133 protein-coding genes (3 of these 133 only partly in view) are annotated in these 115343 nt (G+C 36.0%); 23 read left to right on the plus strand and 110 right to left on the minus strand.

Annotated features, from left to right (window positions below):
- Nucleotides 1–21, minus strand: partial view of a competence type IV pilus minor pilin ComGD gene (gene comGD, locus MHI57_RS06985; RefSeq protein ID WP_224935989.1) — the 5' end (the start) only. 471 nt of this gene lie to the left of the window's left edge; 21 of the gene's 492 nt are visible here — the first part of the coding sequence; its start codon is at nt 19–21; its stop codon lies beyond the left edge, outside the window.
- Nucleotides 1–245, minus strand: the 5' portion of a protein-coding gene (gene comGC, locus MHI57_RS06990; protein ID WP_289434092.1) for a competence type IV pilus major pilin ComGC. Its footprint begins 43 nt before the window's first position; 245 of the gene's 288 nt are visible here — the first part of the coding sequence; its start codon is at nt 243–245; the stop codon falls past the left edge of the window. Before comGC ends, comGD begins: the two co-directional genes overlap by 64 nt.
- Nucleotides 246–453: 208 nt before the next feature.
- Here comGC and MHI57_RS06995 point away from each other — a divergent pair, with 208 nt between their 5' ends.
- Nucleotides 454–1260: a helix-turn-helix domain-containing protein gene (locus tag MHI57_RS06995; RefSeq protein WP_340975487.1), complete on the plus strand. Its 807-nt coding sequence runs from the start codon at nt 454–456 to the stop codon at nt 1258–1260.
- 114 nt (nt 1261–1374) lie between these two features.
- Nucleotides 1375–1992, plus strand: coding sequence for a hypothetical protein (locus MHI57_RS07000; protein ID WP_340975489.1), 618 nt, complete (start codon nt 1375–1377; stop codon nt 1990–1992).
- Between the two features lie 23 nt (nt 1993–2015).
- Here the strand turns inward: MHI57_RS07000 and MHI57_RS07005 are convergent, their stop codons facing one another.
- The 30 genes from MHI57_RS07005 to MHI57_RS07150 form a co-directional block, all read right to left on the minus strand.
- Entirely contained in the window at nt 2016–2198 is a 183-nt protein-coding gene (locus tag MHI57_RS07005; RefSeq protein WP_340978566.1) for a transcriptional regulator, read from the minus strand.
- Nucleotides 2199–2236: 38 nt separating this feature from the next.
- Complete coding sequence (locus MHI57_RS07010) at nt 2237–2638, minus strand: hypothetical protein (RefSeq protein WP_289434095.1); 402 nt, start codon at nt 2636–2638, stop codon at nt 2237–2239.
- Nucleotides 2639–2723: 85 nt separating this feature from the next.
- Nucleotides 2724–3314 (minus strand): DUF6944 family repetitive protein, encoded by a 591-nt coding sequence (locus MHI57_RS07015; protein ID WP_340975491.1) that lies wholly within the window; start codon nt 3312–3314, stop codon nt 2724–2726.
- A 74-nt stretch (nt 3315–3388) separates the two neighbouring features.
- Nucleotides 3389–3802, minus strand: coding sequence for a hypothetical protein (locus MHI57_RS07020; protein WP_289434097.1), 414 nt, complete (start codon nt 3800–3802; stop codon nt 3389–3391).
- Between the two features lie 790 nt (nt 3803–4592).
- Nucleotides 4593–4742: a hypothetical protein gene (locus tag MHI57_RS07025; protein ID WP_340975494.1), complete on the minus strand. Its 150-nt coding sequence runs from the start codon at nt 4740–4742 to the stop codon at nt 4593–4595.
- Between the two features lie 166 nt (nt 4743–4908).
- Nucleotides 4909–5652 (minus strand): polysaccharide deacetylase family protein, encoded by a 744-nt coding sequence (locus MHI57_RS07030; protein WP_340975496.1) that lies wholly within the window; start codon nt 5650–5652, stop codon nt 4909–4911.
- 195 nt (nt 5653–5847) lie between these two features.
- On the minus strand, nt 5848–6642 hold the full coding sequence (locus MHI57_RS07035) for a M15 family metallopeptidase (RefSeq protein ID WP_340975498.1): 795 nt from the start codon (nt 6640–6642) through the stop codon (nt 5848–5850).
- Between the two features lie 51 nt (nt 6643–6693).
- The gene (locus MHI57_RS07040; protein WP_340975500.1) at nt 6694–6933 is read right to left on the minus strand and encodes a phage holin; all 240 of its coding nucleotides are present in this window, start codon (nt 6931–6933) and stop codon (nt 6694–6696) included.
- Nucleotides 6926–7198, minus strand: a complete 273-nt coding sequence (locus tag MHI57_RS07045; protein ID WP_340975502.1) for a hypothetical protein — start codon at nt 7196–7198, stop codon at nt 6926–6928. Before MHI57_RS07045 ends, MHI57_RS07040 begins: the two co-directional genes overlap by 8 nt.
- 42 nt (nt 7199–7240) lie before the next feature.
- Entirely contained in the window at nt 7241–7369 is a 129-nt protein-coding gene (locus MHI57_RS07050; RefSeq protein ID WP_340975504.1) for a hypothetical protein, read from the minus strand.
- Nucleotides 7370–7666, minus strand: a complete 297-nt coding sequence (locus tag MHI57_RS07055; protein ID WP_340975507.1) for a hypothetical protein — start codon at nt 7664–7666, stop codon at nt 7370–7372.
- Nucleotides 7667–7678: 12 nt separating this feature from the next.
- Nucleotides 7679–11179 (minus strand): Gp37-like protein, encoded by a 3501-nt coding sequence (locus MHI57_RS07060; RefSeq protein ID WP_340975509.1) that lies wholly within the window; start codon nt 11177–11179, stop codon nt 7679–7681.
- A 12-nt stretch (nt 11180–11191) separates the two neighbouring features.
- On the minus strand, nt 11192–12145 hold the full coding sequence (locus tag MHI57_RS07065) for a hypothetical protein (RefSeq protein WP_340975512.1): 954 nt from the start codon (nt 12143–12145) through the stop codon (nt 11192–11194).
- A 47-nt stretch (nt 12146–12192) separates the two neighbouring features.
- A complete protein-coding gene (locus MHI57_RS07070) occupies nt 12193–13044 on the minus strand; it encodes a phage distal tail protein (RefSeq protein WP_340975514.1) in 852 nt (283 codons plus the stop codon).
- Nucleotide 13045: 1 nt separating this feature from the next.
- Nucleotides 13046–15880 carry a phage tail tape measure protein gene (locus MHI57_RS07075; protein WP_340975516.1) on the minus strand — a complete coding sequence of 945 codons (2835 nt, stop codon included), beginning with the start codon at nt 15878–15880 and terminating at the stop codon, nt 13046–13048.
- A 223-nt stretch (nt 15881–16103) separates the two neighbouring features.
- A complete protein-coding gene (locus MHI57_RS07080; RefSeq protein WP_340975518.1) occupies nt 16104–16499 on the minus strand; it encodes a hypothetical protein in 396 nt (131 codons plus the stop codon).
- Between the two features lie 3 nt (nt 16500–16502).
- The gene (locus MHI57_RS07085; RefSeq protein WP_340975521.1) at nt 16503–17150 is read right to left on the minus strand and encodes a phage tail protein; all 648 of its coding nucleotides are present in this window, start codon (nt 17148–17150) and stop codon (nt 16503–16505) included.
- A gap of 12 nt (nt 17151–17162) precedes the next feature.
- Complete coding sequence (locus MHI57_RS07090) at nt 17163–17528, minus strand: HK97-gp10 family putative phage morphogenesis protein (protein WP_340975524.1); 366 nt, start codon at nt 17526–17528, stop codon at nt 17163–17165.
- The gene (locus tag MHI57_RS07095) at nt 17518–17853 is read right to left on the minus strand and encodes a hypothetical protein (protein ID WP_340975526.1); all 336 of its coding nucleotides are present in this window, start codon (nt 17851–17853) and stop codon (nt 17518–17520) included. Before MHI57_RS07095 ends, MHI57_RS07090 begins: the two co-directional genes overlap by 11 nt.
- Nucleotides 17843–18175: a hypothetical protein gene (locus MHI57_RS07100; protein ID WP_340975528.1), complete on the minus strand. Its 333-nt coding sequence runs from the start codon at nt 18173–18175 to the stop codon at nt 17843–17845. The genes MHI57_RS07095 and MHI57_RS07100 overlap by 11 nt, the downstream gene beginning before the upstream one ends.
- Nucleotides 18153–18416: a head-tail connector protein gene (locus MHI57_RS07105; protein ID WP_340975530.1), complete on the minus strand. Its 264-nt coding sequence runs from the start codon at nt 18414–18416 to the stop codon at nt 18153–18155. Before MHI57_RS07105 ends, MHI57_RS07100 begins: the two co-directional genes overlap by 23 nt.
- The gene (locus tag MHI57_RS07110) at nt 18416–19780 is read right to left on the minus strand and encodes a phage major capsid protein (RefSeq protein WP_340975533.1); all 1365 of its coding nucleotides are present in this window, start codon (nt 19778–19780) and stop codon (nt 18416–18418) included. The genes MHI57_RS07105 and MHI57_RS07110 overlap by 1 nt, the downstream gene beginning before the upstream one ends.
- Nucleotides 19773–20348, minus strand: a complete 576-nt coding sequence (locus MHI57_RS07115; protein WP_340975535.1) for an HK97 family phage prohead protease — start codon at nt 20346–20348, stop codon at nt 19773–19775. Before MHI57_RS07115 ends, MHI57_RS07110 begins: the two co-directional genes overlap by 8 nt.
- A complete protein-coding gene (locus MHI57_RS07120) occupies nt 20317–21525 on the minus strand; it encodes a phage portal protein (protein WP_340975537.1) in 1209 nt (402 codons plus the stop codon). The genes MHI57_RS07115 and MHI57_RS07120 overlap by 32 nt, the downstream gene beginning before the upstream one ends.
- Before the next feature lie 178 nt (nt 21526–21703).
- The gene (locus MHI57_RS07125) at nt 21704–23428 is read right to left on the minus strand and encodes a terminase large subunit (protein WP_340975539.1); all 1725 of its coding nucleotides are present in this window, start codon (nt 23426–23428) and stop codon (nt 21704–21706) included.
- A complete protein-coding gene (locus MHI57_RS07130; protein ID WP_340975542.1) occupies nt 23425–23958 on the minus strand; it encodes a phage terminase small subunit-related protein in 534 nt (177 codons plus the stop codon). The genes MHI57_RS07125 and MHI57_RS07130 overlap by 4 nt, the downstream gene beginning before the upstream one ends.
- A 120-nt stretch (nt 23959–24078) precedes the next feature.
- Complete coding sequence (locus tag MHI57_RS07135; protein WP_340975545.1) at nt 24079–24435, minus strand: HNH endonuclease; 357 nt, start codon at nt 24433–24435, stop codon at nt 24079–24081.
- On the minus strand, nt 24419–24637 hold the full coding sequence (locus MHI57_RS07140; RefSeq protein WP_340975546.1) for a hypothetical protein: 219 nt from the start codon (nt 24635–24637) through the stop codon (nt 24419–24421). Before MHI57_RS07140 ends, MHI57_RS07135 begins: the two co-directional genes overlap by 17 nt.
- A gap of 62 nt (nt 24638–24699) precedes the next feature.
- Nucleotides 24700–25200, minus strand: a complete 501-nt coding sequence (locus MHI57_RS07145; RefSeq protein WP_340975551.1) for a sigma-70 family RNA polymerase sigma factor — start codon at nt 25198–25200, stop codon at nt 24700–24702.
- Nucleotides 25201–25610: 410 nt separating this feature from the next.
- Nucleotides 25611–27476, minus strand: a complete 1866-nt coding sequence (locus tag MHI57_RS07150; protein ID WP_340975553.1) for a DNA primase family protein — start codon at nt 27474–27476, stop codon at nt 25611–25613.
- A 102-nt stretch (nt 27477–27578) separates the two neighbouring features.
- Here MHI57_RS07150 and MHI57_RS07155 point away from each other — a divergent pair, with 102 nt between their 5' ends.
- Nucleotides 27579–27800, plus strand: a complete 222-nt coding sequence (locus tag MHI57_RS07155) for a hypothetical protein (RefSeq protein ID WP_340975554.1) — start codon at nt 27579–27581, stop codon at nt 27798–27800.
- A 33-nt stretch (nt 27801–27833) separates the two neighbouring features.
- On the opposite strand, the gene MHI57_RS07160 is transcribed toward MHI57_RS07155, so the two are convergent.
- Nucleotides 27834–29522, minus strand: coding sequence for a hypothetical protein (locus MHI57_RS07160; protein WP_340975556.1), 1689 nt, complete (start codon nt 29520–29522; stop codon nt 27834–27836).
- Nucleotides 29523–29577: 55 nt separating this feature from the next.
- Here MHI57_RS07160 and MHI57_RS07165 point away from each other — a divergent pair, with 55 nt between their 5' ends.
- Nucleotides 29578–30120, plus strand: coding sequence for a hypothetical protein (locus MHI57_RS07165; protein WP_340975557.1), 543 nt, complete (start codon nt 29578–29580; stop codon nt 30118–30120).
- Between the two features lie 28 nt (nt 30121–30148).
- On the opposite strand, the gene MHI57_RS07170 is transcribed toward MHI57_RS07165, so the two are convergent.
- The 10 genes from MHI57_RS07170 to MHI57_RS07215 all read right to left on the minus strand — a co-directional run bounded on the left by MHI57_RS07170 (nt 30149) and on the right by MHI57_RS07215 (nt 35483).
- Nucleotides 30149–30631, minus strand: coding sequence for a DUF669 domain-containing protein (locus MHI57_RS07170; protein ID WP_340975558.1), 483 nt, complete (start codon nt 30629–30631; stop codon nt 30149–30151).
- A gap of 2 nt (nt 30632–30633) precedes the next feature.
- Nucleotides 30634–30837 (minus strand): hypothetical protein, encoded by a 204-nt coding sequence (locus MHI57_RS07175; RefSeq protein ID WP_340975560.1) that lies wholly within the window; start codon nt 30835–30837, stop codon nt 30634–30636.
- A 103-nt stretch (nt 30838–30940) separates the two neighbouring features.
- Complete coding sequence (locus tag MHI57_RS07180; RefSeq protein WP_340975561.1) at nt 30941–32758, minus strand: AAA family ATPase; 1818 nt, start codon at nt 32756–32758, stop codon at nt 30941–30943.
- Nucleotides 32755–33036: a VRR-NUC domain-containing protein gene (locus MHI57_RS07185; protein ID WP_340975563.1), complete on the minus strand. Its 282-nt coding sequence runs from the start codon at nt 33034–33036 to the stop codon at nt 32755–32757. Before MHI57_RS07185 ends, MHI57_RS07180 begins: the two co-directional genes overlap by 4 nt.
- Nucleotides 33036–33353, minus strand: coding sequence for a hypothetical protein (locus tag MHI57_RS07190; RefSeq protein ID WP_340975565.1), 318 nt, complete (start codon nt 33351–33353; stop codon nt 33036–33038). Before MHI57_RS07190 ends, MHI57_RS07185 begins: the two co-directional genes overlap by 1 nt.
- Nucleotides 33350–34576: a DEAD/DEAH box helicase gene (locus tag MHI57_RS07195; protein WP_340975567.1), complete on the minus strand. Its 1227-nt coding sequence runs from the start codon at nt 34574–34576 to the stop codon at nt 33350–33352. The genes MHI57_RS07190 and MHI57_RS07195 overlap by 4 nt, the downstream gene beginning before the upstream one ends.
- 75 nt (nt 34577–34651) lie before the next feature.
- Nucleotides 34652–34825, minus strand: coding sequence for a YqaI family protein (locus MHI57_RS07200; RefSeq protein ID WP_340975569.1), 174 nt, complete (start codon nt 34823–34825; stop codon nt 34652–34654).
- A 3-nt stretch (nt 34826–34828) separates the two neighbouring features.
- Nucleotides 34829–34969 (minus strand): hypothetical protein, encoded by a 141-nt coding sequence (locus MHI57_RS07205; protein ID WP_340975571.1) that lies wholly within the window; start codon nt 34967–34969, stop codon nt 34829–34831.
- Between the two features lie 45 nt (nt 34970–35014).
- The gene (locus MHI57_RS07210) at nt 35015–35254 is read right to left on the minus strand and encodes a hypothetical protein (RefSeq protein WP_289434133.1); all 240 of its coding nucleotides are present in this window, start codon (nt 35252–35254) and stop codon (nt 35015–35017) included.
- On the minus strand, nt 35223–35483 hold the full coding sequence (locus MHI57_RS07215) for a helix-turn-helix transcriptional regulator (RefSeq protein ID WP_289434134.1): 261 nt from the start codon (nt 35481–35483) through the stop codon (nt 35223–35225). Before MHI57_RS07215 ends, MHI57_RS07210 begins: the two co-directional genes overlap by 32 nt.
- A 161-nt stretch (nt 35484–35644) precedes the next feature.
- Here MHI57_RS07215 and MHI57_RS07220 point away from each other — a divergent pair, with 161 nt between their 5' ends.
- The 3 genes from MHI57_RS07220 to MHI57_RS07230 all read left to right on the plus strand — a co-directional run bounded on the left by MHI57_RS07220 (nt 35645) and on the right by MHI57_RS07230 (nt 38110).
- Nucleotides 35645–36049, plus strand: a complete 405-nt coding sequence (locus MHI57_RS07220) for a helix-turn-helix domain-containing protein (protein WP_340975573.1) — start codon at nt 35645–35647, stop codon at nt 36047–36049.
- A gap of 129 nt (nt 36050–36178) precedes the next feature.
- Nucleotides 36179–36412, plus strand: a complete 234-nt coding sequence (locus MHI57_RS07225; RefSeq protein WP_289434136.1) for a helix-turn-helix domain-containing protein — start codon at nt 36179–36181, stop codon at nt 36410–36412.
- 174 nt (nt 36413–36586) lie between these two features.
- Nucleotides 36587–38110 carry a recombinase family protein gene (locus MHI57_RS07230; RefSeq protein WP_340975575.1) on the plus strand — a complete coding sequence of 508 codons (1524 nt, stop codon included), beginning with the start codon at nt 36587–36589 and terminating at the stop codon, nt 38108–38110.
- A gap of 73 nt (nt 38111–38183) precedes the next feature.
- On the opposite strand, the gene comGB is transcribed toward MHI57_RS07230, so the two are convergent.
- The gene (comGB, locus tag MHI57_RS07235; protein ID WP_340975578.1) at nt 38184–39215 is read right to left on the minus strand and encodes a competence type IV pilus assembly protein ComGB; all 1032 of its coding nucleotides are present in this window, start codon (nt 39213–39215) and stop codon (nt 38184–38186) included.
- Nucleotides 39202–40263 (minus strand): competence type IV pilus ATPase ComGA, encoded by a 1062-nt coding sequence (gene comGA / locus MHI57_RS07240; RefSeq protein WP_340978568.1) that lies wholly within the window; start codon nt 40261–40263, stop codon nt 39202–39204. Before comGA ends, comGB begins: the two co-directional genes overlap by 14 nt.
- Nucleotides 40264–40536: 273 nt before the next feature.
- On the opposite strand from comGA, the gene MHI57_RS07245 reads away from it, so the two are divergent.
- Nucleotides 40537–41226, plus strand: coding sequence for a helix-turn-helix transcriptional regulator (locus MHI57_RS07245; RefSeq protein WP_095372582.1), 690 nt, complete (start codon nt 40537–40539; stop codon nt 41224–41226).
- Nucleotides 41227–41310: 84 nt separating this feature from the next.
- A complete protein-coding gene (locus MHI57_RS07250; protein WP_095372581.1) occupies nt 41311–41556 on the plus strand; it encodes a DUF2626 domain-containing protein in 246 nt (81 codons plus the stop codon).
- A gap of 61 nt (nt 41557–41617) precedes the next feature.
- Here the strand turns inward: MHI57_RS07250 and MHI57_RS07255 are convergent, their stop codons facing one another.
- Nucleotides 41618–42679 (minus strand): SAM-dependent methyltransferase, encoded by a 1062-nt coding sequence (locus tag MHI57_RS07255; protein ID WP_340975581.1) that lies wholly within the window; start codon nt 42677–42679, stop codon nt 41618–41620.
- The gene (locus MHI57_RS07260) at nt 42679–43317 is read right to left on the minus strand and encodes an MBL fold metallo-hydrolase (RefSeq protein WP_224935984.1); all 639 of its coding nucleotides are present in this window, start codon (nt 43315–43317) and stop codon (nt 42679–42681) included. Before MHI57_RS07260 ends, MHI57_RS07255 begins: the two co-directional genes overlap by 1 nt.
- A gap of 257 nt (nt 43318–43574) precedes the next feature.
- Between MHI57_RS07260 and MHI57_RS07265 the strand changes: the two genes are divergently transcribed.
- Entirely contained in the window at nt 43575–43748 is a 174-nt protein-coding gene (locus tag MHI57_RS07265; RefSeq protein ID WP_095372578.1) for a DUF2759 domain-containing protein, read from the plus strand.
- Nucleotides 43749–43799: 51 nt separating this feature from the next.
- Here MHI57_RS07265 and MHI57_RS07270 read toward each other — a convergent pair whose 3' ends face one another.
- From MHI57_RS07270 to MHI57_RS07335, 14 genes are all read right to left on the minus strand, one after another.
- Nucleotides 43800–44120, minus strand: a complete 321-nt coding sequence (locus MHI57_RS07270) for an MTH1187 family thiamine-binding protein (RefSeq protein ID WP_095372577.1) — start codon at nt 44118–44120, stop codon at nt 43800–43802.
- 66 nt (nt 44121–44186) lie between these two features.
- Nucleotides 44187–45305 carry a YqgU-like beta propeller domain-containing protein gene (locus MHI57_RS07275; RefSeq protein WP_224935983.1) on the minus strand — a complete coding sequence of 373 codons (1119 nt, stop codon included), beginning with the start codon at nt 45303–45305 and terminating at the stop codon, nt 44187–44189.
- A 198-nt stretch (nt 45306–45503) separates the two neighbouring features.
- Nucleotides 45504–46688, minus strand: coding sequence for a M14 family metallopeptidase (locus MHI57_RS07280; protein WP_251161984.1), 1185 nt, complete (start codon nt 46686–46688; stop codon nt 45504–45506).
- 77 nt (nt 46689–46765) lie between these two features.
- Nucleotides 46766–47707 carry an ROK family glucokinase gene (locus MHI57_RS07285; protein ID WP_340975588.1) on the minus strand — a complete coding sequence of 314 codons (942 nt, stop codon included), beginning with the start codon at nt 47705–47707 and terminating at the stop codon, nt 46766–46768.
- Between the two features lie 30 nt (nt 47708–47737).
- Nucleotides 47738–47944, minus strand: a complete 207-nt coding sequence (locus tag MHI57_RS07290) for a YqgQ family protein (protein WP_224935980.1) — start codon at nt 47942–47944, stop codon at nt 47738–47740.
- A 117-nt stretch (nt 47945–48061) separates the two neighbouring features.
- The gene (locus MHI57_RS07295) at nt 48062–49522 is read right to left on the minus strand and encodes a spore germination protein (RefSeq protein ID WP_340975592.1); all 1461 of its coding nucleotides are present in this window, start codon (nt 49520–49522) and stop codon (nt 48062–48064) included.
- A gap of 170 nt (nt 49523–49692) precedes the next feature.
- On the minus strand, nt 49693–51198 hold the full coding sequence (locus MHI57_RS07300) for a rhomboid family intramembrane serine protease (protein WP_340975594.1): 1506 nt from the start codon (nt 51196–51198) through the stop codon (nt 49693–49695).
- 133 nt (nt 51199–51331) lie between these two features.
- Nucleotides 51332–51523 (minus strand): hypothetical protein, encoded by a 192-nt coding sequence (locus MHI57_RS07305; protein ID WP_224935977.1) that lies wholly within the window; start codon nt 51521–51523, stop codon nt 51332–51334.
- 46 nt (nt 51524–51569) lie between these two features.
- The gene (locus tag MHI57_RS07310) at nt 51570–52361 is read right to left on the minus strand and encodes a DUF92 domain-containing protein (RefSeq protein ID WP_409338367.1); all 792 of its coding nucleotides are present in this window, start codon (nt 52359–52361) and stop codon (nt 51570–51572) included.
- Nucleotides 52358–52906, minus strand: a complete 549-nt coding sequence (locus MHI57_RS07315) for a 5-formyltetrahydrofolate cyclo-ligase (RefSeq protein WP_445293195.1) — start codon at nt 52904–52906, stop codon at nt 52358–52360. The genes MHI57_RS07310 and MHI57_RS07315 overlap by 4 nt, the downstream gene beginning before the upstream one ends.
- 187 nt (nt 52907–53093) lie before the next feature.
- Complete coding sequence (gene rpmG, locus MHI57_RS07320) at nt 53094–53243, minus strand: 50S ribosomal protein L33 (protein WP_057771568.1); 150 nt, start codon at nt 53241–53243, stop codon at nt 53094–53096.
- A 64-nt stretch (nt 53244–53307) separates the two neighbouring features.
- Nucleotides 53308–53952, minus strand: a complete 645-nt coding sequence (locus MHI57_RS07325) for a hypothetical protein (RefSeq protein WP_289434143.1) — start codon at nt 53950–53952, stop codon at nt 53308–53310.
- Between the two features lies 1 nt (nt 53953).
- Entirely contained in the window at nt 53954–55132 is a 1179-nt protein-coding gene (locus tag MHI57_RS07330) for a glycosyltransferase family 4 protein (protein WP_340975601.1), read from the minus strand.
- The gene (locus MHI57_RS07335; protein ID WP_224935972.1) at nt 55132–55566 is read right to left on the minus strand and encodes a hypothetical protein; all 435 of its coding nucleotides are present in this window, start codon (nt 55564–55566) and stop codon (nt 55132–55134) included. The genes MHI57_RS07330 and MHI57_RS07335 overlap by 1 nt, the downstream gene beginning before the upstream one ends.
- Nucleotides 55567–55833: 267 nt before the next feature.
- On the opposite strand from MHI57_RS07335, the gene MHI57_RS07340 reads away from it, so the two are divergent.
- On the plus strand, nt 55834–56220 hold the full coding sequence (locus MHI57_RS07340) for a hypothetical protein (protein ID WP_308937068.1): 387 nt from the start codon (nt 55834–55836) through the stop codon (nt 56218–56220).
- A complete protein-coding gene (locus MHI57_RS07345; protein ID WP_340975606.1) occupies nt 56217–56663 on the plus strand; it encodes a hypothetical protein in 447 nt (148 codons plus the stop codon). The genes MHI57_RS07340 and MHI57_RS07345 overlap by 4 nt, the downstream gene beginning before the upstream one ends.
- A 215-nt stretch (nt 56664–56878) precedes the next feature.
- Here the strand turns inward: MHI57_RS07345 and MHI57_RS07350 are convergent, their stop codons facing one another.
- Complete coding sequence (locus tag MHI57_RS07350; RefSeq protein ID WP_340975607.1) at nt 56879–57454, minus strand: TetR/AcrR family transcriptional regulator; 576 nt, start codon at nt 57452–57454, stop codon at nt 56879–56881.
- Nucleotides 57455–57617: 163 nt separating this feature from the next.
- Between MHI57_RS07350 and MHI57_RS07355 the strand changes: the two genes are divergently transcribed.
- A complete protein-coding gene (locus MHI57_RS07355; RefSeq protein WP_224935969.1) occupies nt 57618–58388 on the plus strand; it encodes an SDR family NAD(P)-dependent oxidoreductase in 771 nt (256 codons plus the stop codon).
- An 87-nt stretch (nt 58389–58475) separates the two neighbouring features.
- Here MHI57_RS07355 and phoU read toward each other — a convergent pair whose 3' ends face one another.
- The 10 genes from phoU to MHI57_RS07405 form a co-directional block, all read right to left on the minus strand.
- The gene (phoU, locus tag MHI57_RS07360; RefSeq protein ID WP_180316949.1) at nt 58476–59135 is read right to left on the minus strand and encodes a phosphate signaling complex protein PhoU; all 660 of its coding nucleotides are present in this window, start codon (nt 59133–59135) and stop codon (nt 58476–58478) included.
- 23 nt (nt 59136–59158) lie between these two features.
- On the minus strand, nt 59159–59974 hold the full coding sequence (gene pstB / locus MHI57_RS07365) for a phosphate ABC transporter ATP-binding protein PstB (protein WP_370873266.1): 816 nt from the start codon (nt 59972–59974) through the stop codon (nt 59159–59161).
- Between the two features lie 25 nt (nt 59975–59999).
- Nucleotides 60000–60878: a phosphate ABC transporter permease PstA gene (pstA, locus tag MHI57_RS07370; protein WP_340975610.1), complete on the minus strand. Its 879-nt coding sequence runs from the start codon at nt 60876–60878 to the stop codon at nt 60000–60002.
- Between the two features lies 1 nt (nt 60879).
- Nucleotides 60880–61830, minus strand: a complete 951-nt coding sequence (gene pstC / locus MHI57_RS07375) for a phosphate ABC transporter permease subunit PstC (protein ID WP_095372558.1) — start codon at nt 61828–61830, stop codon at nt 60880–60882.
- 51 nt (nt 61831–61881) lie between these two features.
- Nucleotides 61882–62856: a PstS family phosphate ABC transporter substrate-binding protein gene (locus MHI57_RS07380; protein WP_095372557.1), complete on the minus strand. Its 975-nt coding sequence runs from the start codon at nt 62854–62856 to the stop codon at nt 61882–61884.
- 423 nt (nt 62857–63279) lie between these two features.
- Complete coding sequence (locus MHI57_RS07385) at nt 63280–65379, minus strand: peptidoglycan D,D-transpeptidase FtsI family protein (RefSeq protein WP_322909686.1); 2100 nt, start codon at nt 65377–65379, stop codon at nt 63280–63282.
- A gap of 159 nt (nt 65380–65538) precedes the next feature.
- A complete protein-coding gene (locus MHI57_RS07390) occupies nt 65539–66744 on the minus strand; it encodes an MFS transporter (RefSeq protein WP_095372556.1) in 1206 nt (401 codons plus the stop codon).
- A 241-nt stretch (nt 66745–66985) separates the two neighbouring features.
- Nucleotides 66986–67594 carry a superoxide dismutase gene (locus tag MHI57_RS07395; protein ID WP_095372555.1) on the minus strand — a complete coding sequence of 203 codons (609 nt, stop codon included), beginning with the start codon at nt 67592–67594 and terminating at the stop codon, nt 66986–66988.
- 110 nt (nt 67595–67704) lie between these two features.
- Nucleotides 67705–68187, minus strand: a complete 483-nt coding sequence (locus tag MHI57_RS07400; RefSeq protein ID WP_095372554.1) for a DUF456 domain-containing protein — start codon at nt 68185–68187, stop codon at nt 67705–67707.
- A 131-nt stretch (nt 68188–68318) separates the two neighbouring features.
- The gene (locus MHI57_RS07405) at nt 68319–69947 is read right to left on the minus strand and encodes a Na/Pi cotransporter family protein (protein WP_180316948.1); all 1629 of its coding nucleotides are present in this window, start codon (nt 69945–69947) and stop codon (nt 68319–68321) included.
- 236 nt (nt 69948–70183) lie between these two features.
- Here MHI57_RS07405 and MHI57_RS07410 point away from each other — a divergent pair, with 236 nt between their 5' ends.
- The 3 genes from MHI57_RS07410 to ispG all read left to right on the plus strand — a co-directional run bounded on the left by MHI57_RS07410 (nt 70184) and on the right by ispG (nt 72661).
- Nucleotides 70184–70966: a DUF1189 domain-containing protein gene (locus tag MHI57_RS07410; RefSeq protein WP_307312886.1), complete on the plus strand. Its 783-nt coding sequence runs from the start codon at nt 70184–70186 to the stop codon at nt 70964–70966.
- 121 nt (nt 70967–71087) lie between these two features.
- Nucleotides 71088–71426: a hypothetical protein gene (locus MHI57_RS07415; protein ID WP_095372552.1), complete on the plus strand. Its 339-nt coding sequence runs from the start codon at nt 71088–71090 to the stop codon at nt 71424–71426.
- A gap of 125 nt (nt 71427–71551) precedes the next feature.
- Nucleotides 71552–72661, plus strand: coding sequence for a flavodoxin-dependent (E)-4-hydroxy-3-methylbut-2-enyl-diphosphate synthase (ispG, locus tag MHI57_RS07420; protein ID WP_180317072.1), 1110 nt, complete (start codon nt 71552–71554; stop codon nt 72659–72661).
- 47 nt (nt 72662–72708) lie between these two features.
- Here the strand turns inward: ispG and MHI57_RS07425 are convergent, their stop codons facing one another.
- Entirely contained in the window at nt 72709–73080 is a 372-nt protein-coding gene (locus MHI57_RS07425; RefSeq protein ID WP_340975616.1) for a DUF4190 domain-containing protein, read from the minus strand.
- Between the two features lie 209 nt (nt 73081–73289).
- On the opposite strand from MHI57_RS07425, the gene MHI57_RS07430 reads away from it, so the two are divergent.
- On the plus strand, nt 73290–73862 hold the full coding sequence (locus MHI57_RS07430) for a 5' nucleotidase, NT5C type (RefSeq protein WP_095372549.1): 573 nt from the start codon (nt 73290–73292) through the stop codon (nt 73860–73862).
- Between the two features lie 50 nt (nt 73863–73912).
- On the opposite strand, the gene MHI57_RS07435 is transcribed toward MHI57_RS07430, so the two are convergent.
- The 3 genes from MHI57_RS07435 to MHI57_RS07445 are packed head-to-tail and all read right to left on the minus strand — an operon-like array spanning nt 73913 to nt 75984.
- Nucleotides 73913–74323 carry a Fur family transcriptional regulator gene (locus MHI57_RS07435; protein ID WP_095372548.1) on the minus strand — a complete coding sequence of 137 codons (411 nt, stop codon included), beginning with the start codon at nt 74321–74323 and terminating at the stop codon, nt 73913–73915.
- A 24-nt stretch (nt 74324–74347) separates the two neighbouring features.
- Nucleotides 74348–75196, minus strand: coding sequence for a metal ABC transporter permease (locus MHI57_RS07440; RefSeq protein WP_095372547.1), 849 nt, complete (start codon nt 75194–75196; stop codon nt 74348–74350).
- Nucleotides 75196–75984: a metal ABC transporter ATP-binding protein gene (locus MHI57_RS07445; protein WP_307312882.1), complete on the minus strand. Its 789-nt coding sequence runs from the start codon at nt 75982–75984 to the stop codon at nt 75196–75198. The genes MHI57_RS07440 and MHI57_RS07445 overlap by 1 nt, the downstream gene beginning before the upstream one ends.
- Nucleotides 75985–76152: 168 nt before the next feature.
- Here MHI57_RS07445 and MHI57_RS07450 point away from each other — a divergent pair, with 168 nt between their 5' ends.
- On the plus strand, nt 76153–76410 hold the full coding sequence (locus MHI57_RS07450) for a DUF2624 domain-containing protein (protein WP_095372545.1): 258 nt from the start codon (nt 76153–76155) through the stop codon (nt 76408–76410).
- Between the two features lie 92 nt (nt 76411–76502).
- Here MHI57_RS07450 and MHI57_RS07455 read toward each other — a convergent pair whose 3' ends face one another.
- Nucleotides 76503–77396, minus strand: coding sequence for a deoxyribonuclease IV (locus MHI57_RS07455; protein ID WP_251163394.1), 894 nt, complete (start codon nt 77394–77396; stop codon nt 76503–76505).
- 16 nt (nt 77397–77412) lie between these two features.
- The gene (locus tag MHI57_RS07460) at nt 77413–78717 is read right to left on the minus strand and encodes a DEAD/DEAH box helicase (protein WP_095372543.1); all 1305 of its coding nucleotides are present in this window, start codon (nt 78715–78717) and stop codon (nt 77413–77415) included.
- Nucleotides 78718–78937: 220 nt separating this feature from the next.
- Here MHI57_RS07460 and vrrA point away from each other — a divergent pair, with 220 nt between their 5' ends.
- Nucleotides 78938–79588 carry a VrrA/YqfQ family protein gene (gene vrrA / locus MHI57_RS07465; protein WP_340975622.1) on the plus strand — a complete coding sequence of 217 codons (651 nt, stop codon included), beginning with the start codon at nt 78938–78940 and terminating at the stop codon, nt 79586–79588.
- 342 nt (nt 79589–79930) lie between these two features.
- Entirely contained in the window at nt 79931–80887 is a 957-nt protein-coding gene (locus MHI57_RS07470) for a 4-hydroxy-3-methylbut-2-enyl diphosphate reductase (protein ID WP_095372542.1), read from the plus strand.
- A 44-nt stretch (nt 80888–80931) separates the two neighbouring features.
- Here the strand turns inward: MHI57_RS07470 and MHI57_RS07475 are convergent, their stop codons facing one another.
- From MHI57_RS07475 to rpsU, 26 genes are all read right to left on the minus strand, one after another.
- A complete protein-coding gene (locus tag MHI57_RS07475; RefSeq protein WP_095372541.1) occupies nt 80932–82047 on the minus strand; it encodes a Nif3-like dinuclear metal center hexameric protein in 1116 nt (371 codons plus the stop codon).
- The gene (locus MHI57_RS07480; RefSeq protein WP_340975624.1) at nt 82044–82748 is read right to left on the minus strand and encodes a tRNA (adenine(22)-N(1))-methyltransferase; all 705 of its coding nucleotides are present in this window, start codon (nt 82746–82748) and stop codon (nt 82044–82046) included. Before MHI57_RS07480 ends, MHI57_RS07475 begins: the two co-directional genes overlap by 4 nt.
- A gap of 81 nt (nt 82749–82829) precedes the next feature.
- The gene (gene cccA, locus MHI57_RS07485; protein ID WP_095372539.1) at nt 82830–83183 is read right to left on the minus strand and encodes a cytochrome c550; all 354 of its coding nucleotides are present in this window, start codon (nt 83181–83183) and stop codon (nt 82830–82832) included.
- Between the two features lie 351 nt (nt 83184–83534).
- Nucleotides 83535–84674, minus strand: a complete 1140-nt coding sequence (locus tag MHI57_RS07490) for an acyl-CoA dehydrogenase family protein (RefSeq protein ID WP_095372538.1) — start codon at nt 84672–84674, stop codon at nt 83535–83537.
- 418 nt (nt 84675–85092) lie between these two features.
- Nucleotides 85093–86220 carry an RNA polymerase sigma factor RpoD gene (rpoD, locus tag MHI57_RS07495; RefSeq protein ID WP_095372537.1) on the minus strand — a complete coding sequence of 376 codons (1128 nt, stop codon included), beginning with the start codon at nt 86218–86220 and terminating at the stop codon, nt 85093–85095.
- A 122-nt stretch (nt 86221–86342) separates the two neighbouring features.
- The gene (gene dnaG, locus MHI57_RS07500; protein ID WP_307312872.1) at nt 86343–88163 is read right to left on the minus strand and encodes a DNA primase; all 1821 of its coding nucleotides are present in this window, start codon (nt 88161–88163) and stop codon (nt 86343–86345) included.
- Between the two features lie 44 nt (nt 88164–88207).
- Nucleotides 88208–88642 carry a YaiI/YqxD family protein gene (locus MHI57_RS07505; RefSeq protein ID WP_095372535.1) on the minus strand — a complete coding sequence of 145 codons (435 nt, stop codon included), beginning with the start codon at nt 88640–88642 and terminating at the stop codon, nt 88208–88210.
- Between the two features lie 344 nt (nt 88643–88986).
- Entirely contained in the window at nt 88987–89805 is an 819-nt protein-coding gene (locus MHI57_RS07510; RefSeq protein WP_095372534.1) for a pyruvate, water dikinase regulatory protein, read from the minus strand.
- Between the two features lie 33 nt (nt 89806–89838).
- Nucleotides 89839–90459: a helix-turn-helix transcriptional regulator gene (locus MHI57_RS07515; protein ID WP_225230375.1), complete on the minus strand. Its 621-nt coding sequence runs from the start codon at nt 90457–90459 to the stop codon at nt 89839–89841.
- Nucleotides 90460–90675: 216 nt separating this feature from the next.
- Nucleotides 90676–92748: a glycine--tRNA ligase subunit beta gene (gene glyS / locus MHI57_RS07520; RefSeq protein WP_340975633.1), complete on the minus strand. Its 2073-nt coding sequence runs from the start codon at nt 92746–92748 to the stop codon at nt 90676–90678.
- Entirely contained in the window at nt 92741–93631 is an 891-nt protein-coding gene (glyQ, locus tag MHI57_RS07525) for a glycine--tRNA ligase subunit alpha (RefSeq protein ID WP_340975635.1), read from the minus strand. The genes glyS and glyQ overlap by 8 nt, the downstream gene beginning before the upstream one ends.
- Before the next feature lie 372 nt (nt 93632–94003).
- Nucleotides 94004–94759 (minus strand): DNA repair protein RecO, encoded by a 756-nt coding sequence (gene recO, locus MHI57_RS07530; protein WP_095372530.1) that lies wholly within the window; start codon nt 94757–94759, stop codon nt 94004–94006.
- A 29-nt stretch (nt 94760–94788) separates the two neighbouring features.
- A complete protein-coding gene (locus MHI57_RS07535; RefSeq protein ID WP_095372529.1) occupies nt 94789–94932 on the minus strand; it encodes a YqzL family protein in 144 nt (47 codons plus the stop codon).
- A 147-nt stretch (nt 94933–95079) separates the two neighbouring features.
- A complete protein-coding gene (gene era, locus MHI57_RS07540) occupies nt 95080–95991 on the minus strand; it encodes a GTPase Era (RefSeq protein ID WP_307312867.1) in 912 nt (303 codons plus the stop codon).
- Nucleotides 95984–96382, minus strand: a complete 399-nt coding sequence (locus tag MHI57_RS07545) for a cytidine deaminase (protein WP_224935947.1) — start codon at nt 96380–96382, stop codon at nt 95984–95986. Before MHI57_RS07545 ends, era begins: the two co-directional genes overlap by 8 nt.
- A gap of 330 nt (nt 96383–96712) precedes the next feature.
- Nucleotides 96713–97096, minus strand: coding sequence for a diacylglycerol kinase family protein (locus tag MHI57_RS07550; RefSeq protein ID WP_095372526.1), 384 nt, complete (start codon nt 97094–97096; stop codon nt 96713–96715).
- Complete coding sequence (gene ybeY / locus MHI57_RS07555) at nt 97074–97544, minus strand: rRNA maturation RNase YbeY (protein ID WP_340975640.1); 471 nt, start codon at nt 97542–97544, stop codon at nt 97074–97076. The genes MHI57_RS07550 and ybeY overlap by 23 nt, the downstream gene beginning before the upstream one ends.
- Entirely contained in the window at nt 97541–99721 is a 2181-nt protein-coding gene (locus MHI57_RS07560; protein WP_095372524.1) for an HD family phosphohydrolase, read from the minus strand. The genes ybeY and MHI57_RS07560 overlap by 4 nt, the downstream gene beginning before the upstream one ends.
- 414 nt (nt 99722–100135) lie before the next feature.
- Nucleotides 100136–101098 carry a PhoH family protein gene (locus tag MHI57_RS07565; protein WP_095372523.1) on the minus strand — a complete coding sequence of 321 codons (963 nt, stop codon included), beginning with the start codon at nt 101096–101098 and terminating at the stop codon, nt 100136–100138.
- The gene (gene yqfD, locus MHI57_RS07570; protein ID WP_095372522.1) at nt 101095–102288 is read right to left on the minus strand and encodes a sporulation protein YqfD; all 1194 of its coding nucleotides are present in this window, start codon (nt 102286–102288) and stop codon (nt 101095–101097) included. The genes MHI57_RS07565 and yqfD overlap by 4 nt, the downstream gene beginning before the upstream one ends.
- 74 nt (nt 102289–102362) lie before the next feature.
- Nucleotides 102363–102647, minus strand: coding sequence for a sporulation protein YqfC (gene yqfC, locus MHI57_RS07575; protein WP_095372521.1), 285 nt, complete (start codon nt 102645–102647; stop codon nt 102363–102365).
- 73 nt (nt 102648–102720) lie between these two features.
- Nucleotides 102721–103224, minus strand: a complete 504-nt coding sequence (locus tag MHI57_RS07580) for a hypothetical protein (RefSeq protein WP_340975648.1) — start codon at nt 103222–103224, stop codon at nt 102721–102723.
- A 43-nt stretch (nt 103225–103267) separates the two neighbouring features.
- Entirely contained in the window at nt 103268–104263 is a 996-nt protein-coding gene (floA, locus tag MHI57_RS07585) for a flotillin-like protein FloA (RefSeq protein WP_095372519.1), read from the minus strand.
- Between the two features lie 24 nt (nt 104264–104287).
- Nucleotides 104288–105604 carry an NfeD family protein gene (locus MHI57_RS07590; protein ID WP_340975651.1) on the minus strand — a complete coding sequence of 439 codons (1317 nt, stop codon included), beginning with the start codon at nt 105602–105604 and terminating at the stop codon, nt 104288–104290.
- 226 nt (nt 105605–105830) lie between these two features.
- Entirely contained in the window at nt 105831–106274 is a 444-nt protein-coding gene (locus MHI57_RS07595; protein ID WP_095372517.1) for a GatB/YqeY domain-containing protein, read from the minus strand.
- Between the two features lie 16 nt (nt 106275–106290).
- Complete coding sequence (rpsU, locus tag MHI57_RS07600) at nt 106291–106464, minus strand: 30S ribosomal protein S21 (RefSeq protein ID WP_066201342.1); 174 nt, start codon at nt 106462–106464, stop codon at nt 106291–106293.
- Nucleotides 106465–106693: 229 nt separating this feature from the next.
- Between rpsU and MHI57_RS07605 the strand changes: the two genes are divergently transcribed.
- Nucleotides 106694–107620: a Na/Pi symporter gene (locus MHI57_RS07605; protein ID WP_095372516.1), complete on the plus strand. Its 927-nt coding sequence runs from the start codon at nt 106694–106696 to the stop codon at nt 107618–107620.
- Between the two features lie 82 nt (nt 107621–107702).
- On the opposite strand, the gene deoC is transcribed toward MHI57_RS07605, so the two are convergent.
- Complete coding sequence (deoC, locus tag MHI57_RS07610; RefSeq protein ID WP_095372515.1) at nt 107703–108374, minus strand: deoxyribose-phosphate aldolase; 672 nt, start codon at nt 108372–108374, stop codon at nt 107703–107705.
- A gap of 296 nt (nt 108375–108670) precedes the next feature.
- Between deoC and MHI57_RS07615 the strand changes: the two genes are divergently transcribed.
- Both MHI57_RS07615 and MHI57_RS07620 read left to right on the plus strand, forming a co-directional pair.
- The gene (locus MHI57_RS07615) at nt 108671–108871 is read left to right on the plus strand and encodes a helix-turn-helix transcriptional regulator (protein WP_157733932.1); all 201 of its coding nucleotides are present in this window, start codon (nt 108671–108673) and stop codon (nt 108869–108871) included.
- A 6-nt stretch (nt 108872–108877) separates the two neighbouring features.
- Nucleotides 108878–109306 carry a hypothetical protein gene (locus tag MHI57_RS07620; RefSeq protein ID WP_095372513.1) on the plus strand — a complete coding sequence of 143 codons (429 nt, stop codon included), beginning with the start codon at nt 108878–108880 and terminating at the stop codon, nt 109304–109306.
- 162 nt (nt 109307–109468) lie between these two features.
- Here the strand turns inward: MHI57_RS07620 and mtaB are convergent, their stop codons facing one another.
- The 5 genes from mtaB to dnaK form a co-directional block, all read right to left on the minus strand.
- Nucleotides 109469–110812 (minus strand): tRNA (N(6)-L-threonylcarbamoyladenosine(37)-C(2))-methylthiotransferase MtaB, encoded by a 1344-nt coding sequence (gene mtaB / locus MHI57_RS07625; protein WP_095372512.1) that lies wholly within the window; start codon nt 110810–110812, stop codon nt 109469–109471.
- Between the two features lie 6 nt (nt 110813–110818).
- Nucleotides 110819–111565, minus strand: coding sequence for a 16S rRNA (uracil(1498)-N(3))-methyltransferase (locus MHI57_RS07630; protein WP_281202237.1), 747 nt, complete (start codon nt 111563–111565; stop codon nt 110819–110821).
- Between the two features lie 58 nt (nt 111566–111623).
- Nucleotides 111624–112562: a 50S ribosomal protein L11 methyltransferase gene (gene prmA, locus MHI57_RS07635; protein WP_340975660.1), complete on the minus strand. Its 939-nt coding sequence runs from the start codon at nt 112560–112562 to the stop codon at nt 111624–111626.
- Between the two features lie 22 nt (nt 112563–112584).
- Nucleotides 112585–113700, minus strand: coding sequence for a molecular chaperone DnaJ (gene dnaJ, locus MHI57_RS07640; protein WP_340975662.1), 1116 nt, complete (start codon nt 113698–113700; stop codon nt 112585–112587).
- Nucleotides 113701–114268: 568 nt separating this feature from the next.
- Nucleotides 114269–115343 carry the 3' portion of a molecular chaperone DnaK gene (gene dnaK, locus MHI57_RS07645; protein ID WP_095372509.1) on the minus strand. The gene runs 761 nt beyond the window's last position, so only the last 1075 of its 1836 coding nucleotides appear in the window; the start codon falls outside the window, past its right edge; it ends in the stop codon at nt 114269–114271.

Below are 115343 nucleotides of genomic sequence, written 5' to 3' on the forward strand. Positions count from 1 at the left end.
AGTGTTTCTCCGGTCGGACATGTTGTTTCACCTTCATTTAAATACTCCTCCGTCACAAGCACATCCAATGACTCAGGAAGCTTATTATTAGCTAATTCATACGATTGGACTTGACTCTGAACCATTTTTGTATAAGCACTACAGCCTTTTTCGTTTATTGCCGATTGGTTTTTTGTGATGTTTGGAATTGTAATAATTAAAAGTACAGATATGACTAACAAGACAATCATCATTTCAATAAACATCAGTAATAACCCTCAAAGGGAATTACTGGTTAAATAAAAAAAGAGCACAACGTGTATAAGTGATGTACCACCATCCTTATACCGTTCGCCTACTAGTGATAGGCAAACACTTGCTGTACTCTTAGATGTATATTATAACATCTTGGGTTTTTTAGCAACGGTTTGCTAGAATGGCCGTTGCTCTTGACCCAGGAGATGTGATGTTAACGTGAAAAACCGTATTGATGTAATTGCACAAGAAGAATCATATAGTAACTTATCTTCATTTGATGATATCGAACTAATGAACAAGGCAGTACGTAATTATAGAGACGTCATTACTGCGTCTATTAAGCGTGCAGATGTAAGGAATAGACTAATTGCATTATTGGAGATTTTAAAGCGTCATAGCTGCAAGCAAATTGGCGTGAGCTATATGTGTAAGAATACGATTGCTAAAAAGCTAGAAGTATCTTATAAAACTGTACAAAGATTAATGAAAAAATTAGTAGACCTTGGTATGATCCGCCAGGTGGAAATGAAGCGTAAAAAGAACATGTTACAAACTGCAAATGCCGTTATCATTTTACCCGTAAAAGAAGAAGTGACCAACAAGCAACCTGCTAAAAAGTCCAAGAAGTGTCCTACCATTAAAACAAAGTCTAGTTCTTTAAAACAAAATATTAATAATACTAAACGTAATAATAGCGTTAAATTGTCATCTGCAAATTTTATTGCTCATTGGGTACCAAAAAGCTTTGCTGAGTTAACAAGCTATTTTTATTCTGAAGCAAAAGCCATTGAAGAGTTCTGGAAGGTAGTTAAACAATGTAATAGAGTAGTAGACCATATGAACGGTTTAAGAGCCTTTACTGAAGAGCAAGAGCTTGAAATTGGTGTCCAAGCGTTTAAGGAATTTGTGATGAAAATAAAGTCTGGTGCAAAGATGATTAAAGGGAAATTTGCTTATTTTAATGGCATTGTCAATAATCTTATGGACAAGCTTTATTTTGACGACGCATTTATGTCTCGCTAAAGGCGCAATGTTAATGTGACCCCACTGGAAAAAAGTGTTTAAAACACTTTAAATTTCTAAACATTTATCCGATAATAAAATTTAGAAAAATACAACTCTGGGGGATATTGTGGTATGAAAAAACTTTTATTATTTTCATTAATTGCTGGTTCATTAACATTAGCAGCATGTAGCAATGATGACACAGTAAGTGCTGACAAAGAAAAAGAAACTAGTCAAAGTGAATCCACTCAAACTAATCAAGATGAAAAAGAAGATGGAAGCTTTTACGAAGAAGGTTTTGGTCAAGTAAAAGTAATTGCCAATGGTCCAAAAGAAGCAAAAAAAATTGATATGGATCCCATGAAGCTTGAATTAAATAATATTCGTGTTGTTGATGTTGAACTAGATAAAGAAATGGTTGAGTACATTAACGATGGTAGAGAGACTTCACGAGGAATAATCATTGATATAACCGCAGAGAACACAACTGAAGATGATATAACCTTTGACCCCAACCAGGCAATTATAGTAACCGATACAGGTGAACAAATTGAGAGTGATCTAGGTTTAATGGGTGAAGCTGGCGGAGATTCCTTAGGTAAAGTAACCAAAGAAGGTTCAACATGGTGGTTTCTAGATAACATTGATAAAGACGTAAAAAGAATTACTGTTATAATCTCAGCACCTTATGACACGCAAACTGGTGAAAGTATTGGAGAAGAAAAGCGAATTGAATTTGAAATTGAATAATTAAATAAAGACGGTCTCACAAATCATGAGACTGTCTTTATTATTCTTAAAGTCCTTGGTCGTCCTTCTTCCCAATTTACATATCCATTCTCTCGTAATTTATTTAAAAGTCCGCTTATAGTTGATGGAGATGCTATCCCAACCATAGTTCCTAACTCTCTATATGAAGGCGGATAATTATTTGTTGAAACATCAAAAATTACTATATAAAGACACCTTAAATAATTTCTTTAATACAAAAATATTATTTACTTTGTTCACTTATTTTTTCTATCATTTGAATTGTAGCTAAAGAAAGTTCAACTTCAATTTTTTTTAGATTAGAAAAATGGGTACTTAAATCTTCAAGTTTGATATTTATAATAGATCCATCAATATTCTGTAATAAATCCTCTAAACATATTAGTAATTTTCTGTATACTGTTACTAGAGAGTTATATTCACCGTCCATTATTGGAGATTTCTCATTACTATTTATCGAAAATAAACATTCATATCCTGAATTAATACATTTTGTGATATTATCCATATATTCTATCTTATTTAAAATCAAATTATCTTTATTTATTTTCGGTGATATCACCTTAGAAATATTAATGATATTCCCACCGATTAGTTGTAACATCCGTGCATCTTGTTTATTCAAATTAACGCCCCCTATTCACTAATATTCACTAAAAATGAAAGAAATTTATTTAAATACTGTTAACGATTCTATAAACTGTACTTGATTAAAAAAATTCATTATTTATTGCAAAGATTAAAATGAAAGAACCGATAACCTGTAACCAACTTCCAACAAATAGAATAAGTTCTCCTTTTTGAATAAGGTTATTTAAAATAAAGATATTTCCTATTGCAACTGTGAAGGATCCAAACGATATCAGTCCGTTACCTAAAATTCCTAAATTTCTAAAATTAGAATCCTCAGAAATATATGCGCCGTAAGCTTCAAGCCCTGCACCAAGACCTTGAACTTCACTTCCAAGTGTATCAATAAGGATTCCTTCTTCTTCTAAACCTGACAATTCAATACTTATTCCAAGTGCATTTCCTGTATTACCTGCAGCTTCTATCCATGCTCCAGTTATAGTATAAAGCTCTGAAGGAGTGACCTCTCTTTTATCCTCCAGTAGTAGAGTTCTGCCCACAGCTTGCAATGTATTCCCAAATGCTTCAACTGAATTTCCTTTGATAACAAGATCTTTACCTAAATCTGTCTCTGTCAAAGATGATTCTGTTTGACCTATTCCCTCAACAACAGCACCAATAGCAAGAATTATCGCTCCAGAAATTACAAGGTATTCTCCAGAAATTATCATTTACTTTTTAATCCTTTCGCCAGAAAAACATAAGGGTATTTACATATAAAATAGATGAGTTTATTGTTATCATGTTAAGGTATTATATTTTCATAAACGTTACCTATACCATCCTCAGCTAAAATCTGTTCCCCTCCTATTGCTTGTAGACCTGCTCCCATTGATTGAAGTAAATCCCCTGCAACTGCAATTTCCTGAAATTTAAGTAACGTTAGCTCATCTAGAGATTCTAACTGTTTAGTTACTCCTGTAGCCTCTGCTAATTGCCCTATTGTCTGTACCCATATACCAGACAATATTTTACCCTCACCATTTGAGTTCATGTTTTGACCGTCTTTTAAATTATATAATTTAGTTAGAAGAACAGCTTCAGATAAAACACCAACTAATTGTATCCACTGGGTAATTGCAATATTACTTTCAATACTCCTTATTTCTTCTTCAACTGATTTCTCAGCTTCAGTTCTCTCAGTAGAATTAATTGGCATAAATAATGTCACTCCGACTCTTTTTTAGTTTCGTTACATCCTTTATTTTATGATTATCCATTCTTCTCTTCTTTACTTAAATCATTAAATCCACCTTTAATACACTATGATATTAGCCTAGAAATGTTACTAGATAATCTAAAGTTACTCAGAATTTAAGTCGCTCACACAATTTATTATATATATTCAGCTTTTGGGATTTTTAAATCATCTATAAGCACTATTCCTCCACATTATTCATAAGATGTACTAACAAGATTATGAAGTTGAGAAGAATGTATTATTTTTATGATTTAAATCCTTAACTTGATATATTAATGTTTCTGGGGTTTTTATTTTTTCTTACTTTGTAAAGTGTAGTATTCTCCCCTAATCATTTTTGGGAGGTTTGGGGGGATTTCAATCAATATATTTTTGTGGACATACGCTTTTCTAGGATATATTTTTTCTTAATTGGATTTTCTCTTTCTAATTATTCATGAAAAAATCAAGTTTTACTATTTGTTTTATCAAGTGTATTTTTGATAACAAGTCTAGTAGGATGTGGATACAACAATAATGGTATGGAAAATCAAAATAATACACGTCCATAAATGGACTTTTATCATAGACTAGAACGATAATACTAACACGAGAAGGCTAATGATGACCGAATTAACAGCCAGGTTTGGAAGACCATTTTTAGGAGAACTAGCAGCAGGGGCTTTTTAGGTCAAATATTATAGAAGTTTTCGTTACCTTATTTACTCACCATACCTTATGCCCCTTACTATTATTAAAATGAAGTAATTTATTCTTCTAACAATCTGATGTAAGCTTGATAACCTACGATGGCAGCTATTAAAGAGCCAATTAGAAAAAGTGCTGAACCACCTAATGTAAACAATCTTCCAATATAAGTGAATTTAGCCTCCTGAAGTACTTCTAAATCGTTATTCATACTATACTCTCCTTTAGATACTTAATAAATTGTACTAGATGCCATATAGGGGTACATGACCAGCAAATAAAATTAGGCTTTTCACCTGTAGCATATGCACTTTATTGAGAAAAGTGAATAAGATTGTGTGCTGGACATAGATTATAAATACCATTAAAAACGTCGATTAGTGTAATAAAAAGTAATTTGGTATATCATTACTTATTATCATTTCAGTTACCGTTTTACATTCAAATCCATTCTCCGAAGTATATTCCAGAATAGTTTCAAGTGCTTTTACGGTTTGTGTTCTATCTCCGCCTGAATCATGAAGTAATATAATATCTCCAGGTTTAACTGATGAAATTACATGAGATGATATAGCATGTACACCAGGATCTCTCCAATCTTGTGGATCTTGATGCCAAGACCACATAATTACATACATATTATTGTTATTAGCTGTTTGAATAATCCGGTCATTGTATATTCCAGCAACTGGACGATAAAGAGAAGGGGAAAATCCAGTAATTTCTTTTAATACCTTATTTGTTAACTCTATCTCGTTATTTAGAATTTTAGTAGTAATATTTGCATCAATTTCATGATTATATGTATGGTTTGCAACTTCATGACCTTCTTTTACTATTCTTTTAACAACATCAGGGTACTTCTTTGCATTGCTTCCCGTTATAAAAAATGTAGCTTTTGCGTTGTATTCAGAAAGAACATCCAAAATTTGTGGAGTATATATCGGATTTGGACCATCATCAAAAGTAATTGAAATTATTTTTTCATTAGTGTTTACTTCCCAAATTACATATCCGGTTTTCTCATACTCTTCCCTGCTTTTAATACTTGCCTCCGCTAAACCTATATTAGGGGAAATTTGTATTATAAAAAAAGATATCAGTAAGAATTTTTTAACCATCTTAAGTCCCCAATCTGAATCAATTATCAAACATCCAAAATTTAGAGGTAAGATATTTTTCTAGCTGTGAAATATACCTTACCTTATCTTATTATCATTAATAGGAATGTTTTTATTCAATATCTTAGAGGAAAAAATGATATGAAAATGATCTCCTTTTTAAATAGCCCCTCTCGCATGAGAAGGAATGATTTTTTAACTGCGTAACTTCTTTAATAGCTGTGTGTTTTGTGCTCCTGTACCTCTATAATTTTTAATACCATATTTAGCAGCAAGTTTTTTACGGTTAGTCATGGAAGAATCAATATTAATTGATTTCAGATAGTCAACCACACTAGTTGTTTTCATGTCGCCTTTTGGATTTGGTTTGCTTTGTTTAGTCGGCTTTTCCCCATTTTGCAACTTCTTCAATAATAATGTGTTTTGTTCAGGTGTACCCTTATAATTCTTTATACCATGCTGTTGAGCAATTTTTTCACGATTAGAGAATGAAGAATTAATCCCCTTTGATTTAAGGTAATCCACAATACTTGTAGCGATATTAGCTGGCTTAGTACCTTCACCTTTAGTGGGAGTATCTACCTTTGACCCATTAAAAGTATCTGTACCATAACCTTTATGATTATATTGAAGGTGTGGCTTATCAATAAAACTTCTCCAATCTCCGCCCCACTCAAAACCAAGGCGCTTAGCTTCTTTAATGGCTTTTTTCACATCAGCTGCACCATATCCATTCCAAAGTGTCTTGCCTTTTGAATTTACAGGAACAAAATCCAAAGCTTGTCCTACCAAATGATAAGAACGCATAGTTTGAGAAGCTCCACTATTTACATATTCACGCTGTTTTGCTTCAGTACGGATAGTTTCGTAAATAAGAATATTAATATCATTTTTCACTAAATACTCATGCCACTTTAGAGCTAGAGCCTTTGTATTATCCGCAAGCTTTGCAATGTTATTTAAGTTTCTTTCTAGATAATATAATGTCATTTAAAACACTCCTTTTTATTGTATTAGAAAAGACTGCCTAATTGGACAGCCTTATAACTTATCTGCTTTTTCTAGCCAAGCCTTTTGTTGTTTAGCTTTTTTGGTGAATCCAAAATGATTCTTATAAATTGTATATAAAGTGATTCCAAGTGCAATTCCTGCTGTAAGGACAATGCCAAATGCGTCAATACTCGCAGCTGTAAGCCACTCAAACTTAACATTGAGAGTGCCTAAAAACATCATGATGGCTGATAAAAAACCAACTACTTGAGTCACAACATCTTTATTCATGTTTACCACCTCCTTTCAAGAGGACTTCAAGACCAACAACTCGCTTATCTAGATTGTTAATTCTCATGTGGATAGCTTTGCGATCATCATCACTTTCCTTCATTTGCTCGCTAAACTCATCTATAGACTTTTGTAAATTGGCAATGGCATCACTTAATGGCTTTATAATAATTGTCTTAAAAATAAAAGAGATACCCCCAAAGAGAGTACCTACAACAGCTAGAGTTGCCGCCCATTCTTGTATGGTCAATCCGATAAAAGTCAAAATTTCTCCCCCTCATGTAAAATAAAAAAGCCTTACTCGGCTTTATTTAATCAAATCTTCTCTTCCTTCTGATACTAGCAACACCTTCACATCTTCTTTCCAAAGCAAGGGTACTCTTTCATATGTCCAGTTCCCTTGAATAATTTGAGTAGTAAATAAGATAGCCAACATTTACTCACCTCCCTTCATTGAAGTTATGGCCATTTGTGAAATAAGCTCGGCTAACTCTAAAATAGCAACTGCATTTATCTCTTCCTGGTTAGGCACATTACTTTCTTTTTCAGCTTCAGCTATTAATTGATTTTGATACTCTGTATCTTTTATAAACTCATCATTTTCAAATTTAAAGATATAAGGATTACTTAAAACCTCATGATCATCTGGCACCTCAGCTTCAAAGCTATTTCCTCTTTTGGTTGAGGACCAGCCGTCTAATCTTCCGTCTACAAGGTTAAAATAAATTTTCATATAAACACCTTCCTAGTATTCATAAATCCTTGTTAATGCAACATAGTGATTCAAACCCTGGTCATTCTGAGCATGACCGCTGATACTCTCATCAGTAAAATAAAGATACTTAAAAAGTGACCCTGTATTAGTAAAATCGTTGTAATCAACCGCAACTGAGTGTGAATATCCCTCGTTTATTTGAGCTGCTTCTTTCGGAATGTAAGAATAGGAGAATTGTCTATTATTCAATCCAGAACCCTTTGTATAACTTTGCCACTGTAGAATCCAACCGTTACGGCATTTACTTAAAGGTAATTCAGGGTAAATTGTTTGATTAGAAGCATCCGTGGGATATCTAGTGCCTGACCATAATATTTTAGGTTTACTTATAGGACGGTAATCCCCATTCGTAATTTCCCAAATACTATCTTCTGGTAGATAAACAGATGCAACATCGCCTTCCACCATTTGAACACCATCTACTTGCACCCAATTATCATTTCCACCTGAGAAGATAACCTCTATACTATCAGCATTCACAAAAGTAGAAGGTGTTTCGAATGTAAGTGAATAGCGTTCTACAGAATAGTCAGACCTGACAGCAGGAAAGATTTCACTAGCTATTTGAGACTTTCTGTTCCCTGCCATATCACAATGCCATACTTGGATAACTGGTGTACCGCCTGCCTTTATTCTCCATTGTCTTTTAAAATGTCCAGAGACGGTATACACATTACTTGCTGTAACCCCTTCATAAACATATTGACGCATATAGTGTGCATTTCTAACCACTAATGCTTGCTTACCAAATATCGCAATTGATGCAGCGTCAGAAGGGGCAAATTGAATTGATACCATTGGGTTACCTCTTATATCCCATGGGCTATCCATCATTACACTTGTTCTTTTTGCGGGCAACCAGTTATAAGTAAATGCGTCAGTGTTTATGTTAGTTCTATCAACTTCTAAAAGCTCAAAAGAATGATCACGAAGAAGATTTCTTTTAGGTGTAGATGTATAAACCATTCCACTTTTATCATCTTCAAGTTTAAAGTCTCCGCCTTTTACAGATACATCACCGAAAGTTCCTGAAGCACCGACAAGATGACCAGCAAAACTAACATTTCCATCTGCATCAACGACAAACTGCCCTTGACCAACATTTAAGCCATTTAGAGATTCAATGTAACGTGCAACCAACCACTTATCACCAAATGTGGTATCTTTATCAACCTTATTAGGTCCTTGTGGTCCTTCTATTTTGCTCCATTCATAATCTGACGGATTAGTTGATTCATTAGCAGTGGTTTTATTGTAGGCAATACCCAAATATTGCTTACCTACAGGTGAATCACTCATCCCACTTCCAGTTGCACTATTCGCATATTTTATCCATGTATATCTAGGCGTTCCATCTGTGCCTTTTGGTCCCTGTGGTCCTTGCTCACCTTCAATTTTTGACCAAGAATAATCACCAGGGCTATTTGATTCAGTAGGTGTTGTTTTGTTGTAAGCTAATCCAATGTATGTCTTACCACTTGAATTATCAGACATCCCATCACCGTTAGAACTCGTGGCGTATTTTATCCAAGTATAGAGAGATTGCCCATCTTCTCCTTTTGGTCCCTCGACTCCTTGCGGCCCTCTGTCTCCTCTATCTCCTTTATCACCTTTGATTAATGCCCATGTATAATCAGATGGATTGTTTGACTCTGTAGAAACGGTCTTGTTATAAGCAAAGCCAATATACTTTTTCCCCTCTGGTAAATTGCTAAATCCATTACCGTTTTCATCATCCGCATATCTAATCCATGTATACCGTGGTGATCCATCTTCACCAGGCGGTCCTGGGATTCCCTCTGGACCACTCGGACCTTGTGGACCCTCAACTTTTGACCAACTATAGTCTTTTGGGTTAGATGATTCATTAGGAGATTGTTTATTATAAGCAATCCCCATATAAGGCTTACCATCTGGACTATCTGACATGCCGTTTCCTTGTGCATCATTAGCATATTTAAGCCATGTATATAAAGGCTCTCCTTTTTCCCCTGGTGGTCCTGGAATACCCTGTGGACCACTTGGACCAGCTACCCATTCAGAACCATTCCACACCTTCCAAATGATATTATTCGGATCAGATGTATCAATCCAAATTACTTCTGTATCAGATGGTGCTGTCTTACTTTCCACACGTTTCTTCTCAGCATATTCTTTTGTATAACTAAGCGCTTTTTCTAGGTTTTCCATCGCCTGTTCAATTCGTTTTCTCTCTTCCTCAGACAATTTTTCATCACTATATTGAATAGCCTGTTTCATTTGATCCACGGCAACCTTGACTGGAAACTCTTGCTTTTCTACGCCTTCAATATCATCAAATTTATTTTTAATTTTAGTAATCAGCGTGGGCTGCGATTCTCCAAATGTTGCTTCTAATAAGAAGCCACTTGCTTCATATATCTCGGTAAACTCAGTAATAGGTGCATCCATTGTAATGTTCCAATTTTTATTAAACACTTCTACTACATCACCAAGACGGAAATCAACTTCATATTCAAAAGGACTTCTTAATGCAAAGCGCCCAGAATGGTCATTGATGGTGGGCGTTAATATCTGCGCTTCAAGATAGAAGTTTGTAAGAAACTCCCTCATTTTCTCTTCCCCACGCTGAATCAATAACTCTTCCATTTCTTCGTCCGTGAGTTCTTCCTCGTCTTCTGAATTCCCTACGTCCCTTGCATCAATAAAGGTTTCTTTTCTTTGTAACCCTACGCCTTGACCGACTTTTACTACTTTTCTTTCTGTCCCCTCACCTTGTCCACCAACATACCCTACATTTTTTAAATTTAGGTCACTATCAACAAACAATTGATTTTTAATGGTTTGAAAATCAGGGCTAAAAAAAACAGGCGGCAAGCCACCTGGATTATCTTTTGTTAAATTTCTCGGTTCAACCACATCAAATATCCACTTCTTTAATGTCATGTCTGCATAAATGACAAATCCTAAATTAGCCTGTTTACTTATACTTACGATCTCATCAGCAACATATTTATATCTTGATTCCCAACTAATTTCAATTCCTCTATTCAAGTTAGGGGCAATTTCTATTTGATCAATGCGTCTAGTTGGGTCAGTTGGATTGACAAAGTGATTATAAACATAATGTTTCATAACCGTTTCTGCGTTTCCCTTTTTACGGTCATATCCTGTATCTGAAGGTGGCACAGTTATTCTATGATCTAATACACCATCTAACGTTACACCTGTTATTTTCCAATTCTCAGACGCCTTGCCACTCTCATCTAATGCAATTTCACGGTGACGAATAAGCATTGCCTTATCCCCACGTTTGTTAGGGATAATCACATTCCCTTTTTGGAAGTATTCTGCTCCCTCAATATACTGATTTACATGTAATTCAAACTCACCAATCTCATAGAATTTTGGTACTATTCTTAGACTGATATATTTGTCAGTTTCATGTAATAGATTCATAAATGAATTATAAATTCTAATAGGTTGTTTCATAAAGTCACCTGACTATGCCATTTTTGCAATGCGAATTCTAATAAAGTTTGTTGTAGGTAAATTGGATGCACGAAATGCAAGAGCCTGAATCGTTACCTCATCCCCTGCATTTAATTCATCAAAACCAGATTGAATGACAAAATTATCATTTACATCACTAAGTACATTTGCAGCAAGTGGGAAGGACTCTTGTCCATTTACAAATAAATAAACCTGTATATCTGAACCCGTTAAACCATCTTCTTGTGGCCAAGCAAATTCGACCCAAAATTGATAAATCCCATTCGCTTTTGCTTTAAAGGTAGTAGAATTTTTTATTTCACTTTGCTTATCCCTTTCAATTGTTCCAAATGGAATCACTTGTCGAGTTGAAGTTAATTGTATTGGATTCCTATTTATAGCTTTCATAAATGATTGATTGGGCATGGACACCATACCTACTTCATTAATTTGTAACCCTCGGTAAATATTGTGTAAAGGGATATATCCGCAAACTGCATCATTCGTTCTTTCATCTGTAATTTGATTTTGCTCAATGAATGACTTACCAGCAGTAATTCTTACCCGTGCCACACTCATTTCAAAAATATATCCATCACGTATGATAGCTGGTGCTACTGGATTACTTGCAGGAACACCTTTCTTTACATATGCATATATCCTTCTTTCCGCAGGGTTTCCATCAAAACAAATAACTATCCTATCAATACGATCTTGCGTTGTGTGAGCCACATCATGAACCAAATCCAACGCAGCAGTATTTTCATACATGTAACCATTCGCAAACATATAGCCTGCACCTAAAGTGACTGTCATGTTTTGTTTGGCTTCTACAGTCAAATCAGGAAGATTAACTGTATTTGATACACCGTTGCCAATAATTTGAGCGTGAAATCTTGCGAAATCTGCCGCCTGGTAAACCCTTTGATCTTCCTGTGTACTATCGAAAAAATAAGAGCGTTCCATCTCTTCACCCCTTATAAAATAAAAAAAAGCACTGTTTCAAAGTGCTTTTAAACGCCTAAATAATAACTATGCCATGCGATTGCAACGATACCATTAGCTGTACCAGCATCAGCTATATATTTTATTTCATTTTGACCAGGCTCTAGTTTCCAAAAATCACTATAATGATCTAGGTATCCTATCGCCTTTTCGATTGTTGCTCCATTCCTGTATATCTCAACTCTTTTATTTTGATCATCTGTATTAATGTGTAAAACTTCATTATCTGATAAAGAGCGATTCACACGAATATATTGACCAGTTGTGACATTTATAATTTGAGGGTTTGTAATTGGTCCCTGAATATCTATCGTTACTGGTGATTCAACATCTCCCTCATTTACTAAGATCGTTGAATCACCACTTAACCCTAATTCAAAAGGAAACGTCGTTGGCAACTTAAATAACCCTTCATATGCTCGTAATGCTCTTGAAACTTCTTTCGGATCACGCCAATAAGGATTAGGACATTTCCAATTAATCATGAACGTTTGGAAAAGGTTTTCCCCTCTTTCGGGGAAAGTAGGCGCACCATCTAATACACCGTATATTTCTTTTGTATCCCCATCAAGGTTTAATGTTAATTTGCCTAACCCTAATTTAGGGTTACAAACACGCAAAATTTGCTTTCTTAATTGTTTTATTCGCAATAAGTCACCCTCAATAATTATTCCTTCTAATGAGGGAAATCTAGGCTGTAGAATGGTATCTATATAAGTGTCTCCATCTTGATACGGTGCTCGCTGACTTTGTATTTCAGCCGACACTTCTCCAATACCTGTTAAACTATCAATAAAATAAGGTTCCGTATCAAATAAAATACTTTCACCCCTACTATTCGTGTAAGTTAACCTTTTCATCTCACCACTCCATTGCCAATTGGCGTGCAGCTTGTTTCATTTTCCTAGCGTTTTCTGAAGGTGAAGATGGTTCTGGACTAACTATGGTTATATGTTGAGTCACACCATTTCCCTTCATTGTGGCAGCTATCCCTCGACCAATTTCCCCTAAAGTTTTCTCATTTAATGGCAACACTGCTTCTGGTCCAGCTTCACCAGCACCTTGTAAAACACCGTTATTCATACCAAATATAGTTGGACGTGTAAAAATACCACCTTTAGCATTCCATTTAATACCGATGCCAGACGGATAAGTGATTTTCTTATCAAATATAGTTTTAGTTGACGTTTCCAATGAGAATGTAGGCATTTTTGGCATTTCTGGCTTAGGAATTTTAAGTTTAAGATTTTCAAAGAATCCTTTTATATCCTCAATAAAACCTGATATTTTTTCTTTGGCAGTTTCAATTGGAGAAAGTATGTTTTCCTTTGCCTGTTCCATTGCATTGCCAGCTTTATCTTTTAGTTCATTTAGCTTATTAATAGCGCCATCTTTCAAACCTTTAACTAGTCCTTCACCACGATTTTTTAACTCATTGAATTTTCCAATGGTATTGTCCTTCAATTGTGTTGCTTTATTAACAAAACCATCTTTTAATTCAGTTGCCTTATTGACGACATTAGTTTTAAATTTTCGGACAACTGCTTCACCGCTATTTTTCAAATCGTTCACTTTTGCTAAACCTTGATCTTTAAGCTCATTGAATTTATTGACCGCTCCATCTTTCATGTCATTGAACCAATTAACAAAATTAGTTGCTAAATTTGAGGTAGTTTCTGACAACCAGGAAGTAAATTGATCCCATTTATCACCTATCCAATCTGTTATTGCCCCCCAATTTTGAATAACTAATACAACCCCTGCTATAGCAGCTGCAACCCCAACAACGATACCGATAATCGGTAATAATGAAAGATTAAGTGCTCCAATAGCAACAACTAATCCAATAATAACTGGTGTTAACGCTCCTGCAACGACTAAAACTCCGCCAAATACAGTAACGAACGTTTGGATAGGTCCTGGTAATTTGGAAAACCATTCTCCTATTTCAGCTAAGCCATCCACTATTGGCGTTAAGGCATCAACTAAATTTTGACCAACTGGCAATAATGACTGCTGTAGTTCACGCAAAGAAGATTCCCATTTCTCCCCTGGGGATTTTTCAGCCATCTGATCAGCTTTACCATTTACATCATCTAATCCATCTCCAATACCTAGCAAAGAAGTAGAGCCTCGAATCCCTAAATCCTCAAATTGTGTAGATAATGTACTTAATGCTTCTTGTTGTTTAGATGAGTCCATTTTCTGGATATCTTTCTGGATACTGTTCATAACTTCTGCCATCGTTACTTCGCCTTTTTCCCAACCTTTAAATAGCTTAGCTGTATCTTCCGAAAACATATCCAAATTATCTTTAAAAGTACCATCACCAAACCTAATTTGAAGCTCTTTAATAGCATCGGCAGCTAAATCAGTGTTTCTTGCACCACCTTCTAACCCATTTTTTAAGGATTCCATCATCTGTTCACCTGAAAATTGAGCATCTGCGAAAAGTGGGGCATATTCATTGATTGTATCTAAAAAGTCACCAGATTTATTTAAACCATTTTCATATCCAGCACTTAATAAATCCATTGCCTCTTCACTCGTATAACCAAATTCCATCATCAGTTTTTCAGCTGCTATTACATTCTCGTTTACATCCGTTCCAGTACGCTTGGCTATGGTAGTTAGGTTGTTTGTTAACTTGGTCAACTCTACATCATTTAGATCACTAAATGCTCTTTTAGCTAACATTACCGCTTCAGAAGCTTCATTAACTGAGCCTACAACCCCATTCCTAAATACGTCGTCAACAATACTGTTTAACTTTTCTGCCTCATCAGCTGATACACCTAAATTTGCTTGTAAATAGGACTGCGAATTCCCAAATTCAAGTGAAGAATCCATTGCAGCCGTTCCTAGCTCCAATAACTTATCTGTTACACCTTGAAGAAGTTCTGTCGCTTCCATCAAGTTATTTAAATCTAATTTGTTTCCGATTTCCTCTAAGTCATTTCCAGCATCATCCGCACTATCACCAACTTGATCCATAGAGCGTCTAAAATTATTCAAGGTACTCCTAGCTTCATTCAAACGAGTTTCCATCTGCATAACTTCAATAGAATTTTCACCATATACTCTTTTCGTTTGTTCCAATTGATTTTCTAAATTAGCGATAGTTCGTTCCGTTAAATCCATCTGCCTGGTTAACTGACTTTGAGCTAATTCAAGCTTTTCCGCCTCGGTGGCGTTCTCATCAAGTGCCTGTGTCTCCAACCTCATTGCACTAGCAAGGTTCTTTTTCTCTGCCTCAAGCAATTTAGTTTCATCTTGAAGTTCACCCAATTTATCCTTTGCATCACGAGCTTCTAGTGCTTGCTCAGATAAACCACCATTTACACGCTCTAAAGATGTTTGCAAAGATGTCTCAGCACGCTCTGCATCAAGTAACCTCCCATACATCTTATTTAATTCCTGAGCCGATGTATTCGTATCATTCGCCATCGCTTCATATTCTTCTCTAAGCATTCGAGTACGTTTACGAGCGCCTTCCATTTGTATTTCAAGCTTTTGTTTCTCGGCTCTTAATTTATCAGTGACAGAGGCATCTCTCCCCATAGCAGCGATGTGGTTTTTATACTCTTTAGCAGCATTATTCATCACCATATTGATTTGTTTAAGTGTTTGGGCATAATGTACTTGCCCATTCATCTTAAAATTTAGAACTACGTCACGCTCTCTATTATTTGCCATGTTCTCACCTCACTTTATAAGAACGGTGTTTGATCTAACGTGTGGATCACTTTTTCTTTTTTGAGCGCATCAGGGTTGGTATATCGCAAATGCATAATAAATTGTTTGAGGAAATGATTAGGTGTAATGTTCCAGAAGTCTTCCATACTCAAGCCCAACACCGTATTACCAACATAAAAATAAAAATCCCAATCCAGTTCGGATTGAGACTCATCATTTTTTGTTAGTATGTTTTGGACTTTTTTTCGGATTTGATTCTCTCCGCATCAGCATTTTGGAAATTTTGGTTATTAAACAGATCAAAAGCGACACCAAAAATGCCAGGTAAATCTGCAATAGGGATGGACCCCTCTAATTCATGCGGTGTGCAATCTGTACCAGCACTCCTTACCATGCCATATATAAGAGCAATCATTAAGCGTACTTCATTCTTCCCAAGCTTAAATTCTTTTTTTAACATATTGTTTACATCTTTCTCAAATAAATGATACGGCTTCCCGTAGGCTTCTTCGACAAACGGGAAAGACTTCATAGTGAATTTTACTGGTATATCGACACCTTGAATCCTAATCGTGTCTTTATTGATATTTACGTTTACTAAATCATTTAATCTAGCCATCTATTAAGCCCCACCTTCTCCGCTTCCTCCATCTGAAGGAAATAAGGTTGCAATTTGTGATTCATCACATACCACCTGTTTTAAAAAGTCCATATGAGTAATGCCTGCCGCTTCTAACGCCCCTGTGTCTAATTCTGCTTTCGTCACATCATTAAAAAGCAACGGGTCCGCAGTAATTGAATAAGCAGTATCATTAATAGTCATTTCATTATTTTGTGTCACCCAAGATTCTTCATTTGGCGTAATAGTACAACGAGGATACCACCTAACAACCTTAGTACCATCATTTAATGGGAAAACAGTTCCTACTGCGAATTTAGGGTACTCCATTGCCACTGACTTATCAAAAGAAATCCCTTTAATACGAGTATGACCAAACATCTTATCTTTAACTTCACGATTTAAACCAGATAGATTAAATGCCAATCCATAAGCTGAGTTTTTTGTTACATTGATGATTTTCTTGTTTGAAGCCCATTTAACAACATTCGTTGATGTTGCTGAAATAGTTAAATCAGTTATATTTGTTTGCTGATAAATAATTGGATCATACGTTGGTAATTCATCAGCTGATTCTTGCCCTGACATAAAACAAATAAACAAATCTTCAATACCCACAGAGTATTGCATTTCTTTACGTTCAATTGTCAATTTTTCTCACTCCTAATCTATTAATTGTCCCATCATAATATCTTTTATTTTCTCAATCTCTTGATCTATTGTATTACGTACAAAGTGCTGCCCTTTTACTCGTCCTTTACCATTCGATTTTCGGTGCCCATGCTCGACCATATACCAATAAAACTTATCACTCTCAAACTGGACAGACACATGATCGTCTTTGATGACCACTTTTAAGCTATCCCTCAAGTGCTTAGTGTTTCTATCAGATTTTTTTATTTTACCTTCAAGCTTACGAACAAAATATTTTGCTGCTTTATCAAGATTCCTTTGGCTAACATTGCTATCCACACGAGCCAAGGTGTTTATATCTTCTAAAGCTTGGGCGAAACCATTGTTATTGTTCATTGGCGCACCTCACATTTGTAATAAATTGTGTGATGGTAGAATCATTTTCATCATATGGATAGCCTTCAAACTGATCATAAGGAACACTATATTTATTGAACACCTCTTTTAACGGCTTACAAGCCGTTTCTGTGCCGTTTGTGATAATTGCTATCTGATACAAGGGCATATCTATTAAAACTCGATTCGAGGCACGTTTGTGCGTCTCATTAACAAATTCGTAAACAATATACGGATAAGTTGCATTGTTAGGCTCACTATCACGATAGACTGGCAAACCCGACTCTTTCATAATGGTTCGTAATTGTTGAAAATTAATCTGCATAAGACAAACTCAACTCCATAATGCGCTCTTCTTCACGCACATATAGGCGCTCTATGTCATAGATACGCTCATTAATTTTGACTCGAAAATCATCTTGATTATTTTCAACCTCACGATCTAAGCGAGTCTCTATTTTTTTCATGATTTCTTGTGAATCTTTAAAAGTGAATTTATCCGCTGCGGTAATGCCAAGGTTGTTATACTTTAGTCCCCTTACTTTGACATATCCTGTCACTGGTCTATCTGTTTCAGAATCAATGTATTCCTCTAAACGCATAAGTTCAGCAGTCCACTTTAAATTATTCGTCTGTCTCTTCGGCATCATAAACCTCCTGGACAAAGAAAGGTGTCATGGCATCTAACGCTTCAGATAATTCTTTTTCTGCCACTCGATACTCATAGAAAATACCAGCAACCATTATGATTAAATACTCTGTTTGCTTTCCAGTAGCATTTTTAACATATACTTTTGCCTGGTTTAAATAAAAAGAGAGCATGGAATCATCCATCCCCTCTTCCCAATGAATATGCGACTTTAATTTAGCGACAAGCTCATCATTCATTAAGCACCACCAGCATTAGGGTCCGCTTGTCCAACTTCATAACGATATACCGCAGGCTCGAATGGAGAATACACAAGTTGTCCATCTAGTAAGTTATAGATTTGGAAACCTACTTTGTTTGTACCTGCATATTTTTCAATTAATTTTTGAAGTTCCATCGCACCAATAACATCTTGGATATGGAATGCTTTAAAATCACCAAAATAGAATACTGGTTTAGTTGCATCGGTTCCATTAGCTGCATCGGTGAAATCCAATTTATGACCAAGTAGCTTGTAACCTACACCATCAGTTGCATCTTGGTGTAAAAGGGGGCGACCTGTTGTGTCAGTCATATCCTCTAAAATTGTTAATGCCGCACGGTTGACAATCCACATTGATTTTTTAAGAACTTCCGTTACTGGTTGTCCTTTTAATTTTACAAGTTGTGAATACAGCGATTGAGAATATCCAGCAGCATTTACATCTACAGGTGTAGACTCGTAATATTTAACTGCTTTTTTCGCAAGTGCACCAGGGTTTTCATTTCCAGAATCATTACCATTAAACATATAATTTGTTTCTTTACGAACATAAGCTTTCTTTAATTCTTCGATTACAATATCTTCAACATTAACACCTGACATTTTCATTAATTTTTTTGTCACGGTTGCCAATGCATCGAACTCAGCTGGATCAAGCAAGATTTCATCGAATTCAATAGACGTTTCTGGAATCTCATTACCGTTTCCACGCTCTTTCTTATTAACATTAGCTTCAGCCTTTTTAACAAGGACAGGATATTTGACATTACCCTTTGTTTTATGACGAGATCCATATTTACGTAATAAGTTTTCTTCCTGGGCATAAGTAATGATTTCCGTAGCGATAACTTCTGGAATTGTAACGGAACCATTCCCAGCTTCTACACCTAATGAGCGTGCTTCAGCTTCTGTAATTTTACCAACAACAAAATTAGCAAATGCTGAACGAACTTCTTTTTCCTTTGCCTTGGTTGATTTATGACCACGTGTAGATAAGCCTTTACCAATGGCACTCATAATTCCATCACGTTGCTCGGTAGAAATACTAGAACGATTTTCTGGATCTGCTGGCGGGTCCTCTGGGTCAGCTGGTGGATCTTCATCTCGATTTTCTGGATCTGCTGGTGGATCCTCTGGGTCAGCTGGTGGATCTTCGGGATCATCACCTAACTCGGCTAATGAATCAGCAATTGCCTGGGCTTCTTCAGCAAGTTCTTTTACTTCTGTTTGTACACTTTCTAAATCCTCTGCACGAACTTCATTTTTTTCTAACTTAGTACGAAGCTCCGTTAAACGCTGCTTATTTCTTTTTTGTATAGCTAACAATAATTTTTTATTCATTCTCCAAAACTCCCTTAATTTGTTTTATTATTTTCAAACGCTTTTCAGCATTCTCATCAATTTCCTTACTACGAACAAGAGCCACCTCAGTATTTTCATATGCTGGTATGCTCACAATACTAATTTCAAATAGCTCGGCTTCATTAACAGTCCTTAATGCTGGCTCTATAGAGTAATCCCAACTTTCTTCAGTTGCAAAGAAACCAAATGAACATTGATTAATATCACCTCTCGCCATACTCACAGCTAAATCTGTTGCATAAGTGGTATTAGGTAAATCAATTTCAAACTTTAAGCCACGTTCATCTTCAGATAAAATTAACGTGCCGCTTTTAGTACGACCAATTAACTTGTCAAAATTATGGTTAATTAGCGCCCTAATATCACCATTCTCAGAAAGTGTACGTGAGAAAGCGCCTGGACTAATCATTTCCTCAAAGTATTCACCAATGGATGTTTTAGAATTAAATACAGCTGCATAACCGCTTACTCTTAGGGATTGGTTTTCACCATCACGCTTCTCAACGTTGGTGATGTCAAATGTCCTCGTTTCCTTTTTCTTTGTCATTTCCATCACCTCCCTTCAAGCTGTCAGCTGTGGCTTTTCCTAAATCCTCACTGGCAATTAAATCTTTAGAAATATAAAGCTTGCTAGATTCAGGCGTGTTTAATTTATCTTTACCTAATATGTCTCTAGCATCATCTGGTGAAGCTATCATTGTACGAACTAAGTTATAAGCAATATTTGTCTTAGTGCTGTATGGAACAAAGTCTAAAATATTAATCTTAAATTTTATTTTCTTATTGGAATTTGAGCCAAAAAAAAGAAGAGTCAAATGCTCTTCAAAGATTTTCATTATCGGCTTGGCTGCTTTGTTATGGAGGTACATCATTGCCTTCTCTAAGTCTGTTTTTATTAGAGACGTGTATGTGTCCACATTTATGCCCAAATACTTGCCTAAATCCTTTTTATAGATATTTAGGTATGCCAATGTTTTTTGGTCGTCTATGGGGCTTTCTAGCGTGTCTATCTCGTACCCTTTCCCTAATGGAATCATTTTCACTGATCTAGATTCTTCTATTTGTTCTAATTGGTCCAGGATGGCTTTTATTAATTTTGATTGTGCGCCATTCTGCGGGTTAATATGAGCGTCAAGTTTTAAAAGGAATGCTAATAGTCCACCTTTTTTATATTTGTCTGTAAGGACCTTTTCTGCGCTCATAACACCTTCCAATGTATCCTTACCTAACTGCATCAAGCCGACACCCTGCAAATGGTTAGTGCCTATATTTTTAATATGACGAATCATAAAGCCAGGTATCTTCGTGCCATTAATGGAAAATTGCTCGATTAGCCTATCATCTAGTTCAGTATGAACATTGGATGCCAGGTGTAACTTGTCACCGTCTAGCACAGGGAAAACCTCTCCTTGCAGTAAATAAGTATTAGTCATGAGTTTAATAAACTCTGAACCAGTAAGATAATTGTTAGGGTTTTTCAAAACATTAAGCGATGAATCATTTTTAATCTCATTGCCGTTGTCATCCTCGACAACTATCTCAGCCAACATTAACTGATTACTTATGTCTTGCAGCAACTCATATACATCAGACGACTCGAGTATATTTTCATCATTTACATATCTACCACCATAACGAATAGTATTAGAGAAAATATCCTCAACCCAACCACGCTTTTCAATTTGCTTGTAAATAAAATTTGATGCCCAATTACGTAATCCCAATTAATCACCGCCTTTCATAATAGATTAGGTAATGAATTATTTTCTTTTCCAAGTTGTTACAGGACCTTTGCATTTAGGACAACAAATTCCGTCTAAATGTTTATGGGTATCTATGATGTTCCATTCACAATTCATACAGTAAAAACTTTGTTTCGGTGCTTTACTCATTTTTTCCACCTCATCTATAAATTGATGCTAAGTAATCGTCCATTTCTTCAGGCTCAACTAAAGGATCCATCATGTTCATAGTTTCTTTATGAGCAATTAAAAAAGCGACAAACCCATCTATATGTTCGGGGCTTTTTCGCTTTGAAGGTACTTTCAAATTATTCATATTGGTAACTATCTTGGCATTTGACGCACAAAATAAAAATAAAGGATTATCCGTAAAAACCCTTTCTTGTAATAACAATGTTTCAAAATCATCAAATGGTTCATTCATTACAGTTGGAATTTGTGATACTTCAATACAATCAATACCCAGCATTCGCCACCGCTCTACTAATTTTTCAGCAAGGGCAGGGTCATAATTAATCTGACGCAAATCATAATTATCAAAAACCCATTGCACATATTCATCCACCATATCTTCATCAATCGTTTTGCCAGGACATAGTGTGACAAATCCCCTCTTAGCTAATTCACGATATGGGACATTTCGTTGCTGCTCTTTCTCTTCAATACCAAACTCAGGGATGAAATACATTTGTTTAAATTTCAATACTGGTTTTCCTTCCTCATCATAAGTTGGAAAATTAATATCTACGCATGTTAAATCGGTTCGCCTAGATAAATCAATACCAACCACACAAGTGAGTCCTTCCAATTCACCTAAATCATCCACTTCTACTTTTTCCAATTGGTCCAGTTCAAAATAAGTTTCTGCATAATTGACAAAAACATTTAAATGCTTGGAAAGAAACTCGGCACGATTAAAGCTATTGTTTTGTGCTTCTTTAAAGGCATTCTCCAAGAATTCCATATTTACAGAAACACCAATGTTAGGGTTAACCATCATCCATACTTTGCGATCTTCCCAATCGTACCCTTTGTTTGGTTCATATATCATAACAAACCAGGAATCATCGTTATTTTTCTTCAATACTTCCTTTCCGTATGCATGAATTTGCGAACCAAGAGAACCCGTTTGTTTACCAGCTGTAGATGTAATTATATTGAGTGGTTCTTCTTGAGCAATTTGGGCAGAACGCAAGTTATCATATTGCTCACGATCCATTTGAGCATGGACCTCATCGAAATAGTTAATGTACGGGTTTTTACCTTCATTCCCTGCATTATCTTTCGAAAGTACTTTTAATGTATTTGCATATTTTATACCATCTTCAACAAAAGAATATTTGATTGACCTTATAGTATCTTCCTTACCCTTATATATACGTGTACCTGGTCTTAAATCTGGACTATTTTCAATGGTAAGTCCAATTGGAATGGCTGCATTTTGACATTGCTCAAATGTATTTGCTGAAATGTAAATATCGGCACCTTTAACACCTTCACCATACATGCCATAAATAACAGGGGAACCACCCATAATTGTTTTTCCGTTTTTCTTCGGTACTTGGAGGTAAGCTGTTCTAATTACTCTTACCGCATTTCCATCTTTGTTGTATTTTTGCCATCCATAAATGTTAGCAAAAAAGAACTTTTGCCAGGATTCCAATAATAAAGGCTGTCCAGCCCATTTTCCCTTGGCATGCTTTAGAAATGTTTCTGTAAAATAAAGCATGTCATTGGCTTTGTCATTATCAAACCAAATATCCTTCCTCTTTTTCCATTTCTTATATCTTTTAATGGCTAGTTTAAGAGACTTCGGATATTTATTAGGATCCGCATCAAACTCTTTAACAAATTCATCTGCATAATTCACACTGAAATCTATCATTGGCTGCGCATCCTTCGCTGTCTAAACTGAATTAATTTATTGTTTTCTTCCTGTTCTTCTTTCTCTTTAGGTTCTTCGCTCTCTTTTGCAAGGAGAACACCATTTTTCTTAATTAATTCCTTGTTTTTACCGTCCAAACCAAGTTGACCAAGAAGCTTCGCTAATTCTTTACGCAATTTCTCTGTTCTTTCTTCCTGGTATTCTTCGTATGCATCCAAATAAAGCTCAATCAATAATTCCAAAGCAGGGGAATAGGTGCCAGTTTCGACTAATGCATTGACAACTTGTTCACGTCTAACGGAACGGCTAGAACTTTCTTTTGCTTTTGTCGTACTACGTTTCTTCTTTTTTGTAGTACTACGAACAACACCGCCTATTTTTTCATTCCATTTATCACGGCTCTTCCAGGCGGAAATAGTCTTTTCCAAAACATCTAATTGTTTCGCTATTTCACGATTGGTAATGTTTCCAGCGTGTTCGTTAAATAATTCAAATGCTTTATCTCTGTTAGGATCTCTTTTCCTCGGCAACCCATTCCCCCCTCTCTTTGCAGTAATAAAAATTTTAAAAAAATCAATTTGAGGTGCACGCTTGCCCCCACTCTACCTATCCTCCCAAAATGGACTATCTTTCTTTTTCGATAGGGGGGCTTACAGTTTCCAATTAAACTTCGTCTTTTTCTCATTCGTCTCATTCTCTATAATCATGTGACACTTTGGACAAAGGAGCATTAGATTGTCATCATCTAACTTTAATGATGGATCAACTTTAATTGGTACAATATGATGCACATGAGCTTGTCTACCGAATACGAACTTACCGCACTCTTGGCAGCAGCCTTTCTCTCTCTGGTATACTTCAGAACGTTTGAACTTCCATTCATCAGTAGCATAGAATGATTTATTGTGTGAATAAACAACCTTCTTCTTTTTCCTGCGCTGATGTGCTTCACAATATCTACCTGATGAAACGTATGTCCTACACCCTTGCTCACTGCAATACTTCATTGATCGCCTTTAGAATATCTTCTTTCTTCTTTGCTTCAGCTGGTATTTCGATATTGTTATCAGCTGCATACTTCTTTAACTGTGGTATGTTCATTGACTCTAAGGATGGAGAAACAGAACCTACTGGAACAAATACAACTTTCTTCTCCTTAGTATCCCAGTACTCATTACCTTGTGCGGTCTTTCTCATGAATACGTGCATATTAGTCATCTCCTTTAAAATAGCCCTTCTATATATACATCATTTGTATGACAAAAAAGAGCCTATTCACATAAGGCTCTTAGGAATAGACTCTCATTCTTTCTTTGCTCTATTTTCATTTCTGCTCGTTTTAAGTGGGTTTGAACTGTACTTTTCTTAATACCGAGTAATTCAGAAGCATAATCAAATGTAATGCCTTCAACTTTGATTAATAAGAAAATCTCTTTCTCTCTATCACTCAATGTACATAAAGCATCTTCAACTATTTCTTTTTCATATTGAGTGAAGTCTTTTTCACTTGGACCTTGTTGATTTATAGGAAGGACATCTAATACAGAAGGATCAGTAATGTAAACACCATTCTTATCAATGCCACGCCTTGCATCTGGATTATGTCCTCTTCTTAACCACTCTATAGTAAAAACTAAGTCTGAAATAATACTAGAAAGTACTTTTTCATCTTCTTCATCTTTTAATGATTTATGATTTACATGCTTTATTTTCCGTCTCATTGTCCTGGCAAGGCGTAATGATCTCTTATATTCAGCAATTAACACCCTCATTTACACATGCACCTGCCTTTTTTATAAAAATGCGTTACCTTCTGTTACCTCCTTGAACCCTTGATATGTATGCATTTCTTGATGTTTTCAAGATAAAAGGTAGCGCATTTACCCCCTTATTTTCTTTATATATTTTTATATTTTATTTATATATATTTATATATAAGAAAGTGATTTTATCTGTTACCTGTTACCGACACCCTATGAAGTACTGATATAAAGGGATTTATCACGGTAACTAAAAGGTAACAGGGTAACGCATTTAGGTATATTTTTAATGAAAATGGTCAAAAATCAGCCTAATTTCAGCTATTTTCGTGACCAAAAATGGTCAAAGGGAAAATGAAAACATTTATATACCAAGGCTTGCGCTAACCCCTGTGACTAATTTTGGTCAAGCGAAAAAAATATTAATCTTTTAAAACGAATAATCTTTTGTTTTTACCGTCTATTTTTTGTTGCTTAGTTGTATAACCAAATATGTGCTTAACCATCTTACTAAAGCTGATATTGCTAACGGCTTGAAATCCATTTTCGGAACAATAAACTTTATACTGCATGTATACATCACCAACCACACTACGCTCTAATTCGATATCTTCATTGTTAATGAATGAAAGAATAGGATTGTTTTCTTCCTGGTATTTCTCCATTTCCGATTCAACCAGTTTAGATTTAGTAAACTTATTGTTCTTCAATAATCGTTTTAATGCGTGGAGAGCGATATTTAAAATGTATTGCATCGATTCTTCAGATAAAAGCTTGTCTGTAATGAATGGATCGTAATCCTCATCATCAGGTGAGAATTTAGCTTTAAATGGTACAATCTGCAATCGTCTCCCTAACCCATCACTATAATCATTAATCCTGGGCATTTCATTGGCTGAGAAAATTAACTTTGCATAATTGGTGAAATCAAAAGGATCCTTACCCTTTCTTTCAACGTTCAATGTCTCACCTGTAGAAAGTTTTTTGAAAACGGATGATTCTTTGATATACCCTTTAGAAATATCATCACCAATGTTTACTAGCTTTCCAAACAATTCAGCTGTTTTAAATCGTTGGTCTAGCTCCTTTAAATCCAAAGATGCGGTATTATCAGGACCAACTAACTTACGGATAATTTTAAGATAAGATGATTTACCATTAGACCCATCACCAGTGAGAATAAATGTGGCAGCAAATTCATTTCTTCTAAATAAAATGTAACCTAATATTTCTTCCAAAATGGCACGGATATTCTTATCATTAACTGCCATCTTATTTAATGTGTTATCCGTCACATCATAATGAGCATCTTTCACATAAGCAACTGGCACTTTATTACGAGTGATGATATTTGGATCAAAGTCCTGTAGCTGCCATTTCTCTAAATTGAAAATACCGTTTTTCACTGGTACATATTTGGTAGAAGCAAAGGTTTTAATTGGCGCTTTCAACTGTAAATATGCCAATGTCTCCTGACGTTGCATTCTCTTTAATGATGGAATATGACCAATCATTGCACTTTCTATATCATCTTGCTTATCTGAATAAACACCATCCTGGTATATATGCAACAAGTTAGCAATCTTGCATATGTGATGCTCGTTAATTAGGAAATTGCCAAACTTCTCATGCTGGAAAGCATTCTTGATGAAAAATGATTCCTTCAAAAACGCTTCATCACGTAAGATAATGTTTAATTCGCTTTTATCTACTGGATCATCCAGGATATAAGAATTAATGATTGATATAGTTTCTTTAATGTCATTCTTAGCCATACCTTGTGACTGCATTTTTAATATATAGGTGAAAAGCTTATCATTGCGCCCATCACCTTCAGATAATTTGTTTAAGTTGGGATTCTTTTTATTGTATGGATATAACCATGCTGGCAGTGGTTCATGTTCATTTACCTTGCGAATCCACTTCCGAGTTACACCATCTATTTTTAGAGGATCTCCAGTATTTCTAATGCCTAATTTGTAATCACAAAGAATACCTATATTTGAATACCATTTAATCTTGTTGGCAGTTATATCATATCCTTTAAAATAGAAATGCATACCGTTATTTGTTTCAAGAACTGAACATTTTATATCTTTATCTTCCACGATATCGAAAAGCGTTTCTGCTTCATCCATATCATCTACATCAACCATTATGAACTCATCACCTAAAATCCCTACAAATGAATCTTCTTTTCTTGCTGTATGATAAGAAAGTAATTTACCACCATCTTTGAAGGAGGTTGCTGCATGTTTACCGTTTCCTTTTAAGTATCCTTTGTACATATTCACTCACCTACTTTTTTACTGCATATATAAAACTATTTAATTTACATAATTTACTTAAAGAAGTATTATTTAACTATCATTTTGAAAGGAGGAATTATTTTGAGTATTCCTAGTTGGCTAGAAAATAATAAAGTGCGTTTTTTCGTTGTACAAGCTGCATCAAAAGAAGTAATAGTTTGCATAAACGAAGTTACCTCAACGAAAGTAGTATTCATTGAAGATGTACACACTGGTAAAAGGGCTTTCCCTGACAAAGAAAAAATAGTTACCACTAATGGAGACATTACACATTTAGTAATGGAATTAGCTGAACAACTATAAAACTACTTTGGGATACAAGTTTGTATCCCGATTTTATTTGTCATCTCCTAGAAAAGCATTTATCCTATCTACTGCCAAATCAAGATACCACCAATAATCTAACTTACCTGGCACTTCCATTTTTTTTATATCTCCATTCTCGATGAAACAACGTTCCGGCACATAAGGTATTTTTTCAGAAGAACCATTCTTAACTTTCGACAATGTATGGTCATTTTTATCTACTGAAGCAAATACGCGAAAAACACGCTCATTCATTCTCTTTCTGCCATATCTGGCATAATCATATTTGTTACTCACCTTTACTATCTTTTGAAACTTAATCAGATCCTTGCAATTGAAAATGGTTTCTTCCGGATCAATACCTTTCACAAAATAATTAACGATAGCTTCATTAACTATAGGCAAATCATTGTCTAATGGTGATAAGTGTTTTACATAGGAGCCTTTTGATTTATAATTTCCATCTGCATCAACGATGATATAATTATTTACATCTTTTTGAATGACCTTTGTAAATTCCTCAAACTCAAGTTCCATATGAGTACGCTGCTCCCATTCATGACAAATATCATCAATCAACTCATAATCATCACAATGACGTAACTTTACTAAGACACCATCGGTATTGGATTGGATAATGTCACAATGAGGCTCTAATTTTTCTATTAGGTCAAGGAGCAACGTCATGCCACCTATGCAAACATTATTGGCCATCAACGGATCATAAAGGCCGTTGTATTTATCTTTCATCGCTCCATATGTCCCATTAATTACGATTTTCAATGGAGCCTGACGCTTGTCTTTTGCTGCCTTATACTCCAGTCTTCTGTCACGGATCTCTCTGAACTTATCAGGATTTTTCACATTGCGGCTTAAATATCCGTATTCAATCATTAATGCAGGGTAGTAACTAGCTACATCAATATTAAGAAAGCAACCTGTCCCATAATAATTACTCCTAGCCCCATGTAACCCACCCCATGCAAAGATGTGATGAACACCAGCAATTTCTGTTTCAAATACCTTTTTATAATCTTTGTTTTCCATATAAAAATTCAGCACTTCTTTATATTTATCAATACGTAATGTATTGGGAAAAGAGAAATCAAACTCATCATTTCGTGGCACCTTTGGTTGTTTAGCATCCAGGATAAAAGCAGATAACTGCGCCTTCGTTTTAGATATATTCTTTAATGGTAAATTGAACATTTTCAGTAGTTCAATCTGAGATTCAAACTCCGTTATTGTCTCCATAAAAATATGCATAGTTTCATGTACATCGTGGCGACAATACTTTATAACTTCATCAACTTGTGAACTTGTCAGTTCGCTATCAATGGTAAAGTCAACTGATGACTCACGAATATCATGACCTTGGAAGCCTTCCAGCTGCTTTAATGAACGAAATTTATTTGTCATTACATCAAAGTTAAAAAGCTGTATTTTCCAGAAGTCTTTGTAAAATTTCCAACCTGGCTCTTTTTTCACAATTATCCACTCGTTTATTTCTTGTGGTGTAAAACCACATATGATTGCCTTTAAGATGTACTGATCATAATGGCGGGAATTATAACCCACCCATATGTCAGTCTTATGCTCATTGTAAAAATCAATTAAGGCTTGTTCATTATTAACAATGACTTCTTCCGACTGATATTCAGTGTTGGTTATAACGACAACCCAGTCATATTTAAACACCTCAAAGTCATAAAAGAGCATCTTCTCACTCCTTCTATGATATAATTGTCCTAAAAAATAATTGGAGGAAATTTCCTTGTCTTATGATGATCAAATTAAATTACTTTTAGAACGAATCAAAAATGATAGTTTAACTAAGGAGCCTTTACCTGGAATGAATGATGAACAATACTTTTCGTTAGTGGAAGATTGCCATCAGAATGGTTACATTTCCACCTCCATGAAACAAATTGTATTTAGATCTAAAGGAGGTGGCTTTTTAGCAGATGGAATAAGTCTTACTAAAAAGGGACACGACTTTTTAAATGGTAAAGAAAACCTTCCTACAATTGGTCAACAGTTTAATGTTGGAACCGCTAACGGTTCAAGTTTCGGTAATCATGGAACTGTAACTAATAATTATGGTATTAGTTTTGAGGATTTAATGATTCTCATCGATCGTGAAATTGAACCACCTGATAAAGCAACTGCCATAGAAATTGTTGAAACTGTTCAAGAACAAGAACTAAATCCTGGGTTACTGGAAAAGTTCGATGACTTCTTAAAAAAATATCCAAACTTAGCTTCATCAATTAGTGGTTTTATTATGGGAATACTTACAAATGGAAATCTTAATTAAAGGGAGCATCTCTGCTCCCCTTATTCAATTATTCAACTTCAAATACTTCTAAAATCTCGAATGTGTCAAAGCCACCTTTGTTTGTTCCCTTTTCAAGCAGATATTCAAATTGCCCGTCAATATCCTCATGAATATCTAGAATTAAATCAGCGTACTCTTTGAATCCTGTGAATTTCACGTCATCTTTTTCACAATCCCATAGGGCACGAAGCATTTCGTTATTCTGATGTACCTGAAGACCAAATGCTTTATCATTTTGTGGCTGCATTACTTTGTTATAGAAAATACGTTGATTCTCGTAATCTCCTTCAATAATTTTGAACCAAATTGTTAGCATCGGATCTCCCTTTGATGATTCCTTTAACTCCAACTTCTCCACTTCAACCTCATATTGTCCATCTGGTACAGAGTCAAAATCCCCACCACCATTTTCTTCAACTTCTTTTACATCTTCAGCAAGAGCTTCTAAATCTACTTGTTTATCAAATTTATCCCAATTGAATGCTGTCATTATTATTCAACCTCCATTAAGCCTTTTGGCGTATTAAATGTGAATTGCAAATCAACGATGAAGTACTCACCATATTTATTGTGCTTCTCGCTTATCTTCCATGATGTTAAATGCTTATCTTCCTTTGCTTCCTCCACAATTACCTCTGCTTCTTTACGAGTTGTAGCAAAATGCTGCTCCTTAGTATTCAAATCATATTTAGCCATTTCCATTACCTCCAAATAGTTTTATTAAAATGGTAAATCATCATCAGTTATATCAATGGTTCCATCATTAGCAAACGGGTCATAATCTTCTCTTTCTGCTTTGCTACCGACGGCTCCGACGTTTACGAGTTTTGGGCTTTTCTTCTTCCTCTGCTTCATCTTCGTTGTTATCTTCCTCACCTGGTGGCGTATCATCTTCAGCAGGCTTACGAGATTTACGCTGACGCTTCGGTTTTTCTTCTTGCTTGTCATCTTCTTGCTCATCTGGCTCAGGTTCACGCTTTTTACGGCTGCGCTTTGGTTTCTCTTCTTTGGTTTCTTCTTGAACCTCTTCAGCTGCTTGACTTACTTTTTCATTTTCTTCTTCAGGTGAATTTTCTTTCTTTGTGCGCCCTGTGCGTTTAGGCTTCTCTTTCTTCTTCGTTTTCTTACCTTCTTGGGAAGCAATCAACTCTTCAATAAACTCATCCATATCTAGTGAAATAACATCAACTTGGAAGTCAAAACGACCGCCACCGAAAACATTTTGTTTCTTAGTTAATTGCAGGAATCGCTCATCATCTGAATTTACGAACGCTCTAAGAGTGAGGTCTACAGTACCAGTAAGGAAATTTGCTACTTTGTCATTAATGTTAGGCTTGAACGTGGTCCGTTTTGCTCCACCTTTAAGCGTAATTTCCTCAACCTTCTCTTTACTGATGTAAATTACTTGGTATCCTAAAGCTTTCAATCGCTTCATTGCATTGTTAAACTCAGTAGTTACCTTTGACCACCCTTTACCATATGACCCATCAGATTCATGCTCCCAATCATTTTTATCAAAGACATAGTAACGGCAATGTTCGTAAATATCCTCAACTAGATCGAGTGCAACGGCTTCATAATCATTTGCTTCCGTTTCTAAATCACTGATAGTATCTAAGAATACATCCCAGGCTAATTTTCGATTGGTAACACGTCCAGTTTTAGTTACTTCATCTTTAATTGGTACAACTGGTGCTGTCGTGTTGTCAGTGTTTCCGTCAGTGTTGAGGAATAGAACATTATCCACACTGTCAACGAAAGTTGACTTACCAACATACGAATCTGCGTAAATCCAAAAGTCAGGTCTTTCATCAATTTTTCTTTCTCTACGTTCATTTTTAGGCAATACCATAATAATCTCTCCCTTTTCATTTTGTAGAGCTTCCAAGTAAATTGGAGCGAATCGTGGATTACAGCTAAAGCAGTTTCCACTAGCATTTTTTTTTGAAAAATCCTTTGTTTCTTCAATTTTCGCTATAGAATTTTTAAAATAAATGCTTTCCATTTCATCAAATTCTATCGGAACAAACGTGACATCTGATTCTTCAACTGTTTTGACTAGCCTTTTTCTAAAATGGAACAAGTCCTCATTATCTTTTTGTTTAATGCTTGTCTTGGGTACAAACAAGTAAGCGAGCTTTCTAACATCAAATCCATCCTGTTTCAAATAGTCCCTATATATGTGCAACTGACCAGAAGTGAGGTAGTTTTTAATATGATTGGAATACTTAAAATCAATTACCATGCATTGTCCATCTGGTGCCTTTGCTATCAGATCTACGAAGCCTATATAATCCTCATGATCAATCTTATATTCATGAATAAACTCGAAGCCTGGAAAAGTACTTTGTAAGAATTCTTTAACTTTTGGGATTAAAATTTCTAGCTTCATAGATTCCTCAATGATTGAATCAGTTAGTACAGGAAAAGAATTAAAGTATTCCTTCTCTGCGGTTTTATAATCATGTTCAATGCCAGTATGCAGAGCATGTCCAATGATTAATGGGTTAGCTGCATCATATTTTGTTAACTCGGTTAATTTATCAATATACCGAAGCTTAAAATGATAAGGGCAGTCATTGAAAAGTGACACACGGCTATAAGAGTATTGAGTCACTTGAACCACCTTTCTTTCCAGGACTCAAAATCTTTTGGGCGAAGTATGTATGCTTCTCCACCTGAATCCTTGATTTTACGAATATTGTAGAGTTGTAGCTTACTAGGTTGTCCCGTATCCGTTTTTAATTCAATCCCATGGAATGTTCCATCGATACAGGCTAAAATATCGGGAATGCCTTCTTTGGTGTACTGACTACCAGCCCAATATTTCACATGCCAGGTATCATTATCTTTTAAGAACTTAATGACTTTTTTCTGAAAGGCTGATTCACGCATCACTTCACCGTAAATTTCACATATGCTTTTTTATTTGTTACTTTTGGATAATCCTCAATCAGCTCACCATACAGATCAGGCTCTTTTTCCTTGAGCGACTTTACATCAACCGAAGTGGAAGAGCTTGCTGCTACTCTGGTAATCTTTAAGAGCTGATTATCAATCGATTTAATGTCGTATTCATCCATAGCTTTTTCTAGATCAGCTTTCAATTCCTTATTTTTAGCTACAATCTCCTTTTCTTGTTGAGCTGTAAAAGCGATTGCTGACATAAGAGCCAAGTATTTATTTTCAAAAGGTGTTAATTGGTTTGTCATGAAATTTCCTCCTTCTCGAATAAGGCATCTGTATAATCTTTTCGTTCTTTTAATACATCAAGCATTCGCCATTCAATGGACCCATCTGTAAGTAAGTAATAGTAAAAGCAAGGTCTTTCTTGACCAATTCGGTGGATACGCTTCTTGCTTTGTTCAAACAACTCACTTTTATCAGTGAGTGTAAAATAAACAATCTTGTTAGCCTTTTGAAGATTAAGCCCCATAGCGCCCGCCTGGTACTGAATAAGCGTGATACTGTTATCTTGCTTTTCATATGCGGTTAAATCCTTTAATGAACCATTTACAGTGCTGTAAGGTTTGTCAATCATGCTTACCAATGCTTCATATTCTCGTTTAAAGTTATAAAATATGATGATGCGATCATTGGTACTGTCTATAAGGTCTTTCACATAATTCAATTTGTGCTGATTGTAGAAACCTGCCAATTGGCGTAAATATAGCTTCTTTGCTGCGGCAGTATCTCCAATCAGTTCATCCTCACCAATTTGGATAATATGGTGTTGTTTAAATTCCTTATAAGCTTTCGTACAAGGTATCTTCACATGTTGGTCGTTCACCATAGGAAGGTTAAAAACTTCTTCGGTTTTCATGAAAATAGCCCCGTGACTTCTTAACTTATGTTTTAATCTGTCCACATTTTTATAACCAGTTATTTTAAATTGTTGGTTGCGATCATCCCACTCCTGATTAACGAATTGCTTCAGGAAAAGCTTTTTATTAATCTTCCAACCTAGTAAATACAATTGGCTCCATAATTCCTCATACTTGCCACCAGTGGGCGTTCCTGATAGTAAAATGACGTTTTCAGCTGCCAGATTAAGAATGAATTTACTTCTATTTGACTTTTCATTTTTAATCATGGATGACTCGTCCAACATTAAGGTGAAATCTCTTAACTTTAATAGCTCGGGTCGTCTCCATACCTTGTCATAATTAACAATCAGAACACTTTCAGGAGGGATGATATCTAACTTTTGCTTATCGAAAACAATAACCTTGTAATCATAGTGAGATTCAAAATGCTCTTTCCAATCTGATATTTTGGATTTTTGGCAAATTACAAGATTGTAGGCGGTGTTGAGTTCCCACATCTTTTCACTACCAACAAATGTCTTTCCCAATCCCATATCTAGGTAATACGCAACACGATTGTATTCATAAGTATCATCAAGAGCTTTATCCTGGTGTGGGAAAAGTTTCATTTACATCACTTCATTTCCTTGCTATACTTTCATTGAAAATTTGTTTTTGCGGACCACTTGGCAGAGTGGTCTTTTTTATTCCATTGCACGGAAGCACTCCATATTGTGTTCTTCGATTAAGTACGTTTTAAGATTCAAATCACTGACGACCTTATTTCCAAACACCCAATAAACATCGCCTTCCTGAATTTCTAACCCATATGCATCTTTAATTGGATGATCAGATACTTTCCTTACAGTAGTACTCAATTCTTATTCCTCCTCAATACAATTTTCTAGCATGTAACCAACTGTGACTACCTCACGAATGTTTGTTGAATACTCAATTCCATCAACAGTTGTATGAAAATCACCATCAACAATCGAACCTATTAATGCGCTGTGAATGCTCACTAATCTCAACTCCTTTTAGCTTTTTTCCAAATGGCAATATAACGATCAACTGGCGTCATTGCTAACCATTGTTTGGGGCAAATTTTCAATATGCTCACCTCCTTTCATATCCTTTTCAAGACACTCACATAACTCACTGTGTAGAACGCTTATAGGCGCTTTATCTTCTCCCCATTTTCTTAGTAGAGTGATAGTATTCTGTTGATCAATATAAGATAATTCAGCTAGTTTTACAGGAATTTCCTCATGTTTTTTAATTAGCTCTAGATGAATTGGCAAACTCATCGGTTTCACCTCTTTCTGAAATTGCACTATTAATGCAATTTGTAGGTAAAAAAATTTCATCAACCTTTTTATTAAACAAAGTTTTTAACGCAAACATTTCATTAGCTTTAAATTGTGAACGATCATTCTCCTTTCTTATATAAGTTGTTAAATCAATTCCCAAACATTCAGCTACTTGTTTTTGTGTTAAATTGTGCTCTTTTCTCAATCGAATTAAGTTCCATTGCATTTATTTAACCTCCTTTCATTGTCGATATTTGTAGAATAATGCATTATTAATGCAATGTCAATGAAAAAAATCCACTAAAAATGCAAAAAACATTTATTTGTTGCATTAATTTATGTATAATTGCATTATCAAATGATGGTAATTGAAAGGAAGTGTCTCTTGTGAATGAAGAAAAATTACGTTTATATATAGGAGAAAAAATTAAAGAGTTTAGGAAAAAGAATAAAATGACCCAAGGAGAATTGGGCATGCAGATTGGAGTTAAAAATAATACTATTTCTGCATACGAAAGAGGATCTATATCACCTGATTCAGATATTTTGTTTAGAATAGCAAATGCATTAGATATAGAAGTTGATAACCTATTTCCACCCGCAGAAACGAAAAATGTAAATTATTTAAATAAAATCAAGGATTTATCTAACGAAGAATTTGATGCTAAGGAAATGTTATTTTTTCAAAAACTAATTGAAAAAGCCCTTTCTTTAGAAGGGGAAGAAAGAGCAAAATTTATGGAAAGCATTAAGTTTACAGTTGAATTCTATAACAAGATGAATGATGAGTAGCATTACTTGGCTTTTGCTTTTCACCATTATTTTTTATAACTCTAATAAATTCTAATAATAATACCAATTCATCATCTGTCATAGCATCGCCGCCTTTTGGTTATTAGGATAAATATTATTTTTGAAAGGGTGTCTAAGCTGATATATATTGTCGGTAGATGCCTACTGGGAGAACTGATTAAGGAGCGAAAAATGACACAAACTGAGTTAGCAAATCTTTTAGGTGTCACTCCTCAACAGATTAATAAATATGTACATAATACTCAAAAGATGTCATTACAAGTAGCAATTAACATTGGTCATATCTTAAAGTGTGACATTGAAGACTTGTACGAAATCCACCCAGTAGGAAAAAGAGAGTAGATTTTTATCTACTCACCGACACTTTTAAGCCATTCAGCTTAAAATTAGTTAGATAAATTACCAACTTAGTTAAATGAAACTATACATCATGTTAAATATTTCTATTCTATGATACCACAATAGGAACTAATGTTCTATAACTTATACAAAAAATATACAGAAAAGAGGATAAAAATGAGAGTAGCGAACTATTATCGTGTATCTACGAAATTACAGGAGAAGAAATTCAGTTTAGCTGCACAAAAAACTGAACTTACGAATTATGCTAAGAACCAGGGATGGACTTTAATAAAAGAATTTAAAGATGTTGATAGTGGTGGGAAATTAGATAAAGACGGGCTAAATGCTCTTTTAGATTGTGTTGAGGAAGGCGCAATTGATGTTGTCCTAGTTATAAGCCAAGATCGTTTAAGTCGTTTGGATACAGTGGCTTGGGAGTTCTTAAAGGATACATTGAGGCAAAATCAAGTTAAAATTGCTGAACCTGGAACAGTTGTCGATTTAAGCGATGAAGATCAAGAGTTTTTTTCAGACCTAAAAAACCTCATGGCTAAACGGGAAAAAAGAAGTATTGTTAAGAAAATGATGTATGGAAAGCGCCAAAGGTTGCGTGAAGAAAAGGGATGGGGTAGACCTCCATTTGAATATTCATACGATAAAAACACCTCGAAATATTATGCAAAAGAGGAATGGAAATGGGTTATTCCATTTATTGATGATCTTTATCTTAATCATCAATTAGGCATGACACTCATTAGTCAGCGATTAAATGAAATCTCTTCTACACCTACAGGCGGTATATGGAATGAGCATTTGATTTTCGTAAGATTAACATCAAAAGCATACCATGGAGTTAGTGAAAAAGATTTTGATAATGGAGATACCATATCAGTAGATGGAGTTTATGAACAATTAAGAAGTAAAGATACCTATGAACGAATTCAAATAGAAAGAGCAAAACGCACAAATCAATATAGCGTTGCTGGTAGAAAAAGTGGAGGAAACACTCACTTACTAAAAAGAACACATCTTACCTGCGGTAAATGTGGGAGGAAAATACTTATTTGCCAGCATGGTACAAAAAAAACTCCCCGTTATTATGCAAAACATGGGCGAAAAAAAAGGTTAAATGGGGAATCTTGTGACATCAGTATAAACACAGTACGATTTGATCAAAACATAATAAACGCATTAAAAGACATTCTCACAAATGAGGAACTAGCAAAAAAATATATAAATATTGAAAATGATGAATTAGAAATTAAAGACCTAAAAAAAGAAATAAAAAAGATTGAAAAGGAATTGAATGCTTTAAAAATGTCTCTTGAAAGACTTCTAGACCTATATCTATCAGGAGGTGTCAAAAAAGACATCTACATTGAAAGAGATAAAGTAAATCAATCCAAGGTTACTATTTATGAAGAAAATTTAAATAAACTATATCGGAAATTAAAAATGTTAGATTCAAACAAATTAAATTACGAAGTGCTTAACCACTACATGCTTATAGCCAAGAAGATTGATACAAAATTAACTGCTATGGAGAAAGCTCAATTAATGGGAACACTTTTCCCTTCTGGCATAGTTTATGAAGATAAAATTGTACTTATAACAGAAGTCTACGATGGTATTCCTATTGAAGTAAATATTGCAATAAACGAAGACCCTAACCCTTTTCATTTTTCAAAAAAGCATTAATATAAACATAAGGGGTAATTACCCCTTATCATTTCAATCATGGTAAACCCTTTTTCATTATTTATGTTTTTCATCATACGCCCTCCATTAGTTGAAACATTGGTAACATTACTGCCAAATACAATGAAATGATAAAACAACCAACAATAAGATAAATAGTGGGTTGTATTACTTTCATTAATTGATCTATTTTTTCTTCTAACAGCTGCAGACAATAGCGGCTAAAGAATTGTAGTTCTTCTTCTAGCTTTCCATTTTGCTGCCCATGACGAATAACTGTCCTTAAATCTAATTCTAAAAAGGGAAAAACCTGAATCAATTCATCTAATTGTTCACCATTTTCTAGCTTACGACGCAAATATTGACCAACTTCCTTCATTAATGGTTGTTTTTCATCTTTAGCAAATAAGTTCAAGGAAGTTGTGATAGACATCCCACCTGCAAGTAAATAATGCAATTGGATAGCAAAGTAATGTGTATAAAAAAGGGAGACTAGTTTGCCAACAATCGGTATGCGAACAACAAGAGATACTTGTCTGATCATTGATAACCGCCGAAAAATAAAGTAGTAATACAAAGAACTAAATAGTAACAGGATGAACATTACAATTAAAAATAGAGGAGCAACAGAACCAATCCATTGAAGGAGTACCATAAAGGTATTTTCGTTGACATTCATCGACTGAAAAAGTGAGGTAAAGCGAGGAAGAATGATTTTTTCAACGAGAAAAAACAGTAGTATGGTGATAAGGAATAAGAAACATGGATACATTAATGCCTTTTTTAACTTTCGCATATCCTCTCCCCTCTTTTGCATCATTTCACTGCCATCAATAAAAGCTTGTTGTAATCCCCCATGTTGCTCAGCAAAAAAGACATAACCAACTAGGTGTGAATTAAAGTTCATCGATCCTAGGGCCGAGTGCAGATGGAAACCTTCTTTTAACTGATAAATAACCTCTTGTAATTGGAGCTTTTTCTCTAAGGTCAATTGCAAACTCGCCGACGCCATCGCTTCTGAGAGCGAATAACCCCTGGATAATAATTCTCCTACTTTCTTAAGGAAGTCGCATTGCTCCTTTAATGTCCATTTAACTTTTTTCATCTAAAATCCACCGATTAAACTCACTTTCTTTTACATACCCTAAGGCTACCCCTTTTTTCAAAGCTGACCTGAGCGAAAAATATGGTTCGTAATTATTCTGACTACTTTTCGCCGCTTTCAAAGCTTGATTCAATTCCCTTCCACTCAATAATTCAAACACACCAGCTCTTTTTAACCTGCCACAGCTATAACAGAAATCGGTACATTCTCCTTCACAAAATGGGCAGGTTAATTCTACAAGCCTCTGTGCTGTTATGGCTACTAACGTTTGTTCTATTTGCTTCCACGCTACCCCAAACTCCACTAAACGATGTATGGCTCCAACAGCATTTCTCGTATGCATCGTCGTTAATACTAAATGCCCAGTTAATGCTGCTCTCACAGCTATTTTAGCTGTTTGAGCATCGCGTATTTCCCCAACCATAATTATGTCCGGGTCGTGCCTAAGGATAGCTTTCAAACCAGTAGCATATGTTACGCCTGCCTTTTCATTTACTTCGACTTGCAGTAAGGAGTCAGTCTTTTTCTCAATCGGATCTTCTAAAGTGATAATACTTCGATTGAATAGGTTGGAATTGTCATTTAGCAGACTATATAAGGTTGAGGTTTTTCCACTACCGGTCGGACCAGTTAGTATGATCATCCCGTGCGCATGTTTAAGCATAGCAAGGATTTTTCGGGACATCGTTGGAAATAGTGAAACATTGTGAGAAGAAATATGAGACGATTGTGGCAGGATACGGATGACAAGACTTTCATTGTATTGAGAGGGCAATGTGGAGAAACGTAAGCCTATCTCATATCCTTCAATATCTGTAGAATAGGCGCCATTTTGTGGCTTTCGTTTTTCACCAATATCCATGGATGCAATAAACTTGAAATGAGAGATTAAACGGTTAGATTCATAATGAGGGATGTAATGTTTAGGGACAAGGCGCTTGCCATAGCGGAAATAAATGATTGTGTGATTCTTTTTGGGGACAAAATGAATATCTGTTACTTCTGTTTTCACAGCTTCCCTTAAAATTAAGGTAGCCATGCGTTGCATTGAGACCAAGTAATTAGTCACCACCTTTTTTAAGATATTTTATTATTCGCCAAAAAAAGATCGTTTCCTGCATGATTTTAGTCCTTTTCTTTAACTTTTTTTTGAACATTTAAGAGATTCCCTCTACCCTCTCCTCTTTCAACACGCTTTACTATATAATGGTATTAACAAATATAAAACATCCACAAATGACTGACAGTGCAATCGCTTCTTTAAAATCCTATTCATATCACGAAAAAAAGAATAATGACAACCATATGAGAGGTGAGAATAATGAATGAAACATTAAAAATTACGAATACATTATCCGATCCAACGAGATACTATATTTATCAGTATGTTCTTAAAAAACATTTCCCTGTCACTGTTAAAGAAATTGCTAAAGAGTTTTCTATTCACCCGAATGTTGCTAGATTGCATTTATCAAAACTCGCAGAAATCCACATGCTTGAAGCTAAAATAGAAAAAACCGGTCAAGGTGGCCGACCGAGCAAGCGCTATCACCTAACTGATAGCGAGATTGGACTACATTTTCCTTATCGGAATTATCAAATGTTATCAGATATTCTTCTCGAAACAATGATTACACTTGGGCCAGAAGGAAAAAAAGCATTATATATAACTGGGAAAAAATATGGCGAGAAATTGATGGAAACAGCATTACACAGGCAAATGGTTACATTAGAGGACTCATTTGAAAGAAAATTAGCTCTCGTCATTGAAGCAGCAGAAGTGGCTGGTCTTCAGCCAGAATTTAATTTTGATGGAAAAAAGATCATGTTTGAAATGTTTAATTGTCCCTTTAAAGAAACCGCAAAGAAAAATCAAGGTGAAATATGTCATATGCACTTTGAATTTTTACGAGGCATGTTTGAGACGGTTTTTTTAGATATAGAATTAAGGGAATTGGGTAATATGTTAAACGGGTGTATTTCATGTTCTTATGAAGCTGTCGCAAAATAAAAAACATACTGTTTACTTTTAACCAAGTATTACCTTATAATTATTGAGTAATGGACATATGTGTGTGTTAAAGGAGGGATACATATGGATCGCATGTATAGAGTGATGGGATTCTGGACTGCTATTTTTGCAATTATGTTTTATGTAGGTGATATGTATACACCAGCACTACTATTCCTTGGCCAAACTGGTTTCTTTGTGCTACTAGGCTACTTAAAGCTTACAGAGCGTATGTACATTTATATTTTTGGCGCATACTTGACTGTTGCCTTTATCGGATTCACATATTGGACTGTCTTTATGATGGTACCAGGTATGGGGTCACACTAAAAGCACACATAACAAACACAATAAAAAGAGGATGCAACGTCATCCTCTTTTTATTGTGTTTTTAAAGGTTCTTTATCTGAAGAACAAGCTGAAACGATTGGCTGATTCCACTATCCATTAATAATGTTCGAATCTCACGATTTTTCTTAGCCTCATTTGAAAATAGATCGCCACTATGATTGGATAATTCATCTAGAATACCAGATGCAATTAAAAACTCATCTTGCCGCCATTTCTGCATAAAAGTCAACCCATACTTCTCACCAAAACGGATCCACGAATCCCAGTGCACATCATGAGTAATATCCATCTCACCAGCGTGTGTAAGGATATTGGGGATAAGCTGATGTTTCCTGTATCCCCTCAGGCTGCCATCTTTTCTCGTCGGCATTAACCAATCATCGTCCGTGTAACCATAATCAGCTGTCAATACAAGTCCTTTTTCTAACACATCGCTAATCGATGCACTTATGCCATCCATAAATAATGGAATCTCCATTCTTTGGCCATTGTATAAAGAAATCGACATTTGTTCGATGTATGAAATGATTTTCTGATTTTCGATAGGAATATAGACTTCGTTTAGCACATTTTGGTTGGAAGTAATCATTATTTCATATAAACAATCATCTTTTTTTTCTACTAAATGAACAGGTAGCGCATCAAGTAGTTCATTAGAAAAAACAAGCCCTGAAAACGTAGGACATTCATCTAATGATTGAAGAAAATGAAGTTTTACACTGTGATGTTTACTTAATTTATCCTTTTGTAATCTTCTATGATGAGGGCTTTCATCAACTAATATATAAACTAGCGTCTCATCTGTCATCTCTTCCCATTGATTAATAAAGACTTGAGCAAATGAACCATCGCCTGCACCCATTTCTAACACGGCTGCAGGCAGTTGATTCACTCTCACCTGCTCTATAAACCATTTAGCGATTATTGTTGCATACATAGGAGACATTGTTGCTGATGTATAAAAGTCCCCATCTACACCAATCTTTTTATCATCCTTCATATAATATCCAAAATCAGGATGATAGAGGGCTAAATGAATAAAATCGGCGTAAGTAAGCCGTTCCATCCTATTTTCTTCGATATAGCGGATGATCGGATTCATTATGAAAAACCGTTCAAGAAAGGGTTAGTGTCCATTTCATTGGCAATAGTAGTCACTGGCCCATGTCCTGGCAAGACGAGTGTGTCTTCAGGTAAAATGAGTAATTTATCATGTATGCTTTGCAGAAGCGTCTCATGATGGCCACCAGGTAGATCTGTTCGCCCAATACTGCCTTGAAAAAGGGCATCCCCACCAAACAGCAAGGCAATGTCTGCGAAATAAAAGGAGACACTACCAGGAGAATGACCCGGTGTCTCTAATACTTTGAAGGAAAACCCTGAGATATCTATCTCTTGCTCTTTTACAAATAACTCATCGGCAGGTTGTAAACGTATCGCTGTGCCCATTTGAAATCTTGCTGAACCATTTAAGGCAGGATCTATTAGCCAGTCCTTTTCATTTTCATGTATGTAAACAGGAATTTGGTACTTTTCTTTTACGTCATCTACTGCACCAATATGATCAAAATGTGCATGCGTTAAAAGGATCGCCTTCGGATTCAATTTTTCATCATCCATTATTTTGATTAGTTTTGTTGCTTCTCCCCCTGGATCAATAATTAAACAGTCCTTGTTTTCTTTTATAAGAAGATAGCAATTCGTTTGTAATGGTCCTAATGGTAACTGTGCGTATTTCAAATGAATTCCTCCTTGGTTATTTTCTTTTATTGTACACAACTCTATAGTCTACGAGAAGCAAACATGGTTAATGGACTTGATGTATCTTCCTTAAAATGTTATTATCTGAAAAGTTCGTAGAATATACCTCGACAAAATTTGAAAAAAAGTATAAAATATGATGTGAATGTAAAAATAAGTATTACATACGGTTCCAAACCTTTGCAAGGAATGAGCATAGACTCATTTGTTGATTGAATGAAAAGGGGGCTATAAACATGGGACTAGTAATTATTACTGGTTTAACAGCTATTTTAGCAATTTTCGGTCTAATCAGTGCACTACGAAACAAAAATCTCCTAGGGATTGTATTCGCTTTCGGGACAGCTGCCGTTTTCGGATGGTTTGCTGTGATGACATTAATTCATAGCGGATTCCCAGCTGTCCATTAAAAGGGGATGTAAATAAAAAGTCTGCCTCATTAAGGGCAGACTTTTTATTTATCATTCATCCTCTTGTAACAATGATTCTACTCGTTTAACTTTATCCGCCATCTGACGTTTTACATCTCTACGGTCATCAATGCGAATATTTGTTGCCACTCGCGCAAGTCCTTTTTCAAATGGAACTTCATGCATTGCTTGGATAACCTCAAATAACACTGGTAATTCTCCTTCAATGAGTGTATTCATCGGTGTCAATTGGTAATCAATTTTCCCAGCATCTTTATATTCCTTTAAAACCTTTTGGATATCTGCTACATAAGCTGATACACTTGGACTCTCCGTTCCTATTGGAATAATTGTTACGTCTACTATTGCCATTATGTCATCTCCTTTAAATATCAATATTAGTATGCACAAAATAAAGAGCGAAGAAAATTTATCTGCTCAAGATTTTATAAGTGAAATGACTTCTTTCTCATCTAATAAAATGACTTTATCTAAATAATGACCATATAAACAGGCATTGGCTTTATTAGAACAGGAAAGAGGTTCGTTGTCCATATCTTCTAATAATACGGTCTGTTCTCCCGTTTCCAAATCTGTAGCCATGAAATCAAAGCTACCCCGATACGTATCTGCATCTGTACTGTACTCCGGCTTAAAGTAGAAAAACTCTTTATCCAGCATGGCATATTGTGGAACCATCCAACCGGAAAAGCTTGTTAAATGAGGAACTGAAAAAGATAACACCGATTCAAAGTCATTATTCATAAATGTGTATCGTGCCTCTTCATCATGATTTTCGTTTACACCAATGGTCATCATTAAATCATTGAATGTATCAACAAAATACACATTTTCTTTCTTCACTTCCGCCGTTCCTGTCTTCTTTTGTTCTTTTAACTCCGTCACAATTGAAGGTCCAACCGTACTCCAGTCCAAATACACAAATGAATCAGGACTTAACCAATGGACAAACGGCTCCGCTATAGATATATGTTCCATATTTTTTGTTTCAGCTGATATCAAATAAGAAGTGTAAGACCAGTCCTCGGCAAAACTCGAAACCAATAACTTTGTCGGATCATATTGATTCCAAGAAACAGCTAGTTCGGTGCCATCTATTAACTCCTGCAATATGTAATCACCTTTATGATCCACTATAGCAATACGCCATTTTTGATTACTTGGTTCAGTCTGGACAAATATATATTGTTGATCTGGGCTAATATAGACATTATTAATTGGTGCCTCACCTTCAAAAAACAACTCCTGTTCTCCGGTATAAATATTATATTTAAAGATTTTGTTCAATGTTTCATCTTTGTGATTGAGGAATAATAAGTGCTTGGCATCTAACCAGCCAAAGAAGAAAATTTGATCAGATTCTGAAACAGCAAGAGGTATAATTGATTGTTTTGAAGTTTGCTTCTCTGTCATATTCGTTTCTTTAACAGGTGGCTTATCACCTGTTTCATTCACTTGACAGCCAGCTATAATCATTGTGGAAAAAAATAAAAGCAATATGAGCATATAATCTTGGTGTTCCGCTTTGTGCTTCATAAACTTGGCTTGCCCCCCATCGAATTCCAATCTAGCTTCATTCTAGCGCACTTTTATCTGAATAGACGCGAGAAAAAGCCGTTTCCGGCTTTTCTTCGCTCTCTACGAAATTCTTCCTAATTAATTCCCAAAAACATTGTAATCAATAGTAAATTTTATACTGATTATGGAGGAAATACAAGCAACAACTATTTTTTATTAAAGATAAAGTGAAGCTAAAAAGACACCAAGCATTTCTTCATACATGTCTTCATACTGTGATAATGGCAGTGGGTTTACTCCTTTTCCCAGTTCCATCGTAAATCCTGGCCGTCGATACTCTTTAATAAACCAATCTCTAAACCCAGCGAAACTATCCACATACTGAACGGAACGATAACCGCTTACTCGTTCAAATTCATCTGCAATGACTTTTGAATCAGGCGGTTCAAGTCCTTCGTATCCCCAGTAAAATTCTTCACCTTGTGTGTGGAAAGCTAATAATAAGCTGAAGTTATTATTCTCAACAAGATTGGCCATCGCTATCGCTTCAGGCTCGGATAACGGTTCATATCCAGGAAAGTCTCGAGATGACGGAACATCTGGCTTTCTTTCTTTTTCATATTCCCAATTTGCGGGATATTGTTTATTCAAATCTACTCCTCTAATATTCGCCTTCCATAGGGAAAAATCATCTTTTTGTTCATTAATTGCTAATATTTCTTCTTTGTAGCCTTCTGGCGGTCCCCCTAAAACCAAGTCAACTCCATCAGGATTGACCATTGGAACAACCGATAACTCAACACGACTATAATAAGGTAAAGTCTCAATTCCCCTTAAAGGTTTCGCATTAGTCATAGATAACAAGTAGGCATTTATTAAAGACATAAGGACAGGCGTCGTTATCCATTCATTGGCATGAAATGACGCATTATAATGGACCTGCTTTTCACCTGTACCGATTCTTATCTCATATAAAGGCTTGCCTGTCACCGAATAACCAATCTCATTTATTTTTATAAATGGATAAACTTCTTTTAATTGTTTGAGGTCGTCTTGCAAAGTTTTAAAACTATAACTTTTTTTCCTATCCATTAAAGGCATAATCACTCTTGTTGGCACTAGGACTGTTTGATTTACTTGTAGATTTTGAGGCTGTAACTGCTGATTCAATAAAAGCAATGCATCGACAGGGAGATTATTCTTTGATGCTATTTGCCATAGTGAATCACCTTTTTGAAGTTGAATAGTAGATGTATGAAAGCCAGGAATTTGAATGCTTTGGCCAATCTGCAATGAGGAAGGGTCCACTTGTGGATTGCTATCAATGACTAAATTAATCGGAACCATAAACAGCTGACTGTAGTACCATAAAGAATCACCTGACCTAACTTTAATCTTCACCTTTTATCCTCCTCTCCATCAGTTCATACATATGATGAATGAGAAGAAAAGATGACTTACTCACTATTACAGAAACCTTATCCTATTATTAATTGCTTTGCACTCCAGGCGGCACCTACTACTCCTGCATCATTCCCTAAAGTAGCTAGTTTCAATAAAGTAGACCCTCGCATCTCAGGAAATAAGTTTTCGTCATAATAGGATTGTAATGGCTCTAGCAATAATTTCCCGGCTTGAGAAACCCCGCCACCGATTATAATCACCTCAGGGTTTAGTATTGCTGCTACATTCGCTAAGGCAATGCCTAATGGCTTCATTGTTCTTTGAACCACTTCCTTAGCAACTATGTCATTCTTACCTGCAAAGTGAAAGATATTCTGAACTGATAAATGGTCAACTAATAATGTGTTCTTGTTAGAATCAATGATTTCTTTAGCCACACGTACTATTCCAGTAGCTGAGGCAATCGTTTCAAGACAACCCCATTTTCCACAATTACATCGCACGCCATAAGAAGATACGGCCTTGATATGGCCTATTTCACCAGCAGAACCCCCATTCCCACGCATTAACTGACCATTACTAATAATGCCACCACCGATACCAGTACCAATTGTTAAAAGTACAATGTCTTTGTAGCCAATTCCGCTACCAATCCAGCGTTCGCCTAACACTGCACAGTTGGCATCATTTTCTAATATCACTGGAAGCGCCATGTAATCTGATAGTTCTTTTTGTAAGCGGTAATGAGGTGACAAATTTATATTTGTTGCTGAAAGTAAAATTCCATTTTTGCTATCTACCGGTCCTGGGGCACCGACTCCAACAGATAAAATCTGCTCTTTTTTTATTTGCGCCCTCTTTCTATGATGTTCAATTGAAGTGGTTATTTGCTCTGCTAAACTGTTGTCTGTATAATTCTGCTTCGTCTTTTCTTGCCATTTTAAGTGAATGTCGCCATTCTCGTTAACAAAAGCAAATTTAATTGTTGTACCACCTATATCCACGCCAACAAACAAAACAACACCCCCTAGAGAAGTAATGAGCAACTATTCTCTTGTTTTCTTTCTCTCTTTTTCTCTCTCAGCCCTTAAGACTAATAAAGCATCTCGATAGGTATCTACTTCAATTATTTTTGCTTTATATAATTCACTCACTTCAAGCTCCATCATTTCAATATCCAATAAACGTTCACCCATATAAATAATGGCACCGTATGCTTTTAACAACTGTTGTACATCATAAAAACTTTTCACATTCATTCCCTCGATTCTTTCTTTCATAAAGCAAAGTATAAACGAAAAAAAACTCTTCCTCAATCATTAAAACATGAGAGAAAGAGTAATTCTAACGATCAAAAGAAAAGTGATCATTTATCTATCTGGATCTTTTGGATGCAACATTCTCGGACGTCTATTTTTCAAAGGCATTGGTGAACGTAAAAGGACATCTCTAAAGGCTCTTAGGTTAAAGGGAATAAACGGCCATAAATAAGGGACGCCGAAAGACTTCATTTTAGATAACCAAATGACAAATAGTGTAATACCGATGATAAAACCATACATATGAAATACACTTGTCAGTAATAATAATACAATACGGACAATTCGATTAGCTAATCCTAATTCGTAACTTGGTGTTGCAAACGTACCAATTGCTACAATGGCAAAATAAAGAACGACTTCACTTGTAAATAAGCCAACTGAAACAGCCAAATCACCAATCATGAGTGCCGCTACTAAGCCGAGAGCAGTAGCAAGACTCGAGGGGGTATGAATGGAGGCCATCCTCAGCATATCAATACCTACCTCAATAATTAAGATTTGCAAAATCAAAGGGATTTTCCCTGTCTCCTCTGGTCCTATAAATGATAGAGAATCTGGTAATAAACTTGGATTTGCAGCAAATAAGAACCAAATAGGTAAAAGGAACAACGAAGCCCATACAGAAATAAAGCGAACGAATTTTAAATAAGCACCAATAATCGGTTTGTTTCGATATTCCTCTGCATGCTGCAAATGATGCCAGAACGTAGTCGGGGTTATAATCACACTCGGTGAACCATCCACAATGATACATACATGACCTTCAAATAAATGCGAAGCTGCTGTGTCCGGTCTCTCTGTATACCTAACCATCGGATAAGGATTCCAATGCTGACCAGAAATATATTCTTCAATTGTCTTCTCGGCCATCGGTAAGCCATCTGTATCAATTTTAGATACATTATCTTTTATTTTATTGACCAACTCAGGGTCTGCAATATCTTCAATATATGTAATGACAATATCAGTTTTTGAGCGTCTACCGATTTGTAAATACTCCATTCTTAACGTCCGATCTCTTACGCGCCTCCTCGTTAGTGCTGTATTAAAAACTAATGTTTCAACATAGCCATCCCTTGCGCCTCTTACTACCCTTTCAATATCAGGCTCTTCTGGGCCGCGGGCCGGGTAAGTCCTTGTATCAATTAATATCGCTTCATCTGCTCCATCAATGACCAATGCCGTTTGACCAGCTAATACAGCATCAACAATTGCATCCAGATCACTTTCTGTAGCAATTTCGATATAAGGGATATATCTCTTCATTAGCTTCGGAACAGTATCCTCTTCTAATTGTTCTCTTCCAAGCTGAGCAAGAAATTCCATTAACCGATTCATAATATCATCTTTAGCAAAGCCATCAACCAAATAGATTGCCATGTCAATCCCAGTATATTCCACATCTATTTGTAACACATCAAAGTTTTTTCCGACTGCTAATGCTTCTTTTAAATATGATGTATTGTTAATCAATTCCTTAGATACTTTATGATGTTTGTTTGTTTCCATGAGTTCACCTCTCAAATATATTCCTAACAAACATCATAGACATACTAAAAAGGAATCATACCCTCCTAAGAGGTTGATTCCTTTTACTTTATGTTAAACAACAAGTTTTTTAAGTTTCTAAGAAAAGATGTAGAATTTCCTAGGAAATATTCCCTTCCTGTCGAAATATCTTATTTATTTTCATTTAGATTGTCTTGTAGCTGCCTATAGTCTTCTGAGTCGTGTAATTCTACAGCTTGGTCAAGATACTTTTTCGCTTCACCCGTATGGCCTTCCCTTAAATATAATAAGGAAAGATTATAGTAAGCTTCATGGAATTGTTCGTTTACTTCAATAGCAAGATGCAAATGACGCTTCGCTTTCTCTGTTTCCCCTAATTGAATTTCCGCATAGGACAATAAAAAATAAGTTTGTGCGGTTGCACCTTCTTTATCAAACGGAGTAAGCTCTTTAATCATCATTGAGTAATTTTCTTTTTCTAAATAAGTTTGTGCTTCAATCAAAGCCATCTCTTCTTGTGTTTGATCATTAGGGAAGTGAAACCCATAATAGAGTCCTCCACTTATGAGAAGAGCCGTGAAACAAGCTATCAATAGTTGAGCAATCCTGTTTCTCTTCTTAGGCAAAAGAACGATTCCCGTTGCTAAGAACCCGCCAATTAAACCACCAATATGACCAGCGTTATCAATTCCTGGTATCATAAAGCCTAATGCAAGGTTAAACACAAGAACAATGATAATGTTCATACCCATTGTGCGGAAAAATAATTTGGGTTTCAATATCCCAAAGAAAAGCAACGCTCCAAAACAGCCAAATATCGCTCCGCTCGCTCCAGCTGATACGTTGGGACTAGTAATAAAACTAAGCAATGAACCCATAAAACCAGATAACAAGTAAATAACTATAAACCTTGTATTGCCCATTATTCGTTCAACAGCAGAGCCTAAATAAAAAAGAGCAAGAGTATTCATCAATAAATGCAGGAAACCAATATGTAAAATGATCGGTGTAAAAAAACGCCACCACTCACCTGCCAAAATAAGTGGATTATATTTTGCTCCACTTTCAATCAGCACCGAGGTATTTGTACTTCCACCTTTCCACTCCAGCCAAAGAAAAGCTAGGACTTGTAGCACAATAAATAGATATGTAAATATGGGCTTACCTTGATTAAAAACCTCTTTTTCTTCTTTCGCATTATTTGCTGCTAGCCATAATGTCTGTTTTTTAAAGTTTTCGATTACTTGTTCATCAATATCATCAGATGGTTCTTCTAAGAAGAGAAGAGGTTTCATAAAGTGTTGCTGCAGCTGTTTAGCTACCTCTTCTAGACTATCCATAGTCATAATGACAGATTCAACCGTTGTCTTCTCCAGTTTTGAATGCTGAAAGGGCTTATTAAGCTTATCCTCATAATCGTCAACAGGTACAAATGGTGAAATATATATATTGAGGACAGTCATTTCTCTATGCCTTACTTGTTTTCGAATACGCTCACCATTAAAGGCAACTGATTCTATATCTCTTTGTAACCAGTTACTCCAATCTAAATCCTTCCTTAGCAAACGAATGATTTTTGTCTGTTTATTCTCTAACTTCTCAATCCAGAGTTCATCTTGTTTTTCAGAAAGCTGAATGAAGCGATATTCTTCTTGATGTAGCAGATGATTGGCCAATGACCAAAATAAATAGCTTCCTTACTATGCACTGTTTTCTCACATCCTTACAGTTATATATCTTATTATAGTCAATGTTTCTTTTTAACAAAATAAAAAGCCCTTATATAAACAGGGCCAAAAAGTAACATTGTTATAAACGTTCATCATTATATTGTGGTTGAGGAAAAACTAGCTTCATTGCTCTCTCTCTTAAAAAAGGGCAATTTAATACGGTAGCAATGATAAAATTTTGTCTCGCTAAAAGACCAACTAGGCGATAACGATACTGATAAATGAAAACACCTGACAATACAAACAGTATCAAAGTCATTATTTTTCCCATTTCATTCCCTCCTGTCTATCACTATTATGCGAATCATTCTCTGCAATTATCCACCTGCTACAGTCACAAAGAACAAAACACCTAATATACTCGCAAGAGCACACGATGAAAGGTTAACAAGGTCATTATTAACTATTGTGTTACCGCTCATATGTACCGTTTTACGATTACAATGCCATTTCGATTCGACCACCATCTCACAAGACGGACAACGATAGGTTACCTGTATGAAGGCACCTAATAAGGTATCCAAGATATTTCCGAGGAAACCAAAGACAAATATAATAAACAGGGTGGAAAAAGATAATGAATAGGACAACATAGCAATAATAGCAATAGAGAAGGAACCCATTATTGCAGCAAAGGTTCCGAGAAAACTCATTGCTCCTGAAGTACCAGGTTCTACCTGCTTAAAATGCTTAATTGACAAAGGTCTTCTTTTACTTAAAGAACCTATCTCTGAGGCCCAAGTGTCTGAATTCGCACTCGCAATGGTTATCGTAAAAGCAATAAAAAAAAGGGGAGAAGGAAAAATAATAAAAAGCACACTAAATAATGCAGGTAACCCACCATTAGCAACCACTTGCTGCCAATCTCTAGTAGACCCTTTTTCATGGCGTGCTTCGATTTGTTGCTTCTGCTTTTTCTTGTATTTAGACAATAAGCTTGAACTAGTGAAAAAGAAGCCAAGAAGCAGCAGTCCCTTCCATCCAAAACCTAAGTTAATCAATACACCCACAACAATTGCTGCTATGGTGCCTGACATTGTAAGAAGTTGAAGGAGATAGCCTAAAAAGGCGGCAATGAGTACAAGAAAAATAAATATCAATTCTTTCACTCCATTATTGTAATAATCTTTTGAACAGGTAAATCATGATGGTCTAATGGTATATTATTAACCACTTGCTCTTGGAAAGCTAATGAAAGTGTAAAGCCGTTATAATCCACTAAATAACGATCATAATACCCGCCTCCAAAACCAATACGATCACCCTTTAATGTATAAGCAACGCCTGGAACTATTAATAAATCAATTTCACAAGGCCGAACACTCTTTGTTTTGTCTAATACTGGTTCTTGTAATCCAGAATAAACGACTTCTAGGTTGTCATAACTTGAAAAAATCCTGAAATCCATTTCCCTCGTTTTTGGTAAGCATTTTGGAATAGCCACTTGTTTTCCTTCTGACCAAGCCTTATTAATAATTGGAAAAGTATCGACTTCTGGAAAGCGTGATATTGTAAGGGCAACTACTTTGGATTGTTGCCAATGAGATGTGAGGAATAATTGCGATGCTAATTTTTCTGATTGTGATGTATATTGTTCACTAGGCATTTCTGTTAATTGTTGCATAATCATCTTTCTCAGTTGTTTTTTATCCACCATTTAACTCTCCTATACCTCTATTTATAAAAAACACACTTGTCTTATAAAAATATTAGTTCCAATCTAAACATATGAAGTAACAACCATTGCTCGTAATTTGACCTCTCGAACCTTTCCCGGCATCACCCCTGTGATGAAACCATAAAAAAAGAGACAAAAAAAGCAGCAGGAATCTACCTACTGCTTATTTTGTCTCACGGTGTGTTGTAGAACGCTTTTCTCTTGGGCAGTATTTTTTTAGCTCAAGACGATCTGGATTGTTTCTTTTATTTTTTTTAGAAATATAGTTACGATCTCCGCATTCTGTGCAAGCTAACGTAATATTTACACGCATGTCATTTCCCTCCAAACTACTAAGCACTAGTTCGTTTCATACGACTTTTATATAATATCACTTTTTAGTTTGAAATGCTAGTATGTTTTTTTAAAAGTGTTTGATTTACTTGTAAAAGCTGTTTTTGACAATCATCTGTAATTGACCAAGCTTGTCCGTCAATAGCAGATTTTCCTGTTATTTTAACTGTATCCCCACATAAACTAACTACCTTTCCTTTTCCTATTGGATTGTATGATAATGTTTGTTTTCCGCCTTTGCCATATGACCATATTTTGTTATTTTCCACTTGTGCTTGTTGCATCACTGTGTTTTCCTTCATTTTCACCCCGTTCAAATGACCATTCACTAAGAATAATTGGCGATCGATCATATGATATATCAAGTGTTCAATCGGAGATATAAAAGAAATCTGGTAGTCACACTCTCTTGGATTACTATGCGCCATAAGTACTTTTATCTCTTTACTCGTAGATAGTTCATTGTAAATGTTGAAATTTAACATAGAAATATGATGACCGATTCTCAGCTTTTCTGTACGTATCGATAAACCTTCTACTTGATGTTCTCTTCCTTCCGCCATATCATTCATTTCAATCCAATAAACACTTTTACCAACGGCGATACCTAACGTTTGATGCAATAAGTTTTCCTGATTCGACTGATTCCAATATTCAGTTGTGTAAGGCGTTTGCTCAATTATTTTCACTTTAATCACCTTTTCTTTGGAATTTATTGACTCGTCCGTGATTTCTATACACCTTTAACGTTTGTTTCGCTACCGATTGCCAGCTAAATTCTGTCTTGATTCTTTTTTGAGCTGCACTGACGATTTGGCTTCTAAAGTTAAGTTCTGAAAGTAGAGAATCTATTTTTCTTTCAAGATTTACTACATCTAGAGGATCGAAAAAAACCCCCGACTCATTTTCAATAATCATTTCAATGAACCCGCCAGTTTTAGCTAAAACTACTGGTAGTCCAGCTGCCATCGCTTCTAAAGCAACTATTCCAAATGGTTCGTACAAACTAGGGAAAATAGCTAAGCTAGCATATGCCATCCAGTTGTCACGCTCATATTCGTCAACAAAACCAATAAATTGAATCCATTCATCGATTTGTTTAGCACGAACTTTTTGTCGGTAATACGATAATAACGGGCCTTCTCCAGCGACAATGATTTTTAAGTTTGTATTTTTTCGCTTTAACTTTTCAGCAAGTGCGATAAGAATATCGAACCCCTTCTCTTCTACCATCCTCCCCAGCGAAAAGAGGTATGGTCTATGTTGGGCAAAATGAAATTGTAGGTTCCTATCTTTTTTCATCGGCTTACTTACGCCATTTGGAATGATGGAAATGGTCGAAGATGGCTGTTGGTATTTATGTAGTAACTCATTTCTCATAAAATGACTACAAACTACAAGGTGATCGGCATATGCCATTAATAATTTTTCTTGTCTATCGATAAAGCTTTGACTCTCTGTATGAATTCCATTATGTCTACCTGCCTCAGTCGAATGAATAGTAGCGATAAGCGGTATATCCATTCGCCTTTTTAAAATGATGCTGCTCGCTGCAACTATCCAATCATGGGCATGAATCATATCTATATCATTTTGCTCAATCAAAGCTCTTGCTTTCTCTTCCATTGCTAAATTCACCGAAGCAACCCAATGAAGAAATGATCCTTTTTGCATAAGTGGTGCCACACGATGAATGACTACATTATTTTGCACTTCAAATTCTTCATCAACTTCATCCCTTTTCACTGTTAGCACATGAACGGACACCTTTTCTTGTGCGAGTGATCTGGCTAATTCACTTACATGGCGACCAAGGCCACCAACAATATACGGTGGGTATTCCCAAGTTAACAGTAGAATACTCCCCATCATTGCTTCACTTCATAATAACTATACCCACACACTTGATGGATCCAGTCAGCATTTATTTCTGATGATAACTTGACAGTTCCCGCTCCACTACCTATCTCAGTAGTAAGTAAAGGGAGGTAATTGTCATCCATTAGTTTCAAACAAAGGGTGATGCGGTAAGAGTGATATTCTGTTTTAATGGCGTTTCTAATGATCCTCATCGATTGGTATGGTGGAATAAAAAACTCATATAGATCGGAATGATTTTTACTGTATGATTGAAGCTGAATTACCTGTAAGCAGCTTCTTATATCTTTGTTGTAGTAGAGCGAGAGGATGTCATACTTTTCTTGCCTAACCTTCCAACTAATATAAATATCTTTGTTGATAATTTCAGTTTTTAAAGGTAATAATCCTGACGAATGTATCATGTGATTCTGTTTACTTTCCATTTTTCGAACCATTCTCCTTGTCAGATTATTCTATACATTAATGTTAGCACTGAATGGCCAAGCCCACAATAAACAGATTTTGTCGGTTTATGCTATCTATCGCTACACTTGTTATTATGATAAGCATTTTTTCTTCACCGACTTATTTCTTCATTCATTCGACAGAAACTATGATCACTTACTCGACAAATTCTATAGGAGATTCTTCAAAGTTAGCACGACTTGTCGATATTTATGGTAGAATAACTTTGATATTAAAGCTTTGAGGTGAGAATCATTATATATATATTTGCTGTTTTATTAGTTATCGCTTTACTGCTATTTATTTTATCCTTTTTTCTTAAAGATCCTTACCGTTCCTTAAAGGATGAGATTGACCAACTATCTATCCAACATGTAAAAGAAACGTATCAAATAAAGAAAAAATTAAAGCTGTTAGAAGAAGAATTACTGATAGACGAAATCAAACTTCCGAATGACACTGGGTTATCTAGACCTAAGAAGAAGGAAGTTCATGATATTATAAAAAATCAGGTACTTTTACTTCATAAGCAGGGACTTTCCACAGAGCAAATCGCTAAGCAATCTTCTTTATTAGAAGATGAAGTATTGGCCATTATCACAGCTAGTCAACTTAAAGGTGAAAAGGTATGAAAAAATATGTTTTAAGAGGCTTTTCAGCTGGTGTTTTTTGTACCGCCTTCATTCTTCTTATTGGTTATATGCTTATGAATGAAGAGAACAAGCAAATGATTGATAAGACAGCGGCTCAGGCTTATGTAAAAGAACAAGGTTTTCATGTTTTGACGGATGATGAGATCGATAAACTCATTGAAGAAAAATTAGAACTTGATAAACAACAGGAAGAAGTAGCTAAAGAAGAGACTACCATTACAACAGAAATTAAAATCGAGATCGGTATGCTTCCGCAAGAGATTGCGCAGCAACTTGAAGAGGCAGGCATTATCGAATATAGTGAGGACTTTACTAGCTTTTTAAAAGAATTCAATTATAGTCAGAAGCTACGTGTTGGTACATATCAAGTGAATAATCAACAGTCTTATAAAGAGCTTGCTGATTTATTTAGCAAATCATAAAAAACGAACCTCTATCTCCATATTTCTTACTTGGCTGCAATTACACTCTTAAAATAGAGTTAATTACAGCCTTTTTATTATTAAATTACCGAAGAATATAGTTACGATTACGGAACTTCGTTCAATACATCAGTTCTTTTAGAAATTGACACTCAATTCCCCCGCTTGATCTATTAAATAAAAGAGTATGCTTGTCACAAAAAGTTCCTACTTCTTTATTTTACTTTGCTAGTAAATGATACGGAATTTACCTTTACATGCAATAAAGATGTTAGTTGTTCAGATAAATAAATGGGCGATTCTTCAAACTCTGTATCAATCCAATGCTTAATAAGCCCCAAAACTGTATACGCCTGGTAATTTGTATATAATTGATGATCTATCACAAACTTATCATTTCCTCCAAAGTCTATTTGAATATTATGAACATATTGCTTTAGTGCTTTTATAAATTTATTTTCAAATGTATAAGAAACATCACTTTGTAATAGTGACTTATAATAATGTCTATATTTAAATATATGGTTAAATAATTCTTTTGTAGAAGGTAAAACACTTTGGTCAATTTCATAATCTCGTTGATTTAAAGTACTATTTTCCATCTTGTCGATTAAGTCCCCAATTGCTTCGTTCATCACTTCTTTTAGAACTTCTTCTTTCCTATAGTAATGGTAATAATAGGTGCTTCGATTAATATTTGCAGTAGTTGTTAAGTCAGTTATTGTAATTTTATGAAATGGTTTTAGTAGTAATAATGTAACCAGAGCATCTTTAATCCTTTGTTCAGTCATTAGATTTTTACTCATTAACTTAGCCACCTCTCCGTGTAACCCCAACAAATATATACTTTTTTGTTGGTTGTTAAAGAAAACAAAAATAATTATAGTGGTATTGTAATCGATTACAACAATGTTTAAAAGCTATATTCTATAATTATTTAAAGGGGACTTTTATATGGGTAGATTAACTGGAAAAGTGGCTATTATCACTGGTGCTGCTAGCGGAATGGGTTTGGCAGGTGCACAAATTTTCGCAAAAGAAGGCGCTCAGGTTGTAGCAACTGATATAGTTGAAGATGCTTTAAAAGTGAAGGTTGCGGAGATTATTGATAATGGTGGAGAAGCCATTGCCTTAAAATTAGATGTTTCAAGCCAAGAATCATGGTTAAATGTCGTTCAAACGACAATAGAAAAATACGGTAAAATTGATATTTTAGTCAATAATGCAGGAATTCATATGGCAAAAGGAATTTTAGAAGCAGAATTAGATGATTGGAATAAAGTGATGGCCATTAATACAACCGGTGTATGGCTTGGAATGAAATCCGTTATACCTTATATGCAACAGAATGGCAAAGGGTCAATTATTAATACATCTTCCATTGCAGCAATTGTGGGCGGAGTCGCTGATGCACAAGGCGCAGCGTACAGTGCATCAAAAGGCGCAGTTAGAGCACTTACTAAACATGGTGCTCAGTGGTTTGGAAAAGATAACATCCGAGTGAATTCCGTACATCCTGGTGCAATCTTTACAGGTATGGTTGAGAAAGCTGGAATTAAAACACAAGAAGAAATGGGAGAGAACTATAAAGGTTTAGCTCCATTACCTCCTTATGCTGGAGAGTCAATGGATATTGCAAATGCATACTTATACCTTGCTTCAGACGAATCTAAATTTGTTAATGGAATAGAATTGGTCGTTGACGGTGGTTGGATCAGTAACTAATTTTTTTAATCAAATAAATAAGACTCACATTCATTTCATATAAATAAAAGAACGAACCTCTATGATGAAAGAGGTTCGTTACTTTTATCAATCATTCAAATCAAATTGCTTACCTTTCACTAAATAGAAGATATGCTCAGAAATGTTTGTGACATGATCTGCTGCACGTTCTAAATATCTACAAACAAAAGATAATTGAGTAATTTGCGGAATTCGCTCAGATTGTTCCCCACTTATTCTCAGTAAATCAACAATCGTTTGCCCATATAAATCATCCACTTCATCATCCATGTCAGCAACGGCTTTTGCTTTTTTAAGATCTTCTTCATTGAAAGCAGTTAATGAATCGTTTAACATCGTTAAGCAAATCGCATGCATTTGTTTAATATGAACAATTGGTTTCACATGGTCTTCTTTCCCAATTCTAATCGTTGATTTAGCAATATTCACAGCAAAATCAGCTATTCTCTCAATATCCGTTGCTATCTTTATTGCGACAATAATTCTTCGCAAGTCAATAGCTACTGGCTGTTGTTTCGCTATTAATAAAATGGCATAATCATTAATTTCTTCGTACAATATGTTTGCTTTTGTGTCATTTTCCATGATCTCTAAAGCTAGTTCTATATCATGATTCTCAAGTGCCTGAATCGATAAAGAAAGAGCATTTTCAGCAAAATGACCTAAATCTAATAATTTTCCTCTTAATACTGCTAATTCTTCATCAAACTTCTCTCTTACTGGCAATATAATCAGTCTCCTTTACTTAATTAGCCGAACCTACCGGTAATATAATCTTCCGTTCTCTTATCAGTTGGATTAGAAAAGATTTTATCTGTTTCTGCGAATTCTACTACTTCACCGTTTAAGAAAAAGGCCGTTCGGTCAGATATCCTAGCTGCTTGTTGCATATTATGAGTCACTATAATAATACTATATTCTTTTTTTAATACCTGTACAAGCTCTTCTACCTTTAGTGTTGAAATCGGATCTAATGCTGAGGTAGGTTCATCCATGAGAATAACATCTGGTTCTATCGCCAAACATCTTGCAATACATAGTCTTTGCTGTTGACCACCTGATAAACCATAAGCGTTATCCTGCAATCTATCTTTTACCTCATCCCAAAGCGCTGCCCCTTTTAAACTTTTTTCAACAATTTGATTCAGGACTTTCTTATCTCTTATACCATGAATTCTCGGACCATAAACAACATTTTCATAGATAGATTTAGGAAAAGGATTCGGCTTTTGGAACACCATACCCACTTTTGTTCTTAATTCTTCAACACCATAACGTTTATCAAAAATATTACGTCCACGATATTGAATTTCTCCTGATGTTTTTACTGATGGTACCATTTCAATCATTCGGTTCAACGCTTTAATATAAGTCGATTTTCCACATCCTGATGGACCGATAATCGCAGTTACTTCATTTTCATAAATATCTAAATTGATTTGTTTTAATGCATGATTACTTCCATACCATAAATTTAATTCTTTTGTTTGATAAACTTTATTGTTATCATTAAGATTTTTATAGTTGTCAAGTGAATCGGCGGCTTCTTTTTTAGGTGCAACCAATGTACTCATATTCTCCACTCCTCGTTTAATACCTTTTTTGGAATTTATTTCTGATCAACACAGCAATAGAATTCATCACAATTAACATTACTAGTAATACAATAATGCCCCCCGCTGCAACGGCATGAAACTCTTCTTGCGGTCTACTCGTCCAGTTATAGATTTGCATTGGTAAGACAGTAAACATATCGAAAACAGATTGAGGTAAAAACGCTAAGAAAAGTGGTAAACCAAGCACTACTAATGGTGCCGTTTCCCCGATTGCTCTAGAGAGAGCTAAAATTGCTCCTGTTAATATGCCAGGTAATGCAGCCGGCATAACCACCCTTACAATTGTTTGCCATTTATTAGCTCCCATTCCAAATGACGCTTCTCTTAATTCCATCGGTACACTTCGAATCGCCTCTTGAGCCGCGACGATTATGATTGGTAATACGAGTAAACTCATCGTTAAGCCTGCGGCCAATACACTTGTTCCTAAAGTTAATGCTCTCACAAAAACCGTTAATCCTAATAATCCAAAAACAATCGACGGGACACCTGCTAAGTTAGATATATTAATCTGAATCAGTGAGGTAAACTTATTTTTACTCGCATACTCCTCTAAGTAAATGGCTGTTCCTACACCAAGTATAAGCGTCACAGGGGCAACAACACCCATTAACCAAATGGTCCCTATTAAAGCTGTTTTAATACCCGCTTGTTCAGGATCACGTGAAGGTAAAGATTGCAAGAACTGCCAGTCTAAATAACCAATTCCTTGAGTGATAATGCGATACAATAATATCGCAAGAACCACTAATGCAAACGCAGTCGCCAACATGAACAAACCTTTAAAAACGGAATTTTTCCATTTTCGTGGTGACATTTTCTTTAGTACTTGATCATGATTAATTAATTTCATACTAGTATTCCTCCCTAAAGCGCTTGGAGATGAATTGGGCGAGCATATTCATGAACAAGGTGAAAATAAACAATGTAAATCCAACTGCGTAGATACTATAATAGATGGTCGTACCATATCCAGCATCTCCCTGACTGACTTGGACAATATAAGCCGTCATTGTTTGAATACTACTTGTCACGTCAAAGCTTAAGTTAGGCGTGGAGCCTCCTGCAACAGCGACAATCATTGTTTCACCTATTGCTCTTGAAATTGCTAATACAATAGAAGCAACAATACCTGAAACAGCGGCAGGTATAACAATTTTAATGGCCACTTCAAGTTTTGTTGCCCCTAATGCATAAGCCCCTTCTTTCATCACTTTAGGTACAGACGACATGGCATCTTCTGATAATGAGGCAATCATCGGTGTAATCATAATCCCGATAACAATCCCTGGGCTAAGCGCATTGAATATTTGCAGAGATGGAATCATTTCTCTAAGCACTGGTGTCACAAAAGTGAGAGCAAAAAACCCATAAACGATAGTAGGTACGCCTGCTAATACTTCTAAAATAGGTTTAATAACTCTCCTTGTTCGGTCACTCGCATACTCACTCAAGAAAATAGCTACAGCGAGACCAATCGGGACTGCCACAACTGCAGCTATAAGAGCAACTTTTAACGTTCCTGAAATAAGCGGTAGGATTCCATATGAGCCTTGTGTTTCAGAAAATGGATACCACTTTTGTGCGGTAAAAAATTCTTTGATACTTACGTGACTGAAAAAAGTCGTCGTTTCCACAAATAATGTTACAACGATCCCAATCGTCGTTAATACTGACACAATCGCGGTTAATAATAAGATAACTGGAACAATCTTTTCTGACTTCAGTTTATTTTTACTTTTAGATTTTTTTTGTTGTATAAGTTCTTGCACAGAAAACGCTTTTTCTTCTTGTTGTATATTCATAGTTGATCCCCCCTTCATTACGATGATGATCTCTCTTCATCATTCAAACACTTATTTTAAATCTTCAATTGTTGATAACCCTGTTTCATATTCTTCATCTTTTAATTTCACATAACCGACATCTTCTGAAAGTGCCCCCGCATTTTCTAATGTGAACTTAACGAATTCATATGTTTCTTCATTCTTTAGGGAATCATTTTTCACGTAGATATATAAAGGACGTGATAATGGTGCATACTCCCCTGATTCAACCGTGTCATGAGTCGGCTCTACCGGACCATTCCCACCATCGATTGGAACAACTTTTAGCTTATCTTGATTCTCAACATAATAAGCAAATCCAAAGAATCCAATGGCATTTTCGTCCCCTGCTACACCTTGAACAAGGATGTTGTCATCTTCTGACAGTGTCGCTTGTTCTACAATTGGCTCATCCTCCAGAATGATTTCATTAAAGTAATCATACGTTCCAGAGTCTGTTCCTGGAGAATAAAATTTGACTTCCTCATCTGGCCATTCTGGTCTAATATCTGACCATTTTTTTGTTTCTCCCGTATTGATCCATAACTCTTTCAATTCTTCGATAGTAAGTGAATCGACCCAATCATTCTCTTTATTTACAACGATTGATAATCCATCGTTGGCTAGCTTTAATTCTGAATACTCAATTCCTGCTTCTTCAATTTGGGTTTTCTCTTCATCTTTAATTTCTCTCGAAGCGTTACTGATATCCGTTGTTCCTGCAATAAACTGTTTAAATCCTCCACCTGTTCCAGAAGAAGCGACTGACACTTGTACGCCTGGCTGATCCATACTGAATTCTTCAACAACAGCTTCCATAATAGGATAAACTGTAGAGGAGCCATCAATTTTGATTTCTCCTTGTAACTGTTGATTTTCTTCACTAGTTGTTTGCTCTCCATTACTTGAACTGTTCGCACCGCCATTTGCTCCACATGCCGTTGTAAAAGCAAGAACAGAACCAATCATTAATGTTGATGCCACATACTTGAATCGTTTCTTCATTAGAAATATTCCCCCTAGAAAATCAGTTGTTTTGTCCTACAAACCCATCATAAGACCTAAACGTTAATAGGAAATAAATGTCGTGTAAATATTCTGTAAACCAATGTGAAGAAATGTAAAGTGAAATTTAGGGAAAATCATATCTCATTTTTGGAGTGAGCATTACCTTGCAAACAAACAATGCTGTAAAAGCAAAGTAATGAACATGGGGATTGTCGAGGCACTCCTTAGTAAAAGAACGATAATATAGAGGTAGTTGTGTAGGATTGTCAGCGTTCTTTGCCTCTTTCACTTCTGATGTTATAAACTAAAACTAAAAGAAAAGCATAAAAATAACTCGGATTCCCCCTTTAAAATAGGGTGAATCCGAGTTTGATTGTTGATTAGTATCTGTTATGCTTGTGTTTTTCAAAACAAACAAGCTTATTCATCCTCTTCTTTGTTAACATCAATTACTTCTTGCTTCGTTAAATCTTCTGGTTTCTTACTTTCTTCTTTCGCACGTTCTTCTTTTAATTCAAAGTATTCATCCATGACGCGTTCGGCAATAATCATGTTTGCTTTATGGCCACTTCCACCTTCATAGGCCCAAGGGACCATGACAGCAATTGCCACTTCTGGATTATCAGAAGGTGCATAACCAACATAGCTGATATTCATTACTTCAGGTGGCTCATCATAATTACTACGTAGTGGTCCATCATAGAAAGCCTCTGCTGTTCCTGTTTTACCTGCAGGGTCATACTCTTTATCACCAAAGAAGGATAGTGCCGTACCTTGTTGTTCTTGTGCAACTTGACGGAATCCCTCTTTTACACGTTCAATCCAAGAAGCATCCATATCAAGTTTATTAAGAACTTTCGGCGATATTTCTTCTACAATAGGGCCTAATTCTTCATTTTCTAATAAAGGCTCCCTAATTTCTTTTACTACATGAGGCTCCATTCTATTCCCGCCGTTAGCAATCGTGGACACATATTGCACGAGCTGCATATTAGAGTACGTATCATACTGTCCAATCACTAAGTCCAACATAAATCCAGGGAGTTGACTCATTCCTTTAAATCCTGTTTGTTCATTTGGTAGATCAATCCCTGTTCTAACGCCTAAACCAAACTGAGCAAACGATTCTCTGATTGTATCAAACCCTTTAGGATCTAACGGCAATGATTTATTATAGCGATATGTGCCGCCTCCAATTCGAATGGCTGTTTCAAACATATACACATTGGATGAAACCCTTAATGCGTACAAATCACTAATTGGTCCGAACGTTTTCCATGATTTTTTTACAGGTGTACCAGCAATTTTTAATGGCTGGTCATTAATTACTGTACCAGGTTGAATCACACCTTCCTTATAGCCCGTAAGAATAGTAGCCCCTTTGACTACGGAACCGGCGTTATAAGTGGTCGTAATATTCCCTAACGCATCATCCGTCATTCTTGTTCGGCCTGTTTCCTCATCTTTCACAAGCCTTCTACCAGCCATTGTTAAAATTTCGCCGCTATACGGATCCATTAACACGACATAGGCTCTATCTAAAAGACTGGTTCCTCCAGTTTGTTTAGCCGCACGCAACTCTTCTTCAATGATTTTTTCTGTTGCTAATTGTAAATCCATATCGACACTTAATACTAAATCTTTCCCCCGCTGCCCTTCTGAAATTGTAACCGTTTCTAGAATCGTACCACCTTTATCAGTGACATTTTTCACTTTGGCTTTTTGACCATGGAGGACTTCTTCGTATTGATATTCAAGATAACTTTTACCTACACGGTCATTTCTTGAATAATCTCTTGCTAAATAGTAATCAAGCATTTCTTTCGGAATACCTTCTTCAGAAGAAGAAACAGAACCAAGGACAGATTTCAATGTATTATCAAAAGCATAGTAACGGTCCCAATCAGTTGTTGTATCAACCCCTGGAAGATAATCTAAATTTTCGCTTACTAGGGCGAATTCCTTTGCAGTTACTTCATCATTTTTAACAACTTGTGGTGTAAAGGCATACCCACTAGAGAACTCTCGATAAATCGCAAGCACTTCCAAGTCGTCTTCTGTCAGTTCATCCAATTCTTCTTCCGTAATACGATCTAATGTTAATTGATAGACATCTTTATCGTAATCGGCTTCTTCGTCCTCGCGAATATTTTCCTTTTCTTTCTCTGTTACCTTTTCATCCGCGCGATCAGGATTAATCATAATCCAATAATCTTTTTCATCTCGTTCCGTGACTTTTTCTGTATCTTTTTCAATTAGTTCCGCTAATTTCTCAGCAGTATCAAGCATTTCCTCTTGACTAGCTCCATTATTTGTATATGTAATGGCATTCTGCGGGATATTATCGACAATAATCTTTCCTGTACTATCAAACATCTTTCCCCTAGGTACAGGGTTATTTACAGTGATTTCTTCTGTTCGTTCTATTTCTCGCTTATAGTCATCACCGTAGACAATCTGAACAAACCCTAATCTAAAAATAAGTACAGAGAACAACACAAAGACAATTAAGAATAGCATGTTCAACCGAAAGGACACACGATTCTTCTTTTTCTTTTTATTCAATTGCTAAAACCACACTTCCCTCTTAATTACATATACTTATTTTAAAAGAAAACCAAAAATAATTCTATTCATAACTATAAGGAAATGATAGTTATTTTGAATATTTTTTTCACATCATTCGATATTCTTTATAAAGAAATAGATCATACTATGCCCAATCCCTAATATTACTAGCAATATCGGCAAGATCACATGATCATCAAAATAGATTACACCCACTATAAAGAACAACAAAGATAATATTCTACCGATGTTCAAGAATAATTCCCTTACAACAATATATTCAATTCTCATTTCTGCCGCTTTCCAGGCTGTGCCTATTACATCATAAGTCATTGAAGAATAAGGAACGAGTAATAAAGGATAAGCGATTGCAATTAATGCCGCATAGAGCAAAAGATTAACGTAGGTTATATGAAATACTAACAGGAAAATTGACAGAAATAATAACACACCTCCAGCTAACACTGCTCTTTTCCTATGCTCTTTCTTAATCCATCTTGAAGCAATATAATAACAAACTAATGCGATACCTGAATTTAATAATCCGAATGTACCAAGTGCTAATTCGCTCCCCGTAGCTATAAACACAAAGACAGAAACGACAAACGCATATGTACCTTCACGAAACCCTTGGAAAAAATGAGCATTTGTAATCCTCTTCCAATTCTTATTATACTTTCGTTCTTCTATAATCCGCTTAAAAAAATATTTTCCATTTGCTGGACGCCTTTTAATAGAAAAGCTTAAAAATACGGCAATCGCGAATAATGCTAATGAAATTCCAAATATGACTGAATAACCAGTATAAGCCTTCATTTTTGAAATAATTAAACCGGCAGAAATAGGACCAATCATACCACCAAATGATGAAAGTAACCCGAGAAAACCATTAAAAAAGTCTCGATTTTCTGGATCGGTTATTTCAAATGTTAATACATTAAACGCAAGCCAATAAAAACCAGAACCTATACCTAATAAAGAACCTAATAAAAGGAGATATGACGACGCTTTATCCCCTACAAGAAGCACAGAAATATAAAAGAAGGCAAGAAATATAACCCCTAACCTTAGAACAATGACACGATCTACTTTTTTCGCCCATTTGCCCGCAATAATAAATGCAATAGGTTGCAGAACAACAGCAGCGAGGTTATATAAGCCTAAATCCACGTATTCACCAGATTGCTTCCACAAAAAAATATTCACAAAAGTATTGGATAACGCAATACTTAAGGAATATAATCCTCCAATTAGCAGCAATAAAACAAGGTCTCTGGTCGGCTCAATATTTCCAATCACTCTCTGCAATTTACTCATAAAAAAACTCCCCTTCGATTCTACAAATAGTCTCCTTCAAAAACGATGGAGTTATGCAAGAAAAGGAAGATCCTCATTGAAAAAATATTTCATGTCACTTGGTCTTCTTACAAAAAACAATTATGGTTAGACAATCGAAGCCCATACATTAGGAAAGAGTGACATTTATTAGACAGCAATGTAAAAAAGCACTATTCCAATGAATAGCGCTTTTTTTAAGATTATAGATTTATTTTGGCTTTTACTTCGCTTCTTGATATCTTCTGCCTACTTCGTCCCAATTGACAACATTCCAAAACGCTTTTATATATTCAGGACGTTTGTTTTGATAGTTTAAATAATAAGCATGTTCCCAAACATCTAGCCCAAGAAGGGGTGTTTTGCCTTCCATTAATGGCGAGTCTTGATTAGGTGTGCTCGTTATGGCTAATTCTCCATTATCAACAACTAACCATGCCCAACCCGATCCGAAGCGACCAGTAGCTGCTTTAGCAAATTCATCCTTGAAGTCGTCAAAGCTACCAAATTTACTAGCTATCGCATCTCCTAAATCGCCTGTTGGTGTACCCCCTCCATTTGGTGAAAGAACTTCCCAGAATAAAGAATGGTTGGCATGTCCACCGCCATTATTCCTGACAGCTGTACGGATATCTTCAGGAATATCATTTATATGGGTAATTAATTCTTCTACACTTTTCGATGCGTATGCACTTTTTCCTTCAATTGCATTGTTCAAGTTAGTTACATAAGTATTATGGTGTTTCGTATGATGGATATTCATTGTTTCCTTGTCGATATGTGGTTCTAAAGCATCATAAGCATACGGTAATTTCGGTAGTTCATAAGCCATGTAAACATTCCTCCTACTAAAAAATATAATCATATGCAGACATCATTAAAATGTCTTCTTATATTTTCTATACCACTTTGCCATAGAATCAAACATAAAAATTAATTTTTTTATAGAACAACAAATAAGAAATAGATAATCATCACTACTTGAACAATTCCTTTAGTAATGATGCTACTTATGAATCCTACAAGTGACCCAAATCCAACTAAGACCGCTTCCTTAAATGGGCGACGATGTACAATTAATTCTGCGATAATTGCCCCGACTATTGGTCCAAGTAATATACCTGCCACCGGGATAACAAAAGGACCTACTAGTATTCCAATAGTGCTTCCCCATATTCCAGCTTTTGTCCCACCATATTTTTTCACACCAACCATATTAGAGATATAGTCGGCACCAAATAGTAATATTACAAATAAAATTTGAATGGACCAAAACAGTACACCAAAAGGTTCAAAGGAATAGAATAATCCATAAACAATAAAGCCAGCGGCAATAAAAAGTACACTCGGGATAATTGGATAAATCAATCCGATAAAAGCTATAACAAATAAGATGATAATGAGTGCCCAAGCTAAAATATCCATAACCGTTCCCTCCTATTCATAACAAAAACTTCTCATAGTCTCGCCATAATTAAAACATTAAAATGTTATCTTTTCCATCGAAAGATTTTAAAAAAAGAGGTAAGGAACCAACCCTTACCTCTTTATAATACTCAATCTTCGCCTAATACAGCCTCTGCAATATTAACTGCATGATCACCGATTCGTTCTAGATTACTTAAGATATCCACATATACAATCCCTGCTTGTCCAGAACATACTCCTTCACTTAAGCGAATGATATGTTGTTTACGTAATTTACGCTCCATTTTATCTATTTGATCTTCTTTTTGTACAACATGTTGTGCTGCTTCTTTATCATTATGATCTAGCGCTTCTAATGCTTCAGAAACCGTAGAGATCGTTAATTGGAACATATCATCTAAATCTTTCATAGCGGATTCCGTAATACTTACCTTATTGGCTTTCTTATAATCCATTAATTCAACGATATTTTCGAAATGGTCACCCATTCTTTCAATATCTCTAATCGTATCCATTAGAACCGTATGTTCAGCCGATTCGCTATTAGATAAAGAACTTCTAGAAAGCTGAATAAGATAATCTGTAATTTGTCTATCCAGATTGTTTATCGCACTTTCGATTTGATAAGCTTTTTCACCATGTTTAGGAGAACCATCTATTAAAAATGATCGTGTCTCATTTAATCCTTCAACAGCAAATTGACCCATTCGAAGTACCTCTTCTTTTGCTTGTCCAAGAGCAATTGATGGCGATTGCTGAATAAAAACAGCATCTAAATGTTTGGCTTTTTGCTCAATCACTGTATCTTCACCCGGAATAAGCTTCGTCACAATATAGGCCAGAACAGCCACAAATGGCAGTTGAATCAACGTGTTAGTAATATTAAATGTTCCATGAGCGAACGCAATTGTCAGCTCTGGATTCAGTCCAAGATTCGCTTGGAACATTTCAACCAATAAAGTAAAAGGATGAAGTAATATTAAAAAGATGGTAGCTCCAATTAAATTAAACGTTACGTGAACTAGCGCTGCTCGTTTAGCTGCAACTGTAGCCCCAAGTGAAGCTAATACGGCAGTTATCGTTGTACCAATATTATCTCCAAATAAAACTGGAAGAGCTGCATCTAAGTTAATTAACCCCTCAGAAAATAGGCCTTGCAATATTCCAATTGTCGCACTTGAGCTTTGCACAATTACTGTAAGCACAGTTCCCACAAGAACACCTAATACTGGAATCTCACTCATACTAACTGTCAAGTCATGAAAGCTTTGTAAGTTACTTAACGGTTTCATACCACCGCCCATTAACTCTAATCCATAAAACAATGCCCCAAAACCAAATATAATAGACCCAATGTTTTGCATACGGTTATTTTTAAAGAAGACTAAGCATAATACCCCAATCGCTAGGATTGGCAACGCATATTCACCAATATCTAGACCAATTATAAACGCTGTAAAGGTTGTCCCAATATTCGCACCCATAATTACGCCTATCGCTTGACGTAGATTCATAAATCCAGCGCTAACTAATCCTACTGTTAACACCGTCGTTGCAGAACTACTTTGAATAAGCATCGTTACTAACATTCCTGCTAGTACACCCATTAATGGATTTGTGGTGAATCTATCCAAAATATCTCTAAGACGATCTCCAGCTGACTTTTGTAGACCATCTCCCATCGTTTTAATTCCGAGAAGGAAGATACCTAATCCACCGACAAACTCAAATATCATCTTTTGAATATCTAATTCCAAGCTTTTCAACCCCTAGAAAGTATTTCAACACTAATGTAAACCCCACACTATTATTAAAGCTTTCTCTATTAATGTAAATAGTGTAACGGTTAAATTTACAAACCTTTAATATTTTTCCCTTATGTTACAATTAGATGACAAAGGATTAATTATTCAAAAAACTTATTATTCTTGTATGACGAAAGTATTGTCGTTAAAATAAGTAGAATAATGACAAGTAAGGACGTGGAAAATTTTTGAATATCTTCAAACAATTTATAAGAAGCATTTATTCTCCAAAAGACATTGCAACATTTCGTCAGCAGGGTATAGGAAAGACTATAGGTTATGTTTTTTTTCTCACTTTCCTATCCATTATCCCCACTATTTTTTTTCTCAGTACATCCGTCTTCAATGGTGTACAATCAATGGAATCAACAATAATGGATGATTTGCCTGAATTTGAGATTGCTAATGGGACATTACAAGCAAATGAAACAGCACCTATTACTGTTGAGAATGATGGTGTGACCATTATTTTTGACTCTAATAATATTGTAAAGAAAGATGAAATATTACAAACAAATGATACCATTGCCATTCTACAAGACGAATTGGTGTTCATTAGCGGAAACAATCAACAATCCTATAGCTATAGTATGCTCGGTGATATCAATATTGATAAATCAACCGTTATTGAATTAATACAAACGGCAGATTCTTGGTTAATCATTTTAATTAGTATCTTCGCTATTGTACTGTATTTATTTTCTGTAGCCATGCGCTTAATAGAAATTTCCATTATTGCCTTAATCGGTATAATGATTGTGAGAATTGTTCAGAAGACACTTCCTTATCGCTACATGTGGCGAATAGCCGCTTATAGTATCACGTTATCAACAGTATTTTTTATTATCATGGACACACTACAAACCGTTGTTCCAAATGGAGCACTTATTAACTGGTTAATATCCATCATCATTCTCATGTTAGCCATCAAAGAAATACCTCATCAGAAAAAGGAAATACCTGAACAATAATGGAATCATACTGTAGACGCCTATACCGTCTGCAGTTTTTTTATACATAATCTGTTCTAATTAGATATGTACATGCATAAGTATGATAATGATTATTCTATAATGACGGGAGCTTGTAAATATGAGAAGAATTTCAGCCTTCATCTTAATTATTATCATTGCATTTGCTGTATACGTCGATCTTTCCAAAGGAACTCTCCCTAAACATATTGCACCCGTTGTCGCAGAGGTCACAAATTTAGAAAAAGGCGAACAAGAGGTAGGCCTTACTTATTTCGAAAAAGAAGTGAATCGGGGAGATACCGTTCTATCCATTATTGAGCAGCAAAATATGAACATCGAAAATCTTCCAATTAATGTTATTGCTGAAGATTTCAGCACATTAAATAACGGAATAAAGCCTGAAGAAATTCAATACGGCAATACCTATAAATTTCCTTCATATAATAATGAAAACTAAATGCTTAGCATCTATTTCTTGTCAATTCAATCACTTCATTGATACAATAGTTGATGATAAGAGCTTACATTGAGAAGTTCAAATATATTTTTTATATATAAAGGAGCGAATCTCCATTGAGTGAAATGATACATCGTACGAAAACTCGTCCGGTAAAAGTGGGACCGCTAACCATTGGCGGAAGTAATGAATTATTTATTCAAAGTATGACTACAACGAAAACTCATGATGTAGAAGCAACCGTTGCGCAAATTAAACGATTAGAAGAAGCAGGATGCCAAGTTGTTCGCGTAGCATGTCCAGATGAAAGGGCAGCTAATGCGATTGCTGATATAAAAAAACAAATCGATATTCCACTTGTCGTTGATATCCATTTTGATTATAAGTTAGCTTTAAAAGCCATTGAAGGTGGAGCTGACAAGATTAGAATTAATCCAGGTAATATTGGAAAACGCGAAAAAGTGGAAGCTGTTGTAAAAGCTGCTAAAGCGAAAGGTATTCCTATTCGTATTGGTGTAAATGCAGGTTCATTAGAAAAACGCATTTTAGAAAAATACGGCTATCCTACAGCAGACGGAATGGTTGAAAGTGCACTTCACCATATTAAAATCCTGGAAGACCTAGACTTCCATGATATTATCGTCTCCATGAAAGCGTCAGATGTCAATTTAGCGATTGAAGCTTATGAAAAAGCAGCTCAAGCTTTTGATTATCCTCTACACTTAGGGATTACTGAATCCGGAACATTATTTGCCGGTACAGTAAAAAGTGCAGCTGGCTTAGGCGCAATTCTTCATAAAGGTATCGGAAATACGTTAAGAATTTCATTAAGTGCTGATCCAGTTGAAGAAGTAAAAGTGGCTAGAGAGCTGTTAAAAGTATACGGTTTATCATCGAATGCTGCGACACTCATTTCTTGTCCGACTTGTGGTCGTATCGAAATCGACTTAATTAGTATCGCGAATGAAGTTGAAGAATATATTTCAACAATTAAAGCACCAATTAAAGTCGCTGTTTTGGGCTGTGCCGTTAACGGCCCTGGTGAAGCAAGAGAAGCTGACATTGGCATCGCTGGAGCACGAGGTGAAGGTTTATTATTCCGCAAAGGGAAAATTGTCCGCAAAGTACCAGAAGATACAATGGTCGATGAATTAAAGATTGAAATTGATAAAATAGCTGAAGAGTACTTTGCAAAACAAAAAGAAGAAGAAGAAAACGCCAAAGAAACAGTTTAAATAAACAATGCGCCTAGGGATACTCCTAGGCGCTTGTTGTTCATTATTTAAAAGAATGGCATAATAAAAATCCCTACTAAGAGCGATACTATACCGATACCAATCGCCCAAGTGCCAAATCCTCTAGCTCCTTTGCTATTTGCAACAATACCAAGTACGATCCCTGCAGCTCCAAGAAATATCGGCATAATGAATAGTGAAAGGATTGATAATACTAAAGCAGTAATACCTACTCCTCGGCCACCACTACGCGTTCCTTTTCTATCGTCATCCCTTCCCCTGTCCTCATCATAAGTTACAGGAGCAGCAATTTCGGCTGCAGTTTCTTCTGAATAATCGCTTGAGACTTCATACTGGTTCTCATCAACTCTGTCACGACGAAGCTGATCTTCATCATATTTACGCATCTGATCTGCCATCATGATCCCTCGCTTTAATGGTATCCACTTTTTCTGTGGTGGAGCATTTATTATTATTAACAAGCGTTACACTTTTACTTGTGTTAAGATTTTCTAGCAACAAAAAGGCTTTTATGGTTTATATAATGAAAAGTTTCAGCTAAAATTAGGAAGTAGAGATAAAATGAAGTGAACGGTTAAATGTTCAAGTTTTAAAGGAGAGCAATGAAATGAAAAAACGATTCGGAATTGATATCGATGGAACTGTCACGAGTCCAGCGGCAATGATTCCTTTTATGAACAAAGCATTTGGTTTACAACTTACTTTAGAAGACATAAAGCAATATGACTTGTATCCGCTTGTAGATATAGAACCTCAAGCATTCGATCAATGGTTTAAAGAAAATGAACCGGAAATTTATCGCCAGTCAACCATTGTACCTAACGCAAAAACAATATTAACACAATGGAAAGAAGAACATGAACTATTTTTTATTAGTGCACGCTCAACTCATTTGATGAGCGTAACTGAAAATTGGTTCATACAGAATGGCATTACTTTTGATCATATTGATCTTATTGGCTCTCATGATAAAGTCTCAGCAGCTAAACAATATGATATTGACATATTCTTCGAAGATAAACATGATAATGCTGTTATGATCCATGAGGCGTGTCAAATTCCCGTCATATTGTTCGATACACCCTATAACCGCTTACCGACTCCAGACGGCGTAAAACGGGTGACAAGCTGGAAGGAAGCAGCCACATGGGTTGAGAATTGGTTAAAAGTATCTGTGTAATCTTACTATCTTCACATAAAAAACCCCTCATATATGAGGGGTTTTTCCAATTAACAACATTCTGGGCATTTTCCGTAAATTTCAAATTTATGCCCAGAAACATCATATCCTTTTAAGTTTTCTGCCAGAGTATTCATCGGACAAGTTTCTATTTCTTTTGTTTTTCCACAATCCAGACAGATAAAATGATGATGATGATGTTCATGAGAACAAGTAAACCGAAAATGTTTTTCACCAGATAACTCGGTCATCTCAAGAATATCTAAGTCAACAAACAACGATAAATTACGATAAATGGTATCAAAGCTCAAGCCCGGATAATCTGGTTTCATTTCCTCTAAGACTTCTCTTGCCGTTAAGTACTTATTACTATCCGCAAATAGTGCAAGCATTTCTTCTCTCTTGCCTGTATGCTTATAGCCTCGATTTTTCAACAGTTCTAATGCTCCACTCACATTCATGACTGATTCACCCTTTTTTTGCAATTATACTTTAGCTGGTCTAGATGTCTTTACTTTCTTTAAAAGTATCGTTACTAATAATATTAACACAGCAATGATCACAATGGTTCCTCCAGGAGCAAGATCTAAGTAATATGCTAAAAATAAACCGCCAAGTACTGACACTTCCCCAAAAATAACTGACAATAAAATCGTTTGCTTAAAGCCCTTTGCAATCCGCATACTCGCAGCAACCGGTAAAGTCATAAGTGCGGATACGAGGAGAATTCCAACGATACGCATAGATGAAGCGATAACAAGTGCCACCATCACAATAAAAATAAAATGAACAATTTTTACTGGAATACCAGATGCTTGCGCATGCTCCTCATCAAAAGATAATAAGAATAGTTCTTTATATAAAGAAACAATAATGGCTATAATAATCACCGAAATGATGATAATAAGCCATAGATCTTCTCTACTTACTGCACTAACGCTACCAAAAAGGTAACCAAACAGATCTGAATTGAAGCCATCAGCGAGTGAAATAAATATTACACTTAGACCGGTTCCCCCAGAAAGTATAATAGGAATGGCAAGCTCCTGATAATGCTTGTATACAGACCTTAACTTTTCTATAAACACAGATCCTGTAACGGAAAAAGCCATCCCCATATAAACAGGATTGACTCCGCTAAAACCGGTTAGTTTCTTTTCAAGTAATAAGCTTGCTGCAATCCCAGCTAACGTTACATGACTAAGCGCATCTGCTATCAATGATAACCGCCTGACTACAATATACACACCAAGTAAAGGGGCAATAATACCAATAATCATACCAGTTAAAAAAGCATTTTGTAAAAACTCATATTCAAATATAGCAGCAATCATCATCTCACCCCTTCATGATGGTGGTGATGATCATGGGATAAGATATGAACGTCATGTCCATAAAACGTCGACATTTCAGCTTTATCAAGACGCTCAAATTCCTCTGTTTTCCCGTGGAAATGAAGAGTTTTATTCATACATGCAACATGTGATACCCGCTCAGAAACTGTCCCTATATCATGTGTAACCAGTAAAAGCGTAATGCCACGGTTTTTATTCAGATCTTCAAGCATATGATAAAATGATTGCACATGTTGTGCATCAACACCAACAGTCGGTTCATCTAATATAAGTAATTTAGGCTCACTAACTAACGCTCTTGCAATAAACACCCGTTGTTGCTGACCTCCAGATAACTCTCCCACATTACTCATTTCATATTCGCGTAATCCAACAGAATCTATAGCATCGATAACATGACGCCTATCTTCCTTTTTCATCCATTTAAATAGTCCCAGCTTTTTTGTTAACCCACTAGCAACAACCTCAAATACCGTTGCCGGAAAACCTGTATTAAATGAATTTGCCTTTTGCGAAACAAAGCCAATTTTTTGCCTGTCCTTAAATTGATTCATTTCTTCCCCGAAAAGAGTGATTTTCCCATTTTGTAATTTTAATAAGTTCAATATTAACTTGAGAAGTGTTGATTTTCCAGAACCATTTGGACCAACAATGGCTAAGAAGTCTCCTTCATTTACAATTAAATTTACCCGCTCTAATACATTATTCTTTTCATATCTAAAGGAAACATCCTCTATTTTAATCACTGGCTCTTGCAGTGTTTCCATCATATTCACCTTCGTTTTAAGAATCATTACGATTTAGTACAAAGAGTAGTATACATGAAGTTCCTAACCTTGTAAAGGAGTGAAATGGGGCTTGTTTCATCAATTTTTGTAGAAAAATAGGCAAATTTTTCTGCACAGGTGCATACAGTTTAATGAGGAGTGAAGCACATGAAAATCTTTGAGAACATCATTAATCACAAAGTCAATCACATTACCGCAGATGAATTATTAAAGTATGGAAAACAATTTAATATCTCAGTTAGCCGCTCAGAAGCGGAGCAAATCGCCCAATATCTTCGCGGTAAAAAGGTGAATATCTTTAATGAAAATGAACGAAAGAAACTTGTCAAAGAAATTGCCAATATTGCAGGTGTAGACACGGCAAAGTCAGTCAATCAAATATTTCTTATGTTTACCAATTCTTAAGTCGATTACAAGTGCCATTGACATCTACGATTTTAACAGACCATTAGAAGGGCAAAGAAGAAGCATAGAGGATCCCTCTCCTCCATGCTTTTTTATTGTGCTAAAATATCTTCTAAAAGATTTTCATTAAACGCTTCTTTACGCAACATATTAATTTCGAATTGATATGGCGGTTTCTTATTTTTCTTGTCCTCGCCAACATAAGGTGTTTCTAAGATTTTCGGTATTGTCGTAAGTTGTGGATGATGAACAATGTTGTTTAGTGCCTTAAAACCGATATGACCAAATCCAATATTTTCATGGCGGTCTTTCCTAGCTCCCTGAATGTTTTTACTATCATTAATATGAAGAACCTTTAATCGATCGATACCAATGATTTTATCAAATTCATTTAATACACCATCAAAGTCATTAACAATATCATATCCAGCATCATGAGTATGACAAGTATCAAAACAAACAGATAAATGTTCATTATGAGTTACACCATCAATAATTTTCGCTAGTTCTTCAAAATCTCTTCCACATTCTGACCCTTTTCCAGCCATTGTTTCAAGCGCGATTTGCACATTTTCATCCCCATTTAGTACTTCATTTAAACCTTCAATAATCCTTGCAATACCGTTTTCTGCACCTGCTCCGACATGTGCACCAGGATGCAAGACAATTTGCTTTGCCCCAAGCGCTTCTGTACGATCGATTTCAGAACGTAGAAAATTCACTCCTAATTCGAATGTAGCTGGGTTCGTTGTATTCCCTATATTAATAATATAAGGGGCATGAACAACAATATCACTTATGCCATTTTCCTTCATATGAGCTAGGCCTGCTTCTATATTTAAATCTTCTATTTTCTTTCTTCTCGTGTTTTGGGGAGCACCTGTGTAAATCATAAATGTATTCGCCCCGTAAGAAGCTGCTTCTTCACTGGCTGCTAACAACATTTTTTTTCCGCTCATCGAAACATGGGATCCGATTTTCAACATACAATATCCCTCTCTCTTATTTTCTTTTAATCCTTCTTTCTCTCTTCTTTATCTTTTCCATTTCCCATTTGCGCTTTCTTTTGTATCCTGGTTTTACTTTTTTCGGTTTTTGTACAAGTGAACTAGCTTTTTTATCAATCTCATCTGTTTGACGTTGTCTGTTTTTTCTTTTATTACGATCGTCAAGTTTTACCCAATTTCCTTTAACAAAATCAATATGAGTAAAAGTAACGCCCATCTTCTCTAATTTATTTAATGCGTCTTCATCTGTTGGATCATAAATCGTTAAGGCAATACCTGAAGTGCCTGCTCTCGCTGTTCTACCTACACGATGAATATAAAAATCTAAGTCTGTAGGTAATTCGTAGTTAATTACGTGACTAATTCCTTTAATATCAATACCCCTAGCAGCTAAATCAGTTGCTACGATATATTGGAATTCGAGATCAACGATTTGCTTCATCATTTTCTTTCGTTCTCGTGGGTTCAAATCTCCGTGAATTCTTCCGACTTTCAAGCCTTTAGCCATTAAACCATCCGCGACTTCATCTGCCTTTTTCTTCGTATTCGTAAACACGATGGCTAAATACGGGTTAAAAGACTGTAAAGCATCAAACACAAGATTTACTTTGTTGCGGTGTCTTGAAGGTAATAATTGATGTTCAATTTTAGCTGCGGTTGGTTGCTTCGGCTCTACATGAACATATTTTGGGTTTTCCATATATTTTTTCAAAAATGGTTTAAGCTTCTCTGGGATCGTAGCTGAAAACACAAGCATTTGCAATTTCTCTTGCATATGTGAAGCGATTTGGTCAACATCTTCCAAGAAGCCCATATCCAACATTAAGTCCGCCTCATCCACAACTAATAATGAAGCAGTATGGATAAGCAATGCCTGCTCTTTCACTAAATCATTAATTCTTCCCGGTGTACCAACAACTATTTGCGGTTGCGTTTTAAGCTTTTCAATTGTTCTTTGTTTATCTGTACCACCGATAAAGAGCTTAACTGCGATAGCATCTTCACTATGGCTCGTGATTTTTAAAACCTCTTGATAAATTTGGTTGGCTAGCTCTCTAGTTGGTGCAGTGATAATTGCTTGTACACCTTTTTTATTTGTTTGAAGTTTTTCAACCATTGGCAGAATATAAGCGTGTGTTTTACCTGTACCTGTCTGGGATTGACCAATGGCACTTTCCCCTTTTAAGACAGTCGGTATTAATCTTTCCTGTATATCTGTTGGTTCATAAAACCCTAACTTCTTTACTGCTTCTATAATAAAAGGTTTAAACTCATACCTTTCAAATCTTGTTTCATTCATTTTTTTAACTCCTCATTATCGTTATGAAATGATCATAAGTACTTGCACACATGATCACTTAAAATCGCAAACATTTACTCCATCATATTATTATAATAAAATTCCAGGTAAATAACCAGTTATACTTGTTATTCCTTCTTATCCTTTTATTAAAGATAAACCCATTTCTCCTTTTTGCATACAATGAAAGTAAAATCCCCTTTTGAGAGGAGGAGATGTGATGTATCCAGGAATGGGACCAAATCGAGGGCAGAGACCAGGCTTCCCACCACCACACCAAACACCACAAATGATGCAAAACTTATCAGGTAGGCCACCATTTCCACCCGGTATGACTCCATACGGACCAACACAACCAAGAAATAATGGTGGCATGAGAAATAACGGATCTTCAAGAAGTGGAGGTCTATTATCCAAAATTCTTGGTGGTAGAGGTGGTTCCGGTGCGCAGGCAGCCGTTAACACTGCTACTAATGCTGCCACAGAATCTAGAGCCGCTGGTGGAGCAGACATTCTCCAAACGCTAACAAACCCAACAAATATCAGCGGTTTTTTAACAAATACACAAAAATTCTTAAATACTGCAGGGCAAATCGGTCCAATGGTTCAACAGTACGGTCCAATGGTTAAAAATATCCCTTCAATGTGGAAGCTTTATCGCGGTCTTAAGAATATGAGTTCAACAACGGAAGAAAAAGAAGAAGAAAATGAATCTAGTTCACCATCTCCGATAAAGGATAGTCATCCTACTATGTCAGTAACGAAAACTAAAAAAGAGACATCAGTCACTATGAAGTCTTTAGAAGACCAGCCAACTCAACACCCCCCTAAAAAAGCTGGTGGTCAGTCTGTACCGAAACTGTATGTTTAATCATGTGCTTAGCGCTCGCCATTTTGGCGAGTTTTTATTTTATTTAAATCGCTCATTTCCTTCATTAAGTGAATTAAAAAAATTGTTATAGTCATCTCTTAAGTACCAATATGCAAAGTGTATCTATCCTATCACCTTCATTGTCTTATTTTCATTCGTCCTTACGGAACAATAGAATTGAGCTTAAATCACCGTGGATTTCTTTTATAAATTCTCCTTTTTGTGTTATTGCTTTATGTCTTATATAATAGATTAGAAGAGATGAGTAATTTCATTCATCCAATGTTTTATTTAAAATTATATAACACAAAATATATGTTTCAGATATAGGGAGGATATTCAATGAACGTCATCAAAATATCACCAAGGGGCTACTGCTATGGTGTAGTAGACGCAATGGTGATTGCTAAAAACGCATCACTCGATAAAACCTTACCGAGGCCAATTTATATCCTTGGCATGATTGTCCATAACAAACACGTGACTGATGCATTTGAAGAAGAAGGCATTATTACTTTAGATGGGAAAAACCGTGACGATATTTTAGACCAAGTCCAAAGCGGTACGGTTATCTTCACAGCACATGGTGTATCACCTAAAATTCGAGAAAGAGCTAAAGAAAAAGGGTTAGTAACTTTAGATGCTACCTGCCCGGATGTGAGTAGCACGCATGATTTAATTCGTCAGAAGAAAGACGAAAATTATCAAATTATATATATTGGTAAAAAGGGACATCCTGAACCTGAAGGAGCGGTTGGGGTTGCACCTGAGATCGTTCACTTAGTTGAAACGATTGACGATGTTCAAGCGTTAACACTAACAAATGAAAAAATTCTTGTTACAAATCAAACAACCATGAGCCAGTGGGATGTCGGCGATATCATGGAAGAAATCAAAGAGAAATATCCTCAAGCTGAATTTCATAAAGAAATTTGTCTTGCTACTCAAGTACGTCAAGAAGCGGTTGCAGAGCAAGCAGGGGCTGCAGATGTCCTTATCGTTGTTGGGGATCCGAAAAGTAATAACTCGAACAGGCTTGCTCAAGTTTCCGAAGAAATTGCTGGCACAAAAGCCTACCGTATTGGCGATATTTCCGAGCTTAATTTAGATTGGATTAAGGATGCTCAAACGGTTGCAGTAACGGCCGGTGCCTCTACACCAACACCAATTACAAAAGAAGTGATTTCTTTTATTGAACAGTATGATCCAAAAGAAGAATCAACTTGGCTTACAGAAAAGAAAGTACCATTATCTAAAATTCTTCCAAAAATAAAAAAGCCAAAAGTTGTACAAAAGTAAGCAAAAAGCCATCTCCAAATGGAGATGGCTTTTTCTATCTTCAATTATACAAATGTAAAGGGATCCGTATGTACTTTAGAAGCAATAAACTCCACCTCTAACCCTTTTTCAGCACATTTTTTCTTCATATATTCTGCAACACCTGATTTCATCACTTTTTCGACATTATGACCAGGGTCAATAATATTTAAACCAGCTTGCATCGCATCATGCGCAACATGATAATACATATCTCCCGTAACGTAAACGTCTGCACCTTTCATCTTCGCTTTTGCATAATATTTATTGCCATCTCCACCAAGAACGGCTACTTTTTTCACAACTGATTGTAAATCTCCTACCACACGCACGCTAGGCACATCCAACACCGCCTTCACATGCTCTGCAAACTGTGCTAAGGTCATTTCCTTAATTTCACCTATTCTACCGAGTCCGAGAACTTCTCCTTGATTAGCTAATGGATAAAGATCATAGGCCACCTCTTCATATGGATGAGCCGCAAGCATTGCTTTGATAACTTTCTTCTCTAAATTAGATGGGAATATTACTTCAATTTTATTTTCTTTCACCTTTTCAAGTGTACCCGGTTGGCCAATATGAGGATTTGCTCCCTTACTTGGTAAAAATTGTCCATTCCCTTCACTTGAAAAACTACAATGACTATAATCACCTAATGCACCTGCACCAGCATTACCTAAAGCTTGCTTGACTGCTTCCTCGTTCTCTACAGGTACATAAACAGCAAGTTTCATTAAAGGTATTTCATATGTTGGTACAAGGACTTCTGTATTTTTCATCTGAAGTGCAGTTGCTAATAAATCATTTACACCACCATTAGCAACATCCAAATTCGTATGAGCTGCATAAACGGCTATATCATGCTTAATTAATTTTGTATAGATTCTTCCTGCAGGTGTATCACTGTCTAATTTCTTTAAAGGACGGAAAATCGGTGGATGGTGTGCAATAATTAAGTTAACACCTTGGTCAATTGCTTCATCAACCACTTCCTCTAACACATCAAGTGCAACCATTACTTTGCTTACTTTTTGGTTCAAGCTACCGATTTGTAACCCAATAGGATCTCCTTCCATTGCGTAGGCTTTTGGTGAAAACTGTTCAAATAATTGAATGATTTCATGTCCATTTGCTTTCTTCAAGATAATACCCCTCCAACAATAGCTATTTTCTTCTGTAAAGCAACTATTTTTTCATTATTTTCATTTGATGATTTTGCTGCTTGGATTTGACTAATTATTCTCTCCCAATTCTTTCGTTCATGTTTCCATTTTTTAATAAAAACTGCCGATTTTTCAAGTAATAAATACGGTCCTAACAAAAGACCTTCTTCTAAATCGTCGTATCCTCGATTGATATCGCCTTTCTCAGCGATTAAGATCTCATAAATTTTTTCATCTTCTTCGATTATTTCTTCATTTATTAACGCCCATCCGTTTTCACGCAGCCAAAGTCTGATAGAGATGCTACTAATATTAGGTTGGAGAATTAATCGTTTTACTCCACCTAAGCGATCTGAACCTTCTTCCAAAATGGACGCAATCAATGTTCCGCCCATACCAGCAATTGTTATTACATCTACTTCATCGTCCGTTAAAACAGAAAGTCCATTTCCTTTTCTCACGGAGATTTTGTCTTCTAATTTATCTGCTTTTACTTGTGCTAACGCTGATTGAAACGGTCCTTCCACAACCTCACCAGCAATCGCTTCTTTTGCAATCCCTTGTTTAACAGTATAACAAGGTAGGTAAGCATGATCTGAGCCAATATCGGCTATTCTCGAACCTTTTGGTATATATTGAGCAACTGTTCTTAATCGATTAGATAATTGATTTGTGTTCATTCGTTTTTCCACCACTTCTATGTATTAAGTTCTGATTATAGTATAAAAAAAGTCCCTTGCATATGCAAAGGACTTACTCGTTTATTCCAATGTCATTAACCATTCAGCCATTTCTTGCTCTTTACCAGAGACAAGTCCCCCTGGCATTGCACCTTTACCATTTGTTAATACATCAACGATTTCTTCTTCTGAAAGTCTCTCGCCAACACCCGTTAGTGCGGGTCCTACACCACCTTGATATTGGTCACCATGACAGCCAATACAAGATTGTTGATAAATTTCCTCCGGTGACGCTGCTACCTCTTCTGTTGCTTCCTCGTCCCCTTCACTTGTCAGTTCTTTGTGATCACCTAATCCTTTAAATGAAACAAGGAACATTGCGCCAATCCCAAGGATAGCAATAAGAGCGAACGGTATTAACGGATTACGATTCAATGTTTAAACCTCCCTTATGTAAGAACTTCACAATATAAGTAAGTATATACAAACAATCTCTATTTTACTGTAAAAAACGCTATTGGAAAAGCCCTAAAACGAATTTGTTATCAGCAATTCAAAATTATTTTAATAAACTGGCAAAAAAGTTTACTTCCTATCATTTATTTTTTTACCATTTTACCCCTTTTCATTCCTTAAAAATATTTTATGTATAACATGTATTGTTTAAAAGAAAAACTATCTAAAAAATAGTTTTGGGTAATTTTATACACGTAAAGTCTCTAAAGATTCACCCTCTCTAACCATTCTTAGATAGCATTTTCCTTTAATGCAAAAAATATACTCCTATTAACAACCAATCTGTCTGGCAATCACCATACGTTGTATTTCTGAAGTTCCTTCTCCAATTTCTGTTAACTTACCATCACGCATATATCTTTCTACATGATATTCTTTCATATAGCCATAACCACCATGAATTTGAACGGCCTGATCAGCGATTTCCATACAAATCTCAGATGCATATAACTTACACATTGCCGCTTCTTTGGAAAACGGTTTTCCTTGATCTTTTAACCAAGCTGCTTTATAAACCATATTTCTCGCCAATTCAATTTTCATCGCCATATCAGCTAGTTTGAATTGTATAGCTTGAAAATGAGATAACTTTCTACTAAATTGTTCACGTTCTTTAGCATACTTTAGCGCCTTCTCATATGCTGCTTGGGCAATGCCCACTGCCATGGCACCAATGCCAATTCTTCCTCCGTCAAGAGTGATTAAAAATTGCTTAAATCCATCACCCTTTTTACCGAGCAAGTGCTCAGTCGGTACGCGCACGTCTTCTAATATCAATTCAGTCGTATTAGATGCATTAAGTCCCATCTTCTCATAATTATCCAATACAGTGAACCCGTTGGCATCGGTAGGAACAATAATCGCACTAATTTCTTTATCCGTACCATTCATACTAGTGATAGCTGTTAAGGCTAAATGTTTTGCATAACTCGCATTCGTGATATAGCACTTATTCCCATTGATGATATATTCCCCGTTCTCTTCTACTGCTGTTGTTCTTGTCCCACCAGCATCGGAGCCAGCATTCGGTTCAGTTAAACCAAATGCACCAAGACTCTCACCGGTACAAATAGGTGTTAAATACTTATGTTTTTGTTCTTCGGTACCAAATAATGACAGAGGTGCGCCGCCCAAAGATATGTGGGCCGAATACGTTATACCTGTTGAGGCGCATGCTTTACTTAATTCTTCAGTTACGATTGCAAAACTAATTGTATCGGCTCCACCACCGCCATATTCTTCCGAAAAGGGTAAGCCCATCATACCCAGGTCTGATAATTTCTTGAACACTTCCAATGGAAATTCTTTCGTTCGGTCTCTTTCCAATGCACCAGGTTCCACTTCTTCCATTGCAAACTCTTTAATCGTTTTAAAAATCATCTTTTGTTCAGATGTAAGGTCAAAATTCATATAAATCCTCCTTCTTATGACTTTTGAATACGCTTTCAATTCCTATTATATAATCACCTCTATAATATTCTCAAGATTTAAAAAATTTAAAATTGTACATAGTTATGTTTCAATAATGATTTAAACATTAGAACTAAATAAAACCGCTTTATGACTCTCATGTTTTGTTTCTCAATATAGTAATAATTATCTAAATAATAAATAATTTAAGAATTTTTTACAAAAAGTAATTTGCAATATAATTAACTATTCAGTAAAATAAATTGTAAATATAAGTATGGATATTACCGTACATTTGTTTATTTATTAATATATGGTATCATATACAAATAAAGGAATTATCCACACCATTAGAAGTGAATATTGCACTAAAAAAAGATAGCTTACCCATTTAGAGTAAACTATCCTGAATTGAATTCTATTCTAAAAAGTCTTTCAGTCTTTTACTTCTGCTAGGATGTCTTAATTTTCGAAGGGCTTTCGCTTCAATTTGACGAATCCTTTCTCTCGTGACGCCAAAGACCTTTCCAACCTCTTCTAGCGTCCTTGTTCTTCCATCATCTAGTCCAAAGCGAAGACGAAGTACATTTTCTTCACGGTCTGTTAAAGTGTCGAGTACATCTTCTAACTGCTCTTTTAACAGCTCGTAGGCAGCATGCTCAGATGGAGAAGTAGCGTCTTGGTCTTCTATGAAATCTCCAAGATGAGAATCATCCTCTTCACCAATCGGTGTTTCTAATGAGACTGGCTCTTGAGCAATTTTTAAAATTTCTCGTACTTTATCTGGTGTTAGATCCATGTCTTCAGCAATTTCTTCTGGAGAAGGTTCACGGCCCAAGTCTTGTAGCAATTGGCGCTGAACACGAATTAACTTATTAATTGTTTCAACCATGTGAACCGGAATTCGAATGGTTCTTGCTTGGTCAGCTATTGCTCTTGTAATTGCTTGACGTATCCACCATGTTGCATAAGTACTAAATTTAAAACCTTTACGATAGTCAAATTTCTCTACTGCTTTTATAAGACCCATATTCCCTTCCTGGATCAAATCTAAAAACAGCATGCCACGACCGACATATCGCTTGGCAATACTTACAACGAGACGTAGGTTAGCCTCCGCTAAACGACGCTTCGCTTCTTCGTCGCCTTGCTCAATTTTATTTGCAAGTGAAATCTCTTCTTCTGCTGTTAGTAGGTCGACACGACCAATTTCCTTTAAATACATTCTTACAGGGTCGTTAATTTTTACTCCAGGAGGTACGCTTAAATCATTTAAATCAAATTCCTCTTCATTTTTTGCTAATTCTTGCGCATTGGGATCTGCATCGTCATCATTATCACCAACTAGTTCCACACCTTGATCACCAAGGAATTCATAGAACTCATCCATTTGATGAGAATCCAACTCATAATGAGACAATCTTTCTGCTATATCATCATAGGCGAGAACACCTGTCTTCTTTCCTGTTTCTAAAATCTGCTCTTTTGCTTGTTCTAGGGTCAATTCTGTTTCAACCTCTTTCGAACGGGCCGATTTTTCAGCCATTTGTCCCCCTCCTTCCAAAAAATCACAAACCTCTGGGACAGCATAACACTTAAATGGTTATTATGGTAATCATTTGCTTTTGCTTATGCAGTCTATAATATAATTAACACGATGAGAGATTATCACTTTTCTAATGATTTTCTTAATTGTAGAATCTCCATCGCAATTAATGCCGCTTTGGCATAGTCCTTTTGACGTTCTGCTTCTTTTTCATCATGAATTTTTTCTTTTATTTTAATCATCTTTTGATGATTTAACACATGCTTAATATAATCAGATAATTCCTTTTCAGTAAAATCTTCATTGACAGGCATCATCACAATATCTGCTACAATATGCCGCAACTCTTTGTCTTTTATAAATTGCATAAAGTTACTTGTATCAGGCACATGACCACTTTCATAATATGCAAGAAGATAAGTATAAATCGCTTGGTGCTCATCCACATTAAATTCATTCCCACTTAACATTTCCTGAACCTTCAATGTAATATCGTGATTATTCATCATATGAGCCAACAACATACGCTCAGCATTTTGAAAAGCTGGCCGTAATACATTATTTGACTTTTGTTGTAATAAAAACGGTTCTTGTGGTAATGACTGTGGCTGATTTTTTGTATTTTTTTGCATTGAATAAAATATTTGTTTTTGTTGCTGTTGTAGGGCATCTAATGAAAGCGAAAATTCGCTAGCCATTTGTCTTAAATAATGATCTCTTTCTACTGCTTTCGTTAGACGACTGATTTCTGTTAGTACTTCTTCTATATAACGAAGCCGTTCTCCTTCATCATTCAACCTTTTTCCTAGTCTTAAATATCTCATTTTAAAGGACATATAAGTAAGACTAGCCTCAATAACCTCATTTTTAAACTTTTCTGCGCCATATTCCTTTATATAATCATCAGGGTCAAGCTCTTCCGGAAGCCAAGCAATTCGCACATTACAACCGACTGATTGAAGCATATCTAAGGCACGATTGGCTGCTTGAATTCCTGCTGTATCCCCATCATAGCAGATCGTCACATGGTCAGTACTTTTTCGAATTAATTGTACATGTTCATCTGTAAGCGAAGTACCCATCGTAGCAATTCCATTAATGACGCCAGCCGCATCAGCAGCAATGACATCAGCAAATCCCTCAAAGAGAACAGCTCTTTGCTCTTTTTTAATGTGCTTCTTTGCTCGATTAAAATTAAAGACCGTTTTGCTCTTATTGAAAATGGCCGTTTCAGGACTATTTAAATATTTTGGGTCTTCTTCCCCCAATGATCTTCCTGAAAAAGCAATAATATTCCCTTTTTCATTATGGATAGGAAACATGATACGATGGCGAAATCGATCAAAAAAGTTACCATCTCTCTCTCTTTTGATTAATAAACCTGCTCTTTCCATGAGATCCAAGGGAAATTTTCTTTTCTGCAAAAATTTACAGACAAAGTCCCATGAATTTAGTGAATAGCCAATTTTATACTTCTCAATTGACTCCATTGTAAATCCACGTTTTAAAAGGTATTCTAACGCTTCTTGACCATCCTTTGTGTTTACTAGTAAATGATGGTAGAATTTACATAATAATTCATGCGCATCATACATTTGTTGCAATTCAGGTGACTGTTTCACGTTTTTGTCATGTGAAGAAACGTCAATATCAAGAGGGATATTTGCTTTCTCTGCTAAGTTGACAACAGCTTCTTGAAAAGAAAAACCTTCTAAATCCATTAAGAATGAAAAAGCGTTTCCTCCTGCATGACAACCAAAGCAATGATAAATTTGCTTATCAGGAGATACGGAAAATGATGGTGTATTCTCTCCATGAAAAGGGCAAAGTCCAAAATAATTTCGGCCTTGCTTCGTTAAATTCACATAATCTCCAATAACATCAACAATATCAACTGAATTTCGAATTTGATCAATCTTTTCTTCAGGAATACGTTCTGCCATAACGACAACTCCCCACTACATAAAGAAGTATTCTAGAAAAAAAGCTAAAATCCTTCAATTTTCGACAATATTTTTGTCAGTTCTTTCTTAAATCGCTGTCGGTCTTCTTCCTTGAACGGTTTAGGTCCTTTTCCATAAACACCTTGACGCCGTGCTTTCGCCGATAGGTATCGCATATCTAATGCTGTATGAATATGACCTTCCTCATATACATTACCCCTTGGCGATAAAACATGAACACCATTTAACAGGAGTGTAGAAGCAAGACCTATATCCTGGGTAATTACCACATCTCCTCGTTTGGAGTAATTTTGGATATATAAGTCGACAGCTTCTTTACTGGAATCCACGAATGTCCACTCATCTGAGCGATACTCTGTTTTCATATGTGCATAGGATGCAATGAACTTGTAAGCAACCGAATGAATATTGGCCAATTCGACAATTTCCTGCTTAACCGGACAGGCATCCGCATCCACTAAGATGGTTGGTTCGTCTGATGTTCTTATAATTCTACATCACTCCAGTATTTCCTCCTTATAAAGAAATTTCTTTATAATGGAAGGATTGTCGAATTTTTTTTATATAATTCCCTTGACTTCTCCCAATAAATAGTTTATTCGTTAAAAGTCAAGTCTAAACCTATTTTATCATTTTTTATCACGATTTTTTATTATAATATATAAAATAGATAATTTCCAGACATATGTTTTATATAGAATGTTTCTACTAGCGCTAGCCTATTTATGCAGCAAAATGGCAATGGCATACATTTTAATCTGGAATGTACAAAGAAAAGGCACATAATCAATTACATTATGTGCTAATCCTTTAAAAGATTTTTACGATAATGATCTAGTACAAGATTTGCTGTTTCTTCAACCGCTTTGTTTGTTACATCAATCACTGAACAACCTATCTGATTTACAATGCGATCAAAATATGAAATCTCATCTTTAATTCTTTCTATATTTGCATAACTTGCGCTATCACTAAGTCCTAAAGAAATAAGCCTTTCTCTTCTAATATGATTTAATTTTTCCGGGCTAATCTTCAAACCAAAACACTTCTCTTTTGGTACGAGGAATAACTCTTCAGGAGGGTCGACTTCTGGTACAAGCGGCACGTTCGCCACTTTTAACCTTTTATGAGCTAAATATTGTGATAATGGTGTTTTCGATGTCCGAGAGACCCCTATTAAAACGATATCAGCCTTTAAAATCCCCCTAGGATCTCTACCATCATCATATTTAACGGCAAATTCAATTGCTTCTATCTTCTTGAAGTAATCATCATCTAATTTCCTCACTACACCCGGTTCATACAATGGTTCATTTCCATAATTATTTTGAATTTGATCCATTATCGGCCCGATAATATCGTAGGCGAAGATATTTTCTTTTTTAGCTGTTTCAAGCATATAATTACGTATATGTGGCTTCACTAACGTATATGCTATGAATCCTTTGTCGAGTTTAGCTAAAGCGACCACTTCATCGATATGAGCTTGTTCCTCGACGTATGGAAAACGTTTAATTCTTACATCCCCATTATTGAACTGACTTGCAGCCGCCTTTATGACAAGCTCAGCCGTTTCACCAACAGAATCAGAAACTACATAAATAATTGGCATATTACCCATACTAGCATAATCAACTCCTTATTTGAGCTTTACTTATTCACCCGCTAGTGCAACAAATGCTTTTGTTAAATTAGTTTTTGTTATTCTTCCAATAACCTCAAAGCCTTTATCAGCTTCCTTCACAACGGGCATACCATCAATTTGCTTATCAATGAGTTGTTGCGCTACATCAATAAGTAAGTCTTCTTTCTTACACATTGTGATATTTGGCATCCTCGTCATAATGATATTTACTGGTAGTGCGCCGAGCTCTTGCTTTCCGATACTGGCTCGTAACAAATCTTTTCTAGATAATACACCTACAAGTAAAGAGTCCTTGTCAACTACAAATAATGTGCCAACATCCTCTAAAAACATTGTGACAATGGCATCATAAACTGAAGTATTTTCACTAATAACAACTGGAATTGATTGATAATCCTTCACAAATAACTTTTTCATATTCTCAGTTAAAAGTTGAGCACCCGTTTTTCCTGTATAGAAATATCCTACTCTTGGTCTTGCGTCTAAATAGCCAGCCATTGTTAAAATAGCTAAATCCGGACGAAGCGTAGCTCTTGTTAAATGTAATTGATCAGCGATATGTTCCCCTGTAATTGGACCATTATCTTTCACTATTTCTAATATTTTTTCCTGCCGTTTATTGAGTTCCATTGATCTCACCACCTTGAGTTGGAGCGTCTTCTAAGTAAACCTATGCATATGTAGACGTTTCCCCAAATAAGCAAATTATGAACGAGCAATAAGGTTATACTTTTATATAATTATTATATACTATTTCTCAGAAATGAAAAGAATTTGCTTGTTGAAGTAAATGAGAAAGGGTGGAAAGAACCATATGGCAGCATTTAACGGTTCTTTCCATTTAAATCATTTCACAAGTATATGATTCATTTGTGCAAACGATTGTATCATCGTTGCTAAATGGGCCATAAAGCTTAAACGATTCGCTTTCACTTTTGGATCTTCAGCCATTACCATTGTATGTTCAAAATACATATCAATTTCTGGTTTTAATGATATAAGATAGTTAAAATAAACCTCTGCATTCGTTGTTTCATCAAGGTTATTTCTTACTTCAATGTATTTATTATATAGCTTATGCTCATCTTCATTCTCAAATAGCTCTATTTGAACATCTTCCATACTTTCTGCTTTTTGAGCGATATTCAAGACCCTACTTAATGCTTCTATTTCACCCTTGAAACTGTCATTATCCTTGTTTGAATGAAGAACTTTCGCCCTTTCAATAATCGCTGGGACCGATGTTAATGCACTGCCTAACACAGCATCAATTAAATCATATCGAATGGCTTTTTCTTGTAATATATACTTTATTCTTAAGCGGAAAAAGGCTATTAACTCTTCTTTTATTTTCTCATTCTCTTGCTTATTAATGCCAGCATTTTCTGTAAGGTGGATAGCTTGATTAATTAACTCCTCAAACGAAATCTCCCAATTCATATTCAACAATGTTTGAACGATTCCAGTCGCTTGTCTTCTTAGCGCATACGGGTCTTGTGAACCACTTGGAATAATCCCGATTGCAAAACAAGAAACAATCGTATCTAATTTTTCTGCAATAGATAAAATCGCTCCAGGGACAGATTTTGCAGTAGAATCATGTGCGTTTCTTGGCATATAATGTTCATTAATAGCCTGAGCTACTACAGCATCTTCTCCTTTTTGCAAGGCATATTTCTCACCCATGAACCCTTGAAGTTCTGGAAATTCATAAACCATTTGTGTCACAAGGTCAAACTTACAAATTTCTGCAGCCCTGTCTGCTACTTTTTTATCCTCTGATGAAAGTGATAATAATTGAGCGATATGATTCGTTAATGCTCGTACACGTCCTACTTTCTCAGACATCGTTCCAATTTCTTCATGATAAACGATTTTTTCTAATTTTTTCAAAGAAGTTTCAATGGATGTTTTTTGGTCTTCATTATAGAAAAATGCTGCATCTGATAATCTTGCTCGTAGCACTTTTTCATTTCCTCGAGCGACATTATCCAAATGTTCGTGGCCACCATTTCTCACTGTTATAAATTGAGGCAATAAGTCTCCACTTTTCGATTTAACAGGAAAATAACGCTGATGTTCTTTCATCGAAGTCACAAGCACTTCCTCTGGTAATGATAAATACTCCTCTTCAAAACTGCCGAATAAAGCAGTAGGATACTCTACTAAGTTATTTACTTCTTCAAGTAAGTCTTCATCAATTGGGACGAGCCAATTTTGTTCTTCTTCTAATTTATCGATTTGCTTACGAATGGCTTCTTTTCTTTCCACAGCATCTACAATCACATATTCTGCAAGCAGAGCTTTTTCGTATGATTTAGGATTCGTAATAATAACATCTTTTCCTAAAAAACGATGCCCTCTAGATGTATTACCTGTTTGTACATCTGTTATTTCAAAAGGAACCACCTTTTCACCGAACATTGCCACTAACCATTTAATTGGTCTAATGAAGCGCATTTCTTTGTCTGCCCATTTCATATTCTTTGGGAAATGCATAGAAAGAATGAGCTCTTTTAATTCAGGAAGTAATTTCTGCGTTTCTTGTCCTTTAGTAAAGGTTTTAACATGTGCATATTCCACACCTTTAATTTCTTTAAAGAAAATATCATCAGGCGTCGCTCCTTGACCTCTACTAAAGCCAATCGCTGCTTTTGTCCACTCACCTTGGTCATTCAGTGCAATTTTTTTTGCCGGGCCTTTTGCTTCTTCATGGACATCTTCCTGTGCTTCCTCAACATCTTCTACAAGTACAGCTAATCTTCTAGGCGTAGAGTATGCTTTCATCCCTGAAAATTGAATACCTTTTTCTACTAACCAAGCCTTTACTTTATCCGATAATTGGTTCATGCTATCTGTTACAAAACGGGCTGGCATTTCTTCTAAGCCAATTTCTAATAGGAGATCTTGTTTACTCATGGTCTTCCCCCTCCTTTTCTTGTATCATCGGAAATCCTAATTTCTCACGTTCTTCATAAAAGGTTTTAGCAATTTTTCGAGCAAGTGTACGACATCGACCAATATAGCCCGTTCTCTCAGTGACAGAAATCGCTCCTCTTGCATCTAATAAGTTGAATGTGTGCGAACACTTAAGAACATAATCATATGCAGGATGAACGAGTCCTACCTCCATTTGGCGATGAGCTTCTTTTTCAAAAATATTAAAGAGATTAAATAACATATCTACATCTGAAGTTTCGAATGTATACTTTGAATGCTCATATTCGGGTTGCCCAAAAATATCTCTGACAGTAAAACCTTCTGTCCATTCTAATTCAAATACATTTTCCTTATCTTGAATATAAGAGGCAAGCCTTTCAATACCATATGTAATCTCAACAGAAACAGGCTTACACTCTAATCCTCCGACTTGTTGGAAGTAAGTAAATTGCGTAATTTCCATACCATCAAGCCATACTTCCCAACCGAGTCCAGCACAGCCTAAAGACGGGTTTTCCCAATTATCTTCAACAAAGCGGATATCATGCTTTAACGGATCAATACCTAATGCTTCTAAAGAAGCTAAATAAAGCTCTTGGATATTATCTGGTGAAGGCTTCATTATTACTTGGAATTGATGATGCTGATAGAGACGGTTTGGATTTTCACCATATCTGCCGTCTGCTGGTCTTCTAGAAGGCTCTACATAAGCAACGTTCCACGGTTCAGGTCCAATCGCTCTTAAAAATGTATACGGGCTCATTGTACCCGCACCTTTTTCAGTATCATAAGCTTGCATCAAGATACATCCTTGATCTGACCAATGCTTTTGCAACGTTAAAATCATATTTTGAATATTCATAAGCCACCTCTTTCTTTCCTTTTCAGTCACCAAAGACCGGTATCTACATTAGATAAACACTTGCTTTTCGACAAGTATTTTTTCTTTTAAAAGCATAAAAAACTCTCGTCTCTATGCCTTTAATTAAGACATAGGGACGAGAGTTAACCCGCGGTTCCACCCTATTTGCTACTTACTTTTACGTAGCCTCTTTTACTTCACCTGTTGCTCCAGAGCGCCCTTCGTTCACTTTCTATTCCCTAGCTCACACTCTCCTAGAGTCGCTTGTATAGAGGGAGTGAAGTACTTTTCTCCTTCATTGCTAAACATAGCTATAATTTAATGAAATAATAGCTGAATTTCTTTCGAAAGTCAATAGCTTACTTTTACTTATTATTGCATGAAACCCTTCATATTGTTCATTTGATTTAAAAACCTTTTTGTTTTTAATTGCAAGCCTGCATACTCATCATAGTATGTTTCTATTACCTTTTTCAATTCAAGTTTGGTTTGTTCTTTTACAGATATATTCCCAAGCCTTGACAAGTCCATGTAATAAAAAATGCGAAGTAACCTAACGGTAGCAGGAGAAAGCTTTAAATGATAAGGATCTTTATCCAAACAATGATGACAAATGAAGCCATTTTGGCTAATAGAAAAAGCAAATGTTCCTTCCGTTCGTTGACAGACGGCACAATGATTAAGCTCAGGATATAAGCCAAATAAGCCGAGCATTTTCATTTCAAAAATATGTGTTAGAATCTCAGCATCATATCCTTCATCAATTGCTTGTATGCATCTAAATACAAGTTCGAAAAGATAAGGATTAGGCTTCTTCTCTTCCGTTCCTTTATCCAGTAAGTCTACTATGTAACTTACATAAGCTGTAAGGAAAATATCTTCTTTTATGCTCCGCATCGAAAGTGAAATTTCACCTTGTTGAAGGGTCCCAAGCCCTCTGCTTCTTTGTATTAAGTAAGTGCCATAAGTAAAAGGCTGGGTGACAGCAGCAAGCCGACTATTTGGCTTTTTTGCGCCGCGTGCCATCACACCAACCTTTCCCCACTCTCTTGTAAAGAGTGTGACAATTTTATTTGTTTCGCCATAATTGACTGTTCTAATGACAATGCCTTCACATTTTTCAAGCATCGATGTCACCATCCTTATACGATGACAACCTATGAAATCGGAAAATCAAATTCTGCTAGTTCTTCATCTTGTTCTACGGGTATATCATGGTAATCTTTTTCAATTTCTTTAAAAAGAAGATATGTGTCAATATTACCTGTTTGGGAAAACACTTTCCAGGTAAAATCTTTCATAGATAACCCCACCTTTATTGTGTTTTTACTAGCAATTAAATCTATACTCTTATCATAGCCTGTCTTCTGAAAATCATAAGACGAAAAAATTGTTAATTAAATGGATGCATAATTCTTTGATTTCACCAATAACCTATGTTGACAGGTTTAATATTCATCTTCCCTAAATCCAAAGTCTCTTAACTGGGTCATTTTGTTACGCCAATCTTTTTGAACTTTCACCCATAATTCGAGGAAAACCTTACTTCCCATGAGATTTTCTATATCTACTCTTGCTCGTTGTCCGACCTCTTTGAGCATTTTCCCTTGTTTACCAATAACAATACCCTTTTGAGAATCTCTTTCTACAATAATCGTAGCCATGACATGAATGATATCCTTCTTTTCTTGCCGCTCAATCTTATCAATTACAACCGCTAATGAGTGAGGAATCTCTTCTCGGGTTAAATGTAAAGCCTTTTCTCGTATCAATTCGGAAATAATAAACCTCTCCGGATGATCTGTTACTTGATCAGCAGGATAGTATTGCGGCCCCTCTGGTAAATATTCCTTAAGCTGCTCTAGAAGGCGATCAACATTATTTCCTTCTAAAGCGGATATCGGCACAATTTCACAGAAGTTATATTTCTCTTTATAAGATTCAATGACAGACAATAGTGCATCTGGGTGAATTTTGTCAATTTTATTGATGACAAGAAAAACAGGTGTTTTGACTGATTGGAACTTTTCTATAATGAATTCTTCCCCTCTGCCAAACCCTTCTTCAGCATTCACCATAAATATAATGGCATCGACTTCTTTTAGCGTATTTTGTGCAACTTTCATCATAAAATCGCCTAATTTATGCTTAGGCTTATGAATTCCTGGTGTATCGATAAAAATATACTGTGCATCATTTGTTGTGAGCACACCTTGTACTTTGTTTCTTGTTGTTTGTGGTTTATCGCTCATAATCGCAATTTTTTGTCCAATGACACGGTTAAGTAGTGTAGACTTTCCTACATTTGGTCTGCCGATAATGGAAATAAACCCTGATTGATGTCCTTGTTGATTATTCATGTAAATCCTCCGATGAAAAAGCTCCTGGTAATAGTTGCTCTACTGTTAATTGTTGTGTATCTCCGTTTAAGTTTGTTAGAACCACCGGCATCTCTTTTGAACATAATTCAGAGATTACCTGCCTGCACGCGCCACATGGTGATACAGGTCTGTCTGTATCTGCAACAACTGCTAACATTTTAAATTCTGTTACGCCATCAGAATATGCTTTAAAAAGCGCCGTTCTTTCGGCACAATTACACATACTATATGCGGCATTCTCTATATTACATCCGTGGAAAACTGTACCATCTACTGCCAAAAGTGCAGCACCAACTTTAAATTTTGAATACGGTACATATGCCCGGTCCCTTGCTATTTTCGCTTCTTCGATTAGTTTATCAATGTTCAATTGTTTCTTCCTTTCTGAAATGGCCGATTGCCTTCTTTTATTTTACACTATTTTTTTTGTAAAATCATGGGTTGTTGTCATTTTGTAATAAAATAATTGAATTTTCAGTAAATAAGCCCATTTAATAAATTTCTTATGCTCTGTCATTTTAGCTTAATCATGCTTACTATACAAACGGTTTTATCTTCATTTCACTGAAATCAAGAAAATGAAAATCTATTTTTCATGAATCAAACTAATTTTTATACTATCTTGTACTTATTTAAAACAAATAAAGCAAATGGTTTTAAAAAACAAAAAAAGCATATAACCGCAATTGCGGCTATACACTTAAAGGATCTTTGGTAAAAAAATAGAAAGGCCAATGATCACGGTTAAAACGGCATAAATAAGAACTGCTCCAGCTGCAATATCTTTTGCTTGCTTCGCCAAAGGATGCTGCTCTGTTGTCACAAGATCAACGACACGCTCTATAGCTGTATTCATTAACTCAAGTGCAATCATCCCAGCTATTGCAAAACTTATCAACAGCCATTCTGTTTTAGTCAATTCAAAAATAATACCGAAAAAAATGACTAGTACTGTCATCACAAAGTGGATTTTCAAGTTTCGTTCCGCTTTTAAAGCGGTAATGACCCCGATAAATGCAAAATAAAATGACGAGACTAATGATTGTTTTTTACGTGAATTTTTATCTCTGTAATCCGAATTCATCTAAAATTTCCTTTTGCCGAGTAAACATTATTTTCTCCTCCTCGGTTGTTTCATGGTCATATCCAAGTAAATGTAGGAAACCATGTACAGATAAAAACCCTAATTCTCTCATAAAACTATGTCCATACTCTTCTGCTTGTTCCACTGCTTTAGGAATAGAGATGATAATATCGCCTAACATGCGAGGCAACCCTTCTCCGATAAGAGGGATTTCCCCTTCCCCCATTTCTTCCATTGCAAATGAAATCACATCTGTAGCCTTGTCTTTATTTCTATATTCACGATTGATTTCTTGTATGCGCTCATTTTCAACAAACGTAATAGAAATCTCCGTATCTTCTTCAACCACTTCTTTTACAGCTGCAAATTGTAGAAGGTTTTCAATCTCTCTTGTTTGCATTTCTGTAAGTCCTTCTGTTTCATCAATAAAGTCAATGTGTAATGTCATGCTTGTGTCACCTTCTGATTCGTCATTTCTGGATATTCAATTCGTGAATGGAAAATACCATTCAATGTTTCATTAAATGATTTTGCTACAACCTCTAACTCTTTTAATGTTAAATCACATTCGTTTAACTGCCCATCTTGCAGTCGGTCAGCAATGATTTTACGAATAAGACCATCAATTTGTTCTGGAGTAGGATGAGACATAGAGCGCACAGCTGCCTCAACGCTATCAGCTATACCGATCACAGCCGATTCCTTTGTTTGTGCCTTTGGACCAGGATAGCGAAAATCCTCCTCTTTCACTTCAACTCCACTTTCTTTTGCTTTGTAGTAAAAGAATTTAAGTAAAGTCGTGCCATGATGTTGTTCAGCAATGTCAATAATTTCTTTTGGCATTTTATGCTTTCTTAACAAATCAGCACCATCTTGCGCATGTGCAATAATAATATTTTTACTCGTCAATGGCGGCAGCTTATCATGTGGGTTGTCTATGTTTATTTGGTTTTCGATAAAGAATTGTGGCCTTTTTGTCTTCCCTATGTCGTGATAATAGCAACCAACTCTCGCTAGAAGTCCATTGGCACCAATAGCTTCACAGGCAGAGTCTGACAGATTAGCAACCATTACACTATGGTGATATGTTCCAGGCGCCTCTGTTAAAATCTTTCTTAAGAGCGGATGATTAGGGCTCGATAGCTCTATTAGCTTCATTGCAGAAAGAATACCGAAGCCTGCCTCAAAAAATGGCAAGAACCCGATTGTTAAAACAGCTGCGGAAATGGCTGATATAAATCCAGAAACCATATAAAAACTGTACTCTACAAGATCCACTTGACCATTTCTTAGCAATAGCAGTGCTAAAATCACTAGAATATTTACAACGGAAACAAGTAAGCCAGCTTGTAAAATTTTTGATCGTTGGTTTTGTTTACTTAAAAATAATACGCCCGCTATTCCACTGCAAGTTATATAAATGGCAGCAGTCACATGAAAACTTCCAGTAATAGACCCATTAAAGATAAGGGAGCCACAAATAGCAATAATTACTGAATAATAAAGGGCAAGTTTTTCACTAATAAGTATTTTAATCAACATCGAACCCATTGCAGCAGGAAATATATAGAGTATATCAGAATACTCAAATGCCTGTATATAGCTAATCCCCTTCATTAGTAGTAAGGAAATGATGAAAACAATACTATAGACTAATAAGAAATTTTGCTTTACTTCTTGTGGCTTATCAAGCTCATAAAAATAATAATATGTGGCTGCTAGAATGATGAGAACAACTAGCGCTAGTCCAATAAATGGTTGGATAGAATTCTCATTATCTAACATGCCTACTAGTTCAAGTTGACGATAGACTTCCCTACTTATGAGTTGATTTTGCTCAACAAGTATTTGCCCTTGTAATATTTTGACTGGTTCAACAGATTCAACAGCTGTTTGTCGTTTCTCTTGCGTTTCCTCCGGAGCGTAAAATTCATTCTGGTAAATAGCATACCTACCAAGCTCCACCATCGCAGTTTTTAAAGTATTGTTGAGTGATGTTAAGCTAATTTGATCTTGCACACGTTTTTTAGCATTCTCTACCCCATCAGCAGGGATCCTTTGTTGCATAACGTGATTAATCTCTGTAATTGTAACATCTTTTGCAATTGATAATTGATTAGGGCTGGCTTCTAATAACGTTCTCAATACGCTATCTGAGATTTCCTTCGTTACTTCTTCTGTTAATTGTGATTTTGTGCGCTCAAGTTTCTCATCAAGACTAACAAGCTTTGGTTTTTCATCCTTTTCACTTTCTTTCGCCTTTTCTGAAGCTTGCTCGTTTTCCTCCGCTGCTTCTTCATTTACTGCAGAAACGGTATCAAAAATTGATGTTATGAGATCCACTCGGTTTTGTGCAATTTCTTTTTTTACAACATAAACGTCCTCAACCTGGTTTTCAGCTTCTTTCTTTTTCTTTTCGGTACTTTCTTTGTCTTCAATCGTAACCGGCGAACGAATCGTTTGCTCTGCTACAGAAAAAAGACTTAATTCCAATTTCTCTGGCCGTACATTTGAAAACATTGTTGCGTACATAATGATTCCAAGTAGAACAAAGAGCAAAACCCTCACAAATGTCATTTTTAATAAATTTCTAATTTTATGTATGTAGTGATGGAGTTTATCCATTAACGAGACCTCCAATCCTAAGTATCTCTGAGAAATTCTTTTCTTCCTTAATTATGTAAAATCATAACAGTTTTTTTTCAAAATTACACTAATATTTTTAATTGATGACAATATGTAATCATCCTTATCTTACCCTATTCTTCCATATACTCCAAATAACAATCACTCCTAGCTCGAGAGATTGTCAGCAGAAATCAAGAAAGAGCGAGTATTATTCCTTTACATATCGTCACATACCCCACTTTTGGCTTAAGCATTTCACCTTACAAGTTCTTCCCATTTATGATTATTTTAATAAGATATGTATCATTAAAATAATCATAATGTCGGATCATATATAGTTCACGATAAAAAAGAACAAACTCTGATTCAAAAAGCAGAATTTGTTCCTGATTGTGTTGCTAAAACAGCCATTTATTCAGCATTTTCTTCGTATGCTTGAATGATTTTTGCAACAAGCGGGTGTCTGACAACGTCACTTTGTTCTAAATGAATAAAACCAATTCCAGAAACACCATTTAATATTTGTTCACTTACCACGAGTCCCGATCTAGCCCCACGAGGAAGGTCGATTTGGCTTTTGTCACCAGTAATAACCATTTTTGATCCAAAACCTAAACGTGTTAAGAACATTTTCATTTGCGCTTGTGTTGCGTTTTGCGCTTCATCTAAAATAACATAAGCATCATCTAACGTACGTCCCCTCATATAAGCAAGTGGGGCAATTTCAATTGTTCCTCTTTCAATTAACCTTTCTGTATGCTCTGCTCCAAGTATATCATGAAGCGCATCATACAAAGGACGTAAATACGGATCGACCTTTTCCTTTAAGTCACCTGGTAAAAACCCTAAACTCTCTCCTGCTTCTACAGCTGGACGAGTAAGAATAATTTTTTTCACTTGTCCATTCTTAAGGGCATTCACTGCCATTACAACAGCTAAGTAGGTTTTTCCCGTTCCTGCAGGACCAATACCAAAAACTAAATCTTTCTGTCTCATAGCCATAATATATTGGCGCTGACCTAAGGTTTTAACTCGAATCGATTTACCTTTTGCATTTTTCATTATTTCTTCTTCATAAAGTTCTTTGAAATATTCTAGTGTACCCTTCCTTGCCATCTCTAATGCGTAAATAATATCCCTACCACTAATTTGAATACCTTTTCTAATAACGTAAAGAAGTTGCTCAATTACGTCACCTGCAATGGCCACAGTTTCTTTCTCACCTGATACATAAACAGATTCGCCTCTTGTTACAATTGATACCGATAACTGTTGTTCAATTAGTTTAATATTTGTGTCACCATTACCTAAGAGGGCAATGGCTTCATTTGGGTTTTCAAATTGTACATTTAATGTCTTTAAATCTTCTGTCATTCTTTATCTCCTTGGATTATTGGTTGTTCCTCAGCAATATTCTCAATAATTTGGAAATGTATTGATAATTTAACTTTACCATTCTCTATCGTTTGGTGCAAAACATTTTCCCCTTTAATGGTAGCATCTTCATCTAGCTGCTTTTTAATTTTACTTCTAGCTAATTTCTTCGCTTCTACAATCGCCTCTTTTTCTGTATAAACTTGTGTCATCTCTTCTGCTTCTCTGTAGATGTTTTTTGTAACTGCAATCGGTAACTCCCATTTTAGAAATTTAACTTGCCGCTTGTCCTCTTCCTTTACATAGTGGTCAAAACCTATATTTCCAAAGCCCCAAAAAGGAATCTTTAATGATCCAAGCTCCAATATATTTTTCACTTTTTGATCACCAGTGTATACTTTGGACTTTTTCTCTAATGGATAAGCTACATTCGCTTTATACCACGTTTCCGCTAATACTTCCCCTTTGGCAGGCACTATCTTCTTTCTTTCATCATTTCCAATTAGGCCTGAAACTAATAATTGACCTGGTTTTACAAAGTCATTAATTTTCGCCTTTGCTTCTCCCTCTTCAATAAACATACCGATAATGGTTCCTTTTTTCTTTGCCACTAAATGCTGCGGACTTAATAACTCTGTTTTCTTTGGTTCATTTTTTTCTACCACTTGAAGATGATAGGTTGTCCCTTTCAACTCCACACCGACCCAAGTAATTTCATTCACATTTTCTGTTAAATACCGTTGTATACCTTCAGGTGTATCTATAAAGAATTGTAGCTTCCCTTTTTTTACACCAATTTTCTCTAACTCTTTTTCCATCTTATATTCTGTTGCTGGATTTGCTCCTTTAATTTCGATCCCCCATACCATGTTTGACAACAAAATAACTACAACTAAGAAAGCTATTGCCCCTAATAAGAATCCACTATTCCTTAGCATACGCTTTTTCATGAAGGGCAATCCTTTGCGGCCGACAAACTCAAATTTGCAGTCGGCACTTCTTGCATATTGTCTTAAAGTCGGTAAATCATCTAATTTCATTTGAAATGTAAGCACTTGGCTTCCATGGGCTTTAACATTCCAAATGGATACACCAGCTCTCGTTAAAGTATTTAAAAATCTTTCACTTCCTCTACCGCTTGTCCTAACTGTGACGATTCCTTTTAAAAAAAAGAGCCATTGATTTTTCATCTTATCCTCCTCATATTTGAGCAGGTGGAAATCGCTAACCTTGTAATAGAATAGCGACCCTTCCCACATCAAATTTACTCAGCTACAAAAAGAACTTGATCAATTGTTCCTTGCAATAAGATTTCTTCAGGCATAATTGTTTTAATAACAAAGTTATTCCCTTTAATGAGCAGTTGACCATGCTCTAATAACAACCTTACTTCTTTATCTGAAAAACCAAGTAAACCGCGGTGGTTCTCAATATAAATATGAATTTGTCCAATCATAGTAATGCGGGGCAAATCCATCATGACATCTTGAGGAAGTTCCATATTTTTCGTCATCCAGCTTCTTAGTCGTTCTCCCCATTTTTTTGCCATAAAAAAAGAACCCCCTTTCATCTCATATGTATGAGAGAAAGGATGGTTCTAGCACTGAATTCAACAGCAAATTTTATTTTCTTTTCATCGTTCGATGTGGGTTCCTTGATCTCGGTTGTCCGAGAATTTCTGACCAAACAACCGCGTCAACTAATTGTTTATTAGAGACTCTCAAACTAGGTTGATCTACATTGTTATTGGCCACATTTTTATTTTTTGTTGCTGAAAGGAAGGCACTTGCTCGTTTTTGCGCTTCTTCTTTTTGTTTTCTTAAATCAGCCAGTCGCTCTTCTGCTTCTTTTTTACGATCCGATACTTCTACACCAGCTTCTTGCATAGTAGCCTTCGCGTAGCGTTTTAACTTCTCTTCGTTGCGATCATAAACAGGTGGCCCTTCTTCTTGTTTCTCTGCATCCATCATCTGACGCCTAGCTTCTTCTTGCTCTTCGACAGACTTTCCACGTGGCTGCTTCTGTTTGTCTGACTGCTGGTCATTTACTTTCTTACCAAATAAGGAAGTAATGATCCCGATAAGAAAAACCAATAATAAAGGATTTTCCAACAAAAAATCAATCATGAGATACAACACTCCCCTCTAGAGGTGAGTCCGATTAGGACATTCAATCTTTCTTCGGCCCTTGTTTTGAGTCATCTGATACTTTACTAATCGAGTCTCTCATTTCTGTATCAGCTTCAATATTTTGGATATTCATATAATCCATCACGCCAATATTGCCACTTTTTAATGCATCTGCCATCGCTAAAGGAACTTGAGATTCTGCTTCCACAACTTTCGCTCTCATCTCTTCTACTTTCGCTTTCATCTCTTGCTCTTTGGCAACAGCCATTGCACGACGTTCTTCCGCTTTGGCTTGGGCAATATTTTTATCAGCTTCCGCTTGCTCTGTTTGCAATTCTGCACCAATGTTTTTACCGATGTCCACATCAGCTATATCAATGGATAGAATTTCAAATGCTGTACCAGCATCTAACCCTTTAGCAAGGACAGTTTGAGAGATCATGTCTGGGTTTTCCAATACTTCTGTATGTCTTGTAGATGAACCAATTGTAGAGACAATCCCCTCACCAACACGGGCAATGATTGTTTCTTCTCCAGCACCCCCGACTAGTCGGTCAATATTGGCTCTTACAGTAATTTTTGCTTTTGCTTTCACTTCGATACCATTAATCGCTACACCAGAAATAAATGGTGTTTCAATTACTTTTGGATTAACACTCATTTGAACTGCTTCAAGTACATCACGACCAGCTAGGTCAATCGCCGCACTTCTTTCAAAACTTAATTCCATATTGGCACGATGCGCTGCAATTAAAGCATTCACTACTCTATCTACATTACCACCTGCCAAATAATGACTTTCAAGTTGATTGGTATGAACTTCTAATCCTGCTTTATGTGCTTTAATTAATGGATTAATTACGCGGCTTGGAATTACTCGTCTTAATCTCATTCCAATAAGGGTGAAAATACTTACCTTAACACCTGCTGCTAATGCTGAGATCCACAGCATAACTGGTACGAATGTGAAAAGTATGGCAAGAGCAATAATTGCTAATACCACAATTACGATCGTCATAATAGAAATAGGTTCCATTCAATTACCTCCTAAAATACTTGGTTATTTATCTAAATTTGTTAATTCACGGACGACTACTCTCGAGCCCTCTGCTTTTATGACTTCCACTTTTGCATCTTTTTTAATAAATCCACCTTCACTAACGACATCAATTCTTTCATTTTCAATGACAATCGTTCCTGATGGACGTAACCCTGATAAAGCATAACCTTGTTTTCCAATTAGCTCTGAACGGGATTTATTTGAGATGTATCCTCTTTCAGTATTTGTAGAATCGCTTAAAATTAGTTTTTTGAAAAATTTCATTTTTTTACCAAACACCTTTACCATTAGAATAGAAACCGCAATAGATAATATAGCCGCAATCATAATGGAGGTTGCCATTTGTTGCACATCAGCCCCAGCCATGAATAAACTCCCAATTACTGCAGCAATCCCCAACACACCGGCGATACCACCTGGGAGGAAAAACTCTGCGATAATTAACCCAATTCCAATAATAAATACAATGAGTGATTCATACCCGGCAAATCCAGCAACCATATGACCATAGAAAAATAAACCAAGAGCTGTGAGTCCCATTATACCTGGAATACCAAAACCAGGAGAATAGAGCTCTAGCAATAATCCAATGCTTCCTATAGAAAGAAGAATAGGCACGATGATTGGATGTGTAATGAATCTAGCCAATTTCTCAGAAAAACTTTCCTCGATAGACCTTACTTCTGCATCTTCATAACCTAAATGTTCTAAAAGCTCTGCTTGCGTAGCAAATGTTCCTTCTGAATATTCTACCTCGTCTGCTTGACTAGCAGTTAATGTCAATAGCTTTCCTTTTGGTGCACCTAATTCAGGTAGATCGATTGAATCATCTGCCATTGCTTGAGCAATCTCTGGATCTCTCCCACTTTGTTCAGCAGCTGCAGTCATAGCAGATAACCATGATGAAACTGCTTTTTTGTTAGCTGTGTTGCCTTCTTGGTCGATAATCGCCGCCGATCCCATTGTAGCCCCGGGCGTCATATAAATCTCATCCATGTTTAATGAAATATACGCACCAGCTGACAATGCTTGTTTATTTACAAATGAAATCGTTTTAATATTTGTAGATGTTAATACTCTGCCAATTTCCTTAGCTGCTTCTACTTCACCGCCAGGCGTGTTTACTTCGAAAATAATCGCACTTGCTTGATTTTCTTCAGCTGTAGTCACCGCTCTATTGATAAAAGCATGCAATCCTTTTTCAACAGTATCTTCTATTGGTACGACATACACAACCTCGTTATCAGCCTTGCTGATCGGTGTCATCATTACGAAAAATGCCCATAAAAATGAAAGGATGATTGTCGCTTTTCTCATTCTCTTCTCCCCTCCCCCCTTTTACAGAAATACCTATGATAGTTATACGGCTGACGCGTGAAAAGGTTTCATTTTTCTTTTCTTATTTTGATTATTTATAATTACATAAAGTAAAAAAGTGTGACTATGTAATATATATAAAAGAAACCTTACTACTAGTATGGCATCTTTTAGACAAAATAAAAAGACCGTAAGCTCGAAAGCTCCGGTCTTTCCGTACATCTTTTTATGAAAGGTGTTGTTGTACAAGTTTATTAATAAGTGCACCGTCTGCCTTACCTTTTAGCTTTGGCATAATGGCTGACATCACTTTACCCATTTCAGCTTTCGATGTAGCGCCTGTATCGGCAATGGTTTGTTTGACGATAGCAGATACCTCTTCATCAGAGAGCTGCTCAGGCATATATAACTCTACGTACTGTAATTCAGTACGAATTTTTTCAACTAGATCTTCACGACCTGCCTTGTCAAATTCATGGAGGGAATCCTTGCGTTGCTTTACTTCGCGAGAAAGGACAGTAAGTTCCTGATCCTCGGTAAGATCTTTTCCTTCCTTGATCGCCTCATTTTGCAATGAAGCTTTGATCATCCGAATCACAGTTAACTTATCTTTTTCTTTGTTCCTCATCGCTTGTTTCATATCTTCATTTAAACGCTCGAGAAGACTCACTTACATACACCCTCTCTTAAAACTTGCGCTTTCTTGCAGCTTCAGACTTTTTCTTACGTTTGATACTTGGTTTTTCGTAGAATTCGCGCTTTCTTGCTTCTTGCAAAGTACCAGTTTTTGATACTGAACGTTTGAAGCGACGAAGAGCATCTTCAAGCGATTCGTTTTTACGAACGACGGTTTTAGACATTCTCTTTCCCTCCCTCCGAGCACAACACACTTACATGTCAACATGGAATACCATGTACTTTGCAATTATAATATAACAGCGGTGTGAGGTCAACTGTATTTCACCTAGTCTTTCGCTGTTTAAAGATAAATGTACGTTTGTCTTATTTATTTTTATTATTTAATTTTTTGATTCTTCCTATGCATGTCCCTCAATTTTTCACCATATGCTTTCCTAGGAGGGACAAAGCATGACTTCATTACTCATTTTTATAATAATGATTGCTGTTTTTATTTTTGGCATGACTTTATTGCGGAAAGGGCTATTCTATTTATCAGCAGATTCAACTAAACGCTGGTTAACTAAGTTTACAAATACACCTCTTAAAGGGATGATGGTTGGCATTATCTTAACTGCTATTATGCAGAGTAGCTCCGCAGTTATGATTATTACCATTGGTTTAGTTGCCGTACACTTACTTACTTTCCGCCAAACGATTGGTATTATTTTAGGGACAAACATTGGCACCACTATCACAACGGAGTTAATTACTTTCGATATAGAATCTTTTATTTTACCGATTGCTATAATCGGCATGTTATGTGCATTCATCAGGAGGCGATCCTTTCAGAGTATCGGCATTGGATTAATGGGTATTGCTTGCGTATTTGCTGCTATGAGGGGGTTTGAACATTTAGCTTTTACCATTAAAGAAACCCCATGGGTAAAAGATTTTCTTATTACATTAGATCAAAGTCTATTATTAGCCGTAATAACCGGTATTGTTCTTACTGCGATTATCCAGTCAAGCACTGCCACTACAGGTATTCTAATGGGATTTTTAACAGCAGGTGGGATGGACCTTAGTACAGCGATTGCTATTATGCTTGGTTCCAACATCGGCACATGCGCTGACGCATATCTCGCCAGTATCGGTGGACGTAGAGAAGCAAAGTTAACTGCCTATGCTCACATTTGGTTGAATATTATAGGTGTTCTTCTCTTCTATCCTTTTATTGAGCTGCTAACAAATTTCGGTATTGGTTCAGCAGACCAAATTGATAGGCAACTTGCTCATGTTGGTGTCCTTTTTAATGTCATTACTTCACTTCTCGTTCTACCTTTTGCCAAACCTTTTAGTGACTTGATTATTCGCCTACATGACCGTAAAAAGTAGTGAATATCGTTGTGCTAATATACACCACAGTTAAAAAGAGAGACGAACATTCAGAATGTCCGCCTCTCTTTCAACAACTAGATTAATAATCTGTTGTACTTGTTAATCCATTTACGATAGCAATGCCTGAGCTTGCACCGATTCTAGTCGCACCAGCATCAATAACTGCTTGTGCATCTTCTGCACTTCTCACTCCACCAGAAGCTTTGACGCCAATATCGGGACCTACCGTTTCTCTCATTAATTTCACGTCAGCAACAGTCGCGCCACCCGTTGAGAAACCAGTTGATGTTTTAACGTAATCCGCTCCTGCTTTAACAGCCAATTGACATGCAATTACTTTTTCAGCATCTGTTAACAAACTAGTTTCGATAATCACTTTTGTTAAAGCCTTACCATCTGCCGCTTCCACAACTGCACGGATATCCTCCTCCACAACTTCTAATTTCCCACTTTTAAGTGCGCCAATATTAATAACCATATCAACTTCTGTGGCCCCTTGTTTGATGGCTTGTGTTGTTTCAAAAGATTTAACTTCTTTATCCGATGCACCTAAAGGGAAGCCAATGACTGTACAAACAGCCACATCTGATCCCTGTAAAAGTTTAGCCGCTTGTGAAACCCATGTTGGATTTACACATACAGAAGCAAAACCGTTCTCTTTTGCCTCGTTACATAAAGTATTAATTTGCTCAACCGTTGCATCAGCCTTCAATAATGTATGATCAATCATTTTTGCTATATTATTTGTCATCAATGAACTCTCCTTTTTTTATAAAATGCTTTTATACTTAATTCTTCTGCTAGTTGTCCGTACCTCTGTTATCATATCATTTTATGAATGAAATATCGAGATTCTCTTTAGTAAAATGAGAAAAACTGTTTTAATTTAGGTTCCAAAAGATAATAAGACTGTTTTACAAGATGTTAAGGACATTATTTATTCCCAGGACTTTTATTATCCTTATATTGAAAAGCTATTATTCATGTAATATATATATTGAAAAATGTAAAATATATGTTACGTTTATAAAAGGAGTGATACAATATTTGGATAATAAGGTTAAGATTTCTCGTATACAAGTAGATTTAACACAACAACAACTTGCAGAAAAGATAGGTGTTACTCGCCAAACCATCAGTTTAATTGAGAAGGGTAAGTATAACCCTTCTCTCAAGTTATGTCTGGATATATGTTACGCAGTTAATAAAACTTTAGATGAAGTATTTTGGATAGAAAAAGGAGGCTGATAATATATGAAAAAAATCACAGATGAACGTTTAGTTCTACAAAATTTAAAAAATATACGTATTGCATTTATCATCCAGACCATTGGAATTCTTGGAATTTTAGGTTATGACTTAGTTACAGGTGGGTTAGATGAAATGAGAAAAAACCCACTATGGACAGTATTTATAATAACCGCAGTTGTTTCAGCCTATTTATCAATGAGTATTAGTGCAGACCATGAAGATAATAAGATAAACCCCCGGAAAAGTCTAATTATTTCATTAGTAATTCTTATTTTGATTACAACAGTTGTTGGTTTTTTTGTATCTCTCACACAAGGATTTTCTATCATGAATGGAGTAATTGTGGGTGCTATTCTATTTATTTGTGGCCTAATTCCAATCATTTATATCTATTACTTAAGAAAAAATCGACAAGATAAAGAATCCGAATAAAATTGAAAAATAACCTATTAAGGGATCACTAAAATAAAGAATTACTTAGGGTTTCATTCGTTTTCCTAGATTCACCATTTACCTTACTCCGACTATTTTTCTTACGGAATAAAAATGCAGTAAAAAAAGCTGACCGGTCAATGAACGGTCAGCTCTAATCGTTTATACTGCTTTTTCTTTCATCTCATCCATGACACGAATAAATTGCCCTTCGTTATATGGATAACCTGCTTTTGTTATCTTCACTTTGACTAATTTACCTACCATCTCTTCTGTTGCAGGCACAATCACTTTTAAGTAATTATCCGTATAGCCTACATACAAATTCCCGTCTGGCGCATCTTTGTATTTTTCTTCAGGGATGATCTCGAGTACTTCATCTTCAAAGCGACTTGCGTACTCTTTCGCTAGTTGATCAGATAAATGAATTAAGCGATGAACTCTTTCATTCTTAACTTCTTCATCAATTTGATCAGTCATTCGTGCTGCTGGTGTGCCTGTTCTACTTGAATAAGGAAAAACATGAAGCTCTGAGAATTTATGTTTTTTAATAAAATCATACGTCTCCATAAATTCTTCTTCTGTTTCACCAGGAAAACCGACAATGACATCTGAAGTAACTGCTAAACCAGGTAAGGCTTCTTTTAAGCGCTCAATACGTTCAGCGAAAAACGCCATCGTATACTTTCGACGCATTCTTTTTAATACTGTGTCCGATCCTGATTGAATCGGAATATGCAGATGACGGACAACAACCTTAGAGTTTCTAATTACTTCAATCACTTCATCCGTAATTTGACTCGCCTCAATAGAGGATATACGAATCCGTTTAATGCCTTTAACCTGTTCTTCTAAATCCTTTAGTAGCATAGCTAGATTATAATCCTTAAGATCCTCGCCATAACCGCCAGTATGTATCCCGGTTAAGACAATTTCTTTGTAACCAGCCTCCACTAATTGTTGCGCTTGATGAATCACTTCTTTGGGGTCTCTAGATCTCATTAAGCCACGAGCCCAAGGAATGATACAAAAAGTGCAGAAGTTATTACAACCTTCTTGTATTTTTAATGAAGCACGCGTCCTATCTGTAAAGGCCGGAACATCTAGTTCCTCGTAAACCCGATTTTTCATAATATTTCCGACACCATTAATCGGTTGACGTTCACTTTTATATTGCTCAATATACCCTAACATTTTCTTCCTGTCTTGTGTTCCAACGACAACATCCACACCTGGGATGGCCATGATTTCTGCCGGTGATGTTTGGGCATAGCATCCTGTTACACAAATGACAGCGTCCGGATTTTTTCGAATGGCTCTACGAATGACTTGTCTGCTTTTTTTATCACCAGTATTCGTAACCGTACATGTGTTAATCACATACACATCAGAGGTAGATTCAAAACCGACACGATCGTATCCTTCTTCTTTAAACAATTGCCAGATGGCTTCTGTTTCATAATGGTTTACTTTACAACCAAGTGTATGAAAAGCTACTGATGGCATATATCTTCACTCCATTAATTCAAAATGATAAGAAACAGCTGAAAGTACATAGGAAGGTGCTGTTTCAGTTCTTAATATTCTTGGTCCTAATCCACAAGAAATAAACCCTTCATCCTCTAAAAGCGTTATTTCTTTTTCTGTCAGGCCACCTTCTGGCCCAAAAATAAATAATAAAGAGTCTCCCCGGGACATACCCTTGAGTACTTGGTGAAAAGCCGATGATTCACCTTGTTTACTACTTTCTTCATAAGCGACACATTTATAATCATAATTTTTACTTATTTCTAGTAACTGCTGTAAGGACTGTGGTCCATACACATGTGGTACTATGATGCGATGAGACTGCTCGGCCGCTTCTTTAGCGATCTTTTGCCAACGATCTTTCTTTTTATTCGCCTTTTTTTCGTCTAACTTTACAATGGAACGAGCTGACATAAAAGGGATAAACCGATGGGCGCCAAGTTCGGTGCCTTTTTGTATTATCCATTCGAGCTTATCCCCTTTAGGCAATCCGCTCACAATGGTAACATCAACAGGTAATTCGACATTTTTCTCTATCCATTGTACAACTTCTAACTCTACCACTTCAGAGGTAATGTTAACCAGTTTACATTGAGCTGCTTTTCCGTCAGGGTCTACACAAATAATTTCGTCACCTACATTCATCCTCATTACGCGGGTAATGTGGTGATAATCATCACCTGTAATAAAAAAATGATCATTTTCTCTATGATTCACAAAATATCGTTGCATATATATAACCCCTTACTAAACGAATAAATAGGGGGAATTCATGACTCCCCCTAGTACATTACTGCTTTTTACCTATAATGGCAACCCAATCTTCCATTTGAATTGTCTCAACAATGTCAAAACCACTTGAAATCATCGCCTCTTTGACAACCTGTTTTTTCTGCTGAATAATGCCAGAAGCAATAAAATGACCTCCTGGTTTCACCACTTGCGCGACATCATCTGTAAAACTTACAATTACTTCTGCTAAAATATTGGCGACTACTACTTCAGCTTGTACAGTAATATTATCTAACAGATTACCTTGAGAGACTTCAACAATATCCTGCACTTTATTTAACTTGATATTGATTTTCGCTGAACGTACAGCTACTTCGTCCAAATCGAGTGCAGTAATATTCTCTGCACCGAGCATCGCTCCAGCAATACTGAGTACTCCTGACCCCGTTCCCACATCGATAATATGATCACCAGATGTAACAATATGCTCTAGTGCTTGAATACACATCACTGTTGTTGGATGAGTTCCTGTTCCAAATGCCATTCCTGGATCCAATTCAATAATGAGTTCATCACTACTTACTGGTGTATATTCTTCCCAAGTTGGAACAATCGTGAATCGTTTAGAGATTTTCACAGGGTGATAGTACTTCTTCCAAGCAGTCGCCCACTCTTCTTCGTTCACTTCACTAATACTGACCTCATTTTTACCAATATCAATATTAAACGATAAAAGGTTACTAATGGCATTCTTTATTTCTTCTACTGTTTCGCCTAAAAAGCTATTAATCGGTAAATATGCTTTAACGATTACGCCTTCCTCTGGATAATCATGTGGATCGAGCTGGTAGATTTCGCCGTATTGATCTCTTCGTTCTTTCGTCAATTCAAATGGATCTTCAATCACTACACCACTTGCACCTGCTTCATGAAGAATATTTGAAATCGGCTCAACTGCTTCGTTCGCCGTGTGAACACTAATCTCTGACCATTTCATCTTACTACCAACTCCATTTCACTTATTCACCCTTAAAGGCACGCTTTACTTTTGAGAAAAACCCATCTTCTTGTTCACCTTGAGGTACTTTGCCACTCACTTCTGCAAATTCATTTAATAGCTGTCTTTGTTTATCTGATAACTTCGTCGGTGTTACCACTCTAACAATAATATGTTGATCACCAGTACCATAACCTCTCACATTAGCTACACCTTTTCCTTTTAGACGGAACTTTGTACCTGTCTGTGTTCCTGCTGGTACTTTGAGCTTAACCTTGCCGTGAAGTGTTGGAACTTCTACTTCATCCCCAAGTGCAGCCTGCACAAATGTAACTGGCATTTCACAATAAATATCGTCGCCATCCCTCTCAAAGAACTCATGTGCACGAACGTGGAAAACAACATATAAATCACCTGCTGGTCCACCGTTTACACCAGGTTCCCCTTGAGAAGATACACGAAGTTGCTGACCATCATCAATACCTGCTGGAATTTTCACACTGATTTTGCGACGTTTTTTCACTTTACCGTCGCCACCACATGTTGAACATTTATGTTTAATCTCTTTGCCTGTACCGTTACAATAATTACATACACGACGGTTGACAATCTTACCAAACGGTGTATTTTGCTCTACATTTAATTGACCGGAACCATGACAATGTTTACACGTTTCAGGTTTCGTCCCAGGTTTCGCGCCTGAACCATTACATGTTTCACACGTTTCTTCACGTGGAATTTCAATTTCAGTATCTTTACCAAAAGCGGCATCTTCGAAAGATACCGTCATATTATATTGCAAATCAGCACCTTGGCGCGGTGCATTCGGATCTCTTCTTCTTGATCCTCCACCAAAGAAAGAACTGAAGATATCTTCAAAGCCACCAAAGCCTTCGAAGCCACCACCAAAACCTTGGTTTGGATCTGTATGACCAAATTGATCGTAATGAGCTTTTTTCTGATCATCACTCAATACTTCATAAGCTTCTTTCACTTCTTTAAACTTTTCATCCGCACCCGGTTCTTTATTAATATCCGGATGATACTTCTTCGATAATTTTCTGTATGCTTTCTTTATTTCATCCTTAGACGCACCTTTACTTACGCCTAGGACTTCATAGTAATCTCTTTTATCCATGATTACCACTCCCCGATCCATTTCACATAAAAATAATTGTATCATCCCACCAACCCAAAAGGCAATAAGAAAAGCGGAAGCGGCTTGCTCTGGAGCGACAAGCATAAGGCGAGGTTGGCTATGAGGTTGTTCTTACCTCATAGACAGCTTTGACTTATGACCTCGAGCTCCATGCCGCTGCAGCTAGACAATAAGAAAGCGGAAGCGGCTTGCTCTGGAGCGACAAGCATAAGGCGAGGTTGGCTATGAGGTTGTTCTTACCTCATAGACACAGCTTTGACTTATGACCTCAAGCCGATGGCACCTGCAGCTAGATCATAAAAAAGCGAAAGCAGTTCGTCCACTTTATTTCACCTCTACGGGTGAGGATACATGATTTTTATGACTATTTTATGTTCTTTTCATTAACAAAGTGTGGTTTATAGTTTAGAAATAAGAAGTAAGCTGACGATTGCTTCCTTACTTCTTATTTCTAAAACAAATGCCACTTAAATAATGAACTTTTTAATGCAAAAATAAAGCCAAAGCCAAGTAATACCTGACTTTGACTTTTGTTAGGACTTTAAAATTATTTTTTATCGTCTTCTACTTCTTCGTACTCTGCATCTACCACATTATCGTCTGCTTTTTTAGATGCATCGCCTTCTGCACCTTGAGCTGCTTGTGCTTGTTGTTGTGCTTCTTCATATAACTTCATAGTCAAAGCTTGAACGATTTCTTGAAGTGCATCTTTTTTCGTGCGAATGTCTTCTAAGTCACCTTTTTCAATGGCAGCTTTCAATTCATCCTTCGCTTCATTTGCTTTTGTCACTTCTGCTTCTTCTACTTTACCTTCAAGATCTTTTAATGTTTTTTCAGTAGTGAAAACTAATTGATCTGCTTCATTGCGAAGTTCAACTTCTTCTTTACGTTGTTTATCCGCTTCTGCATTATCTTCAGCTTCTTTCACCATACGATCGATTTCTTCATCTGAAAGACCTGTTGAAGATTTGATTGTAATAGCTTGTTCTTTATTTGTGCCAAGATCCTTCGCACGAACATTAACAATACCGTTTTTATCGATATCAAATGATACTTCAATTTGTGGTACACCACGTGGTGCCGGTGGAATATCTCCTAATTGGAAACGACCTAGTGTTTTATTATCTTGTGCCATTGGACGTTCACCTTGAAGTACATGGATATCAACAGCAGATTGGTTATCAGCAGCTGTAGAGAATACTTGTGATTTAGATGTTGGGATTGTTGTATTACGTTCAATTAGCTTCGTGAATACCGCACCCATTGTTTCAATACCTAGTGAAAGTGGAGTTACGTCAAGTAAAACAACGTCTTTCACATCACCAGTGATGACACCACCTTGAATGGCAGCTCCCATCGCTACGACTTCATCAGGGTTTACCCCTCTATGTGGGTCTTTACCTGTTTCTTTTTTAATCGCTTCTTGTACAGCTGGAATACGTGTAGAACCACCAACAAGAATGACTTTATCAATTTCTGATGGAGAAAGGTCAGCATCTTTTAACGCTTGGCGAGTTGGTCCCATTGTGCGTTCAACTAAATCTGCAGAAAGCTCATCAAATTTTGCTCTTGATAAAGTAACTTCTAAGTGAAGTGGTCCAGCTTCACCTGCTGTGATAAAT

The organism is Cytobacillus sp. FSL K6-0129, assembly GCF_038007625.1.
Lineage (GTDB): Bacteria > Bacillota > Bacilli > Bacillales > Cytobacillaceae > Cytobacillus > Cytobacillus kochii.

Excerpts from the sequence above, each read along its gene's own strand:
- MHI57_RS07000 (WP_340975489.1), top strand. The coding sequence starts at position 1,375 with ATGAAAAAACTTTTATTATTTTCATTAATTGCTGGTTCATTAACATTA.
- MHI57_RS07015 (WP_340975491.1), bottom strand. The coding sequence starts at position 3,314 with ATGATAATTTCTGGAGAATACCTTGTAATTTCTGGAGCGATAATTCTT.
- MHI57_RS07020 (WP_289434097.1), bottom strand. The coding sequence starts at position 3,802 with ATGCCAATTAATTCTACTGAGAGAACTGAAGCTGAGAAATCAGTTGAA.
- MHI57_RS07025 (WP_340975494.1), bottom strand. The coding sequence starts at position 4,742 with ATGAATAACGATTTAGAAGTACTTCAGGAGGCTAAATTCACTTATATT.
- MHI57_RS07030 (WP_340975496.1), bottom strand. The coding sequence starts at position 5,652 with ATGGTTAAAAAATTCTTACTGATATCTTTTTTTATAATACAAATTTCC.
- MHI57_RS07035 (WP_340975498.1), bottom strand. The coding sequence starts at position 6,642 with ATGACATTATATTATCTAGAAAGAAACTTAAATAACATTGCAAAGCTT.
- MHI57_RS07040 (WP_340975500.1), bottom strand. The coding sequence starts at position 6,933 with ATGAATAAAGATGTTGTGACTCAAGTAGTTGGTTTTTTATCAGCCATC.
- MHI57_RS07050 (WP_340975504.1), bottom strand. The coding sequence starts at position 7,369 with ATGTTGGCTATCTTATTTACTACTCAAATTATTCAAGGGAACTGGACA.
- MHI57_RS07055 (WP_340975507.1), bottom strand. The coding sequence starts at position 7,666 with ATGAAAATTTATTTTAACCTTGTAGACGGAAGATTAGACGGCTGGTCC.
- MHI57_RS07060 (WP_340975509.1), bottom strand. The coding sequence starts at position 11,179 with ATGAAACAACCTATTAGAATTTATAATTCATTTATGAATCTATTACAT.
- MHI57_RS07065 (WP_340975512.1), bottom strand. The coding sequence starts at position 12,145 with ATGGAACGCTCTTATTTTTTCGATAGTACACAGGAAGATCAAAGGGTT.
- MHI57_RS07070 (WP_340975514.1), bottom strand. The coding sequence starts at position 13,044 with ATGAAAAGGTTAACTTACACGAATAGTAGGGGTGAAAGTATTTTATTT.
- MHI57_RS07075 (WP_340975516.1), bottom strand. The coding sequence starts at position 15,880 with ATGGCAAATAATAGAGAGCGTGACGTAGTTCTAAATTTTAAGATGAAT.
- MHI57_RS07080 (WP_340975518.1), bottom strand. The coding sequence starts at position 16,499 with ATGGCTAGATTAAATGATTTAGTAAACGTAAATATCAATAAAGACACG.
- MHI57_RS07090 (WP_340975524.1), bottom strand. The coding sequence starts at position 17,528 with ATGAACAATAACAATGGTTTCGCCCAAGCTTTAGAAGATATAAACACC.
- MHI57_RS07095 (WP_340975526.1), bottom strand. The coding sequence starts at position 17,853 with ATGCAGATTAATTTTCAACAATTACGAACCATTATGAAAGAGTCGGGT.
- MHI57_RS07100 (WP_340975528.1), bottom strand. The coding sequence starts at position 18,175 with ATGCCGAAGAGACAGACGAATAATTTAAAGTGGACTGCTGAACTTATG.
- MHI57_RS07105 (WP_340975530.1), bottom strand. The coding sequence starts at position 18,416 with ATGAATGATGAGCTTGTCGCTAAATTAAAGTCGCATATTCATTGGGAA.
- MHI57_RS07110 (WP_340975533.1), bottom strand. The coding sequence starts at position 19,780 with ATGAATAAAAAATTATTGTTAGCTATACAAAAAAGAAATAAGCAGCGT.
- MHI57_RS07115 (WP_340975535.1), bottom strand. The coding sequence starts at position 20,348 with ATGACAAAGAAAAAGGAAACGAGGACATTTGACATCACCAACGTTGAG.
- MHI57_RS07125 (WP_340975539.1), bottom strand. The coding sequence starts at position 23,428 with ATGATAGATTTCAGTGTGAATTATGCAGATGAATTTGTTAAAGAGTTT.
- MHI57_RS07135 (WP_340975545.1), bottom strand. The coding sequence starts at position 24,435 with ATGAAGTATTGCAGTGAGCAAGGGTGTAGGACATACGTTTCATCAGGT.
- MHI57_RS07140 (WP_340975546.1), bottom strand. The coding sequence starts at position 24,637 with ATGCACGTATTCATGAGAAAGACCGCACAAGGTAATGAGTACTGGGAT.
- MHI57_RS07145 (WP_340975551.1), bottom strand. The coding sequence starts at position 25,200 with ATGAGGGTGTTAATTGCTGAATATAAGAGATCATTACGCCTTGCCAGG.
- MHI57_RS07150 (WP_340975553.1), bottom strand. The coding sequence starts at position 27,476 with ATGTACAAAGGATACTTAAAAGGAAACGGTAAACATGCAGCAACCTCC.
- MHI57_RS07160 (WP_340975556.1), bottom strand. The coding sequence starts at position 29,522 with ATGCTCTTTTATGACTTTGAGGTGTTTAAATATGACTGGGTTGTCGTT.
- MHI57_RS07170 (WP_340975558.1), bottom strand. The coding sequence starts at position 30,631 with ATGACAGCATTCAATTGGGATAAATTTGATAAACAAGTAGATTTAGAA.
- MHI57_RS07175 (WP_340975560.1), bottom strand. The coding sequence starts at position 30,837 with ATGGCTAAATATGATTTGAATACTAAGGAGCAGCATTTTGCTACAACT.
- MHI57_RS07185 (WP_340975563.1), bottom strand. The coding sequence starts at position 33,036 with ATGCGTGAATCAGCCTTTCAGAAAAAAGTCATTAAGTTCTTAAAAGAT.
- MHI57_RS07190 (WP_340975565.1), bottom strand. The coding sequence starts at position 33,353 with ATGACAAACCAATTAACACCTTTTGAAAATAAATACTTGGCTCTTATG.
- MHI57_RS07195 (WP_340975567.1), bottom strand. The coding sequence starts at position 34,576 with ATGAAACTTTTCCCACACCAGGATAAAGCTCTTGATGATACTTATGAA.
- MHI57_RS07210 (WP_289434133.1), bottom strand. The coding sequence starts at position 35,254 with ATGAGTTTGCCAATTCATCTAGAGCTAATTAAAAAACATGAGGAAATT.
- MHI57_RS07215 (WP_289434134.1), bottom strand. The coding sequence starts at position 35,483 with ATGCAATGGAACTTAATTCGATTGAGAAAAGAGCACAATTTAACACAA.
- MHI57_RS07230 (WP_340975575.1), top strand. The coding sequence starts at position 36,587 with ATGAGAGTAGCGAACTATTATCGTGTATCTACGAAATTACAGGAGAAG.
- comGB (WP_340975578.1), bottom strand. The coding sequence starts at position 39,215 with ATGAAAAAAGTTAAATGGACATTAAAGGAGCAATGCGACTTCCTTAAG.
- comGA (WP_340978568.1), bottom strand. The coding sequence starts at position 40,263 with ATGCAACGCATGGCTACCTTAATTTTAAGGGAAGCTGTGAAAACAGAA.
- MHI57_RS07245 (WP_095372582.1), top strand. The coding sequence starts at position 40,537 with ATGAATGAAACATTAAAAATTACGAATACATTATCCGATCCAACGAGA.
- MHI57_RS07250 (WP_095372581.1), top strand. The coding sequence starts at position 41,311 with ATGGATCGCATGTATAGAGTGATGGGATTCTGGACTGCTATTTTTGCA.
- MHI57_RS07255 (WP_340975581.1), bottom strand. The coding sequence starts at position 42,679 with ATGAATCCGATCATCCGCTATATCGAAGAAAATAGGATGGAACGGCTT.
- MHI57_RS07265 (WP_095372578.1), top strand. The coding sequence starts at position 43,575 with ATGGGACTAGTAATTATTACTGGTTTAACAGCTATTTTAGCAATTTTC.
- MHI57_RS07270 (WP_095372577.1), bottom strand. The coding sequence starts at position 44,120 with ATGGCAATAGTAGACGTAACAATTATTCCAATAGGAACGGAGAGTCCA.
- MHI57_RS07275 (WP_224935983.1), bottom strand. The coding sequence starts at position 45,305 with ATGAAGCACAAAGCGGAACACCAAGATTATATGCTCATATTGCTTTTA.
- MHI57_RS07295 (WP_340975592.1), bottom strand. The coding sequence starts at position 49,522 with ATGGAAACAAACAAACATCATAAAGTATCTAAGGAATTGATTAACAAT.
- MHI57_RS07305 (WP_224935977.1), bottom strand. The coding sequence starts at position 51,523 with ATGGGAAAAATAATGACTTTGATACTGTTTGTATTGTCAGGTGTTTTC.
- rpmG (WP_057771568.1), bottom strand. The coding sequence starts at position 53,243 with ATGCGTGTAAATATTACGTTAGCTTGCACAGAATGCGGAGATCGTAAC.
- MHI57_RS07330 (WP_340975601.1), bottom strand. The coding sequence starts at position 55,132 with ATGGGGAGTATTCTACTGTTAACTTGGGAATACCCACCGTATATTGTT.
- MHI57_RS07335 (WP_224935972.1), bottom strand. The coding sequence starts at position 55,566 with ATGGAAAGTAAACAGAATCACATGATACATTCGTCAGGATTATTACCT.
- MHI57_RS07345 (WP_340975606.1), top strand. The coding sequence starts at position 56,217 with ATGAAAAAATATGTTTTAAGAGGCTTTTCAGCTGGTGTTTTTTGTACC.
- MHI57_RS07350 (WP_340975607.1), bottom strand. The coding sequence starts at position 57,454 with ATGACTGAACAAAGGATTAAAGATGCTCTGGTTACATTATTACTACTA.
- MHI57_RS07355 (WP_224935969.1), top strand. The coding sequence starts at position 57,618 with ATGGGTAGATTAACTGGAAAAGTGGCTATTATCACTGGTGCTGCTAGC.
- pstA (WP_340975610.1), bottom strand. The coding sequence starts at position 60,878 with ATGAAATTAATTAATCATGATCAAGTACTAAAGAAAATGTCACCACGA.
- pstC (WP_095372558.1), bottom strand. The coding sequence starts at position 61,830 with ATGAATATACAACAAGAAGAAAAAGCGTTTTCTGTGCAAGAACTTATA.
- MHI57_RS07380 (WP_095372557.1), bottom strand. The coding sequence starts at position 62,856 with ATGAAGAAACGATTCAAGTATGTGGCATCAACATTAATGATTGGTTCT.
- MHI57_RS07385 (WP_322909686.1), bottom strand. The coding sequence starts at position 65,379 with ATGCTATTCTTAATTGTCTTTGTGTTGTTCTCTGTACTTATTTTTAGA.
- MHI57_RS07390 (WP_095372556.1), bottom strand. The coding sequence starts at position 66,744 with ATGAGTAAATTGCAGAGAGTGATTGGAAATATTGAGCCGACCAGAGAC.
- MHI57_RS07395 (WP_095372555.1), bottom strand. The coding sequence starts at position 67,594 with ATGGCTTATGAACTACCGAAATTACCGTATGCTTATGATGCTTTAGAA.
- MHI57_RS07400 (WP_095372554.1), bottom strand. The coding sequence starts at position 68,187 with ATGGATATTTTAGCTTGGGCACTCATTATCATCTTATTTGTTATAGCT.
- MHI57_RS07415 (WP_095372552.1), top strand. The coding sequence starts at position 71,088 with ATGAGAAGAATTTCAGCCTTCATCTTAATTATTATCATTGCATTTGCT.
- ispG (WP_180317072.1), top strand. The coding sequence starts at position 71,552 with ATGATACATCGTACGAAAACTCGTCCGGTAAAAGTGGGACCGCTAACC.
- MHI57_RS07425 (WP_340975616.1), bottom strand. The coding sequence starts at position 73,080 with ATGGCAGATCAGATGCGTAAATATGATGAAGATCAGCTTCGTCGTGAC.
- MHI57_RS07430 (WP_095372549.1), top strand. The coding sequence starts at position 73,290 with ATGAAAAAACGATTCGGAATTGATATCGATGGAACTGTCACGAGTCCA.
- MHI57_RS07435 (WP_095372548.1), bottom strand. The coding sequence starts at position 74,323 with ATGAATGTGAGTGGAGCATTAGAACTGTTGAAAAATCGAGGCTATAAG.
- MHI57_RS07440 (WP_095372547.1), bottom strand. The coding sequence starts at position 75,196 with ATGATTGCTGCTATATTTGAATATGAGTTTTTACAAAATGCTTTTTTA.
- MHI57_RS07445 (WP_307312882.1), bottom strand. The coding sequence starts at position 75,984 with ATGGAAACACTGCAAGAGCCAGTGATTAAAATAGAGGATGTTTCCTTT.
- MHI57_RS07450 (WP_095372545.1), top strand. The coding sequence starts at position 76,153 with ATGAAAATCTTTGAGAACATCATTAATCACAAAGTCAATCACATTACC.
- MHI57_RS07455 (WP_251163394.1), bottom strand. The coding sequence starts at position 77,396 with ATGTTGAAAATCGGATCCCATGTTTCGATGAGCGGAAAAAAAATGTTG.
- MHI57_RS07460 (WP_095372543.1), bottom strand. The coding sequence starts at position 78,717 with ATGAATGAAACAAGATTTGAAAGGTATGAGTTTAAACCTTTTATTATA.
- vrrA (WP_340975622.1), top strand. The coding sequence starts at position 78,938 with ATGTATCCAGGAATGGGACCAAATCGAGGGCAGAGACCAGGCTTCCCA.
- MHI57_RS07470 (WP_095372542.1), top strand. The coding sequence starts at position 79,931 with ATGAACGTCATCAAAATATCACCAAGGGGCTACTGCTATGGTGTAGTA.
- MHI57_RS07480 (WP_340975624.1), bottom strand. The coding sequence starts at position 82,748 with ATGAACACAAATCAATTATCTAATCGATTAAGAACAGTTGCTCAATAT.
- MHI57_RS07490 (WP_095372538.1), bottom strand. The coding sequence starts at position 84,674 with ATGAATTTTGACCTTACATCTGAACAAAAGATGATTTTTAAAACGATT.
- rpoD (WP_095372537.1), bottom strand. The coding sequence starts at position 86,220 with ATGGCTGAAAAATCGGCCCGTTCGAAAGAGGTTGAAACAGAATTGACC.
- dnaG (WP_307312872.1), bottom strand. The coding sequence starts at position 88,163 with ATGGCAGAACGTATTCCTGAAGAAAAGATTGATCAAATTCGAAATTCA.
- MHI57_RS07510 (WP_095372534.1), bottom strand. The coding sequence starts at position 89,805 with ATGGGTAATATGCCAATTATTTATGTAGTTTCTGATTCTGTTGGTGAA.
- MHI57_RS07515 (WP_225230375.1), bottom strand. The coding sequence starts at position 90,459 with ATGGAACTCAATAAACGGCAGGAAAAAATATTAGAAATAGTGAAAGAT.
- glyS (WP_340975633.1), bottom strand. The coding sequence starts at position 92,748 with ATGAGTAAACAAGATCTCCTATTAGAAATTGGCTTAGAAGAAATGCCA.
- glyQ (WP_340975635.1), bottom strand. The coding sequence starts at position 93,631 with ATGAATATTCAAAATATGATTTTAACGTTGCAAAAGCATTGGTCAGAT.
- recO (WP_095372530.1), bottom strand. The coding sequence starts at position 94,759 with ATGCTTGAAAAATGTGAAGGCATTGTCATTAGAACAGTCAATTATGGC.
- MHI57_RS07535 (WP_095372529.1), bottom strand. The coding sequence starts at position 94,932 with ATGAAAGATTTTACCTGGAAAGTGTTTTCCCAAACAGGTAATATTGAC.
- era (WP_307312867.1), bottom strand. The coding sequence starts at position 95,991 with ATGAATAATCAACAAGGACATCAATCAGGGTTTATTTCCATTATCGGC.
- MHI57_RS07550 (WP_095372526.1), bottom strand. The coding sequence starts at position 97,096 with ATGAATTCGGATTACAGAGATAAAAATTCACGTAAAAAACAATCATTA.
- ybeY (WP_340975640.1), bottom strand. The coding sequence starts at position 97,544 with ATGACATTACACATTGACTTTATTGATGAAACAGAAGGACTTACAGAA.
- MHI57_RS07560 (WP_095372524.1), bottom strand. The coding sequence starts at position 99,721 with ATGGATAAACTCCATCACTACATACATAAAATTAGAAATTTATTAAAA.
- MHI57_RS07565 (WP_095372523.1), bottom strand. The coding sequence starts at position 101,098 with ATGACAGAAGATTTAAAGACATTAAATGTACAATTTGAAAACCCAAAT.
- yqfD (WP_095372522.1), bottom strand. The coding sequence starts at position 102,288 with ATGAAAAATCAATGGCTCTTTTTTTTAAAAGGAATCGTCACAGTTAGG.
- yqfC (WP_095372521.1), bottom strand. The coding sequence starts at position 102,647 with ATGGCAAAAAAATGGGGAGAACGACTAAGAAGCTGGATGACGAAAAAT.
- MHI57_RS07580 (WP_340975648.1), bottom strand. The coding sequence starts at position 103,224 with ATGATTGATTTTTTGTTGGAAAATCCTTTATTATTGGTTTTTCTTATC.
- floA (WP_095372519.1), bottom strand. The coding sequence starts at position 104,263 with ATGGAACCTATTTCTATTATGACGATCGTAATTGTGGTATTAGCAATT.
- MHI57_RS07590 (WP_340975651.1), bottom strand. The coding sequence starts at position 105,604 with ATGAGAAAAGCGACAATCATCCTTTCATTTTTATGGGCATTTTTCGTA.
- rpsU (WP_066201342.1), bottom strand. The coding sequence starts at position 106,464 with ATGTCTAAAACCGTCGTTCGTAAAAACGAATCGCTTGAAGATGCTCTT.
- MHI57_RS07605 (WP_095372516.1), top strand. The coding sequence starts at position 106,694 with ATGACTTCATTACTCATTTTTATAATAATGATTGCTGTTTTTATTTTT.
- deoC (WP_095372515.1), bottom strand. The coding sequence starts at position 108,374 with ATGACAAATAATATAGCAAAAATGATTGATCATACATTATTGAAGGCT.
- MHI57_RS07620 (WP_095372513.1), top strand. The coding sequence starts at position 108,878 with ATGAAAAAAATCACAGATGAACGTTTAGTTCTACAAAATTTAAAAAAT.
- mtaB (WP_095372512.1), bottom strand. The coding sequence starts at position 110,812 with ATGCCATCAGTAGCTTTTCATACACTTGGTTGTAAAGTAAACCATTAT.
- MHI57_RS07630 (WP_281202237.1), bottom strand. The coding sequence starts at position 111,565 with ATGCAACGATATTTTGTGAATCATAGAGAAAATGATCATTTTTTTATT.
- prmA (WP_340975660.1), bottom strand. The coding sequence starts at position 112,562 with ATGAAATGGTCAGAGATTAGTGTTCACACGGCGAACGAAGCAGTTGAG.
- dnaJ (WP_340975662.1), bottom strand. The coding sequence starts at position 113,700 with ATGGATAAAAGAGATTACTATGAAGTCCTAGGCGTAAGTAAAGGTGCG.